A 115,343-nucleotide genomic window follows, 5' to 3' on the forward strand; every position below is an offset into this window, starting at 1 on the left:
GAATAAAACTGAATTTAAAAGGAATGAGCCCGATACAATATCGAGCTCATTATTATCAAAATTAATTATAAATTTGTCTAAACTTTTGGGGGCAGTCTATAATTTGAAAAGCCTTTTTTTATGGTTTAAATTATCATCGTCAACTGAATTCTCTTTCTGTCCTCATCGACTTCCGTTACTTTTACCTGAACGTGTTGGTGCAATTTTACTACTTCATTCACATCACTCACAAAATCTGCTTTGAGTTGAGAAATGTGAACTAAGCCACTTTCTTTTACGCCAATATCCACAAAACAACCAAAATTGGTAATGTTATTGACAATTCCAGGTAAAACCATTCCTGTTTTTACATCTTTTATTGTTTTTACATTCGGGTCAAATTCAAAAACTTTAGCTGATTTTCTTGGGTCTAAACCTGGTTTTTCAAGTTCTTTTATAATGTCTTTCAATCCCAATAAACCTATTTCAGGTGTAATGTAATTTTCCGGTTTGATCAGAGCTGTTTTTTCTTTGTTGGCAATCAAATCATGCACTGTCAATTTCAAATCTTTGGCTATTTTCTCCACAATTCCATACGCTTCGGGATGAACCGCTGAATTATCCAACGGGTTTTTTGCATTCGAAATCCGGATAAAAGCAACGCCTTGTTGGTACGCTTTTTCACCTAAACGAGGCACTTTTTTGAGTTGTTTACGATCTGTAAATGGACCGTTTTCAGAACGATAATTCACAATATTTTCAGCCAGCTTCTCTCCTATTCCGCTCACATAACTCAGTAAATGTTTACTCGCCGTATTAATGTTTATTCCAACTGAATTCACGCAACGAATTACTGTATTGTCTAATTCTTCTTTTAATTTATTTTGATCTACGTCATGTTGGTATTGGCCTACGCCAATGGCTTTCGGGTCAATTTTTACCAATTCTGCCAAAGGATCTGATAATCTTCTTCCGATAGAAACCGAACCTCGAACCGTAACATCATAATTAGGAAATTCGTCTCTGGCAATTTTTGAAGCAGAATACACGGATGCTCCGGCCTCTGAAACGATAAAGACTTGAACCGGCTTATCAAAAGCTATTTTCTTGATAAAGAATTCGGTTTCTCTCGAAGCCGTTCCGTTTCCTATTGAAATTGCATCAATTTTATAGGAATTAACCATCGACCGAATTTTTTTCATCGCCATCGCTTCCTCTTTTTGAGGCGCATGCGGATAAATGGTTTCGTTGTACAACAAATCTCCTTTTTCATCTAAGCATACAATTTTACATCCGCTTCTAAAACCTGGATCAATGGCTAGAATTCGTTTTTCACCCAAAGGCGGTGCCAACAATAATTGTCCCAAATTATTCGCAAAAACCTGAATCGAATTGGCATCAGCCTTAGCTTTAGCTTCTTGCAACGCTTCGTTTGAAATGGCTGGATTCAGTAATCGTTTGTAACTGTCCTCTATGGCTAATTGTACGTGAGACGTAGTTTTGTTTTGACCTTTTAAAACTAACGCATCAATAATATCATAGGCTTCATCAATATCAACTTCTACTTTAAACTTGATAAAACCTTCATTTTCGGCACGAAGCATCGCTAATAATCGATGAGATGGTGCTTTAGTCAATGGTTCTGACCAATCGAAATATTGATTGAATTTCTGAGCTGCTTCGTCGTCTTTTTTTGTTTTTACAACTTTGGTGGTAATGATTGCTTTGCGCTCGTACAATCGTCGGAGTTGCTTTCGAATATAAATATTTTCATTAATCCATTCGGCAATAATATCTCTGGCGCCTTGCAAAGCCGCATCTTCATTGACGATATTTTCATTCAAATATTTTGTCGAAATAAAATCGACATCATCATTATTTTGCGCCATAATAATTTTAGCTAATGGCTCCAATCCATTTTCGCGCGCAGTATCGGCTTTTGTTTTTTTCTTCTTTTTAAAAGGTAGATAAAAATCTTCCAATTCCTGTAAATCGAAACTTTGCTGGATTTTTTTCTCTAATTCCGGGTTAAGTGCATTTTGTTCCTGAATCGATTTTAAAATCGCTTCTTTGCGTTTTACAATCACTTCATATTCCTTCTGAAATTTGGCAATTTGCTCAATAAAAACCTCGTCCAAATTACCGGTTTTATCTTTCCGATATCGCGAAATAAATGGAATGGTACAGTCCTCTTGTAATAATTGAACGGTATTTTGAATGTTTATAGCTGCAGTAGCAACATATTTTTTGATATAATCGATGTTTGTCATAATGCTGACCTTATTAGGCGGGTATAGATTTTAATGGAAAACAAAAATACATTGTTTTTTAACCAATTTTAAGCTTGTTCAAAATATAATTAAATTTTAATGTTGTGATTACTAAATTTTTAACTAATTTTATAAGTCCCTGATTTACAGTTATTAAAATCCTGCTAACTATGAAAAGTAAGTAAACAATTAATACCTCACAAATATGGAAACTACTACTATTAAACGTTTTTTGCTAATTGGATTAGCGTTAACATTTTTATCATTTGAATTACCATCTGGCTGGTTTAAATCCGGAAGTGATCCAAACAGTTATGATATGAGAGTCGAAAAAGGAGCCGGTTACGACGGGAAAAATGCCGCAACTATTCAATCCATAATGCCTAATATTTCGGGATTTGGTACACTTATGCAGAGTTTTACCGCCGAAAAATATCTAGGCAAAAGAATCCGACTTTCCGGATATGTAAAAACAAAAGATGTTGCCGGTAAAGCTTGCTTTTGGTTGCGAGTTGAAAAAGCGAATTCCCAGCAAATACTTTCGTTTGATAACATGAATGACCGCCCTATAATTGGCACAAATGACTGGAAAAAGTATGAAATTGTAGTAGATGTTCCTGCAACTGCTTCAAAAATTTCATACGGTGCATTAGTGCGAGGAACAGGAAAAATCTGGTTTGACAATTTGAGCTTCGAAATTGTAGATAGTTCCGTGGAAACAACTGGAAAGAAAATTGAAAAATCAGAAAAAATTATAGAACCTACCAATTTAAATTTTGATGAATAGTACCTCAGAATTTTTAATCCAATTAATCTCAAAATGAAATTCCAATCTCTAAAAATTATATTTTCAGGATTGGAATTTCTGTTTTGTGAAACTATCTTACTATGCTTTTAAAAAAAATGAATTTCACCCAATGCTTCATATTTTTAAGCACATTATTCTATTTTAGAACATTGAATTTTGTTCCCATTTATTCTTGCTAAAGCGCTATCTTTGGATCAAAATCCCTTGTTTATGTCTTTTCTATTTTGGTATTTTCCACTTATTAACTTAGTTGCTTTTTCAATAATAGGAATAGACAAACGACTGGCTATTCAGCAAAAAAGACGCATTTCAGAACGAAATTTATTACTTTCAAGTGCAATCGGCGGAACAATTGGTTCTGGATTAGCGATGCTTATTTTCCGCCATAAAACTTCAAAAATGTCTTTTTTATGGAAGTTTTTTATAATTGGTATACTCCAAGTTTTTTTAGTGTATTTCTACGTTATAAAATCTAAATAATTACTCCTGTTGATTACTTCAAAAGTAGCGTCCGGATACCCTTTTGCGAAAGCAGCAGGAACTTTCGATTTTTTAGTTTCACTCCACTTAAACTCAAACCCAGCAAGTGCATCTCCTTTTTCTTCAAGCCAATCCAATTCTTGCTGATCATAAGTGCGCCAGAAATAATTATTGGTTTTTGTTTTAAGGTAATTTTGTTTTTTAACGCGTTCTACTGCCAAATAATTTTCCCATAAATCGCCTACATCTGTTCTGGAATCCAAACGGTTGAAATTATTAATAATACCGTTTCTGATGCCATTATCATAAAAATACCAACGACTGGATTTAACAATTTCTTTTCGAAGATTGCGACTGAATCCTTCAACTTTGAAAATAATAAACACTTTAGAAAGTAAATCTAAATAATTTGCCACAGTGTTTTTAGACATTTGTAATTGATTTGCCAATTCCTGCAACGAAACTTCTTTTCCTAACTGATGCGCTATCAAACGTAGTAAATCGTATATTTTATCAGCATGTTTTATACCTTCAAAAACTAAAATATCTTTTAATAAATACGAGTTGATGATTTCATACAAATACTCTTTTTTTTCCTCCCAATCAGGATATTGAAGCAGTTCCGGATAACTTCCAAAGAGTAATCGCTCCTCTAATTTTTCTGTAGTTTGCTTGTAATTTTCGTATTGCGAATATTCCATTTGTGCTATTGGAAAAAGGTACATAGTGTTTTTTCGTCCTACTAATGGTTCGCCAAGATTGTTGTTTAAATCAAATATTGAAGAACCTGTAGCAATGATTTTTATTCCTTCAATAGAATCTACAATTAATTTTAGAATAAGTCCAATATCAGGAACCGTTTGAGCTTCATCTATAACCAGTACGTCAATATTGTGTAATAATCGCTTGTAATTAGCAACGGAACGTTCTTTGAGTAAATTTGCATCATTAATATCTTCTCCGTTTAGTTGCAAATAACTTCCATCAGGAATAGTTTGAAGATAATTTTTTAGTAATTCGGTTTTTCCAACACGACGAGCACCAAGTAAAATCAATACTTTGTTAGGAAGTACTTTTTTACCAAAATCTTGAAACAATGCTCTTTTTAAATAATTTTCCATGCTATTTGATTTAAAAAACCCAAACCAAATATAATCAAAAAATAGTAATTCAGTCAACGTACTGACTGAATTTACATTAATTCAGTCAACACACTGACTGAATTAATGTAAATTCAGTCAATAAAAAATTCTAACAAGAAATTTTATCTACTCTATTTTGGTGTCTTCCACCTTCAAATTCAGTGTTTAAAAATGCTTCTACCATTTCTACTGCTTGTGGAATCGAAGTAAAACGCGCAGGAATACTAATAATGTTCGCATCATTATGCTGACGGGCCAAAACTGCAATTTCTTTCATCCAGCATAAAGCAGCGCGAACTTTAGATTGTTTATTCACCGTCATTGAAATTCCGTTTCCGCTTCCGCAAATAACAATTCCAAAATCAGCTTTACCTTCAGAAACATCTGTGGCAACAGGATGTCCAAAATCAGGATAATCCACGCTTTCTGCTGAATCGGTTCCGTAATTCGTTACTTCATATCCTTTTGCTTGCAACATTTCAACAATTGCTTTTTTGTAATCCGGTCCTGCGTGATCGTTTCCTATGGAGATTTTCATATAATATGTATTAAGTTGTGTGGTGCAAATTTAAATAAAGTATCTATACTGAATGAATTAAATAAGACTTCTTTATTTGATAATTTCACTTCAAATTCAGCATCAAAATTACATTCAATATTTAGTTTTGTAACTATCAGATTATGATTTATTTAGCAGTTATCAACAATTCTTTTAAATGTATAATTAGCTGTAAATCAATGAAAAATTTATATTATAAATGTTAAAAAATTGCATTGTTAATAGCAAAACGGAATTGCTTGATATTCAGTTAACTTTAAATTAACACACTATGTTCATAACTTTGGATAGAAAATAAGAACTATTTTTTGGTTGTATCGAAAAAAAAAGTAATCCAAAACCCAGTTTTTAAATCCTAATTTAGTTTGAGGAATTTTTAGAATAGTTATCAATATTAAAAAGTAGGTTATCAACAAAAAACGGTAGTGTGAGTTATTTACAAAACCAATAGTTTTTCTGTTATCAACCATTGTTAATTAAAATCTAAAAACACTTTAAAACTAATACTTTATCCTAAAATAAGTATGTTGATAACTCCCAATAACATCCTAAAACTTGATTTCAATGCATTTTAAAATAAATTTATTGCCACTATTAACAAGCTATAATAACAACCAGGAAAGATTTTAAATTTAAATTTTCTTTTTGTTTATTTAAATATATGTTGACAACTTTCAAAAAATTCAAAGTCAAAAAATTCATTTTAGATTGATTTCAGTTTCAAACGATTTTCAATTTGTTGTTCAAGTTGTCTAATAGTTCCTGAACTTTTTCAAAATCGTTGAAATGAATTTTGAGTTTGATTCCACCGTATGCGAAACTGCCAAAAGGATCGATGGAAACCAACGTTTCGTTTTCAAAAAAATAGTTAATCTCTTCTTGCTCCAGCAAATGCTTTATTACTACAATTTCATGGGAATAATTGAAAATTGCAATGGTTTGAAATTCTTCCATTTTTGATACTTTTTATAAAGATACAACTATTCTGTAAAGTTATATTTTCTTTAAAACTGTGCACTCTGTACTGATAACAGTTTAGTATTTTGTAATTTTAGACTTTTAAGAACAGATTTATGAGTAAAAGATTAAGAAAGCCGATAAAAAAAGGGAAAGATTTCTCTGAAAAAATTATAAAAATATTATCGCAAAGTGCTAATAAAGCATTCAACTACAAACAAATAGGAGCAAAGCTAGAGCTTGACGATACCGAAAGCAGAAATCAAATTATCAAAGATTTGAAGATTCTGGCTTCGCAAAATAAAATTATAGAGTCAGAACCAGGTAAATACTTAGTGAAAGCTGAAAGTAAAGAATATTACGAAGGTAAGATTGACATGACAGGACGTAAAACAGCTTATTTTGTTTGTCCTGATATGGAAGAAGATGTCTTTATTCCTACAAATAACTTAAACCACGCTTTAGACAAAGACATTGTCAAGGTTTATGTTTACAATCGTAGAAAAGGAAAAAGACCAGAAGGTGAAGTAATTGAAGTCCTTGAAAGACATAAAACTGATTTTGTTGGTGTTATTGACATTCAAGCTAATTTTGCTTTTGTTTCTACCGCAAATCCAAAAATGTACACTGATATTTTTATTCCAAAGGATAAAATAGGCGAGGCGGAGCAAGGCGATGTAGTTTTGGTTCATATCGAAGATTGGCCAGCCAGAGCTGACAGTCCTTTTGGTTCTGTAATAAAAGTTTTAGGGAAACCTGGAGAGCACGATACAGAAATCCATGCAATTCTTGCTGAATACGGTTTGCCGTCAGAGTTTCCTATTGAAGTGGAAACGTTTGCACAAAAAATTGATACTTCGATAGAAGAAAGTGAAATTGCCAAACGTCGCGATATGCGTGATACGCTGACTTTTACCATTGATCCAAAAGATGCGAAGGATTTTGATGATGCACTTTCATTCAAGAAACTAGAAAATGGTAATTACGAAATTGGTATTCACATTGCCGATGTATCGCATTATCTTCAAGAAGGAACAATCCTGGATGATGAAGCGTATCAAAGAGCAACATCCGTTTATTTAGTGGATCGAGTAGTGCCAATGTTACCCGAAGTATTATCCAATTTTGCGTGTTCGTTACGTCCAAATGAAGAAAAATATACGTTTTCGGCCATATTCGAAATCACAGAAACCTCTCAAGTAGTGAATCAATGGTTTGGAAGAACAGTAATTTATTCAGATCAGCGTTTTGCTTACGAAGAAGCGCAGTACATCATAGAAACCAAAGACGATTTGATTCCGGAAGAAATTTCGATTACAGGAAGTTCGTATCAAGTTTCAGCAGCAATTGTTGCTGCGACGCTAAAAATGGATGAGTTAGCTAAAATTCTTAGAAAAAGAAGAATGGCTGAAGGAGCGATTTCTTTTGATAAAGTAGAGGTGAAGTTCAATTTAGATGAAGCCGGCGAACCTCAAGGAGTTTATTTTAAAGTTTCAAAAGATGCGAATCATCTGATTGAAGAATTCATGCTTTTAGCCAATAGAAAAGTAGCGGAATATATTGGAAAACAAAAAAAGACTTTCATTTACAGAATTCACGATGAGCCAAATGAGGATAAACTTTTTGCGATGCAAGCTGTTATTGCCAAGTTTGGACATAAAATTGATTTTAAACAAGGTTCTATTTCACAAGCTTTGAATAAATTAATGGAAGATGTAAATGGTAAAAAAGAACAGAATTTAATTGATACGCTTGCGATAAGAAGTATGAGTAAAGCTAAATATTCTACGGATAACATAGGACATTACGGTTTAGCTTTTGATTATTATTCGCATTTTACATCGCCAATTCGTCGTTATCCGGATGTCATGGTGCATCGATTGTTGCAACATTATCTGGATGGAGGAAAATCTGTTGATGAAGAAACGTATGAAACAAAATGTTTGCATTCGTCAACCATGGAAGGTTTAGCAACCAATGCGGAACGTGATTCTATCAAATACATGCAGGTAAAATACATGCAGGATCATCAGGATGAGGAGTTTTTAGGCGTAATTTCCGGTGTGACAGAATGGGGAATTTATGTTGAAATCATCGAGAATAAATGTGAAGGAATGTGTAGAATCAGAGATATAAAAGACGATTATTACACCTTTGACGAAAAACAATATGCACTAACCGGCGCAACTTCTGGAAAATTATTACAATTAGGAGATGAAATTTACGTTAAAGTAAAAAATGCCGATTTAGTTAAAAAACAACTGGATTTTAATTTTTTAAGAAGAATTGAAGAACCGTTAAAATAAAAAAAAATGAAAAAATTAGTGATTATTGCTTTTGTATTTTTAAGTCAATTTACAAACGCTCAAGTAACCAGAAACTTAGGAGATTTTGATGAAGTTAAAGTTTTTGATAAAATCAATGTCAAATTAATTGAAGCTTCAGAAAACAAAATTGTAGTAACCGGAGCACGCGCTGACGAAGTGGAAACGGTGAATAAAAATGGAGAATTAAAAATCAGAATGCCATTTCCTCAATTATTATCTGGAGATGATATTATTGTTAAATTATATTTTAAAAACCTGGAAAGCATTGCAGTTAGTGAGGGGAGTTATGTTTCAAGCGAAAAAGATTTTAAACAAACAAGCTTAGATTTGAATGCAAAATCTGGAGGAGAAATAAAATTAGAAATAGATGTTGACAAAGTAAACATTAAAGCGAATGCTGGTGGAATAGTTACTTTATCAGGAAAAGCGAAAAATCAAGATGTTGTAATTACATCGGGCGGAATTTTAAATGCTAAGGATTTAGAGACTTCACAAACTACAATAAGCGTTGCTGCTGGCGGAAAATCTGAAATTCATGCTTCTACATTAGTTGATGCAAAAGTTCGTGCTGGTGGCTCTATATTTATCTACGGTAAACCAAAACAGATTAACAAGGAAGTGTTCATTGGCGGTACGATTTTAGAAAAAAATTAGTACTTTGGTTTAGATTTTAGCGTAATAAATTTAAATTTTTAATGATAAACGACATTTTAGCTGGCATTCCTTGGGGAATTTTCTTGAGTTTTATGATTGGTCCTGTTTTTTTTATTTTACTGGAAACAAGTATTATAAAAGGATTTAGAGCGGCTTTAGTATTTGATTTAGGAGTGATTTTAGGGGATATTGTTTTTATAGGAATTGCGTATTTAGGAAGCTACCGATTGATTCAAAGTTTAAAAGATCAACCGGCTCTTTTCATTTTTGGTGGAGTATTGATGTTGGCTTATGGTATAATTTCGTTCATACAATTAAAAAAAGAACAGAAAATAAATACGGATATTATTGACAAAGAAATTGTCAAAAAAAATTATATAAGCCTTTTCATAAAAGGTTTTTTGTTGAATATTATTAATATTGGCGTACTGGGTTTTTGGCTGGCAATCATTATTTCTGTTGGACCAAAATTAGAAATGCAAACACCTAGAATGATTACTTTTTTTATTGCAGTTATTGGAACTTATTTGTTTGTAGATTGTATCAAAATTCTTTTAGCGAAGCAGTTAAAAACAAAACTAACACCAGTAAATATTCTAAAAATTAAAAAAGGAATCAGTATTGTAATGATGGTTTTTGGGATGGTTCTAATCACTCAAGGTTGGTTCCCGGAAGAAAAAGAAATGGTTAAAAAAGCATTTGATAAAATAGATAATTAATAGATAATAATTTTTATAAAATAGTAAAAGCCTTGACTCTAATTAATTTAGAATCAGGGCTTTTTTTATTTTAAACATATAAGTCATTTAAGTTTTTTTTAAACCATTAAGAAATTAAGTTTCATTAAGGCTTAACACTTAATTTTTCTTAATTTCTAAATGGTTTAAATTAGAAACTTTTTGATTTTTCTTAAAAATTAGACATAAAAAAACCTCCAAATTACTTTGAAGGTTTTAGAGGTATCTCCCGAAGCTTCTGGACGGATTCGAACCCTATAATTACTTAATTTTTCCTAAAAATTTGACATAAAAAAAACCTCCAAATTACTTTGAAGGTTTTAGAATATTATCCGGATTCGAACCATAACTTTATTTAATTTTTTCTAAAAATTAGACATTAAAAAAACCTCCAAATTACTTTGAAGGTTTTAGAGGCATCGTCCGGATTCGAACCGGAGTAGGAGCTTTTGCAGAGCCCAGCCTAGCCGCTCGGCCACGACGCCATGGTTAAACGGATGGCAAAAGTACTTAAAAAGTTTAATGTTTAAAAGATTAAAGTTTAAAAGTTTTAAAAAATATTTTAAATTAACTTCTGTATTCTTCTAATTCAATAGTAACTGCTTCAACATCACCGCCAATAGGAGGATTGAGTTTAGAAACCGCTACAATAATTCTGGATATCTCAGGAATTTCTTCAAATATTCTCGTCAAAATACGGTGTGCCACATGTTCTAATAAGTCAGAACGAATCGCCATTTCCTCTACAACAATACGATTCAAGAGCACGTAATCAACAGTATCTTTCAAATTATCCGTTATACTGGATTTTCTCAAATCAGTCTTCACTTCTAAATTTACGGTATAGTCAGACCCAATTTTTCCTTCTTCGATTAAACAACCGTGGTAGGAGTAGGTTCTGATATTTTTAAGTTTTATGATTCCCATTATTTTATTTTTTTGTTTAAAGTGTAAAGTTTAAAGCGGAATTGCTAACTTTTCATAGGTTTCTATGGAAACATTAAACATTAAACCTTAAACTTTTTTACCTTTGCTAAAATAAAACAAAAAAATGTCAACTGAAGAAAAATCACTCCATTTTATAGAACAAATCATTGAAGACAGTTTATCAAACGGTTTTCCTCAAGATAAATTACGTTTCCGTTTTCCACCAGAACCTAATGGTTATTTGCATATTGGCCATGCCAAATCAATTTGCTTGAATTTTGGATTAGGCTTAAAGTACAATGCGCCAGTTAATTTGCGTTTTGACGATACAAATCCTGCCAAAGAAGAGCAAGAATATGTAGATGCCATAAAAGAAGATTTGCAATGGTTGGGTTTCAATTGGGCCGAAGAACGCTATGCATCTGATTACTTCCAGCAATTGTACGATTGGGCTGTAAAAATGATTAAAAATGGTAAGGCTTATATTGACAGTCAATCATCAGAAGATATGGCGTCACAAAAAGGAACACCAACACAACCAGGAGTTGATGGACCTTATAGAAACCGTTCTGTTGAAGAAAATTTGACTTTGTTTGAAGGAATGAAAAATGGAGATTTTGAAGAAGGAAGCCATGTTTTGCGTGCCAAAATTGATATGACTTCGACTAATATGTTGATGCGTGATCCATTGATGTATCGTGTTTTACACCGCCATCATCACAGAACTGGAAACGATTGGAAAATATATCCAATGTATGATTTTGCACATGGAGAAAGTGATTATATAGAGCAAATTTCACATTCTATTTGTACATTGGAATTTGTTATGCACAGAGAATTATACAACTGGTTTTTGGACCAAATTTATGATGACTCGAAAGTAAAACCACATCAATATGAATTCGCCCGTTTGAACTTGAATTACACTGTAATGAGCAAGCGAAAACTGTTGCAATTGGTACAGGAAAACATAGTAAATGGGTGGGATGATCCAAGAATGCCTACAATTTCAGGATTGAGAAGAAGAGGTTATACAGCCAATTCTATTCGTAAATTTTGTGATATTATTGGAGTTGCCAAAAGAGAAAATATAATTGATTTTTCACTTTTGGAATTTTGCTTGCGCGAAGATTTGAATAAATCGGCTCCTAGAGTAATGGCTGTTTTAGATCCAATAAAATTGGTAATCACGAATTATCCGGAAGATAAAGAAGAATGGTTAGAAGCCGAAAATAATCAGGAAGACGAAAGCGCAGGATTTAGAAAAGTTCCTTTTTCTAGAGAATTATTTATTGAAAGAGAAGACTTTTTAGATGATGCTCCGGCTAAATTTTTTCGATTGAGTTTAGGAAGAGAAGTACGTCTAAAAAATGCTTACATCATTAAAGGAGAAAGTGTTATAAAAGATGCAGCCGGGAACATTACGGAGATTCATGTAACGTATGATGAAGACAGCAGAAGTGGAAGTGGGAGCGAAGCCAGTCAAAGGAAAGTGGCCGGAACATTGCATTGGGTTTCGATACAACATGCTTTAGAAACAGAGGTTCGTCTCTACGATCGCTTGTTTATTGATGAAGCGCCAGACAGTCATAAAGAAAAAAATTTCTTAGAATTTATGAATCCAAGTTCATTACAAATTGTAAAAGGATTTGTAGAACCAAGTTTGGCAATGGTTCAATCTGGAGAGAAATTCCAGTTTCAACGTTTGGGTTATTTCAATGTGGATAAAGATACGGCTGAAGGCAAAATTGTCTTTAATAAAACCGTTGGATTAAAAGATGCTTGGGAAGAAAAAGGCAAAAAAGAAGAAAATTTATTGATGAACACTCAAAAAGAAATCAATAAATATGTAAAAGAAAAGGACGAAAACAATGCCAATTTGATTCTAAACAGCATTGTTGAAAATATAAAAAGTATTGATAATTACAGTTTAATTATTCAGACTATTGTCAAAAATATCAAGAATGATAATAACTCGTTATTGTTTTCAAATTTGATTTTACATCATTCTGATAAAGTACAGGTAAAAGATATTGAAGAAGAATCTTTGACTAAATTTTACACCATGTCATTAAAAAGTCAAATGGCTGCTGTTCGAATTTTAGCAATTGAAAATTTACAAAATGATTTGAGTAATTTTAATCTTTTTCAAACACAGCTCTCAGAATTAAAAACAAATGAGAAAAACGAAAAAGTGTTACAATTATTAAATGACTTAAAAATATAAGATCTATTTTCAAAATAGATTTTATCAATTTAAAGCTCTCTTTTTAGAGGGCTTTTTTTATTATTGTAATTTCTTATCGAAATATTTATTTTGATATTTTTATCTGATTAAAAACAGCCTCTATAAATCGTTTTTTAAGATGTTTTTCGGAATAAATAACAGTCAGTATAAATTTCAAATAATCGCTTAACAGCGCGCTTTTATTTGCTTTTTGTCTTATATAAATACACTTTAACGAGTTGTTAACGGGATGTTGTTAATAATTGTGTAACTTTATAAAACAAACTCTTAAAATTTAGAATTATGTCGAATACTACAGGGAATACATTATTGGCTGTTTTAGCAGGAGTAGCAATTGGAGCTGGATTAGGAATTTTGTATGCACCAGATAAAGGGTCAAAAACCAGAGGTAAATTGAAAGATGGTTTTGACGATGCTAAAAATGATCTTCAGAGTAAATTTGATACGGTATCTTTACAATTGACTGACAAATTAACAACTGCTAAATTTGACTTAGAAGAAACTTATGAAGATTTGGTTTCAAATATGAGTCATAAAACCGAAGAAGTAATTTCTTTTTTAGAAGAAAAACTAGCGGAGTTAAAACGACAAAATGCAAAGCTTCAGAAATAGTCTTGATTCATCGATCTAACAAATCTTAAAACTAAATACATGGCTTTTGAAGAATTAAAAGAAAATACGGAGGATATTCAGGAACAAATACAAGGGTATATCCAGAGCAATGTGGCTTATTATAAATTATGGGGTTTCAAAGTAGCAATGAAATCGACGACCATGATTCTTAAGTTCACATTGATTTTTTTGTGTTTTAGTATGGTTTTACTGTTTTGTTCTATAGCAGGAGCAATGGCAATTGGTAAATATTTAGATAATTATCCATTGGGATTTTTAATAATAGGAGGGATATATTTATTGATAACCAGTCTATTATTTTTAATAAAAGATAAAATTGTAGAAGGACCAATATTAGAGAAATTTTCAGAAATATTTTTTAACGACTAATTTATGGAAACCAAAAAATATTCTTCTTACGCTCAAATCGACAGAGAACTTGAAATTTTAAAGATTGAAAAAGAACTCAGTTATCAAAAATTGGTTTTTGGTGTAAAGAAAACTAAAGAAAGTTTTACACCTCAAAACATTGTAAGCGATTTAATAGGATCGTATAGTTCTGTTATTCCTTATGGAGCAATCGTTTCAACGGCAGCACCATTTATACTCAATAAAGCAATTCCGTTTATAAAAAATTGGTTTGCAAAAAGAAAAAGAGGCGTTTAAGCCTCTTTTTTTATGATTTAAGTATTTATTCTTCCGTATCAGGAGTTTCTGGTGCATCAGGTAATTCGACCGCATTTTCCCTTCTAGAATTCCCTCTTTCACTTCTCTTTTTCATCAATTCTCCTACTTGATTAGAAGCGCTGAACGAAGCAATCATGTTATTAAGCATGTCACTTCCGGCTTGTGGAGAATTTGGTAATAAAATCAAATTTGAATTGGCATCAGCACCAATAGCTTGCAGCGTATCATAATGTTGGGTTACTACAATCAATGCTGAAGCTTCCTGTGAATTGATTCCAACTCTGTTCAAAACATCTACACTTTCTACCAAACCTTTTGCAATTTCTCTTCTTTGGTTCGCAATACCTTGTCCTTGTAAACGCTTACTTTCTGCTTCTGCTTCTGCTTTAGCTACAATTCTAATTCTGGATGCTTCTGCTTCAAATTCAGCAACCGTTTTTTCTCTGTCGGCAGCATTTATTCTGTTCATGGCATTTTTAACTTGAATATCCGGATCGATATCTGTTACCAAAGTATTGATGATTGTGTAACCATAAGTAGTCATGGCTTCGTTCAATTCTCTTTTTACAGCAATGGCAATATCATCTTTTCTTTCAAAAACATCATCCAGTTTTAGTTTTGGAACTTCAGCACGAACGACATCAAATACATAAGAAGTAATTTGATCGTGTGGATATTCCAGTTTGTAAAAAGCATCATAAACAGTCTCTTTGATAACCATAAACTGAACCGAAACTTTTAGCTTCACAAAAACGTTGTCTTTGGTTTTTGTTTCAATGATAACATCTAATTGTTGAATTTTTAGATTCACACGACCTGCAATTCTGTCAATTAATGGAATTTTCAAATGCAAACCGGATTGTCTGATACTTAAAAATTTTCCGAATCGCTCTACAACAACAGCGGTTTGCTGTTTGACTGTAAAAAATGAAGAAAGTAAAATGAAAAACCCAAAGACCAGTAGGATAATTAAAGCAATGTTCATAATGTTTTTATTTTTAGTTAAAAATTATCTCACAATTTACAAAAAAACTTTAGGTTTGTCTTTGTAAATTCCAATAATATGAGAAAAATATCACTTAGTTTAGTTTTTATTTTCATTTCAATAACAGCCTTTTCCCAATATAAATACAGAGACTCAAATAGAATTGGAATCAGTTTTGGTGTCAATCAATTTACCTTAAACACGAATAATTTCCAAACAAAACCAGAATTAGGTTGGAATGCAGGACTTTCCATGCGGGGAAATTTCTATAATAATTGGGATATGGTTTATGCAGTTCAGTTTAGTGAAAACAATTTTTCTGTTGCAACAAATAGTTTGACCTTGGCAAAAGAAGATGTAAATTATAAATTGGCTTCCGCCCAAATTTCGCTACTAGCAAGTTTAAAAATTATCGAAAGTCATTTGAGTATTGAGTTTGGACCCATTGTTCAAGTAAATGGGAAGTTAAATTTAGAAAACAAAGAGGAGAACAATGTCATTTCCGGTACAACGTTGTTAGCCAAAGATATTAGGGAGATTTCAAATTTTAATTTTTATCCAACAGTTGGAATCACTTTTGGTGTTCGTCATTTCAGAGCTAATGTTTCCTATCAATATGGAGTCAATAACATGTTCGAAAACTTAAACAACAAGAATTTAGGAGTTAATTTCAAGGGAAATCCAGGAATACTTAATGGGAATTTGATTATTTATTTGTAACTAATCACATAAGAATATAAAGTAGAAGGCTCAAAGTTCACTAAATAAACCTAGTGAACTTTGAGCCTTTATTGGAGAACTTTGTCTTTAAAAGCTACAAAGTCGCTATTGCTTTTTGAATTCTTTGAATAGTTTCGTCTTTTCCAATTACTTCAACGATATCAAATAGGTGAGGACCTTTCAGCGCTCCAACCAAACTCAAACGAAATGGTTGCATTACTTTTCCCATTCCAATTTCATTTTTCGTCATCCAGTCTTTGACAATCGTTTCAATATTCATAGAAGTGAAATCGGTAATTTCTTCCACAACAGAAATTAATTCCTGCATTAATGCCGGAGTTTCTTCCTTCCAGTTTTTGCTTGCTTTTTCATCATACACTTTTGGAGCCACAAAAAAGAAATCACTCATTTCCCAAAATTCAGAAACAAAATGCGCGCGTTCTTTAATTAAAGAAACCACTTTTGTTAGAACAGTATCAGCTACAGAAAACCCTTTTTCAGCCAAAATAGGAGCATAGGCTTTCGCCAAAGTTGCATCTTCTTGCTTGATTAAATACTGGTGATTGAACCATTTGTTTTTTTCCGGATCAAATTTAGCTCCAGCTTTATGAACTCTGTTTAAGTCAAATGCTGCAACTAATTCTTCCAGCGAGAATAATTCTTTATCGGTTCCGTCATTCCAACCTAATAATGCTAAAAAGTTGATTACTGCTTCCGGGAAAAATCCTTTTTCTCTGTAACCTGATGAAACGCCTTCTGCGGTTTGCCAATCCAATGGAAATACAGGAAATCCCATCTTGTCACCGTCACGTTTGGATAATTTTCCGTTACCAATAGGTTTCATAATCAATGGTAAATGTGCAAATTCCGGCGCTTCCCAACCAAATGCGCGGTACAATAAAACGTGTAAAGGCATTGATGGCAACCATTCCTCACCACGAATTACGTGAGACGTTTCCATTAAATGATCATCCACAATATTAGCCAAATGATAGGTTGGCATTCCGTCACTTTTAAACAATACTTTATCGTCTAAAAGATTCGTTTCAAATTTCACATCACCACGAATAATGTCATGCAAATGCAAGGTTTCGTTTACCGGAGTTTTAAAACGGATGACATAATGTTCTCCAGCAGCAATTCTTTTAGCAGTTTCGTCTGCAGAAATCACTAACGAAGTGTCCAGTTTTTCTCTGTTGGTATGATTGTATATAAAGGTTTTTCCTTGTTCTTCTTCTAGTTTTCTTGCTGTATCCAAAGCTTCTGCTGTATCAAAAGCATAATACGCATTCCCGGAATTGATTAATTCAGCAGCATATTGTTGGTACAAATCTTTTCTTTCGCTTTGACGGTATGGACCAAATTTTTCATTTTTACCAATGGTCTCATCTGGTGCAATTCCTAACCATTCCAGCGCTTCCATGATATATTCTTCGGCAGCGGGAACAAAACGGTTTTGATCCGTATCTTCAATTCTCAGGAAGAATACGCCATTGTTTTTTTTGGCAAACAAATAATTGAATAATGCGGTACGAACTCCGCCAATATGTAAAGGTCCAGTTGGACTTGGTGCAAAACGCACCCGAACTTGTTTAGACATTGCTGTAAATTTTTTGCGAAGATACAAATTCGATTTCTCATGTTATTATCTGAAAATGAGATAATTTAAGATTAATGAGTTTGATGTTTTTTAACATCTCTTTATTCATATAAATTGTTACTTTTATTGGTTACAAAAAACAAAGCATAAATTTTGGAAACTCAGCAATCTATTTATCAAAAATTAGAAGCTTTCATCAGAAAGTTTTACACCAACGAATTGATTCGGGGAACTATTTTCTTTATCGGTTTAGGATTGTTGTATTTCTTTTTTACGCTTTTTGTTGAATATTTTCTTTGGCTCAAGCCAATGGGAAGAACCATTTTATTTTGGACTTTCGTTGGAGTAGAAGTCTTTTTGTTGTTTCGTTTTATTTTGTTTCCAATTTTTAAATTATTCAAACTTCAAAAAGGAATCGATTATAATCAAGCTTCTACAATTATTGGAAATCATTTTACAGAAGTGAGCGACAAGCTGACTAACTTTTTGCAATTATCAAATCCGAATGAACATCAAATCAAATCGGAATTATTGGCCGCATCGATTGAACAAAAAGCGAATGCGTTGCAACCAATTCCTTTTGGGAATGCCATTAATTACAACCGAAACAGAAAGTATTTTCCTTTGGCTTTAATTCCAATATTATTATTTGCTTTCTTTTATTTCTCGGGTAACAGCAGCATGATTTCTCAAAGTTTGAATAGAGTAGTGCATTTCAATTCGGCTTTTCTGCCGCCAGCTCCTTTTAAATTTGTGGTTCTTAATTCGAATTTACAAACCGAACAAGGAAAAGATTTTATACTTCGAATTAAAACTGAAGGAAAAGTAGTTCCTGAGAATGCGATGATTTTTATTGACGATGAAAGTTATTTTATGGAATCATCTAAAGCAGGTGAATTTCAATTTAAGATGGCGAAGCCTTCAGAAAATGTTTTGTTCCACGTGGAGGGAAATGCCATTTCTTCTCCGGATTATGAATTGAAAGTTATAACTGTTCCTTCGATAGCTAATTTTGAAATGCAGTTGAACTTTCCTTCGTATTTGAATAAAAAACCAGAAACAATCAAAGGAACAGGAAATGCGGTTATTCCGGAAGGAACAAGTGTAACTTGGAAAATGAACACACAAGCCACACAAAATGTAGTGTGGATGGATGGAATCTCGAAAGCTAGTTTTTCGAAAACAGAAAACACCTTTGTTTTATCAAAAAATATAGTTCAAAACACAGATTATCAAATTTTTACTTCAAATGAGAAGGTAAAAAACTATGAAAAACTCAATTATCAGCTCACAATTGTCAAAGATCAGTTCCCAACAATTAATGTGAACAATGCACCAGACAGTTTGAAGGTGGCTAAGAACTATGTTTTAGGTCAAATCTCAGATGATTATGGTTTGTCTAAACTTCAGATTGTTTATTACGAAAGAGAGAAGCCACATACTGCCAAACGTGGAACAATTGCTATTAAGAAAAGTGCTTTTGACCAATTCGTATTTTCGTTTCCAAGTAATCTTCCGGTGGAGCAAGGAGTGTCTTATGATTATTATTTTGAAGTTTTTGATAACGATGCCATTCACAATTTCAAAAGTACAAAGTCTTCCGTTTTCTCGAATCGTGTTTCCACAAATGAAGAAAAGGAAGATCAAATTTTGCAACAGCAAAATGATAACATCAACAGTTTAGAGAAGTCTTTAAAAAACCAGGACAAGCAAATTTCTGAAATGGAGAAGTTGCAAAAAACGGGAAAAGAGAAAGAAAATTTGGATTTCAAAGATCAGCAAAAAGTAAATGATTTCATAAAGCGTCAAATGAAACAGGATGAGATGATGAAAGAATTCACTAAAAAAATGAACGATAATTTGGAGCAATTCAAAACCGATAAAAAGTATGAGTTGAAAGAAGAGCTTCAAAAACGAATGGACAAAGCCGAAAAGGAATTGGAAAATAACCAGAAGCTTTTGGATGAATTGAATGAACTGAACGATAAAATTCAGAATGAAGAGTTGTTGACTAAGTTGGATAAATTTAAACAAAACAGTAAAAACCAAACTAAGAATTTAGAACAATTGGTAGAGTTGACAAAGAGGTTTTATGTCGAAAAGAAAGCAGAACAATTAGGAGACAAATTGGACAAGCTTTCTGAGAAACAAGATAAATTATCGGATGATGAAAAGGAAAATAATCTGGATAAACAAGAAGACATCAATGCTGAGTTTGATAAAATCCAAGATGATTTGAATGATTTGGAAAAAGAAAATAAGGAATTGAAATCACCTATTGACTTACCTAAAGACGATGCTAAAGAAAAAAGTATTGATGAAGATTTAAAGAAAGCTTCTGAGGAATTGAAGAAAGACAAAAAGGACAAAGCCAAACCAAATCAAAAAAACGCATCTAAAAAAATGAAAGAGATGGCGCAAAAAATGGCACAAACTTTGGAGCTAGGTGAGATGGAACAGGTGGAGGAAGATGTTGCCATGTTAAGACAAATCTTGGACAATCTATTAGCATTTTCTTTATCCCAAGAAGACTTGATGAACCGATTTAAAAAGCATAAATCAGGATCTCCGGCGTTCAATAAAAACATCAAAGTCCAACAGGATTTAAAACAACAGTTCAAGCATGTTGATGATAGTTTGTTTGCGATGTCGTTGCGCAATCCTAAAATTGCGGAGGATATTACTAAAGAAATTGGCAATGTAGTTTACAACGTAGATAAGTCTTTGTCAAGTTTAACAGATGCTCAAGTTCCAAAAGGTTTGTCGCATCAACAATATACTGTTTCTGCGGCTAATAAACTTGCAGATTTTCTAAGTGATATGCTTAACAATATGCAAATGGAGATGTCAGGAATGGGTTCTGGGAAACCGAAGCCAGGACAAGGACAAGGAATGCAATTGCCGGATATTATTAAAAAGCAAGAAGGTCTTGGAGAGAAAATGAAAGACGGAATTAAGAAAGGAGAGAAGCCTGGTGACGGTCAAAAAGGACAAAACGGCAAACAAGGAAAACCTGGCGAATCTGGTCAAGAAGGCGAGGGTGGAGAAGGCGATGCACAAGCTATAATGGAAATATATAAAGAGCAAAAGCAATTGCGCGAAGCATTGCAAAACGAATTGAATAAACAAGGATTGGGAGGTAGTGGACAAAGCGCTTTGGAACAGATGAAGCAAATTGAAAAGCAATTACTGAACAAAGGCTTTAAGAACGAAACACTTCAAAAGATTCTGAATGTAAAACAGGAATTATTGAAATTGAATTCTGCCATTCAGCAACAAGGAGAGGAAAATAAACGCCAATCTGAAACCAATAAAAAGGAGTTTAATAATCAATCTAATGCACTGCCAGCTGCTTTATTAGATTATTTGAATAGCATAGAAATATTAAATAGACAATCCTTACCTTTGCGCTCGAATTTTAATCAAAAGGTTCAAGAATATTTTAATAAAAAATGATCAATTTTAATTACGAAACCGACTTTAATTTAGATAACGAAGAAGCTATTGCAGCTTGGTTGGGAAATGTCATTACGTCGGAAAACAAGAAAGAAGGAGAGATAAATTACATCTTTTGTGATGATGAATATCTGCACAAAATCAATGTTGAGTATCTCGACCATGATACATTAACAGACATCATCAGCTTTGATTATTCTATGGGTAATGAATTGCACGGAGATATTTTTGTTTCTATCGAAAGAGTAAAAGACAATGCTGCTGACTTTAATTTTTCCTTTGAGGAAGAATTAAAGCGCGTGTTAGTTCATGGAATTTTACACTACTGCGGTTATAAAGACAAATGTGAGGCAGAAGAACTTTTAATGCGTTCTAAAGAAGATGAAAAAATCGCTATGTTTCACGTGGAACAATAGTACTGTTTTTGTTTTTAAATCTAAAGTGTTTCACGTGGAACATTTAGTATTGGTTTGAAAACACGTTTATAATGTTTCACGTGGAACAAAATATAGATTTCAAAATTACAATCCTGAACAAGGATTAAATTATAAAAGAAGATGTTTCTAAATGAATATGATGTAATCGTTGTGGGTGCAGGTCATGCGGGTTCAGAAGCTGCTGCCGCTGCCGCAAATTTGGGTTCAAAAACCTTGTTGGTTACAATGAGCTTGCAGAACATTGCCCAGATGTCATGTAATCCAGCGATGGGTGGAATTGCCAAAGGACAAATTGTGCGTGAGATTGATGCGCTTGGAGGATACTCGGGAATTGTTTCGGACAGAACTGCAATCCAGTTTAAGATGTTGAACAAATCCAAAGGTCCTGCAATGTGGTCGCCGCGTGTTCAAAGTGATCGTATGCGTTTTGCTGAGGAGTGGAGAATGATGTTAGAAGGAACTCCAAATCTTGATTTTTATCAAGAAATGGTTAAAGGTTTGATTATTGAAAACGGAAAAATAAAAGGAATTCGAACTTCGCTTGGAGTGGAGATTCGTTCTAAATCGGTTGTGTTGACCAATGGAACTTTTCTGAATGGTTTGATTCATATTGGCGAGAAACAATTTGGTGGAGGAAGAGCAGGCGAGAGTGCTGCACATGGAATCACAGAAGATTTAGTTGCTGCAGGTTTTGAATCGGGTCGTATGAAAACGGGAACACCGCCCAGAGTCGATGGACGTTCTTTGGATTACTCGAAAATGAATGAGGAGAAAGGAGATGCTAAACCGGATAAGTTCTCCTATTCAGATGTAACTTCTCCGTTGATTCATCAGAGATCTTGTCACATGACGTATACGTCTCTGGATGTTCACGATATTTTGAGAGAAGGTTTTGATCGTTCACCGATGTTTAACGGAAGAATAAAAAGTCTTGGACCAAGATATTGTCCTTCCATTGAAGACAAAATTAATCGTTTTGCTGATAAAGAAAGACACCAATTATTTGTGGAGCCAGAAGGATGGAATACGTGCGAGGTTTATGTAAATGGATTTTCTACTTCGCTTCCTGAAGATATTCAATTTAAAGCGTTGAGTTCCGTTGTGGGATTTGAGAAAGTAAAATTCTTTCGCCCGGGTTATGCAATCGAGTATGATTATTTCCCTCCGACACAATTAAAACATACATTGGAAACAAAGCTTATTGAAGGTTTGTATTTCGCTGGACAAATAAACGGAACTACCGGATATGAAGAAGCTGCTTCTCAAGGATTGATGGCTGGAATAAATGCGCATTTAAAAGTGCATGAAAAAGCGCCGTTAATTTTAAAAAGAGACGAAGCGTATATTGGTGTTTTAATTGATGATTTAATCACGAAAGGAACTGAAGAGCCATACAGAATGTTTACTTCTCGTGCAGAATACAGAACCTTGTTGCGTCAGGATAATGCTGATTTCAGATTAACGCCAATGTCACATGAAATAGGTTTGGCTTCAGAAGCGCGTTTGCGCAGAATGGAACACAAACTAAATGAATCTGAAAAAATGGTGGCTTTCTTCAAAGAAACGAGTGTTTCGGTTGCGGAAGCAAATCCTATTTTAGAATCAAAAGATACGGCGCTGATTACACAAGGAGATAAAATGTTCAAAGTGTTTTCTCGTCCGCAAATTGATTTAGAAGACATCATGAAATTTGATAAGGTTGCAGCTTATATTGCAGAAAATGATTTGGACCAAGAAATTTTGGAACAAGCCGAAATCCAAGTGAAGTATTCTGGTTACATAGAAAAAGAAAGAAACAATGCTGATAAGTTACTTCGATTAGAAGATGTGAAAATTCCGGAGAATTTTGATTATGAAAAAATCAAATCAATGTCAATTGAGGCTAAACAGAAATTGAGTAAGATTCGTCCTGTAACTATTTCTCAAGCATCAAGAATCAGTGGTGTTTCGCCAAGTGATGTTTCGGTGTTGCTGATCTATATGGGACGATGAGAAAGTGTTCAGTAATCAGTATACAGTCGTCAGTTTGATCTGCGTCCTTTAATTAATACTGCCAATAAACACTGAATAGTAAAAATTGTTCCACGTGAAACTATTAAATAATTTATTAAAATAATTTTCAGGAATCGTATTAAACTGAGTACTGAAAACTGACCACTGAAAACTAAAAATGGACATTTCAAACCAACAGCCTTTTTTAACCGTTAAAGATTATTCTGTTTCTCAGGAAATTTTTGATTTATATCATGATGAGAAATTAGATATGCTGATTACAACTCCGCAACCCAGTTTAGAAAATTTAGGAAAGTATTACGAAAGCGTGGATTACATTTCTCACACGGATAGCAAAAGGTCTTTATTTGAAAAAGCATATCATTTTGTAAAAACCATTGCGCTTAAAAACAAATTGAATTTAATCAATTCGTTGCAACCCAATAAAGGAAGCATTTTAGACATTGGTGCTGGGACAGGAGATTTTTTATCTGTGGCCAAAGAAAACGGTTGGCATACGATAGGAGTGGAGCCAAGCGAAAAAGCAAAAGCGATTGCAAAAAAGAAAGGTGTTTCATTTGTTGGGGAAACAAGTGAATTAGAGAATCAGTCTTTTGATGTGATTTCGATGTGGCATGTTTTGGAACACGTTCCAGATTTGGAAAACCAAATCAAAGAATTGAAACGATTACTAAAACCAAACGGAACTTTAATTGTTGCTGTTCCAAATTTCAAATCTTTCGACGCAAAACATTACGGAAAGTTTTGGGCCGCTTATGATGTGCCAATTCATTTTTGGCATTTTTCTAAAACGGCAATAAAAATGCTTTTCGAAAAAGAAGAAATGAAATTGGTAAAAGTACTTCCTATGAAATTCGACTCTTTTTACGTGAGCTTGCTTTCTGAAAAATACAAAACAGGTAAAATGAATTATGTTAAAGCCTTTTTTGTCGGATTGCAATCAAATTGGAAAGCGAAGAAGAATTTCGAGTATTCTTCACACATTTACATCCTAAAAAACAACTAAAATTCATTTTAAGCGCATTTAAGGATATTTTTTGGTTAATTCGAGGGTGATCATTAGATTTTAAAACTAATCCTCTTAATTAAAAGATATGAAGACCGTTTATAATAGTCATAAATTATACATTCATTAATCATAATAATAAAATCCTATATCATAAAAAAGTAGCATTTTTTAAACTTTATGTCAATGCTATCTATTTTTTTATATTTTTGTCACCAATACTCAAAACTAGAAATTTATCAAAATGAAAAAAGCATTATTAATTATCGCGTTATCAATTTCAATTGTTGCTTGTAACAAACCAGCCGAAGCAGCTAAAGAAGTAAAAACAGCTTACGTAGACACTTCTGAATTAATGAAAGAATATACAGAGGCAAAAGACCTTGAAGCAAAATATAAAACTAAAGCAGAAGAAAAAGGAAGACAACTAGAAGCTGAAATTGCAAGATTCAAGCAAGAAGCAGCAAGTTTTCAAGCGCAGGCACAAGCTAATGGTCAAGCGTGGGCACAACAAAAAGGTGCTGAATTGCAAAAGAAAGAACAACAATTAAGCTACGCACAACAAGCATTGTCTCAAGAATTGCAAGTGGAGAGCGGAAAAGAAATGGATTCTTTAGTAAGCGGAGTAAAAAAATTCATCAAAGCGTACGGAAAAGAAAAAGGATATGCATACATCTACGGTACAGGTGACGCGGCTTCAATTTTATACGCTGAAGACAAATTTGATATCACTAAAGAAATCATTAAAGGTTTGAACGACAAATATAAAGCGCCTGCTAAAACAGAAGAAAAAGCAGAAGCTAAAAAATAATTTTTTTATATTAATTCAAAAAATTGCCTTCGTCTAGCTTTAGATTGAAGGCATTTTTTTTGAAGCTATTTCCCGCTATCCGCTGTAATCTCTCGTTTAGCAAGTGTTTTTTCTAACCCATAAAAGGAGCTTCCGTTGGTCGCTCTTTTCCGGCCAGAAAAAAATCACTTACTAAATTTCGAGGATTTTCGCTGCTATCGGGGCTAAAAAATAGTTGAATTTTAATCCTAAAATGTTTTCCGAAAATTAAAATAGTATTCCTAATTTTCAATACTTTAGCTTTATATATACACGCCTAATGCAAACCATTTCAGAAGCCGCCGCTTACACTTTACGATTCATCAATCAAACCCATCGATCCGTTTTCCTTACTGGGAAAGCAGGAACGGGAAAAACCACCCTTTTACGGGAAATTATTCAAACAACCCACAAGAATACAGTTGTTGTGGCTCCAACAGGAATTGCCGCGCTTAATGCTGGCGGTGTTACCATTCATTCGATGTTTCAGTTGCCGTTTGGAGGATTTATTCCGGATAATTCATCGCCTCAATTTTCCGAAAGCACCAAATTTGAAACCAAAGCTACGTTGCGAAGGCATTTCAAAATGAGCGGTTTGAAGAAATCAGTAATTCGCAATATGGAGTTGTTGATTATCGATGAAGTCAGTATGCTTCGAGCAGATTTATTGGACGCTATGGATTATATGATGCAAACCGTTCGAAAAAAAAGTACCGCTTTTGGTGGTGTCCAAGTCTTGTATATTGGAGATTTATTGCAGTTGCCACCGGTAATTCGAGACGAAGAATGGCGTACGCTGAAAACCTATTATAAAGGAAAATTCTTTTTTCATTCGCATGTTGTGCAGCAACATCCGCCTTTATACATTGAATTGTCTAAGATTTTTCGCCAGACTGATGATACGTTTATTTCTGTTTTGAATAATCTTCGCAACAACCAGATTTCCCAGCAAGACATTCAAACTTTAAACCAATATGTAAAACCTGATTTTGATTTAAAAGCAAATAAAGGATATATAACATTAACCACGCACAATAACAAAGCCGATTCAATGAATGCGCAGGCATTGGAAGACTTAGAAGGAAAGTTAGTGGTTTATAAACCTGATATAACAGGAGATTTTCCGGACAAGATATTCCCTGTGGAACAACAACTGCAGTTGAAAGTGGGAGCGCAAATCATGTTTGTAAAAAACGATTTGTCTTTTGATAAGCACTATTTCAACGGAAAAATGGGCGTTATCAAATCGCTTTCAAGTCAGGAAATCCTGGTTCATTTTCCTGAAGAAAATAAAACCATAGAAGTCGAAAAATACGAATGGCAAAACATCCGCTACAAAGTAGATGAAACTACCAAAGAAATTGAAGAAGAGGTTTTGGGAACTTTTGTACATTATCCCATCAAATTGGCGTGGGCAATTACGGTTCATAAAAGCCAGGGATTGACATTTGATAAAGCAGCGCTTGATGTTTCGCAAGTTTTTCTTCCGGGACAGGCCTATGTTGCATTATCGCGTTTACGCTCGTTAGAAGGGCTTATTTTGCTTTCCCCGCTGCGCATGAACGGCATTTCAAACGATCAGGATGTGATGGATTATTCGTTGAACAAAGCTTCGGATTCGTTTTTAGAGAATGCATTGCATTTTGAAACCAAGAATTTCATTCATAACTATCTGATAAACACGTTCGATTGGAATGATTTGGCTCAGGAATGGCGGAATCACCGATTCAGTTACAACGAAAATTCGGAAGTTTCAGGAAAATCCAAACATGCTTTGTGGGCCAAAAAGCAAACGGAAGTCATCGAACAGCTTTTGGATCCATCCAAAAAATTCATTTCACAATTGAATAAACTTTTTGGTCAGGAAACTGTCGATTTGAATCATGTTTCGGAACGCATTCAAGCTGCTTTTAGTTATTTTTTGAAACCAATGGACGACTTAGTATTTGAAATCCTTTGGAAAATTGAAGAAGTAAAACGCATCAAAAAAGTAAAAGCATTTTATGATGAATTAATTGTTTTGGAAGAATTGCAAACCAAGGCCGTTCTGCGCTTAATGAAGGCCAAATTATTGATAGAAACCGTTGTGGCGGGAGAAACCATTTCGAAAGAGAAATTGACGTCCTCAGAAATAAAAAAATACATCAGCCGTAAAACGGAAGCCATACAAAATCAGTTCAAGGAATTAAATATTACGTTGATTGAAGACGATAGGGATGTGGAGCGCTATACTGCGAAAAAATCCAAAACAGCAGTGCCTAAAAAATCAACAGTTCAGGAAACCTATGATTTGTGGGTCGAAAAGAAATCAATTGAGGATATTGCGACAATCAGGGTTCTGACCAAACAAACGATTTACTCCCATTTTGTAAAGTTGATACAAACCAAAGCGGTATCTATTTCGGAAGTATTACCGGAGGATAAAATTCAGGATTTAGCAACTGCTTTTGCCGGATATAAAGAAGAATCACTGAATACTATGATGGAAAAACACGGTCATAAATTCTCATGGGAAGAAGCGAGAATGTACAAAGCAAGTTTAAATTAGAAATTTGAAAAAGGAAATGATTTTTTCACCAACAATGAGGTTTAGAGACTAAGAGTTCATGTTTTAAAAATTATTAATGTATTGAGTCTAACTTGATGATTTTGTTTAAAAAAACTAAAACTTAATGCAGAAACACAAGCGAATTCTCTTAAACTCTAAACCTCATTGTTTACATAATAAATCGTTTTGTTTGTTAAAATAATTTTTGTGAGTTCGAGTTTTTATATGGATATATAAAGTATTCTTTTAGCTTAATTAATAAGATGTTATGAACTAAAAAACCCTATTCGGTAAGAATAGGGTTTTTGTTTTATAGTGATTGAATCAATATCCAAGCTTCGGGATTGTGCTTTTCATTGATTTCTTTTTTTGCTTTTTCTGCTTCAGCAAACGTGGCGTAACTGCCATACAAAACTGGAAAATAACCGTTTTTATTGGGAGCGATGCGTTTGGCATTATATCCTAAGCGATTTAAAATTCGCAATGTTTTATTGGCATTTTTTTCTTCTCTGTACACGCCGGCCATAATGTGATACGGCATTTTTATTTCCTTGTCAGATTTTAAAGTAAGCGTAACGGCAGGAACTGGACTTTCAATGAAGAAAGTGGCTTGCTGAATTTTATTTTGAACTTGTTTTTGAACGGCAGTTTCAACAAGAATCGTTTCTGAGGCGATTTGGTTTTGGTACATTGGATAACCCACACTTCCTGCAAGACCTAATCCTATTACAAAAATAGCAGCGTATTTTAAATATGGATTTGCTGTTCTTGTCTCAGGAACCATAGTGATGGTTGCTTTTTCTTCGATTGCTTCTACTTCTTTTTCAAATATTTCTCTTTTTACAAGAGGAGAAACAAAAGGAGCCAATCCAAAAGAACTCGTTAAATAATTCGTTTGATCGTAAGGCGTGAAAACAATGTTTTTATCCGCATTCAAACGAAGATCACCTACATTTTTTATTGAAATAAGTTCGTTTTCTTCAAATGCTTTTTTCCAATTAAATACCTCGTATTGAATTTTACTTACGGCATATTCATAAGAAGTTTTCTCTGCTAAAGCGATATGATTGGCTAACAAACCATCATTATTTTTCAGATTTGCATTGAAAGCAATCATTTTTTTAGGTGGAGAAAATGAATTTGTACTTTCGTTTAGTTTAGCCGATTGAATTTCGGTCAAAAAAGCTCCGAAACCAGGAACGGTAACACATTGATAACGGTATAAAAGCTGCGCGATGTATAGTTCGATTTTCATACTTACAAAGTTATACAACCAAAATAGTTATCAAAATTTTATTCACAATTTTTATTAACAATTCGCATAAAAATTTATACATTTCACTCTCAAATAATTAGCATGAAATAGCCATGTTTAATCGTTATACAAATATAAATAAAGATTTTTTTAAACTGGCGTATTCCATATTCCAATAAAAAACAAGTATTATCTACATATGAAAGAGCAGGATTTATTTTATTTATTGGCATTGCAAAGAATAGAAGGCGTGGGCGACATAATGGCCAAAAAATTGCTGACTCATTTTGGAACTGCGGAAGCGGTTTTTAATACTAAGGCATCGCAACTTGCTGCTATTGATGGAGTAGGGGCTGTTTTGCTGAAAAATTTAAGAGACAAATCGGTTTTCGAAAAAGCAACTCAAGAACTGGAGTTTATAAAAGCAAATGAAATTAATGCAGTTTATTTTTTGGACGAGGAATACCCGGAACGGTTGAAACATTGTATTGACGGACCACTTTTATTATTCGCATCTGGAATTATCAATTTAAAAAACAGAAGAATAATCAGTATTGTAGGAACGCGCCAAATTACCTCATACGGAACTGAATTTTGCAGAAAATTGATAGAAGATTTGGCTCCGCTGGATCCTATAATCGTGAGTGGTTTTGCTTATGGTGTTGATATTGTGGCGCATCAACTGGCGATGGAACATAATTTACAGACGATAGGCGTGGTGGCACATGGGTTGAACCAAATTTACCCGAAAACCCATAAAAAATATGTGTCGAAAGTCGAACAGAACGGTGGTTTTATGACCGAGTTTTGGAGTTCATCCAATCCAGATAAAGAAAATTTCGTAAAAAGAAACCGAATTGTTGCGGGAATGGCTGAAGCAACAATCGTAATTGAATCAGCCGAAAGAGGCGGATCTTTAATCACGGCGAATATGGCGAATGATTACAATCGTGATGTTTTTGCGGTTCCGGGACGTGTTACAGATAAGTACAGCCAGGGTTGTAACAACCTGATAAAAACCCAAAAAGCAAATGTCTTGACGAGTGCCGCCGATTTGATTTATATTTTGAATTGGGACATTCAAAAAGAAACAAAACCGGTACAAAAACAATTGTTTGTAAGCTTAGATGAAGACGAACAAAAAGTATACGATTACCTCCTTAAAACCGGGAAAGAACTCATGGATATTATAGCTTTGCGCTGTGATTTTCCTATTTATAAAATCTCAGGAATGCTATTGAATATGGAATTGAAAGGCGTGATACGACCTTTGCCGGGGAAATTGTTTGAGGCGATTTGATTTTAACATAGAAGTCATATAAGCTTTAGTGAAATAGTATTAAACTATAAAAAACTCATATGACTTATATGTTTTAAAAATGGATTGTTACACCTCAAATCCTAGTTTTTCTCTCACTCTTGCAAGAACTACATTGGCAACAGCAGCTGCTTTTTCGGCTCCTTTCTTCAGTAAAGCATCAACTTCAGGAAGGTTATTGATGTAGTAATTGTATTTTTCTCTTTCGGTTTTGAAAGTTTCTGTAATCAATTCAAATAAAGCTTGTTTAGCATGACCGTAACCATAATTTCCACCAAGGTAATTGGCTTTCATCGCTGCGATTTGTTCTTCATTTGCTAATAAAGAATAAATAGCAAAAGCATTGCAAGTGTCTGGATTTTTAGGATCTTCTAGTGGCGTGCTGTCGGTTTCAATGCTCATCACTTGTTTGCGTAAGGCTTTATCATCTAGGAATATGTTGATAATATTATTGGCTGATTTACTCATTTTTCCGCCGTTGGTTCCCGGAATCAACATGCTGTCTTCCTGAATTTTGGCTTCGGGAAGTACGAAAGTTTCTCCCATTTGGTGGTTGAAACGGGATGCTACATCACGAGTGATTTCAACGTGTTGCAATTGGTCTTTCCCTACGGGAACCAGTTCAGCATCGTATAATAAAATATCAGCAGCCATCAGCATTGGATAAGTAAACAAACCAGCGTTTACATCTTCAAGTCTATCGGCTTTGTCTTTGAAAGAATGCGCTAATGTCAAGCGTTGAAAAGGAAAAAAACAACTCAAATACCAAGATAATTCAGCTGTTTGTGGTACGTCTGACTGTCTGTAGAAAACAACTTTGTCCACATTCAAACCACAGGCAAGCCAAGCTGCAGCGGTACTGTAGGTATTGGTTCGTAAGGTTTCACCGTTTTTTATTTGTGTTATCGAATGTAAATCGGCAATGAAAAGAAACGATTCGTTTTCCGGTTTATTTGATAATGCTATTGCGGGAATGATTGCGCCAAGTAAGTTTCCTAGATGCGGTGTTCCGGTACTTTGAACGCCTGTAAGTATTTTTGCCATTATTTCTTTTTTCTTAAGCGCAAAGTTCGCAAAGTTTTTTATTTTTTACCGCAAATTCGCAAATTATAAAATCAACTTACTTTAAATGGTGTTAGTAATTTTTTTAACCATATAAGTCATTTAAGTCTGTAAAACGTTGATGATTAAAAGAACGAGTTATAATTGAGTAGTAACATAAAAACTTTGATGACTTATATGTTGAAAAACCGAAGAATATTTTTTGAGCATCATAAGATCTGATTTCTTACTTTTGAACCTATGAGAGGATTGAAAATTATTTTTTGGGTATTGTGGCGCATTTGGTTTTATATTTTGATGGCCATTCCCATATTGGTGATGTTTCCTTTTCTGGTATTGTCTATTTTGACAGAAAGCGGCTATCCTTATTTTTTTAAGATGGCGCGTATTTGGGCAAAATTTATTCTTTTCGGGATGGGATTTTATTATAAAATAGATAAAAGCCAAGAAATGGAATACCAAAAAAGTTACATGATTGTTGCCAATCATACTTCTATGGCTGATATTATGCTGATGCTTGCCCTGACCAGAAATCCGTTTGTTTTTGTGGGTAAAAAAGAACTCTCGAAAATTCCTTTGTTCGGGTTTTTCTATAAAAGAACCTGTATTTTAGTGGACAGAAGTTCTTCAAAAAGTAGAATGGAAGTTTTTAACCGCGCTCAAAAAAGAATCAATCAAGGATTAAGCATTTGTATTTTTCCCGAAGGTGGCGTTCCGGATGATGAATCTGTAGTTTTGGATACTTTCAAAGATGGTGCTTTTCGCTTGGCGATAGAACACGAAATTCCTATTGTTCCAATTACTTTTGCCGATAACAAGAAGAGGTTTTCCTATACTTTTTTTAGCGGAAGCCCGGGAATTATGCGTGTCAAAATGCATTCACACATAGAAACTTTAGGTAAAACGGGTACTGACCGCAAAGAGATTCGCGAGGAAGTTCGTGAAATAATATACAATCAACTGATGGCTTTTGATGCTGATGTGATTAAAAACTATAACTGATTCCAGAGTATAACCCAACGAAGATTGGTTTGAAATTACCGGAATTGCTTGAAAACGTGTTCATCTGGTATTTCAGCATGGGTTCAAAATTAATTTTAAATGATTTCACGAATTGGTATTGAAAACCAACACCAACATTAGTACTGAAATTAATTTGATTCAAATTACGTGCCTCTCCTAATGTAATATTCGTTTCTGAGGAAACCAGCGAAATTTTATTTTGGTTTAGAAACAAAGTACTCACACCACCAATAAGGTTAATTCCAAATTTTTTATCCAAAACAGTATAGGAAACCTCCAGTGGGACTTCATAATATCCCATTTTTTGATTGATAGCGCCTGTATTTGTTTTTTGTAAGTTGATTTCAAACAAGGACAACATATTCAAATTAGATCCGTTTTTTATCTCTATTAACGCAGTTGAAGTATAATTAATATTTGCCAGGTTATTATTTGCCAAACCTGTCGAATATACTACGTTATTCGTGTTATATCCCAGCGAGAGCTTGTTAATTCCGCTTCGTAAGGTCACTTTTTTAGAAACTGCATAATTAACCCCAACGCCAAAACTTAAGCTATTATCCATCGTTTTTTGATTTTCTGAAAATTGTGGATCAATAGCGGAACCTCCTGAATTCGAATTCAGATATACGGCAGCAACATTTGGAGTAATTTGCCACTTGTTTTTTGAACTAAGAACAACAACTTCTTTGTCTTTTACTTTTTTGTTTTTTAGGATTTCTTCTAATTCGTTCGGCGATTCAAAAGAATTTAATGGCTGCTTTTTAGAATCTATCGCAGCAATTTTAGTGTTTTCAGTATCGTTTAAACGCTCTTTTCCGAAGGTTTGATTTGATACATTATTCGTTTCACCGATAATCACTTTAGTCGAAAGTTCCGTGGTGTTTGTTGTTTCTTGTTTTACCGAAGGATGATTTTTTTGTAAAGAAACAACAGCATTAGTTTGAGTTTTCTTCTTATTCGAATGGATCTCAGATTGATTTGTGGATGTAAATTCTTTTCCATCTTTTTGTTCCGTTTTAATTATGTTCTCAACAACTGGAAGTTCTTTTTTAATTTCCAATGTGTTACTCTTCTTTTTAACAATAGAATCCGTGATTTTCGAAGAGTTTTTTAAAATTTCTGGCGATACAACAATACCGTTTTGTCCATCAGGATTATTATTCAAAAGACTGTTCAAAGCAAATAAACCCAATAGAAATGCGGCCGCAATTCCCGGGAATTTTATCCATAACGGAATTACTTTTCGCTCTTTCTTCTCTTTTTTTAATTCAGTTTGGATATTTTTCCAGACTTGTTCATTCGGAGGCAGTTCAAAATCCTTGAATCGTTCTTGAAAAAACCGGTCTATATTTTTTTTATCGTTCATTTTGCCAATGAATTTATTTTAATTTTTGTGTAATGATCAATTTTTTCTTTCAAGATGGTTCTAGCTCTCGCAAGATTTGACTTTGTGGTTCCGGTACTGATTTTGAGCATTTCAGAAACTTCTTTATGAGAATATCCATCAAGTACGTAAAGACTAAAAACTAACCGGTATTGGTCCGGTAACTCTTGAATAATTTGCATTAAATACTCGATAGAAATATTTTCGTCTTCAATTTCGACTTCTTCCTCAGGAATATTGTCGTTTATAATTTCCATGTATCGAACGCCTCTGAATTTTTGAAGGGCATTATTGATCATTATTCTCTTTGCCCATCCTTCAAAAGAGCCTTTAAAGTTGAACTGCTCAATTTTATCAAAAATAATCAAAAACCCATCTTGTAGATTGTCTTCGGCATCTGCATAATCACGGGAATATTTTAAACAAACCCCAAAGAATTTTTTAGAAAACAATTGGTACAATTGCTCTTGTGCCTTGGGGCAGTTTTTTTTGCATTGATTAATGATTTGATCTAATACCACAGTTTTTACGGTCATTAATTAATTCACTGGAATTTCAACTTCTTCAAATATATTTTGACCATTAGCATCCTCACCTTTGTAAAACTTAAAGATATAGGATCCGGTATTGGTTACTAAAAAATTAAAAGAAACTTCAATAGGCTCAATGGTTAAAGGGGTACAATTTGTGCTTTCAAGAACTGCAGTTTGTATTCCAATGGTTCTTACATTTAAATTTTTATCGTAATATATCCCTTGATAAGAATGGCAATCGGAGGGTTTTTTGTACTTCAATTTTATTTCATAGGTTTGTCCCAAGGTGAAAGATTGTGGCACCGTGTAGCTGTCTACTGCAAGCACTTCATAACTGTAATTTGGTTGATCATCATCAATACTACAACCCATTAATGTTAATAAAAACAGAGTAAGTAAAACTATTTTTTTCATCTTTAAAAATTTAAAAGTTAACACTATTCCGTCAGTCTAAAAGTTTTATCGACGGTTTCTTAATAGATGAGATTTTAAAAAAAAGGTTGCGTTTAAAAATGAAAAAACCCGTCTGACTTTTAGGTGCGAGACGGGTTTTAGTATTTATGCTTCTGCTAGTTCTTTTATTCTAGCTTTTATTTTCACTTCAAGTTCATCAGCCAGTTCTGGATTGTCTTTGATTAAAGACTTAACCGCATCACGACCTTGTCCAAGTTTGGTTTCACCGTAACTGAACCAAGATCCTGCTTTTTTGATGATTTCAAACTCAACAGCAAGATCTAAAATCTCTCCTGTTTTTGAAATTCCTTCACCATACATGATGTCAAATTCAGCAATTTTAAATGGCGGAGCTACTTTGTTTTTCACCACTTTTACTTTGGTTCTGTTTCCAAGGACGTTGTCACCATCTTTAATTTGTGTAGAACGACGGATATCTAAACGTACCGAAGCATAGAATTTCAATGCATTTCCACCCGTTGTAGTTTCTGGATTTCCAAACATTACTCCAATTTTCTCTCTCAATTGGTTGATAAAGAAAACGGTACAATGCGTTTTGCTGATTGTTCCTGTCAATTTACGCAATGCTTGAGACATCAAACGGGCGTGTAATCCCATTTTAGAATCTCCCATTTCGCCTTCAATTTCACTTTTTGGCGTCAACGCAGCAACCGAGTCAATTACAACAATGTCAATTGCTCCGGAACGAATCAAGTTCTCTGCAATTTCTAATGCTTGTTCTCCGTTGTCTGGTTGTGAGATGATTAAGTTTTCGATATCTACACCTAATTTCTCAGCATAATTTCTATCGAAAGCGTGTTCTGCATCAATAAAAGCAGCAATTCCACCCGCTTTTTGAGCTTCAGCAATAGCGTGAAGTGTCAACGTGGTTTTTCCAGAAGATTCCGGACCGTATATTTCAATAATTCTACCTCTTGGATAACCGCCAACTCCTAACGCCAAATCGATTCCTAAAGACCCGGAAGAAATAGTTTCTACTTCCTCAATGGCTTTGTCGCCCATTTTCATTACTGTCCCTTTTCCGTAGGTTTTGTCTAATTTGTCAAGCGTAAGTTGCAGCGCTTTTAATTTGGATTCTTTCTCTGTACTCATCTTCTCTTTTACCTTTTCTTTCATCTATTTGTATTATTTTATAACGGTAAGAAACTGACAGGATGACTAATTATCCTATAAATTTCATTTGTAAACTGAACATTTGTTTTGTAAAAATACTTCTTTTTTTAATTAAAAATTTCTCTTTCAAGAATATTTTAAATCTATTTTGAATTAAAAATTACGAGTCAATTATGGGTATTAAATGAACAACGCTTTTAATTCGGTTGCGTCATGCGGATTCATTTTTCCGGCTAAAACTAAACTCAACTGTTTGCGTCGCAATGCAGCTTCAAAACGTTGTTTTTCCAATTCTGTTTCCGGCACAATTTGGGGTACTTCAACGGGTCTTCCGGTATCATCCACGGCCACAAAAGTGTAAATTGCTTCATTGGCTTTGGTTTTATTACCAGATTCTCTGTCTTCGACCCAAATGTCAATGTATATTTCCATCGAACTCTTGAAAGCTCTAGAAACTTTAGCCTCAACAGTCACTACACTTCCTAGTGGAATGGCTCTATTGAACGCTACGTGATTTACGGATGCTGTCACCACAATTCTTCTGGAATGTCGTCGTGCCGCAATACTCGCTGCGCGATCCATACGGGCTAATAATTCTCCTCCAAAAAGATTGTTCAAAGGATTGGTCTCGCTTGGCAAAACTAAATCGGTTAATGTTGTCAGGGATTCTGAAGGATGTTTTGGAGTCATTTTTTTTATATAAAAAGAGAATTGTTGTTATTCAAAATAGTAAGTTGCAATATTAATTTAACCAATAAACGGCCAATATTGCTGGGATAAAATAGATTACAATTGTTCTGGCGCCATCATAATCTTTGGCCAATCGTTGTCCAAAAAGCAACATCAATAACGTGATACACGAGAAAACGGCTCCGTAAAAACCAAATATTCTTCCGTTGTTCACAAATAATTCGATACAACCCACCACACATAAAATCCCGGAAATTAATTCCAAAATAAGAATGTTTAGCAACGCCAATGGTACTTGGTTTTTTAGTGGTGTTTTGGCAAAATGGCCTTTTAACCAGTCTACATTGTCTTTCCAATAAAACAGTTTGTCGTAACCGGACTGAAGGAAAGTGATGGCCAGGAAAATTAAAATTAAAATAGAAGTAATGTTGTTCATGTTTTTATTTTTTGTGGATTAATCGGGTCAGTTTTATGGATAAATCGGTGAGAATAATTTTGGCGTTTCCGTTGCGTTCTATATGATACATTGCTTCTGAAAGTTCTTTGAAAATATCGTTGATGTTGTTGCCGTTTACGAAAGGCGCAAAATTCTCCAATTTGAACTTTTCTACTTGCGGCTCCATGTAAACTAAACTTGGCGTTTGGTAATTCAACAACAATGCCTGACGGAACATGTCGATACAAAAATGTAAAAATTTCTTCTGGGTTTCTCTTCCTAAACCAGCAATTTGCTCGCTCCATTGAATCAAATCCTGAATTGCTGCGGCGTTTCCTTTAGCTCTAAAAGCAGCTCGAACCCAATCGACAAACCATTTTTCAAAAAAAACGGATTCGCTGTCCGGTTGCAGTAATTGTAATGCTTTGTTGAAATTTCCTTGTGCCTGATGTGCTATTTTTACAGCGGTTTTAGATTCTATATTTTCTTTTGAAACTAAAGCTTCAGAGATTACTTTTTCGCTTAATCCATTAAAATGCAAAACTTGGCATCGGGAGCGAATGGTTTGAATAATATCTTCTTCATTTTCTGAAATCAGGATAAAAACCGTTCTGTCTGTAGGTTCTTCCAATAATTTCAGTAGTTTATTAGATGCGGCGATATTCAATTTATCGGCCATCCAAATAATCATTATTTTGTATCCGCCTTCATAAGATTTCAAAGCTAAGGATTTCAAGATTTCCTGCGCATCATCAACCCTGATTTCGCCTTGTTTATTTTTAACACCAAGCATTTGGTACCAATCAAACAAACTTCCGTACGGATTATGTTCTAAAAAATGACGCCATTCCGTGATAAAATCAATGCTTTTTGGTTTTGTTTTTACTTCATCGGTGCTGACCGTAGGATAAATAAAATGCAAATCCGGATGCGAAGTTTTCTGGAATTTGATGTTGCACGCTTCATTTGAACCGGTGTTTTCGGCGTTTTGATTGCTGCAAATAATGTATTGTGCATAAGCAATCGCCATAGGTAAGGTACCACTTCCTTCGGGACCAACAAATAATTGTGCATGTGGAATTCGGCCCAAATCAGCACTTTTTGTCAAATGACTTTTGATGTGTTCTTGTCCTAAAATTTCTGAAAATTGCATGAAGCAAAGATAGCAGAAAATGGTTTAGTCTAAAATTTTAGCAGGCAAAGTTTCAGTAGAAGCAAGTGCAGAGAAGTGGTAATTAAGGTATTTATTTTTAAAATTTAATTTGTCTTTATTTCGAACAAAAAACACATAAAGTATTAAAAAGAAACATTATTTATTAATTTACAACGATTTCGTTGCTTAAAATTGATTTTATATCGTTTTCCCTAATTTATTAATAATTTAAAAGTTCTATATTTGTTACTCTTTCAAAAAAAACAAACTAAAAAACAGACTGATGAAAACGTTAAGTGATTTCAATTTTGCAAATAAAAAAGCCATAATTCGTGTTGATTTTAATGTGCCTTTAGACGAAAATTTCAATGTAACGGATGCAACTCGTATCGAAGCGGCAAAACCTACTATTGACGCGATTCTTGCTCAAGGCGGAAGCGTAATTTTGATGTCGCATTTAGGTAGACCAAAAGGAGTGGAAGAAAAATATTCTTTGAAACACATACTTAAAACAGCATCAGATATTCTTGGTGTACCTGTTCAATTTGTTTCTGATTGCGTTGGTTCAGAAGCGAAAGCAGCAGCTGAAAAATTGCAGGCTGGTGAAGTTTTATTGTTGGAAAATTTACGTTTTCATAGCGAAGAAGAAGCTGGAGATGTTGCTTTTGCAAAAGAATTAGCGTCACTTGGTGATATTTACGTGAATGACGCCTTTGGAACAGCACACAGAGCGCACGCCTCGACTACAATTATCGCGCAGTTTTTCCCAACGGAGAAATGTTTTGGATTGTTATTGGCCAAAGAAATTGAAAGCTTGAACAAAGTTTTGAAAAATAGTGAAAAACCAGTTACAGCAGTTCTTGGTGGTTCTAAAGTATCTTCTAAAATCACGGTGATTGAGAATATTCTTGACAAAGTAGACCACATGATTATTGGTGGTGGAATGACCTTTACTTTTGTAAAAGCATTAGGCGGTAAAATTGGCGATTCTATCTGTGAAGATGACAAGCAAGAACTAGCTTTGGAAATTTTGCGTTTGGCTAAAGAAAAAGGAGTTCAAATTCATATTCCTGTTGATGTTGTTGCTGCAAATGCATTTTCAAATGATGCAGAAACACAAATTGTTGATGTAAAAGAAATTCCTGACGGTTGGCAAGGTTTGGACGCAGGTCCAAAATCATTGGAAAACTTCAAAAAAGTAATCATGGAATCTAAAACGATTCTTTGGAATGGACCATTAGGTGTTTTTGAAATGGAAAATTTTGCTAACGGAACCATTGCTTTGGGTAACTTTATTGCAGAATCTACTGCAAACGGAGCGTTCTCCCTTGTAGGTGGAGGTGATTCAGTGGCGGCAGTAAAACAATTTGGATTGGAAGACAAAGTAAGCTACGTCTCTACCGGTGGAGGAGCGATGTTGGAAATGCTGGAAGGTAGAACTTTGCCCGGAATTGCAGCTATTTTAGACTAATTCTTGTATTAGAAAATCATTATAATCCGTTTTATTGGTGCTAATTAAACATCAAGAAAACGGAAATCAGGATTAAACGGAAAACCTTAGCGATAGTATTTATTGCTGAGGTTTTTTTGTGAAATTTCAGAATTTGATTTTTTAAAGTGGTTTTACCTTTCAAAACAGCTAAAATTATTTGCAAATGCATCAAAGATTGCATTTTTAACAATATTTAAAGAAATTTTTAGTTTAAACCTATTAAGTTTGTAAAAACAAGCTTTGTAATCATTTGTAATATAGGTCTTTGATCGTAAAAATATGAATATAAAAAATACCACATTATCACTTTTGCTGCTGTTATCGTCGCAATTGTTTGCTCAAGAAAGTTTTGAAAATAAAGAAATTTCAAGATTCGAAACAAAATTATCCTACTTAGATTCCATCAAAAAAACGTTCGTAAAAGACGATTTAGCCGCTTGCGTAGATAGTTTGTGGATGAAGGAATTGACTAATTTAGATTTGTACAACACCATTTCGGATGATATTAAGAATGTCAATATCGATGAGAAAATTGAGTACGAATTATCAACGGAACTTCTCAAAGAAAGATTGGCTGCAATGGATGCGAAATCGCCTTTCAATATTGAATACAATCAAGGATTAGAAAACATCATCAAATCATTTTTGAAGAATCGAAAAAAATCTTTTGAACGTTTGATGGCAGTTTCGGAGTATTATTTTCCTGTTTTTGAAGAGGCTTTAGCCAAACAAAATGTCCCATTAGAAATAAAATATTTAGCCGTGGTGGAATCCGCTTTAAATCCTAAAGCAGTTTCTAAAATGGGAGCAACCGGATTGTGGCAATTTATGTATCAAACCGGAAAACAATATGGGTTAAAGATTGATTCCTATGTGGATGAACGCAGTGATCCGTTGAAAGCAAGTGAAGCCGCCGCCCAATACATGACTAATATGTACCGAATATTTGGTGACTGGGATTTGGTTTTGGCGTCCTACAATTCAGGTCCGGGAAATGTCTCAAAAGCAATCAGACGCTCTGGCGGCCAGCAAAATTATTGGAACATCAGAAAAAATCTTCCTAAAGAAACACAGGGATATGTTCCGGCTTTCTTAGCAACGATGTACATTTATGAATACCATAAAGAACACGGAATTGTTCCTAATAGAGCAACAGTGAAACATTTTGCCACGGATACCATAATGATTAAAAAGCAAATGACTTTCAAGCAAATATCTGATTTATTGGATGTTCCTGTAGTTCAGTTGCAAGTTTTGAATCCGTCGTATAAACTGAATGTGGTTCCATTTTATCACGATCAAAATCATTATTTAAGATTACCCCAAGAAAAAATTGCTGTTTTTGCGTCTAATGAAGATCAAATTTATGCGTACACGCAACATGAATTAGACCAACGCGAAAGACCCTTTCAGGTGATGAAAGCAATAGTTCAAAAAGATACTTCCAGTTATACGATTCAGCGCACTACGCAGCCTAAAACTTCTTATTATAAAGTAAAACGAGGCGATAATCTAACGGCTGTTGCCAATAAATACGATGTTTCTGTTTCTGATATAAAGAAATGGAACAACTTAAAAAGTAATACTCTTGCGTATGGCAAAAGCCTGAAAATTGTAACAGGCCAGAGTGTCGATTCATCTGCAAAAGCTGAACCTAAGATCGATGCTGTAGTCTCAAAAAATAAATCTTTATTAGCTTCAGAATCAAAAAGCAATAAAGAAGAAAAAATAAATAATAATTCAGCTCCATTGACAACGGATTCCTCTACACTTTATGTGGTTCAAAAAGGAGATAATTTGGGAAGTATTGCTCAAAAATACGAAGTGACCGTTGCCGAAATTCAAGAATGGAATGGACTTTCAAATGATACGGTACAATATGGAACGTCATTACAAATTGCCAAAACTGGATTGGATTCAAAGAAAGAGCTGACTTTAAATCCGGTACGTAAAGACATTGAATATGTGGTTTTGAAAGGAGATAATTTAGGGAATATCGCCAGCAAATTCGGGGCTTCCGTAGTTGATTTGAAACAATGGAATAATCTACCGGACAACACAATTACTATTGGAAAAACATTAATTGTTGCCAAAGATGAAATTGCGATTATCACGGATAAAGCAACAGTTAATTCCTTCAAGAGTAAATCAAATGCAACGTCAGCAGCTAAAAAAGTAAGTGCCGATTATTATGTAAAAAAAGGAGACTCTTTATTTAGCATTGCCAAAAAATATCCTGGCGTGACCATTTCCGACTTGAAAAAATGGAATGGTATTCGCAGTGAAGATATTAAACCCGGAATGAAGTTAAAAATTAACGGATAATAGAATAAACTTCTATAAATTTGGGTTTTATTTTATAATAGAATTATAATGAATAAAGCCCATTTTTTATTTCTTTTCGTTGCTCTGCTATTGTTTTCCTGTAAAAAAGAAAATGATCATCTTCCGCGTAAAACTACTGGTAAAATCAACACTATTTCGGTAATTATTGATGATCAATTGTGGAACGGTGACATTGGCGACAGCATTCGAAACAAATTTGCATCGCCAGTTATAGGTTTGCCTCAAGAAGAACCTTTATTCAACATCAATCAATATCCGGTCAAACTTTTAGAAGGATTTATGACGGATACCCGAGCAATTATTGTGGTCAAAAAAGCGGAGGAAAATAAGTTCGAAATTCGCAAAAATCAATACGCATCCCCTCAAAACGTATTTCATATTTCGGGTAAAACAGCAACAGATATTATCGATTGCATTGAAAAAAATGCACCACAAATGATTCAGATAATCAAAGAAGCTGAAATCGCCGAGAGTCAGCGATTAAACAGCCAATCATTGATGGATTCTAAAGTAATCGAGAATAAGTTTCATCTTTCAATACAAATTCCTTCCGGTTACGCTTATGTGCTTCAAAAAAGTAATTTTTTGTGGCTAAAAAAAGAAATTATCGGTGGAAATACCAGCCTTTTAATTTATCAGGTTCCCATAAACACAATCAAAAAAGAGGCTGATTTAATTTCCGGTATAATCAAAATGCGTGATTCCATTGGGAAATTATACATTAGCGGAAAGGAACCGGAGACGAATATGATTACTGAAGAGGCATATGCTCCGTATCTTTTTAAGATTAATCTGGATGGGAAAGAAACCTTTGAAACAAAAGGAACCTGGCAACTGAACAATGATTTCATGTCCGGTCCCTTTATTAATTACGCTATTATTGATACCGAATATAACCGAGTTTTGGTATTAGAAGGATTTTGTTACGCGCCTTCAAAAGATAAACGGGATTTGATGCATGAACTGGAATCCATTATAAAATCAGTTGTTGTTGCAAAAAGGTAATCTTAAATTTCTTTTATTTGCATTCTAAAACTTATACAAGGCATGGCAATACAATGGAAAATAAAGGCCTTTGACGCACTTTCTGTTCACGAATTATACGATTTACTGCGATTGAGAAGCGAGATTTTTGTGGTAGAACAAAACTGTGTTTACCTCGATCTTGACGGAAAGGACAAAGTGGCTTTGCATCTTATTGGAGAATTTGAAGGTAAAATTGTCGCACATTCCAGACTTTTCAAACCGGGAATCAGTTTTGATAATGCCTCAATTGGCCGAGTAACGGTTGATGCAAATTACCGCGACAGAAAATGGGGGCATGACTTGATGCGAGAATCAATTGAAGGAATTTCGAAACATTTTGGCGAAAGCAAAATCACTATTGGAGCACAATTATACTTGAAAAAATTCTATGAAAGCCATGGATTTGTGCAAACCAGCGAAATGTATCTCGAAGATGATATTCCGCATATTGAGATGAAAAGAGGCGAATCAGATTTTCAGAATTAGAAATTCAACTCTGCGGTCCAGTGCTTCTCCCTGGCCTAAAGGAAACTTGTTTCCGCTTCCTACATAATGCATTCTAAGGCTGTTTATTCCTTTATTCATCAAGTAACGGTAGACGTTTTTGGCGCGGTTCAAAGAAAGTTTTCGTTCCCGTGTTTCCTTATCTATGGCGTCCTGAAAATAACTTGGAGTGCAACAAACGTGGCCTCTGATTTCGAATTCCAACGTTTTTTGCTGTTGCAAAAGAAGTACAATCTTATCTAATTCTTTTTTGGATTGCTCTGTCAATGCACTGCTGCCAAGCGGAAAAAGGATGTTTTCCAGATAAATGCGATCCCCTACTTTATGTTTTTCCTGAAACGAATTGTAAATGCCGTTGCCAAAACTGTTTTTCTTAACAATAAATAAATCAACACGCCTATTTTTAGATCGGGTTTCGGACAGGTTTTCCACCATATCTTTTTGTACAATTACACGACCTTTGCCTTCAATAATGACAATTTTGTTTTTGTTGAAACCATTTTCCGTAAGAATGTTTTGAACTGTAATTACCCTGTTTTTTGATAATTCAAAATTATAATCGTTGGCACCACGATCGTCGCAATATCCATAAATTTGAATGGATTCTACTTTTGTGGTATCCAAATTTTTCATGAAATCGACTATCGTTTGTATTTGATTGTCGTCAAGTGTGAATTTGTCAAATTCAAAATATACCGTTTCTACAGGTTTTCCCTGAGCTGATAAAAAGCTGGAAAAAAGAAGCAGTAATATTGAAAACGATTTTTTCATTATATTTTTAGAATGGACTTGTACTCTGTATTATTATTCAAAATAGTGATGGCTCTCTTGATTTCCGGGTTGTTTTTGGTGTAATATTGATACAATCCTTCCTGATATTGGTAGCGTTTTATGATTTCATCGACCATTAGGTTTTTGATTTCCTTTTGGTTTTTATCCAATAATGCATTTTCACTTTTCTGCAGTGCGGCTAGCAATTGTTGGTATTCGGCCTGAATTGATTCATCCAGTTTTTCTTTTTTGGCTACAGCCAAAGTGTTTTTCAATGCCAATTCTGTTTCTGTATCGAAAGAGAATTTCTGCACTTTCAAAAATTGTTTAAAATCGGAATAATCTGCATCAGTAACGGTAGGAATACGGTTTCCTAAATCGGGATTTTTATAATAATAACTGGTTACGTAATTAAAAATTCCATCATTTTTTATCAAAGCATCGGTTATTGGACTTGATTTTGCCTCTTCCAGTTCCACATCGGGCTGAATGCCACCGCCATCATAAACCGTCCTTCCTTTTCTGGTTTTAAAAGCATTGAAGTTCTTCTCTTCTGTTTTTATTGCCATTCCATTTTTGTCTTTTCGAGAATAATCCAAAGCTTGTATACATCTTCCAGATGGTGTGTAATAGCGCGAAATAGTTACTTTTAGCTGCGTTCCAAACGTCAAATCTACTGGTCTTTGCACGAGTCCTTTTCCAAAACTGCGGCTTCCCACCACCACAGCGCGATCTAAATCCTGAAGTGCGCCAGCGACAATTTCTGATGCCGAAGCACTTCGGCCGTTAACAAGAATAATCAAAGGAATTTCAGTATCTACAGGATCTTTTGTCGTTTTGTAGGTGCTGTTATGTTTCTCTATTTTTGATTTTGTAGTAACGATAATCTCGTTTTTTGGAACAAATAAATTACAAATATTCACTGCTTCATTCAATAGTCCGCCCGGATTATCTCTTAAATCCAATATAATGCGTTCCGCACCTTCTTTTTTGAGTTGTTCTAAAGCTTCTTTGGTTTCCAAGGATGCTTTTTTGTTAAAATGAGACAATACGATGTAACCGGTTTTGTCGTCTATTTTTGCGAAAAAGGGAACCGATTTGATTTCGACTTCGTCCAGAATAATCTGTGTTGTATTTACTTTTCCTTGACGGATATATTTGACGTCAATCTTTGTGTTTTTAGTGCCTTTGAAAAGCTGAGAAGCTTCATCTTTAAAATCAGACAAAAGTACATCGCCCACCTGAATAATTTCATCTCCGGCCTTTAAACCCGCTTTATCAGCAGGGAAATCTTTATAGGGTTCCTTAACGATTAATTTGTCTTCTTTCCGAGTCAGTAAAGCGCCTATTCCAGTATACTCTCCGGTATTGTTTATCTTAAATCGCACCACATCCTGCTCGTTGAAATACACGGTGTAGGGATCTAAATTAGCCAGCATTCCTTTGATGGCCTTGTCCATTAGTTCCCCAGGATTGGTTTCATCGACATAATTCCGGTTCAATTCCTTGAAAAGTGTGGTGAATATCTCGATTTGCTTGGCGATTTCGAAAAAATCATCTTTGAAACTGGTTCCAATAAACAGAAATGCCGAAGCGACAACGGGAATTATGAATTTTTTTTTGAAGAAAGAATACATTGTTTTATATTTTTTTTGTCTTAAATCTTTTTCTAATAAAGTAAACTGCAGTAACGAGGATAATTATAAACGGCCATATACTGAGTAAATTTATAAATAAACTCGAAACGCTGTTGAATCCTGATTTGATGGCAGTCCAAATTTTCATTCCATAAGAGGCTGTTACGCCACTTTCTTCAGCGATAGATTTGTAGAATTCTATGGTAATGGTGCTGTATGAAACTCGGTTTTGCATATAGTTCAACTGGCCTTCTTTTGCTTCGATTTCTTCACGAATGGAGGAAAGTTGTTTTTCAATTTCTAACATCTCAGAAACCTTATTTGCTTTTTTCAAAAGTTCGAGATAACGGTTTTCCAGTACTTTTTTAGCTTTTAATCGAGCATCAATATCTATATATTCTGCAGTTACATCTTGAGAAGATATTTCTTTATTGTCAAAATAAGCAACTCCTTTTGAAATGTCTTTCAAAAATAAATCGAAATTTTTGCTTGGAACACGAATGATTAATCTTCTAAAAACAGATTCGTAATCCTTGCCCTCAGTATCATTTTGAAGAGTAGCATTGTGACTCTTTACAGCATTTTGTATTTGAGTATAAGTGGCTGTTAAATCATTGGTTTCAAAACGAAGATTTCCTTCTTTGATGATTTTTTGTTCAATGTTTTGTTGAGTTTCCTTTGTCGATGAATTTAAATCTCCTTTGTCATAAAGTGAATTGCCGGCTGAAACTTCTTTTGAAGGAAGTTTGATAGCTGATACTTTCATGTCTAAATCAGCCTCGGCCTTTTTACAACCGGAAAAAGAAAATAATAGTAGAAAGAATAGGGCTATTGACTTCATAAACATTAAAATTTTAATGCTAAAAATACAAAAAATAGAATTGCTACTCTTCTTTTTTTATTTGGAGTAAAAACTTCTCAAACAACTGAATGGTTTTAGTATTAATTTCCTCGTATGTCAAGCGGTCTTTAGTTTGGTAAAAAAACATAAAGGAATACGGTTGGTCCAGATTGTCAATCAAAAGGTGTTTGTTCAGGCGATAGGTTTCGCGCAACACACGTTTGAAATAGTTGCGGTCTACGGCTTTCTTGAAATTCTTTTTAGAAACAGAAACACCCATTTTTATTTTTTCTCCTTCGCTCAAAGAACTGGCTTTATACACCAATCGCAGCGGATATTTAGATACTGATTTCCCTTCGGTAAACAATAATCCAATGGTGATTTTACTTTTTAGCTTTTCGTTTTTTGGGTAAGTGAAGTTCATTTTAATATAAAAAAGTCATGGATTTTGACGTGCAAAGTTACGATTAAACGTTGAGCCTGTATATTGTTTCGGATTTAAATACCGCTAAAAATATATTTCTTACTTTTGTGACAAATTTTTAAAGCATGCAAAAACTGATTTCGTATCCCATTTCCGTAATTTATTATTTGTGTTTCGGTCTTACTTTGGTTATTTTTCACCCGATACAGTGGGTTTGTTTCCATGTTTTTGGCTATCAAGCCCATAAAATAAGTGTCGATTACTTGAATTTTTTCTTGTTGAGATGCACGAATCTTTTGGGGACAACCTACAAATTTGAAAACATAGAAAGCATTCCTAAAAACACGCCTTTAATTTTTGTGTCCAATCATCAAAGTATGTACGATATTATTGCGATGATTTGGTTTTTCCGCCGATTTCATTGTAAATTTGTCAGTAAGAAAGAATTAGGAAGCGGTATCCCAAGTGTGTCATTTAATTTACGTCACGGAGGTTCTGTTCTTATTGATCGAAAAGATCCCAAACAAGCCATTCCGGCCATCAAAGGTTTAGGAGAATATATTGAAAAACACAATCGTTCGGCAGTTATTTTTCCGGAAGGAACACGAAGCAAGACGGGAAAACCAAAAGAGTTCTCGCAAACTGGTCTTAAAATTTTATGCAAGAACGCACCTTCGGCATATGTGGTTCCAGTAAGTATAAACAACTCTTGGAAAATAGTTAAATACGGTTTTTTTCCATTAGGTTTAGGAAATCGCCTTACCTTTGTAGTACATAAGCCTTTAGCGGTTAAGGATTATGATTTTGCTGATTTAATGGAGAAAACAGAAACAGCAGTAGTTCAAGGAATAAAAATTTAATTTATATATAATGTCAATAAAAAACATTCGATTAGAAGTAATGCAGTTTTTGGAAAAAAACGTAGACAGCTTTGTCGATCAGTATCTAATTCCAGTGGAGAAAATATGGCAACCAACTGATTTTTTGCCTAATTCCCAAAGCGATACTTTTTTTGATGAGGTCAAAGAATTACGTGAAATTGCAAAAGAATTACCGTATGATTTCTGGGTAACTTTAGTAGGTGATACCATTACGGAGGAAGCTTTGCCAACTTACGAATCCTGGTTAATGGACGTAGAAGGAATTGATAACGTAGAAAGAAACGGTTGGTCTAAATGGATCAGACAATGGACTGGTGAGGAAAATCGTCACGGTGATTTACTGAACAAATATTTGTATTTATCTGGTCGTGTAAACATGCGTGAAGTTGAAATGACAACGCAACACCTGATTAACGACGGTTTTGATATTGGAACCGGAAGAGATCCATACAAAAACTTTGTGTACACCAGTTTTCAAGAACTAGCGACATACGTTTCTCATAATAGAGTAGCGCAAATGGCTAAGAAATATGGTGATAACAAGTTGTCTAAAATGTGCAAAATGATTGCTGGTGACGAGATGCGTCATCATCATGCGTATAGCGAATTTGTAAATCGTATTTTTCAAGTTGATCCAAGTGAAATGATGCTTGCTTTCCAATATATGATGAAAGCAAAAATCGTTATGCCGGCTCATTTCTTGAGAGAATCCGGTGAAAAAATCAGCACTGCTTTTGAACAGTTTTCTGATTCAGCACAACGAATTGGGGTTTATACCGCAGCAGATTATGTGGATATTATGCAAAAATTAATTGACAAATGGGAAATTGACAAGATTTCCGGTTTGACAGATGAAGCAGAAAAAGCCCGTGATTATTTGATGAAACTACCTGCAAGAATGGCGAAAATTTCAGAAAGATTAGTCATTCCACAAGAATCACATATCTTCAAATGGGTTGAGCCAGCTTTAGTACGATAGATTTTTGAGTTCTAAATAAAGAATAAAAATGTTGGATTTTAAAGTTGGATAACTTTGAAGTTCAACATTTTTTTTAAAATATAATAAACAATGATAAACCCTGATTTAATAGATAAAACGATTCTTTTTGTAAAAGAAAAATTAGAAAATGCCGAAGGCGGACACGACTGGTTCCATATCGAAAGAGTGTATAAAAATGCTCTTCTAATTTCAAAAAATGAAGTTTGTAACAGCGGAATAGTTCAATTAGGTGCTTTGCTTCATGATATTGCCGACAGTAAGTTTCACGACGGCGATGAAACTGTTGGCCCAAGAATTGCCCGAGATTTTTTAGAATCGGAAAATGTTGATGAAGAAATCATCGCTCATGTGGTGAATATCATTGAAAACATCTCATACAAAGGCGGTAATTTCGAAAAGAAATTCTCATCAATAGAATTAGATGTGGTTCAGGATGCAGACCGTTTAGACGCGATTGGCGCTATTGGAATTGCCAGAACATTCAATTACGGCGGATTTAAAAATAGAGCGCTATACAACCCTAATATCGCCCCAAATTCCAGTATGACCAAGGAGGAATACAAGAAGAACGATTCTCCAACGCTCAATCATTTTTATGAAAAGTTATTGCTTTTGAAAGATAAGATGAATACCCAAACCGGAAAACAAATTGCACAAGAAAGACACCGTTACATGGAAGGATTTTTGGCGCAATTTTATGCGGAATGGGAAGGGGAGAAATAGGATTTTTGATTGCGGATTAACGATTTTAAATTTCAGATGTTTTTTCGATTGCTGATTTTTTAAATCAAAAATCAGTCCCGATAGCTATCGGGATTAATCAAAAATCTTAAATCGAAATTCCTTTTTCTTTCATTTCAAGAATCACATCTGAAGCGTTTTTAAAAGTGGGCGCTTGCTCAATAATGGTTCCTACTCTTTTTTTATTGAGTTTAAAAGTGATATCATTCTCTGTCGTGAATAGCAAAGCGGTCAGAAACGGGTTATTCATATACGGAGCCAATACAATAAAAGCTTCATCTAGTGTATGAAAACTTTCTATTTCTTCAGTTTTGTAACGCGCCGTAATAGAAAGACTAAATACGTCATTTTCTAATAAAACGGGACGCACATAGATGTTTTTCAGTTCGGTATCACCAATAGTTTTGGCAAGTGTTAATTTGGCGTAAGTGTGGTTTTCGATGCTTTCTTTTACTTTTCCCCAGAAAAGTGCAAATACAGGTTGGAAGGACATAAGTTTAATTTTAGATGATGTGTTATATTCCGAAACGGGTCTGCAAAATTAAGTGTTGTAAATCAAACAATCTCTTTTTGAGGAAAGATTATTTTAAAGGATACTACTTGTAACTAAAAAGAGAACCAATGTGGCTCTCTTTTGTTATTATTTTCCAGTAAACACTGCTTTTCTTTTCTCTAAGAAAGCTGTTGTCCCTTCTTTAAAATCTTCTGTTCCAAAGCATTTTCCGAAGGCTTTTATTTCGGCTTCATAGCCATTTTTTCCTTCTTTGAAATTAGCATTGACAGCTTTTATAGCTTTGCCAATAGCATATGGAGAGTTCTTCATTATTTTATTCGCCACACTTACACAGTAGTCTAAAAGTTCGGCTTCAGGAACTACGTGATTCACTAGTCCGGTTCTGTAAGCGTCCTGCGCCGTTACCATTCCTGCGGTCATAATCATTTCCATCGCGCGTCCTTTTCCTATCAATTGTGGCAAACGTTGTGTTCCTCCGTAACCCGGAATTACGCCCAGTGAAACTTCAGGCAATCCCATTTTTGCATTTTCTGAAGCGACTCTGAAATGACAGGCCATCGCTAATTCTAATCCGCCACCCAATGCAAAACCATTAACTGCGGCAATTACTGGAGTTTTTAAATTTTCTATGAAATCAAATAATTTTTCTTGCCCTTCTGCTGCTAATTGCGTTCCTTCCTCAATCGAGAAATGAGCAAATTCTGAAATATCAGCACCGGCTACAAACGCTTTTTCACCGCTTCCTGTTAAAATAATAACACGAATTTCAGCATTTTTCCCTAAGTTTTTAAACGCTTTGTTCAAATCAGAAATCGTCGCAACATTCAATGCATTTAGTTTTGTAGGACGATTAATGGTAATCGTAGCAATGTTATTTTCGGTTGTAATTAATATATTTTCGTAATTCATAATTGTAATTTTAAGAGTTAATTATTGGAAGCGAAACTGTAAAAGTAGTTCCTTTTCCAAATTCAGTTTCAAAGGTAATCGTTCCTTTATAATTTTCGATAATGTTTTTTATAATTCCAAGACCAAGACCCATTCCGCTGCTTTTGGTGGTAAATTTAGGTTCGAATATGCGGTCAATGTCTTTAGGCTGAATCCCAATTCCGTTGTCAGAAACCGTAATTAATACATTGTTTTCCTCTTTTTTGATACGTACCACCACCGATTTAATTTCCTGGTGTTCTGGAATAGACTGAATGGCATTCTTTGCTAAATTTGTAATGATTCGAATGAGTTGTGTTCTGTCAATTTTCGAAATAATTTCGGGAGAATCACTTTGGAAAACAATGTAATCCTCGTTAAATATATCCATGGCCAGCTCTACAACAGCTACCACATTCAAGGTTTCATTTTGCTGCGCTGGCATCGATGCAAAATTTGAAAAAGCTGAAGCTACTGCACTCATAGTGTCAATTTGTTGAATCAACGTTTCCGAGAAGTCGTTCATTTTCTGTTTTACATTAGGATCAGTCGGATCAAATTTTCGCTGAAAACTCTGAACCGTTAAACGCATTGGCGTAAGCGGATTCTTGATCTCATGCGCCACTTGTTTCGCCATTTCGCGCCAAGCTTCCTCACGTTCGCTCTGTGCTAATTTGATGGCACTTTTTTCCAGTTCATCCACCATCCCGTTGTACGCTTTTATCAAAAGATTTATTTCCTTACTGTTGGCTTCTAAAACAATTTTCTCGTTTTTTTGGTTCAAACTCGTTTCACTCAACTTATCTGAAATGGTCTTTAATGATTTTGTAATGTAGGACGACAGGAAGTAGGCAAGGGCAAAAGCCATAAGAAGCATGAAAGTATACACTTGTCCAAGACGAATCAAGAAACTCTTGAGTTCGTTTTCATAATAGCCATCGTCTTCTACATAAGGCAGGTTTAAGATTCCCAGTGGTTTGAATTTATCATCTTTAATCTGGCTGAAAGCAGAACGGTTCTTTTTGCCATCGATAGTTTTAATGTCCACGTATCTTTTTTCGATAGAGGAACGAACCAGCTTTAAAATATATTTTGGAATTGGAGGCGCTACTTTATCAACAGAAAAGGATTCCTTAGAGGATTTCAACAACTTTCCGTCTAAGCTGTAAATATTGATTTCGATATTGTGAATGTGGGCTAACTCATGAATTTTATCCTTAAAAATTAAATCCAAATTTCCCGAGGTCAGCGGATAAGTCGTTGTTGAAAGGATGAAGTTAATGTGCTGTTTTACTGCATTTTCATTACGTACCAGACGTTCTTGGTGGTATTCTTTGGCTTCGTTTTTAAATTGGATGATTGAAATGGAAGCTAGTATTACAGAAGCCATTAATATCAATACAATCATCGAAAGGAAAATCCTGATTCGTAAAGAAAGCATTGCTATTTTGAAACTTTTGAACATATTTATGATTGATTTCTTTCTCTAATTCTTTTATAAAATTTAAAACCAAGCATTATCAAAATGGAAAATAAGAAAATCCCAATAACGCCATAAATCCAGTTAACGGCATTTTTTAAAATTACTAAGAAAACCACAGCAAACAGGATAATAGTTGCGCCTTCGTTCCACAACCGCATGAAAGTAGTTGTGTATTTTACCTCGTCATTTTGCAATTGCTTAAATATTTGTTGGCATTTTGCATGGTATAAATACAACGCAAATACAAAGCCAAGTTTTACGTGCATCCAAGGCATTTTTAACCACGCTTGCCCTAAATCCGTGAAAAATAACATCCAAAAAGCGAAAATACTCGCTAAAACTGCTGAAGGCCAAGTGATAATGTACCAAAGACGGTAAGTCATTATTTTGTATTGTTTTTGAAGAATTTCTTTCTCTGGCGAAGGCTTATCTGCTGCTTCTATTTGGTAAACGAATAAGCGCACAATGTAAAATAATCCTGCAAACCATGTGATTACAAAGATGAGGTGTAAGGATTTAAGGTAATTATAGTATTCCATCGTTAGTTTGAATCAGTTTTGTGTTCATTTCTTTTTTTAGAAAATAGCCAGTCAATAGTGTTGATAAAATATCAGCAATTGGGAATGCAATCCACACTCCAAAAATACCTAAAAAATTTGGTAGAATCAGCACTAACGGAATTAGGAAAAATCCTTGTTTGCTTAAGGTCAAAAGCAATGCTTTTTTTGCCTTTCCCGCCGCTTGAAAATAAGCTGCACCAATTAACTGTACCGCTATGATTGGCGAAGCCGCAAAAACCCAACGCAACGCTTCGGGGGTTTCTGTAATTACTTTAAGGTCTGTAGTGAAAACGGCGACGATAGGTTTGGCAAAAATTAGAATTACCACAAAAATCAGCGAGGCTAGAATGGCGGCATATTTTATCGACAGTTGTACACTTTCTTTGACTCTTTCATAATTTCCAGCACCGTAATTAAAACCTGCGATGGGCAAGAATCCTTGTGTGATTCCCAGAATTGGGAATAAGGCAAACATCAACATTCGGCTGATAATCCCATAAATAGCAACGGAATGTTCACCACCATAAGTATATAAAGTATGATTCAGGATTATCGCTAAAATACTCACGACTCCTTGTCTTGAAAAAGTCACAAAACTCAATTCGGATATTTCCTTTACAATAGGAATGTTGAATTTGAAATGCCTGGCTTTTAGTTGTAGCTCACTTTTAAAATAAAAAAACCAAAACACGAATAAAAAGCAGGTAAAATAGGATATAGCTGTCGCCAAAGCAGCGCCAAACATTCCTAAATTGAGGTATTTTATAAAAATAATATCTAGTAAAATATTTATAAATGCGGGGATAATCATGGCGACCATCGCAAACTTTGCTTTGCCCTCGGCCCGAATCACGTTGTTCCCCATCATACAAAGTGCCAAGAACGGAACGCTTATAATTATGGGGATAAAAAATTCTTTTGCAGGTTCCATTATGGCTCCTTTCGCACCAAAAAGCATCAGCATTTCGTCGCTGAAAAAAAGACCAAATAGCACGAAAACTGATGCCAATAAAAAAGTCATCATGATTTGATTGCCAAAGGTATGCAATGCTTTTTCCTTATGATTGGCTCCCAATGCTCGGGAAAGTACAGAGCCTCCGCCCACGCCAATCGCCATTCCCAAAGAAGAAATCAAAAAGGTGATGGGCAAAACTACGGTTACCGCCGCAATAGCCAAAGAACCAATCCATTGCCCAACAAATATGGTATCAATTAGAATATTAACCGACATGAATAAAATTCCAATAGAAGAGGGAACGGCTTGTTTTATCAAGAGTTTTTTGATGTCCTGAGTTCCTAACTCATCGGCGGTAACAGCCATTTAAGCGTTTATTTTTTCAGAGTCAACTTTAACGGATGAAGAAGCGTTGGACCAATTTGAAATCCAGCTACCTACTGTTTTACACCAATCGTCACTGTCATTTAAACATGGAATTGCCAAGAATTCTTCACCACCATGAGCTTTAAATTCATGATTGGCTTCCATGGCAATTTCTTCTAAAGTCTCCAAACAATCGGATACGAAAGCAGGTGTTACAACAGCAAGTTTTTTAATTCCTTTTTCAGGCATTTTGTTCACTTCCACATCCGTGTAAGGCGTCAACCATTTGTCTCCCGCTAAGCGCGATTGAAAAGTCTGGCTGTATTTTCCTTCTGGAATTCCCAGTAATTTTACCACTTGTTTGGTCGTTTCATAACATTGGTGACGGTAACAAAATTCATGTGCCGGTGAAGGCGTGTTGCAACAAGATCCGTCAATTTTACAATGTGATTTGGTGATATCTGTCTTGCGAATATGACGCTCCGGAATTCCGTGGTACGAGAATAATAAATGATCGTAATCAAAACCTTCTAAATGACCTTTGATAGAATCGGCAAGGTTTTTTATATAATCGGGTTTGTTGTAAAAGGCAGGAACTATCGTGAATTTCATTTCCGGGAAATGCTTTTTACGCAATTCTTCAGCCAATTCCAGAATGGTAGTAGTTGAAGCCATAGCGTGTTGCGGATACAATGGGAAAAGCAGCACTTCATTTACGCCTTTATCATGTAATTCTTGTAAACCGGACAATAAAGATGGATTTCCGTAACGCATCGCTAAGGAAACGGGAATATCAACTAATTGCTTTACTTTGGCGTGCATTCTTTTGGAAATAACGACAAGTGGAGAACCTTCGTCCCACCATATTTTTGCGTAAGCGGCAGCTGATTTTTTAGGTCTTGTTTGTAAAATTATTCCACGAACTAATAATGCCCGTAACAAAAACGGAACGTCAATTACATATTTGTCCATTAAAAATTCGTCTAAATACGGTTTTACATCTTTAGCAGTTGGACTTTCCGGGGAACCTAAATTAACTAATAATACACCTTTCATGTTGTCTTTTTTTGTTGGCACAAAAGTAAATAAACTTACTTTTTTATAAATTGCGATTAACTATTTTTTATTTATTGTTTAATATAAGAAATCAATTGTTTACTGCATATTTGGGTTGATTGACATCAAATATTTCTTTGGCGTAGTGGCAAATTTCTTTTTGAATGCCGCTATAAAATGACTTCCGGTGCTGTAACCAATTTTCAATCCTACTTCATTTACATTATAGGAACCGCTATCGAGTAATTTTCGGGCAAAATCCATTTTGTAGTCAAATAGAAAACCATAAACCGTATCACCATAAATTTGTTTGAAACCCATTTTTAGTTTCTTTAAATTCAAACCTATTTCATCTGCTAATTCTTGTAGTCCGGGCGGTTCAGCCATGTTGGCAATAATGATTTCTTTGGCTTTTCTAATCTTCATTACATTGTCTTCGTCTATTAAAAACGGACATTGTTCTGCATTTGGATCTTCGGTTCTATTGAAATACAAACTCAGTAATTCGTATCCTTTTCCTTTATAATACAGGTTTTTTATCGACGGATGTAAGCTATAATGGAACAGTTGAGACAAAACAATTGCCATCGAAGGGCTGATATTTCCTTCGTTATAATATTTTTTGTCCTTATTATCAGCGCTTAAAAAAGTAATATAATCCGCCTCTGTCGAAAACAAAGCATGAAACTTTTTGATAGAAATAATCACCGATATCACCCAGGAATTTGGCGCTAATTCCAGATTCAAAGGCAGTTCCTTTTGTGGATTGTATAAAAGCAATGATTTCTCCTCTTTCAGTTCTAATGCATAGTTTCCTTGATTAAAGATAAATTTTGCATTTCCTTTTAATCCAAAATGAAACTGAATCAATCCACTGCTCACTTCACGTTGGGCTTGAAAGGCATCGGTGCCGTCATTCTGAAAGCGAATTAAGGTAAAGTCATCTTCAATTTTTATGATTTCTTGAGAACCCATAGCGATGTTTTTTTAACGTAAAAATGATAATTATCAGGTTGTTTTATTTAGAAACGCTCTAAATAAGGCGATTAAAATAACCTGTTTCTGCTACAAAAATAAGGGTTTTTATAATAAAACAACGATTTAAAACCAAAAAATCACATAGCGATACAAAAAGTACTTCTAGCGTTACTTTTATAAATAGTATAGTTCTAATTTTGTTTCACTTTCTGGAAAAGTGCAAATATGGAAAACAATAACACATCAAAGCATCATTATTTTTACTCCGTTGGATTGAGCTATAAAAAAGCTGATGCTGAGATTAGAGGTAAATTTAGTTTAGATGCTACTGCAAAAACCCGTTTACTGGAACAAGCAAAGAGTGAAGGTATAGAGAGTTTAATCGTCACTTCGACCTGCAACCGTACTGAAATTTATGGTTTTGCAGAACACCCTTTTCAATTAATAAAACTGATTTGTGAAAACAGTCAAGGTTCCGTTGAAGAATTTCAAAAAGTAGGATTTGTATATAAAAATCAAGAAGCGATCAGTCATATGTTTCGTGTAGGAACAGGTTTAGACAGTCAGATTCTAGGTGATTTCGAAATTATTTCTCAAATAAAAACCAGTTTTAGTCAATCAAAATCTTTTGGTTTAGCCAATGCCTTTATGGAAAGATTGGTGAATGCAGTCATTCAAGCCAGCAAAAAGATAAAAACAGACACGGAAATTAGTTCTGGAGCCACTTCGGTTTCTTTTGCTTCAGTGCAATATATTATCAAGAATGTAGAAGACATTGGAAACAAAAATATTCTATTGTTTGGTACAGGAAAAATTGGTAGAAATACCTGTGAAAATTTAGTAAAACATACTAAAAATGAGCACATTACTTTGATTAACAGAACTAAAGATAAGGCGGAAAAGTTAGCAGGAAAACTGAATTTAATTGTAAAAGATTATTCAGAACTGCATCTGGAATTGCAAAAAGCAGATGTTGTTGTTGTTGCTACCGGAGCGCAAAATCCAACTATTGATAAAGCAATTCTGAATCTGAAAAAACCATTGTTGATTTTGGATTTATCTATTCCAAAAAATGTAAATGAAGATGTTCTGGATTTAGAAGGGGTTACGCTTATTCATATGGATTATTTGTCCCAAATGACAGATGAAACTTTAGAAAATAGAAAAAAACATATTCCTGCAGCGGAAGCTATAATCGAAGAAATAAAAGAAGAATTTAATATTTGGACCAAAGGCAGAAAATTTGCTCCTACTATTAATGCTTTGAAAGCAAAACTGAATGCCATAAAAAACTCAGAATTGGATTTCCAAAGCAGAAAGATTTCAAATTTTAATGAAGAACAGGCTGAAATTATCAGTGCCAGAATTATCCAAAAAATAACAACTCACTTTGCCAATCATTTGAAAGACGACGATACTATGGTAGACGAAAGTATTGAATGGATTGAGAAAGTTTTCAAAATAGGAGCTACCGTAAGATAATGAATAAAACAATACGCATAGGAACCCGCGATAGTGAACTCGCACTTTGGCAAGCCCACACCGTCGAAAAAAAGCTAAATGATTTAGGGTATAAAACCGAAATTTTAGCGGTAAAATCACAAGGAGATATCATCCTTGACAAACCACTTTACGAATTAGGAATCACAGGAATTTTTACTAAAACGCTCGATATTGCCATGATTAATGGTCAGGTCGATATTGCGGTGCATTCCATGAAAGACGTTCCTACTGCTTTGCCAATAGGAATCGTACAAGCGGCTGTTCTGGAAAGAGCGAATACGTTGGATATTTTGGTACACAAAGGAAACCTTGATTTTCTTAATGGCGAAGGTACAATTGCTACAGGAAGTTTGCGTCGTCAAGCACAATGGTTAAATAAATATCCCAATCACAAAGTAGTGGATTTGCGTGGAAATGTCAATACCAGAATGCAAAAATTGCAGGAAAGCGATTGGAACGGAGCTGTTTTTGCGGCAGCAGGATTGGAAAGAATCAACTTGAAACCGTCCAATTATATTGATTTGGATTGGATGATTCCAGCGCCGGCTCAAGGCGCAATGGTCGTTGTAGCGATGGCTGATGATGAATTCTCCAGACAAGCGCTAAACGAACTTAACGATATTGATACCGAAGTTTGTACACATATCGAAAGACAGTTTTTAAAAACACTCGAAGGCGGTTGTACGGCACCAATTGGCGCTTTAGCAGTTTTTGTAGAAGATGATATTTTGTTTAAAGGCGTTTTATTCTCTATCGATGGAAAGCAAAAAATCGAAATCGAAAAAACCGTTCCGATGCAAGAATGGAAGAAATTAGGCTTTTATTGTGCCAAAGAAATTTTAGAAAATGGCGGAGCAGAATTGATGACAGCAATTAAAATTAATTTGAAGAAATAATGAGCCAAACAAGCATTTTATCCACCAAAACATTGTCGGCAGAACAAAGACAAGTATTTCTTGATGCTAATTTTGATCTTTTAGAACAAGATTTTATCGAAATCAAAAACAACCTTTTTGAACTGAAAACAATCCACAACAACTTAATTTTTAGTAGCCAAAATGCTGTTTTAAGTTTGATAGAACAAAACGGTTGGGAAGTTTTAAAGACTAAACCTGTTTTTTGTGTAGGTATTAAAACTAAGGAATTACTGGAGTCGCATGGCTTTACAGTTGATGTTTATTTGGATTACGCATCTGAATTAGCTGAAATAATCACTTTAATTTACAATAAGGAAAGCTATACTTTTTTGAGCGGAAATTTGCGTAAAGAAACGTTGCCTGAAGCATTAAAAAGTGCAGGAATAACGTTTAATGAAATCGAAGTGTATCAAACAACTCTAGCGCCTTTTAAAATATCAGACCAAGAAAATTTTGACGGAATTCTATTTTTTAGCCCATCTGGCGTTGAAAGTTATTTGACAAATAATAAAATTAAGAATGAAGTTTGTTTTTGCATAGGCACTACTACAGCATCAGCATTAGAGACAAAGAAAATTAAAAACATAGTAATTGCCGAAACGCCAACTATCGAAGAGGTGATTGAAGAAGTTATTGAATATTATAAAACGGAAAGCATCTAGCAATCTGCTAAAATTTAAATACATGATTAAGAACGACCTATTTTTAAGAGCACTAAAAGGAGAAACAGTACAACGTCCACCAGTTTGGATGATGCGTCAAGCAGGAAGATATTTACCGGAATTCATCGCTTTGCGTGATAAATATGATTTTTTCACCCGTTGTCAAACGCCAGAATTAGCTGCTGAAATCACCGTACAACCAATAAGAAGAATTGCACCGGATGCTGCGATTTTGTTTTCGGATATTTTGGTAATTCCTCAAGCAATGGGAATCGAAGTAGAGATGAAACCTAATTTTGGTCCTTATTTACCAAATCCAATTCGTACAATTCAGGATGTGGAAAAAGTTATCGTTCCAGATGTTCATGAAACATTAGGGTACGTTTTTGACGCAATCAAATTGACCAAAGAAATGTTGAATGATGAGGTGCCGTTAATTGGTTTCGCGGGTTCTCCTTGGACAATTATGTGTTATGCAGTGGAAGGAAAAGGTTCTAAAAGCTTTGATATGGCCAAAGGATTTTGTTTCCAACATCCAGAAGCAGCGCACGTTTTATTGCAAAAAATTACAGACACCACCATTTTATATTTGAAAGAAAAAGTAAAAGCGGGAGTCAATGCCGTTCAAATTTTTGATTCTTGGGGCGGAATGTTGTCTCCGGTTGATTATCAGGAATTCTCTTGGAAATACATCAACCAAATCATTGAAGCATTGGCTGATGATGCACCGGTAATTGTTTTCGGAAAAGGATGTTGGTTTGCATTAGGTGAAATGGGAAAAAGTAGAGCTTCTGCGTTAGGAGTTGATTGGACTTGTTCTCCAAGAAACGCAAGATACTTGTCTGGTGGAAATATCACGTTGCAAGGAAATTTTGATCCATCAAGATTGTTGTCGCCAATTCCGGTGATTAAGAAAATGGTGCATGAAATGATTGATGAATTCGGAAAAGACAAATACATCGTGAATTTGGGTCACGGAATTTTACCAAATATTCCTGTGGATCACGCGAAAGCGTTTATTGATGCAGTGAAGGAATACAATCAGTAAACAGTATTCAGTCGCAGTTTTCAATTTTTTTATTTTCTGCAAGGTTTCTAAAAACTTGCAGAAAATAAAAAACAAAACACTATTTATGGAATCATTAATACATAAAACGGAATCTTTTCATGTAGCCGCATTAAAATCAGAAGACGCATTAAGTCTTAATGAATTAATGGTTTCTAATACAGAAAGATTTAAAAGATATTTTCCAAAAACGCTTTCCAAAAACTTGACTATTGAAGCATCTGAAAATTATATTTCAAGTAAAAACAAAGAAATTCAATCGAGTTATGAATTTACGTATGCTATTAAAGAAAATGCTACTCAAAATATAGCTGGACTTATAATTATCAAAGAATTGAATTGGGATTCGAAACAAGGTGAATTTGCATACTGTATTGGTTATCAATATGAAGGAAAAGGATGGATGTCGAAAGCCATAAAAGAAGTTTCAAATTATGCCTTTAACAATTTACATTTAAAAACGCTTCAAATAATAGCACACCAAAGCAACTTTGCAAGTATAAAAGTTGCCCAGAATTGTGATTTTATATGGAGAAGAACATTAGAAAATGAATATACTCCTCCTAATGAATTGCCATTAGATATGGAACTATACGAACTTAAAAATGAAAAATAAATTTTACACATACATACAAAACCTTCAAGACCAAATCTGTAAAGGGTTGGAAACGGTTGAAGGTCAAGCCAAATTCCGTGAAGACCTTTGGGAACGTCCGGAAGGCGGAGGCGGAAGAACACGCGTAATAGAGAACGGAACTGTTTTCGAAAAAGGCGGAGTTAATATTTCTGCAGTTCACGGAAAATTACCGGAAGCCATGCAAAAAATGTTCAACGTTGGTGAAGCTGATTTTTTTGCTTGCGGACTGAGTCTGGTATTGCATCCAAAAAATCCAATGGTGCCAACTGTTCACGCAAACTGGCGTTATTTCGAAATGTACGATGACAACGGAAATGTAATCCAGCAATGGTTTGGAGGCGGACAGGATTTAACACCGTATTATCTGTTTGAAGAAGATGCAATTCATTTTCATCAAACCTGTAAAACGGCATGCGATAAACACAATCCGGAGTTTTATCCAAAATACAAGAAACAATGCGATTCCTATTTTTGGAACGCCCATCGTAATGAAGCACGCGGAATTGGCGGATTGTTTTTCGATTATTGCAAAGCAACAGATACAATGTCAATGCAAGATTGGTACAACTTTGTAACCGAAGTTGGTAATAGTTTCCTTGAAGCCTATGTTCCAATTGTAGAAAAAAGAAAAGATTTAGCCTATACTCCAGAGCAAAGAACGTGGCAGGAAATCCGTCGCGGTCGTTATGTGGAGTTTAATTTGGTACACGACAAAGGCACTTTATTTGGACTAAAAACCAACGGAAGAATCGAAAGCATTCTGATGAGTTTACCACCACATGTGCAATGGGTTTACGATCATCACGCTGAAGCCGGAAGCGAAGAAGAAAAATTAGTAAACGTATTAGAGAATCCAAGAAATTGGATTGCAGATTGTTGATTAACGATTTTTGATTTCAGATTTTCTGTTATCACCAATTCGTTTTAAATCATAAATCAGCAATCGCTAATCTAAAATCATAAATCATATGTTCCCATTACACAGAGGCAGAAGATTAAGAACAAACGAATCCATAAGAAGTTTGGTTCGTGAAACCAGTTTGAGTCCATCGGATTTTATGTTTCCTATGTTTATTGCTGAAGGTGAAAACTACAAAGTAGAAATTCCTTCGATGCCAGGAATATTTCGTCGTTCGATAGATTTAACGGTAGAAGAAGTCAAAGAAATATTTGCATTAGGAATTCGTGCCGTGAATATTTATGTAAAAGTCAGTGAAAATTTAAAAGATAACGAAGGAAATGAAGCTTGGAATCCAAACGGATTAATGCAAAATGCCATCCGTGCGATTAAGGCCGCTTGTCCGGAAATGATTGTAATGCCTGATGTAGCTTTGGACCCCTATTCCATTTATGGACATGACGGAATCATTGCAAACGGTGATGTAGAAAACGATTCGACGAACGTAGCTTTGGTAAAAATGGCTGTTTCTCATGCGCAAGCGGGTGCCGATTTTGTAGCGCCATCAGACATGATGGACGGACGTGTATTGCGTTTGCGCGAAGGTCTGGACGCTGCCGGTTTTCATAACGTAGGAATCATGAGTTATTCAGCAAAATATGCTTCTGCATTTTACGGACCTTTCCGTGATGCATTAGACAGCGCTCCTGTTGAAGCCACTGAAATTCCAAAAGACAAAAAAACATACCAAATGGATTATGCTAATCGTATCGAAGCCATTAAAGAAGCGTTGTGGGACGTGGAAGAGGGCGCCGATATGGTTATGGTAAAACCTGGAATTGCGTATTTAGACATCGTTCGTGAAGTTAAAAACGCGGTAAATGTTCCGGTAACGGTATACCACGTTTCGGGAGAATATGCAATGATCAAAGCCGCTGCCGAAAGAGGTTGGTTAGATCATGATCAGATAATGATGGAACAACTAATGTGTATCAAACGCGCCGGAGCCAGTTTGATTTCGACTTATTTTGCCAAAGAAGCCGCAATACTTTTAAACAAATAAACATGAAAAAATGTTTAATAATAGCGGTTTTATTGCTTTCCAATAGCATTTTTGCACAAGTTGAGGTAGTTTCCACTTTTGTCGAGAAATGGGATAATTCCAAAGATTATTTAGTAGCCGTTGCAGAAGCTATGCCGGAAGATAAATATGATTACAAACCAACTGCCCGTGAAATGTCATTTAGAGAACAGTTATTTCACATACAAGAGAATATGAATTGGTTGAGTACAACGCATTTTTCGGAAGAGAAATATGTGAAAAAAGAAGCGGTAAAAGAACTTTCGAAAGCGCAAATGATCCAAGAAATAAAAGTCTCTTTTGATAAAGCAAAGGCATTTGTACAAAAAACTAATGATACTGAACTGTCGCAAAAAGTAGCTTTTTTTGCGGGTCCAAAATCAAAATTACAGATAATCAACTTGATGCAAGATCATGTTACCCATCACAGAGCACAAATTTTAGTATATTTGAATCTGAATCAAATTCTGCCGCCTAAATATGTGGGTTGGTAATTTTTAGTGATTTAGATACTTAAAATTAAAAAAAATATTATGAGAAAGACATTGTTTTTATTTGCTGTTTTAGCCTTTGCTTCTTGCAAAAAAGAAGAAGTCAAAAAAGAACCTTTATATCCAACCACTACCGAAGAAGTTGCCCAAACTCCAGAGGAATTAGGGGAGGAAATTTTCAAAGGAAAAGGAAATTGCGTTGCTTGTCATCAAGTAGACAAGAAAGTGATAGGACCAAGCCTGCAGGATATTGCTAAGATTTATAAAGATAAAAATGCTGATATCGTAACGTTTTTAAAAGGTGAAGGCGAACCTATTGTTGACCCAAGCCAGTATGAAGTTATGAAAACAAACTTCGCCGTTACAAAAGCCATGTCTGATGACGAATTGAAAGCCTTAGAAGCTTACGTTTACTCACATTTGAAATAATTTATACTGAACTTATTTCAGTATCTGGAGCTAATCCCGCTATTCGCTGTATTCCCGATAAATAAAAACTACGGCTAAAAAGCCTTGTTTTTCTAAATCGGGAGATGCCGCTGCTATCAGGGCTAAAATACAAGAACCATTCGTCTCTGCGAGTGGTTTTTTTTTATGTTCAGAACGTTCTGATTTTTATTTCTTACTGAACTTTTTACTTCTTTGGGAACAATGTGATTAATTTTTTTATCTTTAAAATATGGAAACAGCATACATCAAAACGCCTTTAGGGATCGCTACAATCATTGGTGATGAAAATGGAATATCTGTAATTTCAGTTTCGGATGAAGGTGAAATTTCAACTACAATTCCTGCTGTTGTGCAAGAAGCCGTTATGCAACTCAACGATTATTTTGAAGGGAAACGAACCGATTTTGACTTTGCACTGAATCCAAAAGGTACTGAATTCCAACAAAAAGTCTGGAAAGGATTGCTGGAAATTCCATTTGGCAAAACCTGTAGTTATATGGATTTATCTAAAAAATTGGGTGATGTCAAAGCCATTAGAGCCGTTGCTTCTGCTAATGGGAAAAATCCGCTTTGGATTGTTGTTCCCTGTCACAGAGTCATTGGGACAGATGGTTCATTAACCGGTTATGCAGGCGGATTATGGCGAAAGAAATGGTTATTAGAACATGAGAATCCAACTACTCAACAAACTCTTTTTTAGTTGTTTGTCAATAAATTCCCTATATTCGTTTATGAAAATCCGTGCAAATCTCTAAAATCCGCGTCATCTGCGTGCCATAAAATGATAGAAAAAATAAACCTGAATAATATCCTGTTTCTCGATATAGAAACCGTTCCGGAAGCCGAAGATTTCAATGCATTAGATGCTGAAATGAAAGATCTTTGGGAACACAAAACCCAATACCAGCGCAAAGACGAATATACTCCGGAAGATTTTTATGATCGTGCCGGCATTTGGGCTGAGTTTGGTAAAATCGTTTGTATTTCGGTGGGTTATTTTACCATCAAAGGCGATATTCGGAATTTTAGAGTGACTTCTTTTTTTGGAGAAGAAAAGAAAATATTGCTCGATTTCAATAATCTGCTGAACAATCATTTCAATCAGCCTCAACATGTTTTGTGTGGGCACAATGCCAAGGAATTCGATATTCCTTTTCTCGCCCGACGAATGATTATCAATCAAATCGCCATTCCGAACAAGCTGAATTTATTTGGAAAAAAACCATGGGAAATCCCACATTTGGATACGTTGGAATTGTGGAAATTTGGCGATTACAAGCATTTTACTTCTTTGAAATTGATGTGTAAAGTACTTGGGATTCCTTCGCCAAAAGGAGACATCGACGGAAGCCAAGTTGGACATGTGTTTTATGTAGACAAAGACATTGACCGCATTGTTACTTATTGTGAGAAAGATACCATCGCCGTGGCACAGATTTTCTTGAGATTACGCAGAGAAGAATTGTTAATTGAAGACGAGATTATTCACGTGTAAGCATTATATCATTGTTATTGCAATTGATATTGATTTATTACATTTACAAAAATTATAAATTATGGTATTGAGTAGATTTTGGTTGGTCATTTTTATTTCAGCAATTGTATTTGTAGTGTTTAGTTTGTTTTCTGGAGACAGTTATACCATTGACCACGTTTTGAACGGAAAGAAAGATGATCCAATTCTGGTTTCGGAGAAATTCGCAGAGCAACTTCCTGCTTTTATTAAAGACAGCATCAAGAAAGCACCTGAACAAACCATGATTATCAATCGTGATACGCTAAATGCTGACACAACTTATGTCTATAAAAATAAAACCGTAAAAATATATAGCGGTGTTCAAAAATCAGATGGTTTATTGCCAACGTGTAAAAGTACTTTACTGGAATTAATCCTTCCGCTGATGGCTTATTTGGCCTTTTTCTGTGGATTGATGGAGCTTTTAATCATTTCCGGAGCCTCTGGAAAATTAGCTAAAGCATTGAGTCCCGTTTTTGTAAAAGTGTTTCCAAGTATTCCCAAAAACCATCCTTCCATTTCGTATATGACCTTAAATTTCGCTGCGAATTTCTTAGGATTAGATTCTGCTGCAACTCCTTTTGGTCTAAAGGCCATGGAGAGTTTACAAGAGATAAATCCAGAGAAAGACAAAGCAAGTGATGCACAAATTATGTTCATGTGTTTGCACGCATCAGGTCTTACTTTGATCGCTACTTCTATTATAGGATATCGTGCTGCTGCAAATGCGAGTAATCCTGCTGATGTGATGTTGCCTTGTATTATCACTTCTTTTATAGGAACAATTGCGGCTTTTCTGATAGTTGGAATCAAACAAAAAATCAATTTCAAAAGCGCTTCTTTGGTTATCGTATTGATGGTTTTAATAGCTGCTATTGTTGGTTTATTGATGTATGTCAATCATTTAGATTTAATTGGAAAAAACTATTTCACCTCTAATCTTTCCGCTTTAATATTAATTGGAATAATTGCCTTTACCTTGATATTTTCGTTCATCCATGAGAAAAAATTTACGGAGGAATCTACTACAGTTTTTGAAAGTTTTGTAGTGGGAGCTAATAATGGTGTGAAAACCGGAGTGACTATTTTTCCTTATGTATTGGGAATGCTGGTAGCTATTTCTTTATTCAGAAACAGTGGTTTGTTTGAAATTATTAGCGATTGGATTGCTTTCATTTTTTCAAATATGGGAGTAAGTAAGGAAATCACGGATGCTTTACCGGTTGCTTTACTTCGTCCCTTTAGTTCTGCCGGATCAAGAGGGTTTTTGATTGACTCGATGAATACTTTTGGAGCGGATTCCTTAACGGCGAGATTGAGCAGTATTTTTCAATGTAGTGCCGAAAGTACTTTTTATGTGATAGCCGTTTATTTTGGTTCTGTAAATATTAAAAACACACGTTATGCACTAGGAACCATGCTTGTCGTAGATTTAATCTGTGTGATTACTGCGATTTTTGTTGCGACTTGGTTTTTTTAAAAGAAAAATTTTGGAGTGATGTGATTTCTGAATTAAATTGTAAATCGAAGTATAAAAAAATCGCAATCTCAATACTATTTGAGATTGCGGTTTTTGTGTATTTTAAGCTTAGATGTTAATCCATTTCCATTTCTGGAACATCACCTTCAATAATTAAAGTTGCTTCAGTAGAAGCGATAATATGTTCTACAGTTACACCTGGAGCGCGTTCTAATAATTTGAAACCTTGCGGCGTTACTTCTAAAACGGCTAATTCGGTGACTACTTTTTTAACGCAGCCTACGCCGGTTAATGGTAACGTACATTTTTTAAGTATCTTAGATTCTCCAGCTTTATTGACGTGCATCATGGCTACAATAATATTCTCGGCAGAAGCGACTAAGTCCATTGCTCCTCCCATTCCTTTGACCATTTTGCCTGGGATTTTCCAGTTGGCAATATCACCATTTTCGGCAACTTCCATTGCACCAAGGATTGTTAAGTCAACATGTTGTCCGCGGATCATTCCAAAACTGAATGCTGAATCAAAGAAACTTGCTCCGGGCAAAGTAGTGATGGTTTGCTTTCCTGCGTTGATTAAATCAGCGTCTTCATCACCTTCAAAAGGGAATGGACCCATACCTAGAATTCCGTTTTCACTTTGAAATTCAACGTCAATTCCTTCGGGAATATAATTAGCTACTAATGTTGGAATCCCGATTCCGAGATTCACGTAATAGTTGTGTTTTAATTCTTTTGCAATACGTTTTGCAATTTGATTTTTATCTAAAGCCATAATTAGAAAATTTTTCTCACGGTTCTTTGTTCAATTCTTTTTTCATATTTCTCGCCTTGAAAAATTCTATTTACAAGTATTCCCGGAATATGAATTTCGTTTGGATCTAAACTTCCTGCAGGCAATAATTCTTCTACTTCGGCAATGGTTATTTTTGCTGCTCCGGCCATACAGGGGTTGAAGTTTCTTGCAGTTCCTTTGAAAACTAGGTTTCCAGCTTCGTCACCTTTCCATGCTTTTACGATCGCAAAATCAGCATTGAAAGCATGTTCCATAACATGCATTTTTCCATTGAATTCGCGCACTTCCTTTCCTTCGGCTACTTCAGTTCCATATCCGGCTGGTGTGAAAAAAGCTGGAATTCCTGCTTGTACCGCACGACAACGTTCTGCTAAAGTTCCTTGAGGAATAAGATCCACTTCTAGTTCTCCAGAAAGCATTTGGCGTTCAAATTCGGCATTTTCACCTACGTAAGAAGAAATCATTTTTTTGATTTGGCGCTTTTGCAAAAGCAGTCCAAGACCAAAATCATCAACACCTGCATTGTTTGAAATACAAGTTAAATCTGTAGTTTCTTTTTTTACTAATTCGGAGATGGAATTTTCTGGAATACCACATAATCCGAAACCGCCAAGCATGATAGTCATCCCGTTTTCAATTCCTTGAAGGGCATCCTGAACGTTATTTACTTTTTTGTTAATCATATAAGTGATTTGCTATTTGTCGAATATTTATCTAATGATGGATTTTGTTTTAAATTGTCTAGGAATCTCAAGATTTAGTTCTAATGACGATAGCCCTAGCCCAGATAGCAGTGAAAATCCTTTTTTGAGGTTTTAACCGAAAAAAAGATTGCAACGTATAGCTGGAATAGCTCCTGATGAAAATTTTACAATTCAAATTCTTCGGTATCTTGTTCTACAGCCGTCGTGTCTACTACTTTTCTAGGTACATAACAGTCTACTTTTATTGAAAGATTTGCGGGTCTTTCAAAGCTTTCCTTAGAAACTTTAAGGGCTGGATCAGCATAACAGAGTTTCATAAAATAACCCCAAACTGGTAATGCTGCTGTGGCTCCCTGACCGTAAGTGATGCTTTTGAAACGTGCCGAACGGTCTTCACAACCTACCCAAACTCCAGTTACCAGATTAGGAACCATTCCCATAAACCAACCATCAGACTGGTTTTGAGTAGTTCCTGTTTTTCCTGCAATTGGATTTTTGAAAGAGTACGGGTAACCTGTCCAACGGTTGTCTCCGTTACCGCCGCCAGTAGTTCGTAAACGGTCTCCAGATCCACCTTCGGTTACACCTTCAAGCAATTTGACAACTGCGTAAGCGATATCTTTATTTAAAACATCATGTGATTCTGGAATAGGTTCATAGATAATAACGCCGCTTTTATCTTCAATTTTAGATATAAATTGCGGTTTCATATAAACGCCTTGATTGGCAAAAGTGCTATAAGCAGCAACCATATCTTCAACAGTGATTTCAACTGCTCCTAAAGCAATGGATGGCTGCAAAGGAATCTCTGATTTCACCCCTAATTTATGTGCTAAATCAACAACGGCTTCCGGACCTACTTTGTCCATTAATTTTGCTGAAACAGTGTTTATAGAATTGGCCAAACCTCTTTTCAAAGTAACCATTCCGCGGTATCTGTTGTCTGAGTTTTTTGGTTCCCAATCTTCGGTAACATTATGACGCCCTTTTCGAATCATAAACGGTCCATCAATAATTGAGTCACACGGAGACATATTCAGTTGTTCGATAGCGGTTGCGTAAACGAATGGTTTGAAGGTAGAACCCACTTGTCTGGCACCTTGCCCTACGTGATCGTACTGAAAATATTTATAATTGATTCCGCCAACCCAAGCTTTTATATTACCAGTTTGTGGCTCCATTGCCATCAATCCAGATTGTAAAAAATGTTTGTAATATCGAATAGAATCCAGTGGTGTCATGATGGTGTCTTTTTCTCCTTTCCAAGAAAATACGGTCATTTTTGCTTTTTCACTGAACGATTTTATAATTTCTTCCTCGCTTTTGTCCATTGATTTCATCACGGCCCAACGGTTAGAGGATTTCATTGCTTGATTTAATATTTTTTGTGTTTCAGCGGTGGAAATATTCACAAAAGGAGCATTTTTATTTCCTTTAGATTGAATAAAAAACTCCTCTTGAAGGTTTGCCATGTGCGCCGTAACCGCTTCTTCAGCGTGTAATTGCATTCTGGAATCAATTGTAGTGTAAATTTTCAGACCGTCTTTGTAAATATCATAATCAGAACCATCCGATTTTTTATTTTCTTCGGCCCATTTTTTCATGTAATCACGCAGGTATTCTCTGAAATAGGTTGCCGTTCCGTCTTTATGCGTCTCTAATTTGAAATTCAATTTTATCGGCAAACTTTGCAGTCTTTCTTTCTCTTCTTTTGAAATGATTTTTCCTTTTTCCATTTGCAAAAGCACCACGTTTCTGCGGTTTTTTACACCTTGTGGATTTCTGATAGGATTGTACAAACCAGAATTTTTAAACATTCCCACTAATATTGCTGATTCGCTGATGGTTAAATCCTTCGGTTCTTTAGAAAAATAAGTTTTGGCAGCTGAACTGACACCAACAGAATTGTTTCCAAAATCATATACGTTGCAATACATGGCAATGATTTCATTTTTAGTGTATTGTCTTTCTAATCGAATAGCGATAATCCATTCTTTTATTTTTTGTACAATTCTAAAAGGCAAAAATTTAGAGCCTTCTCCGTGAAATAATTGTTTGGCTAATTGCTGTGTCAATGTACTTGCTCCACCACTGGTTCCAAAACTAGAAACAGCACGTAAAGTTCCTCTTGCATCAATACCGGAATGTTCATAAAAACGAGCATCTTCCGTAGCAATTAAAGCTTGAACCAGATTTTTTGGTAAATCAGAATACTTTAGTTGTGATCTATTTTTTTCGAAATATTTACCCAAAACCACTCCGTCCGCCGATATGATTTCGGTAGCTAAATTAGAATCGGGATTTTCTAAATCTTCAAAAGAAGGCATAGAACCGAAGATTCCCCAAGAAGCAAACAGGAAAAATAAACCTACACTTCCTAGGCCAATAAAGAATATTTTCCAAAATTTCCTTTGATAATGTGCAACATCTTTGACAGTACCTTTTGCTTGATTGTTATTTTTTTTGATAGCCATAATACTATTTTATTCTTTTTTTTCTATTCTAAAACCTACCTCTGTAATTCCATCTAAAGCTGTTACACCGGGAACTTTGCCGTTTTCTCTAACGGCTTGTTTGATGTGGACTTTGTATTTTGAGCGAAACTTTACATTCTCCTTATAAAAGAGTTTGCTTTCTTTTATATCTGTAAATCCATCGCCTAATAATGTTCCGTCCGGATCTGCCATTTGGTATTCAAGCGTGTCAACTTTTGTAAAACCATTTGGTAGTTCTAAGGCCACGATTAAAAACAAATTATTGTATTGATAATCGTTATTAGCCCTTAAATTCACAAATAAATTGTATCGTTTTGTGGAATCCAATTCCGGTAAATTGAAGGTAACAATACTGTCTTTATGCCAGCTGCTTCCAACAGATTTGTATTCATCAAAAACTCTTTTTTTATCACATGAAGAAAAGAGAATCACCACTAAAAGAAGTAAAGCGCTATTTTTTATCCACATTTTTAGTAATAATTATTGGTTTTCTAGGCTCTGCGGGTTTTTTATCAGCAGGAGCTTGACGGTTATTGTTTGCAGGTTTATTGTTGTTTGCTGGCTTATTGTTATTGGCAACAATTACATTTTCTCCCGCAGGTTTGCGTTTTTTATTTGGTTTTTTCTTTGCTTTAGGTTGGTCAAAACGTGTTAGACTTTCCTGACCCATCGCGTTATTAAAGTTTTTCTCAGGCTCAACAATTAACTCAATAGCATAATCTTCTAACGAAGTAACTTTATTTTTTAGTTTGTTTTCAGCAACAATTTCTTTGACCTGATCAATTTTCAATACATGCCAATTTGCGAAGTTATTGGTGTAAGCAAACCACATTAAACCTTTGAAAATATCTTGTTTCTGGCAAATAGCATCTCCTTTTTCGGTAACTAATTTTGTTTCAAAATCAGGGAAATGTTTCAAAGCATCCATATACGTATCCAGCTCGTAATTCAAGCAGCATTTTAACTTTCCGCATTGTCCAGCCAGTTTTTGCGGGTTCAAAGACAGTTGTTGGTAACGCGCCGCAGAGGTGTTTACACTTCTAAAATCCGTTAACCAAGTAGAACAACATAATTCTCTTCCGCAAGAACCAATTCCACCTAAACGAGCTGCTTCCTGACGGAAACCAACTTGCTTCATTTCGATACGAGTACTGAATTCTTTAGCAAAATCCTTAATCAATGCACGAAAGTCAATACGGTCATTTGCCGTGTAATAAAAAGTAGCTTTTGATCCATCACCTTGAAATTCAATATCTGAAATTTTCATTTCCAGTTTTTGAGCAATCGCCAGTTCACGTGCGCGAACCTTCATAGGCTCTTCACGATCTCTTGCTGCTGACCAAATATCAATATCTTTTTGAGATGCTTTTCTATAAATTTTTGGAATTTCATTGCTTGCAGGATTGGCTCCTTTTTTCTTCATTTGAATTTTAACTAATTCTCCTGTCAAAGTTACAATTCCAATATCATGACCTGGCGAAGCAACAGTAGCAACAATGTCGCCCATGCTTAACGTTAGTTTCTCGGTATTGCGGTAAAATTCTTTTCTTCCGTTTTTGAAACGTACTTCAACACAGTCAAAAGGGGCGTCGCCATTAGGCAAACTCATATTTGAAAGCCAATCGAATACCGTTAATTTATTGCAGCTATCGGTGCCGCAAGTCCCATTATTTTTACAACCCTTAGGTGCGCCACCATCAGAAGTTGAACAACTTGTACATGCCATAATCTTATATGTAGTGTTGCGACGAGCACAACTTAAGTTCTTAAAACGTTTAATGTGTAAAGATAGTATTTTTTAATTTTACGGAACAACGCCTATTTGTGCCAATACATCATAAATTTTTAATAAAAAAACCCATTACAAATCAGCTTGTAATGGGTTAATTTCATAGGATTTTATTCTAAATATTTAATCTATGATTTTATATAACTTATCAGATAATCGGATTCTGAACGGTAGTTTAAACGTGCAAGTATCTCCAGAAACTGCTTTTTCTTGTGCTAAATCGTCCACCAGCATTTCTTTGATTACTACTTTTTGTTCTCCAGTTGTTGAACCTTTGATTAGAATCGTATCGCCAATTTTGATTTCATTTTCTTCAATTAAAAACTGACCAATACTTGGTTTTGGAAAAAAATGCGTTCCTTTTCCAATATAAATTTTCTTAACTTTTGGTTCTTTTTTAACGGAAGTCCCGACGCTTCGGGATGGTTTCTCTGCTACAAAAACACCATGCGTTTCTTCGTTGTTTTTGAAAGTCAAAACCTCTGATTTTCCTTTTTTGAAAATCTTATTTCCGTTTTTAATTCCTCTGCGAATGGCTTTTTGTTCTTCTTCCGGCAAATGAATTACAGTTACACATTCAGCAGAACAGCAACCTTCCATTTTTTGTTTGCAAGAGTCACATTGGATAAAAAGTAAATGACAACCTTCGTTCGCGCAATTCGTATGCACGTCACAAGGTTCGCCACATTGATGGCATTGGGAAACAATATCGTCAGTGATTCTTTCGCCCAAGCGGTGATCAAATACGAAGTTTTTTCCAATGAATTTACTTTCTAAACCTTCGGCTTTTACCTGACGCGTGTATTCAATAATTCCGCCTTCCAGTTGGTACACGTTTTCAAAACCTTTGTGTTTGAAATAAGCACTGGCTTTCTCACAACGGATTCCTCCGGTGCAATACATCAATAGTTTTTTGTCTTGTTTGTGTTCAGCAAGTTGTTCTTCGATGATTGGTAAACTTTCACGAAAAGTATCAACATCTGGTTTTATAGCTTTGGTAAAATGTCCAATTTCACTTTCGTAATGATTTCGCATATCGACCACAATGGTGTTTGGATCTTCCAAAAGTTCATTGAATTCCTTGGCTTTTAAGTGAATTCCAATATTCGTCACATCAAAAGTTTCATCAACCAAACCATCAGCTACAATTTTGTCACGGACTTTTACGGTGAGTTTCAGGAACGAGTGATCGTCTTGTTCTACGGCAATATTCAATCGGATTCCTTTCATGAAATCATAGACTTCAATAGAATCTTTGAACGCATAGAAATTATCTGCAGGCAATGATAATTGGGCGTTGATTCCCTCACTGGCTACATAAATTCTGCCCAGAACTTCAAGTGAGTTCCACGCCAGAAATAATTCGTTACGAAATTGTGTTGGATTTGAGATTTGCGCATAAGCATAGAAAGACAGCGTAAGACGTTGTTTTCCGGCATCATCAATCATGATGGCTCTTTCCTCTGCGCTTAATGTGTTATACAGTTGCATGCTATAAACAGTTTTAAGTTGAGAAATATATTTTTTGCAAAAGTATGCAAAAAGGTTCAGAGGAGCAAAGTTTTGAAGGAACTAAGGTTCGTAATCATTAACAATAGACGCTTAATTTTACTTAATTCTTAATGGTTTCATTTTCTTGGAGCTATTCCAGCTTTCCGCTATATCTCTTGTTTCCGCTATCGCTACAACAAGAGGATGTCGCTGCAATCTGGGCTAGGGTAGTTGTGGTGAATAGAATTTTTAGTTTTTCAGAGCCGTAATTATTGTTTTAAGGCACACGAAAGAATTTGTTTAGGAGGTGAAGTGATTTATTCTTCAAATTCTATAGCTTTATTAAGATATTCAATCAGTGGTTTTGTTGTTTTAAAATAGTTGCTAATGATTTTTACTGCCTCTGGACTTGTCAAAACATTGTCACTTATCAATTCTTTGGTACAAAAACCTTTCATTTTTAGCAATTCAATAACTGGTTCCCTTTCTTCAGAAAAATCAGTGAATTTTTTTAATTTACTTTGACCTTGAATACCGCTTGGAAATATATCTTGAAATTGTTTGCTTGAAATTATTCCGTTAATTTCCTCGTATGAATAACTTATTTCTTTCCGAATTTTTTTTAAAAATTCAGGGGTTGTCTGCCAAATTCCACCACCAACCATACAATTTCCTGGTTCAATATGAATAAAATATCCTGCTGTGTTTCCGTGTGGAGCATTTTTATTAAAAACGACCAATACATAGTTTTTATATGGTGTCTTGTCTTTTGAAAACCGCAAGTCTCTGTTTACTCTTGTCAAGCACTTTTTAGGAACTAAATTTGTATTCGCTATTGAAAGGTCTAATTTTGCTAATTCTAACAATAAATTTTCTGTAAAGAAAATAATATCATCCTTGTAGGCTTGATAAATTAGTTTGTTTTGTTCAAACCACTCTCTTGAATTATTTTTTTTAAGTTCTTTTAAAAAGTTTAAAGATGTTTGCTTAATCATTTTACGTACTTAATTTATCTATGTGTTTTATAATTATCTTGATTTGTTTCTCTTCGATTTTTTGAGAAATAATACTTTCTAAAATATCATTTTTTTCAGATTCGTTAAGTTTTTCAAAAGCTTCTAAAACTCCCGATTCCTTGAAGGTTTCTAAAATTTGCTTTTCAGTTATTTCTTCTTTCTTGGATAATAGATAAAGTGAAACGGTAACAATATCGCCCCCTTTTTTATTGATAGCTCTTCTTATTTCACTATTTACAGAAAGCATTTTGTCTTCTCCTTTTATTGGAGCAAGGTTTCTTGCTTCAATTTTATAGGTATCGATTGAACCTGACACTTTTATGTCGCCCCATTTTCCATCAATATGTTTTGAATTTGGAATACGTAAATGATAAGTCCAAGCCCCTTTTCCGTGTTCATGTATTAATTCGAGTTTTTCGTCTTTTATGATATAATCCATTTTACAGTCTCATTTTTTAGCTTTTCCGCAAACTATTAATGCTATCAAATATACACCTCTTTTTCTACCCTAAATATTTCTAGCCCAGATTACTTCACAGGATTATATTTTTATAGGAGTTCAGTGAACTTCGTTTGCAGTGGAAATCCTTTTTTATCCGCTTTTTAGCGGGGAAAAAGATTGAAACGAATAGCTGGAAATAGCTCCAAATAAAAAAACCACGCCGAGACGTGGTTTTAAATTCTATGCTTTGGCATGTATTAGCAATACTCGTTGAAAGCGTCTTTCAAGTTTTCAGCAATTAGTTCTGCTGGGCGACCTTCAATGTGGTGACGCTCTAGCATGTGTACTAATTCTCCATTTTTGAACAAAGCCATACTTGGCGATGATGGAGGAAAAGGGAACATGTGTTGTCTTGCAGCATCAACCGCATCTTTGTCAACTCCTGCAAAAACAGTGATTAAATGGTCTGGTTTTTTAGCGCCATCTAAACTCATTTTTGCTCCCGGACGTGCGTTTCTAGCAGCACAACCACAAACTGAATTTACAACTACAAGCGTTGTTCCTTCTAATTTCATTGCGTTTTCTACCGCTTCAGCACTATGTAAATCTTGAAAACCTGCAGCTGTTAATTCCGCTTGCATTGGTTTTACCATTTCTTCTGGATACATATCTTTTTATTTTAAATCAATATTAATTTTGAGTTGCAAAGTTACAAAGTTTACAATCAAGAATTGGAGTTCAATTATAAAGTTTTGTTATAGTTTGATTGTTATTTCATTGCTTTGAAAGCCACGTGAAAAATAGCTTTTATAAATAGCATTTTCGGACATTTTAAAATCACTTGAATATCTTCGTATAAAGTAGTTTCCTCGTCTAAAAATTTAAAAATCAAACTTGGATTTCCTTTTTTGAACATCGAAGAAAAGATGTGGGAACCTAATTCGTTTTTCCGATCTAAAATGTCTAACAAAAGCAAATCATAAAACCAGAATTTTGTCTTTCTATGAAATTTTGTAAAGTCGGTTTCCCTTTGAAGAAAGGCAACTAATTCACTTGATTTTTTATCGGAGTTTTTGAAAGTGTAACCCGTACTGGCTTTTGTCCAACCGCCGGAAGTTCCTATGTTGAGTACGTTTTTAGTATTTAATTTCCAAAAAGGATAACAGGTCATCGGGATGCTGCCTTGCTCTTTTACGACGATTTCATAGTTCGTTATCCCAAGTTTTTTGATGAATTGTTGGATTTCGTTTTCGTATTCTTCCTTTTTTAAATGCTGGTGCGAAAACAAGGTGTATTCCAGTAAAGCTTCGGTTTTTGAGGTGGGCAACACGTACATGAAACGGGTATTTCCTTTTTGTTCCACCGAAAAATCCATGAAAGTTGCTTGCTCCGAATTGAAAACAGGCTGCTCGCTTTTGATAAACCAACCAATAAAATGTTGTTGTAAAACTGGATATTTTGTCTGGCTTTCTGCTTTGTGTTTGTTGTAAATGCTGTTGAATAATTTCGAGCACGAAAAGGATTCACTTTCGGTTTGTACCAGAATTATAGTTTCGGATTCTTCAATTTCCAAAACTTTATGAGTTAGAAAAGTGATGTTTTCTTGTTTCGAAAGCAAATCAAATACTTGGTTGTAAAAATCCAGCCCTTTTACCATATTGTAGTGGTACGGTTGCAAGTCTAAATCCCTGCGAAAGTTTTCATTGGCAAACAAAGCCGAATCCCATTTCTTGGAAATAGATTGTTCCCAAACCGAATCGTTAATTTTCCAAAAACACCAGGTTCTGTCGTTGGTTTTTTTAGTATTTTCATCCAATAACAAAATACTTGTATTCTTAAATTTTCCGGATTGCACCATTTTATACACGGTCATCAAAGCCGATAATCCTGCGCCGGTAAAAATATAATCGTAGTGTTTCATTTGGGAATTTGACATTTCCCCCAAAAATAGGCAATTTTATTCTTTTAGTTTGGCTAAAATCAGCTTTAATTCTTTTGGTTTTAAGTAGCCGCTGTGCTGAAAAATAATCTCGTTTTCACTGTTCAAAACACATAGAACAGGGAAGTTCAGTTGCTTATTTATTGTTCCCAGTGAGATGGCCAGTTCATGTGTTCCGGAGGTATTTCCTTTGGGTTTGAATTGAAAAGTGGTATTATTGAAAACTACCGTTCGTTTTTCTTCGGCATTGAAATTAACAAAATAAAAAGCAGTGTTAAGCTCCTTGATGATTTCCTCGTTTTTGAAAGTGGTGTTTTTCATCGCATGACAAAATTGGCACCAATAGGTTTTAATGAAAACAATTGTTTTTCTCTTTTCGATACGTTGTAAACTTTCGATTTCTTCGAATGCAACTGAATGCAACTGCGCGAATCCAGCAGGAATCACACAGCATAAAAGCAACAGTAAATAAAGATTCTTTTTCATTATTTTAAGGTATAGCGAAGTCCGAAAAAGCTTCTGATTCCTTGGTTCGGTCCATAGACATAAGTAGTATCAAACGTTAATCCATAAGGATTTTCAGGTGTTGCCAATACTTGTCCGTTCGTATCGTATGTTACATTTTTATCAAAAGGATCATTGGTTCTTGCAATCAAAAATTGATTGTTTTGTTTAGGCAAAAAGTTCAACAGGTTTTTAATTCCAGCATAGAATTCAAAGTGTTGCAAACCAGAATATGTGAATTGAATGTTTTGCAAACTGTACCAAGGCGATTCCGGAGCACGAGGATCTAAAGCGCTCAAAAGAGGCAATTGCATCGGGCTGTACACATTTCCGGTGTAATCTACATTCAAATCAATAGCTTGAATTTTATACGAAACACTCCATGTTGCGGTAAATTTTTCGGTTAGAAAAGGCGTTTCTTTTCGGCCATTTTCAATATTTTTATTGTCAAGCAAAGAAGCACCAGTGATAATCTTTAATCCATTTGGAAAATTAAAATCGATATTCGTACTGATTCCTTGGCTTATCGCATAACCGTTGATGTTGTCATAAATAATTTGGTTGGGATTCGTATCGTAATCCGATACAATTTTATTGCTGAATCGCGTATGAAAAAACGAAGTTTCAATACCGATAAAGGTTCCGTTATCGAAATTTATTTTCTTGATATAATTCAAATTGGCATTTATGGATTGTTCTGGTTTCAGGTTATTTGCGATGACAATTTCACGAGCACCAGTTAAAGCAGCATGATCTTCGGTAAATAAATTCACGACTCTAAAACCTGTTCCGGCATTCAAACGAATGATGTTGTTATCGTCCAATTTCCATTTGTAAGCAATTCTGGGTGTTAAGATGCTTCCGTGAAACGAGTTGTAATCATAACGCATTCCCAGCAACAGCTTGTGTTTTTCAGTAAACGTGATTTCATCTTGAACAAAAATTCCCGGTAACCAGGTTTTCTCGGGGTTGTTATTTCCCAGTTTTGAAGTTGCTGGCGTATTGTCATCGTAATAATTGTATCGGGTGGCAATTCCGGTAAGCAAATCATTTTTCCCTATTTTTTTATCCCAAGTCAATTGTAGAAAACCAATTTTTTGGTTGGCAATATAACTCGTTGTGCCATACCGACTGTCTTGAAAATGTACGTTTCCTGAAAAGGATAGCATTAGTTTTTCCTGAAAAGGCAATTGGTAACTTCCAATCAATTCTGCTCGTTTGGTATAAATGCTTTCGCCGTAAATTTCGTCACCGCCACGATTTTTTTTCTCCCAACGCACATCGCCACCAAAACGGTCTTCATAAACGCCACGTGCCGCAATGGTAAACAATCGATTTTCTTTTCTGTCGAAAGTCCATTTTTGAAAAAGGGAAATTCGGTCAGAAAGAGTAACATCAGTAAATCCGTCGTTATCATTGTCAATTTTTTGATTGTAGTTGAAATAATTTAAACCTAAAAGTGCGGTTGCTTTCTTGCCAACATTGAGTTTTACTCCTAAATCAACATTGGTTTCCAACCAAGAAGTAGAAAACACATCAGCGGAGAAAAGGGGAGCGTTTGTTGGATTTTTAGTAATGATATTGATCAAACCACCCACGGCTTCACTGCCGTATAAAGAAGAAGCGGGACCTTTTACAATTTCTATTCGTTCCACCAGTGAGTTTGGAATTCCGGATAATCCATACACTGTGGATAAACTACTCACTATGGGCATTCCGTCTATCAGAACCAAAGTATACGGACCTTCCAAACCGTTGATGTGAATGTCGCCGGTATTGCAAACGCCACAATTCAGTTGCGGTCGTACTCCATTTACATTCTGCAATGCTTCATAAATACTGGCTGTTGGATTTTTCTTGAAAAATATTGGAGAATAAACTTCGACAGGAACAGCGCTTTCTAATCTTTTTACCGCTTTCAATGTTCCCGAAACAACGACTTCGTTGAGTTGGTTTTCGGCACTTGAAAGTTCAAAATCCAAAATGTTGTTTTCATTAATTTTGACAATTATATTCTTTTTTAAAGTTTGAAAACCTTCTGCAACAATTTGTATTTTATAATTTCCTTCATCAATATTTCCGATAGTGTACTTTCCTAAACTATCCGTTTGGGCTGTGTATTTTGTTCCAATTATAGATACAAGAGCCTCCGAAACTCCTTTTTTTTCTGATGAAACAAATCCCGAAAGACTCGTTTTTTCTTGGCTGTAGCCAAATTGAAACATCAGAAAAATAAATAACACACATAATTTTTTCACTATACTTAAATTAAATTTAGACAAAGCTAAAAATTATATTTTGCAAAACAAATTTTTTAATTACATTTGTATCAATAACTTAATTGATTTAGTGAGAAGTCTGAAATATGAAATCAAAAAACGTTAATCTTCAATCTTAAATTAAATGACCTTTTCAGAAGAAAATTATCTCAAGACCATTTACCACCTTACTTCCGTTTCGGATGCTGATATCAGTACCAATGCTATTGCTGAAAAAATGGAAACCAAAGCATCGTCCGTTACTGATATGCTTAAGAAACTTTCCGAAAAAGACTTGGTGAACTACATAAAATATCAAGGTGTTTCCCTTACGGATAAAGGAAAATTAGCGGCGAAGATGATTGTTAGAAAACACCGACTTTGGGAATGTTTTCTGGTGGAGAAACTAGATTTTTCTTGGGATGAGGTACACGATATCGCAGAGCAATTGGAACATATCAAATCTGAAAAACTGATCAATAAACTCGATGATTTTCTTGGAAATCCTACCGAAGATCCGCATGGCGATCCCATTCCTGATGCGCAAGGAAGAATTATTAAAGTTGAAAAGCAACTGCTTTCTGAATTCGAGAAAAACCAAATCGGGATTTGTGTGGGTGTCAAAGATACTTCGTCAGATTTTTTAAAATATTTAGACAAACAGGAAATTGCTTTAGGTTCCCAAATTGAAATTATCGAAAAGGAAAGTTTTGATTCCTCTTTCCGAATTCGGGTTGGAACCAAAGAAATAACGATTTCAAATAAAATAGCCAGTAATTTATATATCAAATAATTATGTTTCAATCTATAGTAGATTATTTCACGAGTATCGACCCAATATTAGCCGCTTTGTATGCGAGTTTGTTCACTTGGTTTCTGACCGCGTTAGGTGCTTCTTTCGTTTTTATGTTTAAAACCATGAATCGAACGGTTCTTGACGGAATGCTCGGTTTTACCGGTGGTGTTATGGTTGCGGCCAGTTTTTGGAGTTTATTGGCTCCTGCCATTGAAATGACGGGCGGTGAAGGATTTGCGAAAGTTATTCCTGCAGCTTTTGGTTTTTTCCTTGGCGCGCTTTTTATTTTCGGAATTGATAAAGTGTTGCCGCATTTGCATATCAATTTTAAAGTTACCGAAGGAATTAAATCGCCTTGGCAACGCACCACATTGTTGGTTTCGGCGATTACATTGCACAATATTCCGGAAGGATTGGCGGTTGGAGTTCTTTTTGGTGGGGTTGCTGCCGGGATTCCGGAAGCTTCCATCGCGGGTGCTGTTACGTTAGCAATTGGTATTGGAATTCAGAATTTTCCGGAAGGAATCGCTGTTGCCATGCCGTTGCGCAGAATGGGAATGAGCCGATGGAAAAGTTTTATGTACGGACAATCTTCAGCATTAGTTGAGCCGGTTGCCGCTGTTTTAGGTGCTTTTGCAGTCACATTTTTCACTCCAATTTTGCCGTACGCTTTGGCTTTTGCAGCAGGCGCGATGATCTTTGTAGTGGTCGAGGAAGTGATTCCGGAAACGCAACAGGATAAAAATACGGATATTGCCACGCTTGGATTCGTTGGAGGATTTATCGTGATGATGGTTTTGGATGTTGCTTTGGGGTAAGAATGTATTGGTTTTAAAAAGAATATAGTAATCCTTAAACATAGCGTATGAAAAAGTCAATTCTATTCCTTTTTATGATATTCAGCAGTGTAGTTTTGGCGCAAAGCCAAGAATCACAAAAAGTTAAATACACAACTATAAAACAAAAAGTATGTCCCAATCAAAAAGGATTTCAGTTGGTTTTGAAAGCTGTTGTTGCTGATTCTCGTTGCCCTGAAGGTGTAACTTGTATTTGGGCGGGAGAAGTTAGTGCTGTTGTTTCGGTGTACAAAGATTCAAAATTAATTGAAGATACGACTTTGGTGTTTTCGATGAAAAACGAAGAAGACAATAAAAAGTGGTTCTCTAAATATCTGCCTGAAAAACAGAAGAAGATAAAAAACATCGGTGTGGTGCCGTATCCAAAAGAAGGAAGCAAGATTAATCCGGAAGATTATTATCTGAAAATTGGTTATCTAAAGTAATATTAACTACAACCACAATCACCGCTGCCACAATCTTTATCGGATTTTTTCTTTTTGAAAAAGAATTTTTTAATCAAAAAAGTCAGTGCTATTCCGAGTGCTAAAAAAGCTAAAATTTCTTGAATTTCCATATTGTAAATATAAGAAAAAGCAACCTTTTGGGGTTGCTTTTTTGCGTTAAACTAAAGACAAAGTTTTTACAACTGCGCCATGATTCCAAAGTTAATTCCAAAAGGCTGACCTGGTCGTAAACCTGCAGGAACTCTAGAAACTGCATATTCTTTATCCAGTAAATTAATAATATTTCCCATCAAACTGATGTTTTTGTTGAGGTGGTATTTAGCCGAGAAATCTATAATGAAATTTGAAGCGACTCTGTTATTCGCCGGAATAGTTCCAACACCCGCTTCAGTTCTGAAAGCATCTACGTATTTTCCGCTTAGAGCAAAATTGAATTTTTCAGTTTCAAATGCTGTTGTGATAGCCAACTGATTTTTGGCGATGTATGGAATTTCATCTCCACTTTCTACAGTTCCCCAAATCGTGCTGTTGAAATTATTTTTCAATTCCGTGTCCGTCAAAGTATAGGAAACAGTAACCGGTAGTTTAAACCCTTTTTCTCGGTTGTTGATAACATCGTAGGTTGCCAGTAATTCGATTCCTTTTACGATAGCTTCTCCCACATTGAATAAATCTCCAGTTCCAGCTCCTCCGCCTGACATTGAATCTGAGCCTTGAAGATTTGAAAAGTTGTTGTAATATCCAATGATTTCACCTTGCAAAGCATTTTTGTGAAAACGGAACCCTAATTCGGTGTTCAAACTGCTTTCTGCATCTTCGCCAGCTTTCACACCCGGAGGTGAAAACCCTTTATGAACGCTTGTAAAAATATTGTAATCGTCGTTTATTTTATACAAAATCCCCATTCCTGGAATCCAAACATTTGTTTTATTGTTGGCTCTTGCCAAAGTTGTTCCTGCTCTAAGCACATCATTTGTACCATAATTCAACGAATTCAATTTGATGTCTTCGTAACGAATTCCAGGTGTGAAAGTGAATTTATCAATACTCAAATTGTAAAGAATATGCGCTGCAATGGCTTCGGCTTTTACGATAGCATTGGCGTCAGTTCCAGGAGTTCCGTTGCTGGTTCTGTTCATCACACCGTTTTGAATTGCATATCCGTCAACCCATTGGAAACGGTCTTCAAAATCTTCATGGTAGCGGATACCAAAATCAATATCGTGTTTTGTTTTTCCGGTTTCAAAAGTGTAGTTCGCTACGGTTTGAATTCCTTTTGCTTCATACATACGGTTGTTCGCTTTCACCAATAAAGCGTTGTTTATTGTGTTGTCAGCACCTGTTATGGCGCGGTATTCTGCATTGTAAGTTTCAGGATCTGTTAGAATGTTATTGATGCTGACCTTTGATGCACCAACTTTTACGGCATCTAATTTGTACCAGTTTCTGGCAAATTCATTTTTATATGCTTTAGTAGTAATACTGAAGTTTTCAAACGGTTTAATCAAGTGCGTCAACATGATTTGTTTGTGCTCCGTTTCGATATAATCTTCATTGGAACCTACATATCTTCGGTATGGATTGTTAGCATAATCGGCATCGGTTAAGCCAAGGTAGGTTTCGTTTGCTAAATCTTCGCTGTACTGAATTTTTGCTGTTAAGGATTGATATACTTTTGCATCTGCATTTGTATTAATCCTGAATTTTGCCACATAATCATTTCCTTGAAAACCAGTATTTTTTGAGCTGTTGTCAATTTTTTTGAATCCATCAGAATTTCGGTTGTTGTATTCTAAGACATAACCAAAATTTTTATGTTCATCGCCAATATTCACGTATGTTTTTTTTGTGTTAAAACTTCCAATACTAGCTATTACACGACCTGAAAACCGATTTGGTATTTGAGTCGAAACCATATTCATGGCGCCTCCAGTTGTGTATGGGCCGTATTGGATTTGGCTTCCGCCTTTCAATATCTCGAAAGATTGCATTCTGTTTACCGTTGGGAAATAATAAGCAGCAGGAGCAGAGTATGGAGCTGGAGCAATAAGAATTCCATCTTCCATCAAGGTGATTTTTTCACTTCGATTTGGGCTGGTTCCTCGCATTCCAATATTTGGGCGTAAACCAAAACCATCTTCTTCTTGGATAGTAACTCCTGGAACAGTTCTTAGAATTCGGGAAACATCGTCGTAGTTGAAGGTTTTTAATTCTTTTGGAGAAATAAAATAAGTAGAACCTGCTTTGTTTTTGGCTTTAAATTTACTGCCAACGATCGCATCAGTGGTGATGATGACTTCATTTAAACTTTCAATACTGTCTTTTTGGGTTTTCGAAAGTTCCTTTTCTTGTGCAAACAAAGCTGACGTAACTAATAGTGAAGCTGCAATTATATTATTCCTCATTTTTATTTAGATTAATTCTACGCTGCAAAGGTAAAATCGAAATCTTATTTAGACAAGATAAAAATAATAAAAATTGGAAGTTTAACTTTTGTTCAATATTTTATTTCAGAATTTGATACGCTATTAACGCCACAACATAAGCAAATCCAGACATGAAGATCAATTGTCCGGCTGGCCATTTCCAAGAATTGGTTTCTTTTTTAGTAACCGCAAGCGTACTGGCACATTGCATGGCGAAAGCATAAAACAACAGTAATGATATTCCAGAGGCAAAGTTGAAGATCTTTTCTCCAGTCACCGGATTGATTTCGGCAGCCATTTTATTTTTGATGGTAACTTCATTGTCGCTTCCGCCAACGCTGTAAATCGTAGCTAATGTTCCCACAAAAACTTCTCTGGCAGCAAAAGAACTGATAATGGCAATTCCTATTTTCCAGTCGTAACCTAACGGTGAAATAGCAGGTTCAATGGCTTTTCCCATAATTCCAATATAGGAGTTTTCTAGTTTTTGAGAAGCCACAGCATTTTCAAATTCAGCCTCCGGTAACGGATTATTTATAGTGTTTTCAGTGACAATTTTTTCGGCATTATTGAATTTTTCTCCTGGACCGTAAGAAGCTAGAAACCACAATACGATGGAAATAGCCAGAATGATTTTACCGGCTCCAAAAATAAAAGCCTTTGTTTTTTCGATTACATTGATTCCCACGTTCTTGAAAAGTGGTAATTTGTAATTTGGCATTTCGACTACAAAGTATGTTTTTCCTTTAATTTTCAGGATTTTATTCAAAATGTAAGCGGAGAAAATAGCCATTCCAAAACCCAAAAGGTACAACAACATCAAAGTCATTCCTTGCATGTTCAGAAATCCAAAAACACGATTGTCCGGAATTACCAATGCAATAATGATAGCGTAAACAGGTAATCTGGCGGAACAAGTTGTGAAAGGAGTTACCAGAATCGTAATTAATCTTTCTTTCCAGTTTTCGATATTTCGGGTTGCCATAATTGCCGGAATTGCACAAGCGGTACCAGAAATAAGTGGAACCACACTTTTGCCCGATAAACCAAACTTTCGCATGATTTTATCCATCAGGAAAACCACGCGGCTCATATAACCACTTTCTTCCAAAATGGAAATAAACATAAATAGAAAGGCAATTTGTGGTATAAATATTAAAATTCCTCCAATTCCCGGGATGATTCCCTGCGAAATTAAATTGGTTAAAACTCCGGCTGGCAATTCTTCGGCAGCAAGCGTGCTCAACGAAGCAAAAGAAGCATCGATGAAGTCCATTGGAATTTTAGACCATTCGAAAATAGATTGGAAAATAACGAACAAAATCAAAAAGAAAATGACATATCCCCAAACTTTATGCGTTAGCACGCGGTCGAGTTTGCTACGGTAATCTCTTGCAACTGAGGAGTCAATTTTTAAACCTACTTTCAGCACATCATTGATGAATTGATAACGTTTTATGGTTTCTTTTTGTTGCAGTCGTTTTAAATCAGAGTGCGATTTTGTGAACGAGCTTCGGACTTCATTTCGCTCTAAATTCAGGAAATTTACGTCTTGCGTAATCACCAACCACAATTTATAAAGCAATTGATTTGGGAATGCTTTGCGCAAACTATTGAAATAATCCCGATCAATTACAGAGGCATTCAGGCAAGGTTCGCTTGAAATAGTTCGGTAGCTCACAATCAAATTTTTCAACTCGTCAATTCCATATCCTTTTCTGGAACTGATTAATGCAATTTTAGTTTTTAAGTGCTCTTCAAGATACGGAATATCTAGCGTAATCCCTTTGAATTTCATTCTGTCAGCCATATTGATGACTAAAATGGTAGGGATTTCTAAATCTTTTATTTGGGTAAAAAGAAGTAAGTTTCGTTTTAAATTTTCTACATCGGTAACGACAAGCGCGACATCAGGATATAATTTATCGTTTTTGTTCAGTAATAATTCAATGACCACATTTTCATCAATGGAACTGGCGTTCAGGCTGTATGTTCCGGGTAAATCGAGAATATTTGCCTTGATATTATTGGGTAATTTGCAGAAACCTATCTTTTTTTCAACGGTAATTCCGGGATAATTCCCCACTTGTTGATTCAAACCCGTAAGCTGATTGAAAACAGAAGTTTTACCCACATTCGGATTCCCGATCAAAGCGACATTGATATTTTGTTTGCTTACCATAAGTTGGTTTTTATAATGTCAACCTCAATTTCTTTTGCAGTCTCCACCCGAATTGCTACGTGTGATCCATTAATATTCAAATACAGAGGATCTCCAAAAGGAGCAATTTGAAGTAATTCAACCATATTGCCGGGCAAGCAACCCATTTCCAATAATTTTAATGGAACGGTGTCGATGTCAAAGTCTTTTATAATGGCTTTTTCGCCTTTTTTGAGAGAATGTATCGTTGTTTGCAAACCTTATTTAGATTGAATTAAGATTGCAAAAATACACATTTTAATACAAACACAAATGATAAATATCACATTTATACTGTAATTAAAACAAATCGATACAACGGATAATGCAGCGGTTTTCTTTATATAAAGGGTATTCGTTTGGATACTTCTTATTCGTTACTCAAAAAAGTAATGTCTTCGATTAATCGTTTCATATCCTCTTTATTGGTCCCGTCATAAAACCCACGAACTCTTCTTTTGGTGTCGACCAAAACAAAATTTTCGGTGTGAACCATGTCGTAAAGTTCACTTGGTTTTCCAAGTTTCACAGCCAAATAGGATTTTCTGGCCATCGTATAAATTTCTTTTTTATCTCCGGTTACTAAGTTCCATTTGTTATCATCAACATGATGTTTTTTGGCGTAAGCCTTCAAAACTGGAACGCTGTCTGTTTCAGGGAAAACGGTGTGAGATAGCAGTTTTACCTTTGGATTATTAGCGAAAGCTTTTTGGATATCGGATAAGTTGGTGGTCATTTTTGGACAAATGGAACCGCAAGTTGTAAAGAAGAAATCAGCAACATATATTTTGCCTTCGTAATCTTTTTGAGTGATGGTTTTTCCGTTTTGGTTGATGAATGAAAAATCAGCAATAGTGTGGTATTTGCTTTTGTACTGAACGGTGCTATCCACTAATTCCGGATTTACATCTGCTGGATTAAAAATGGGGAGTGTTTTTTTTGGCTTTAAAGCCGAATAAAATAAGGTTAAAATGATTGCCGAAAGAACAATGAAAACCCCAAAAAAGAGACGGTATTTTTTAAAAAACTCTGACATAGTGCTATTTTGATGCAAAAATACGAAAACGGGATTTGTTTTTAATTCAAATTAACACAATCTTATTTTAAGCAGATTCCTTCCAAATAAAGCACATAAAATTATTTTTTTCTGATTAAACCTTTTAGAAATTTTGAAGTCAAATAAAGATGTTTTTGTAAATAATTGATTTTAACTAAAAATCAAATAATTTATTAATAGCTTTGTTAACCTAACTAAAAACTAAAAAAAATGAAGAAAAACAGCAATAAGCAACTGCTTTTTGTGATTCCCGCAATTATGGGCTTTGCGGTGAGTCAAGCGCAAACCGCTCCTGCAGCTAAGGAACCGGGAATCAATGTGAATTACATGGATAAAAACGTGAAACCAAGTAATGATTTCTTTCGCTACGTGAATGGAACTTGGTTGGACAACACGGAGATTCCAGGTGACAGAACCCGTTGGGGTAGTTTTGACGAATTGCGTCAACGAACTGACGCGGATGCTTTGGCAATTTTAAAAGAAGCCACGACAAATCCGATCTATAAATCAAATACGGATCAAGGAAAAGCAATTAATCTATACAAATCTATTTTAGACACTGTAGGAAGAAATAAGTTAGGAATAGCGCCTTTGAAACCGTACTTGAAAAAAATTGATGCGGTTAAAAATGCTAAAGATTTAGAGGCTTTATTGATTGAAATGGAACCTATCGGTGGCATCGGATTTATGGGCGCCGGTGTAGGAACTGATGCAAAAAACAGCAGTAGAAATGTGATTAATTTAGGTCCTGGTGGCGTAGGTTTGCCAGACAGAGATTATTATGTTTCTGAAGATGCCGATTCTAAAGAGAAACGTGCGAAATATGTTTTACACGTTGCCAAAATGTTGCAGTACTTGGGTGATAAGCCTGCTGTTGCAAAAGCCAATGCTGATAAAATCCTGGCTCTTGAAATTGCCATGTCTAAACCAAGATTAGACAGAGTAGAGCGCAGAGACCGCCGTAAGTCTTACAACCCAATGACGTTGACTGAATTGAGTAAATTGACTCCATCAATCAACTGGAATAATTATTTCACAAAAATTGGATTGACAAAAGTGGATACCGTAATCGTATCACAACCTAAATACATGACCGCTTTAGAAACTATTTTCAAAGAAAATAAAGTGGAAGACTGGAAAGCATACATGCGTTGGAGTTTGTTGAACAGAGCGTCAAGCCAATTGTCTACTGAAATTGAAAATGCAAACTTTGAGTTTTACGGAAAAACGTTAACGGGTGCTGTAAGCCAAAGACCACGTGATGAAAGAGCACTTCAAACGATAAACGGTGCTGTTGGTGAAGCTTTAGGAAAATTATATGTTGAGAAAAAATTTCCGGCTGAAGCCAAAGTAAAAGCAGAGAAAATGATTAAAAACATCTTCTTAGCTTTCGAAAACAGAATCAATAATTTATCTTGGATGTCTGCAGAAACAAAAGTAAGCGCGCTTGCTAAATTGCATAAATCAAGAATAAAAATTGGATATCCTGACAAATGGAAAGACTATTCAGCCTTGACGATTAAAAGTCCAGAAGAAGGTGGAACCTATTTTGAAAACTCAAAAAACATGGCAAAATGGCGTTTTGAAGAAAACTTAGCCGAGTTGAACAAGCCTGTTGATAAAGAAAGATGGGGAATGTCACCACAAACTGTAAATGCCTATTACAATCCATCAAACAATGAAATTGTATTCCCGGCAGCGATTTTACAACCGCCTTTTTATAATTATCAAGCGGATGAAGCCGTAAATTATGGTGGAATCGGTGGGGTTATCGGACATGAAATTTCACATGGTTTTGATGATTCAGGTTCCCGTTACAATGCTGATGGAAACTTAGTTGACTGGTGGACGGCTGAAGATTTGAAACAATTCTCTGCTTTGACAGGAGCTCTTGCGGCTCAATACAGCGCTTTGGAACCAATTCCAGGAACTTTCGTAGATGGTAAATTTACTCTAGGAGAGAACATTGGAGATTTAGGTGGAGTAAATGCTGCTTATGATGGTTTACAATTGTATTTGAAAGAAAATGGAAATCCAGGATTAATCGACGGATATACTCCAGAACAACGTTTCTTTATTTCTTGGTCAACGATCTGGCGTTCAAAAATGCGTGATGAAGCGTTGAAAAACCAAGTGAAAACAGATCCGCATTCTCCAGGAATGTATCGTGCTTATGTTCCTTTGCAAAATATAGATACGTTTTATAAAGCGTTCGATATCAAAGCAACTGACGGAATGTATATTGCACCTGAAAAGCGTGTAAGAATCTGGTAAGAATACATAAAATCATAAAAAAAGTCCCATTTGAATCTTTCAGATGGGACTTTTTGATTTATTACGAATTTATTTTCCGGCCTTTCCTCAACGAATAATTCACCAGATACAATCCAAACAATGTAACGCTTCCGCCTATGGCTATTGCGGTGTTAAGTGTTTCGCCAAAGATAAAAGCACCCAGAAGCACAGCAATAATGGGATTAATATAGGAATAAACACTGCTAATTTCAGCAGGAAGATTTTGAAGTGCATAGATAAAGGCAATGAAAGTAAGGATGGAACCAAAAACAACTAAATAACCAATAGACCACCACGAAATCGCAGGGATTTCACTTAAACTTACAGATATTCCAGTTGCGCCGGTATAGGCAAAAACTAAAATACTCGACAAGAACATTTGTATTCCTAAGCTAAAATAAGGATTAAAAGTTGCTGCTTTTTTCTTCGTGTATAACGTTCCAAAAGCCCATGTCAATGTAGAAACTACGGAAATAATTATTCCGAATCTGAAATTTGGAATCAAAAAATCACTCAAATGGTCGTAAAAAATAACGCAAACGCCACTAAAACTGATAATCAAACCCATAACTGATAATCTGGACAATCGTTCGCCTCTAAAAAAAGTAATAATCACAATCCATAAAGGGACGCAAGCGCCAATTATTGCTCCTAAACCACTGCTAATATACTTTACTCCCCAAGTGCTTAATCCGTTGCTTAAAACAAAATTAAGAATACTTAAAATGATAATTGTTTTCCATTGTTTTCCCTTTGGCCAAGGCGCTTTTTTATACAAAAAATAGGAAATATAAAGAAATCCTCCCAGAAATTGCCTGATAGCGACAAGTTGCAAGGCTGGCATGTGTTTTACGCCTTCTTTTGAAGCAATCCAAGTGGTTCCCCAAAAAAAACTGACCCAGCACAATGCCAAAATAGGTAATCCAATGGCGCTAACTTTCGACGAAACAGCATTCTTAATTTTAGTTCTCACGTTACAAATTTGGTTTCGTAAAAGTATACTTTAAAACGTTTTCAATACGAGCGCTCAAAATTATTTTTCCACCAGAATTTTGTTCAGAATTAAACTTTGGTAAAGCTAAATTCAAATCCATAGCCTTTTGAGTATAGTAAATTTCTCGCCAAGGATGAGATGGAGCCACCGCATTGAAGGTTTCATTCCAAGAATCCGTTTCAATAATTTTTAGAATTATTCCAATACAATCGTCCTGATGAATTAAGTTAACGGGCGCATCAGGATTGTCCAAATTCTCACGACCAGCCAAGAATTTTATTGGATGACGGTCTTCGCCAATTAAGCCGCCAAAACGTAAAATCGTTGTTTTGAAATTTATATTGCTTTGTAAAAGCTGTTCTGTTTCCAGTAGTTGTTTCCCGCTTTCCGTATCTGGTTTTGGAATAGTTTCTTCATTGATAAAAGCTTCATCATCATTATAAACTGATGTTGAACTGATGAAAAGCACGTTTTCTACAGAAGATTGTTCTATAAACGGAATTATATTTCTAATCTTGGATACAAAATTTTCTGTGCCTGAACCGCGAAGTTTCGGCGGAACATCGATAATCAGAATTTTAGAATTTTCCAGAAATTTAGTTAAGTTTCCAGAGATTTTATTTTCTGAAAGCGCAATTAATAACGGGATAATTCCTGCATATTTCAAGACTTCTAATTTTTCTGCAGATGTCGTCGAGCCATTTACTAAATAATCGTTTTTCAATAAGGCTTTCGCCAAAGGCAAACCCAACCAACCACAACCTAGAATACTAATCTGTGTCATTTTTTTTAAAATTAATTGACTTTCAAACTTTCTTTCACAACAGTCAAACTATCATTTATTACAGGATTAGTAAGACTACCCAAAGCATTCCGAACAACCGGACTCGCTTTTATTTTTTGTCTAATGACCACTGCATCATTCAAAACAAAAGGCGTTGGCATCATCCAGTTTTCTCTTTTTGTGATTTTAAATAATGGGTTTGACAACAAATCAAATGAACTTTCTAACAGTTCCATATCTAAAACTGTTGAAACATTCATGCTGAACTGCATTTCTAAAGGTGCATTTCCTACCACATAATAGCTCAATATCTTTTTGCCTTTTCGCTGATAAAGTGAATTTTTTTGGCCTAATGTTGTCACGCCATTAGCTTTGAAATTGTGAAGAGCCATTTTTTCATTGGCAAAAATATCATAACGATTAACATTTCGATTTGGGGAAATTTTTATTTTCAAATACCGTTGATTGCCTACGATTCGGTCTTCCAGAAATTCAATACTTGGTTTCTGAAGGTCTTTTTTAGGCGCATTTGCCGCATATGTAAAACCAGAATTGTATTTGCTGAACAAAGGAATTTCGTTCAAATTGGTTGCGTTTTTCGGGTTTTCACCCAAATAGCCTTTGGTCCAGGAATCAAGATTGGTGTCGTACGTTGCCCAACTTGCTTGGTCCGTATCGGCATTATAGATATACAATAAACTGTTTGATTTTGCTTTGCCAGTTTCGTAACCGGATTCAGAGTGTGCTTTCGCAAAAAAGCCGATGGAAAGCAAAAGAAGGATTATGGACCAGATTCCCTTTTTGGCGAAAGCCCCAAAAACCGGCAATAATAGGCCAAAAGTCAGTACCGTAAGGATAGCACTTCCAAACAGTACTTTCAGTCCCAAACCTATTGGGAACATTTGGATAAAAGGCGCTATGATCATCAAAGCGGGAATGCTTAATAGGAGATTTAATGTTTTGTTCGATTTTTGAGTCACGATAAAAAGCCCAAAAATTAATAGCCCAAAGTACACCGGAATAATTAAAAATCCTGCTCCTGGTAAAACAAAAGCAAGAATACCGTTGATGATAATCCATAAAAATAATGGCGCTGCATAATGATTGATAGTTACTTTTCGCTCAGATAATAAATGATAAAAAACCATACTTATCGCTAAGGATAATAACACAAAAGCGGCAATATAAGCATGTCCGTTATAGGTAAATCCGTTGAGTAAATCATTGTATTGCGGATAGGCCATTAACAAGCCTTTCCACCCGAAAAAAGTGATTAATCCAGATGTAAATAAAGAACCCAATAGTGGTATAAATCCTTTACCGATTTCCCTAAACGACAAAATTCGTTTGGCTTTTCCTAAAAACAACAGAAAAATAAATAGCGCCAATGCGAGTATTACCATGGGCAAAACCCAACTGAAAGGATAACTTATAAAGGTGTAAGGAATGGTAAAATAGACGTAATCTTCGCTGGCTTTTGTTGTGTTTAAATCTGTGTTTGAGAAATAATTCAATAGCGGCATCAAATAAGAACCTTGATGTGCTAATGTGTTTTTGTTCAAATGATTGATGTCATCTTGGGCGGTATGATAGTTAAAATGGTCATCTATAAAAGCAAAATTATAACCTTGAATGTTGCCTTGTTCCCTGAAAACGGTCAAATCAGTGTCGTTGGGTAACATTTTATAGATGCTGTACATTAAGGAATTAGACACCGGAAAAGTCGCTTTTGCGGAAGCAAACTCTTTTACTAATCCCGCATTTCCTTTGTTGGTTTCCATCAGCATATAGCTTGGACCGGATGAGCCGCGTGCTTCAAAATTTAAAACTAAGCCGACTTCTTTAGCCCATTGATGTTGGGTTACAAAAAGTGCAGCGCCATTCAGTCCTAATTCCTCAGCATCTGAAAACAGAATAATTATATCGTTTTTATGCGGCGTTTTATTGTATAAAAAAGCACGAACACTTTCCAGGATTGTCGCTACACCAGAACCCGCATCGCTGGCACCAGGAGAGTAGGAGTGAGGTGCGCTGTCATAATGGGAAAGCAATAACAATGCTTTGGAACTATTGGAACCTTTGATTCGGGCTAAAATATTTTTGGACTGAACCAGATTTCCCCAATCGCTAAGCGTATATCCTTCCTGAATTGAAGTCTCAAGTCCTAACTTAGTCAGCTCTTTTACGAGATAATTTGCGACTACTTCATGATTTGCAGAACCTACAAAATGTGGTTGTTTTGAAATGGCTTCTACTTGATTTAAGGCTCTTTTTGTTGAAAATTCAGGAAGTGAACCTTCATCGTCAGAAGTCCATTGTGGCATCATCGTAATGTAAATTAACCCTAGAATTAATAGGATGAATAAGCCGGCAAAAATTGAAAAATAGTCTTTTTTCATGGTGATTAGGTAGATTTGGGGATTTACGGTATTAAATGTCTTTTTTGACCAACATATAAAAATCATTTTCTAAAACCATGTATCCTTGGTCGTACAAGAAATAGTAGGTATTTCCTGTTTTGGTCTGGAGTATATTGGTAAAAAATTCAAAATCAAAACCTTTACTTAACAATTTTGCCCGTGTGGCTTTTGATTTCCCGTCGGTGTTTAGCTCAGATAGAATGCGGTAATTTTTGCGCAACTTGTTGTTGATGTTGCGCATAAAATTAGTACTGTCTTTGTTTATTTTATTGTTGAAAGCGTTACGACAACCGTCGCTGCAAAACTTTTTGTCTTCCCGGCCCACAATCTTTTCTCCACATTCTAAGCAGGTTTTGTTCATGGATTTATTTTTTTGATGTCGTATAAATCAGTTCTGCGGTCTTTCAGAATTCGAACACTTCCATGCTCGTGAAGTTCTTTCAATAAATCTAAATCTACATCGACGATCAGTGTCATTTCCGTATTTGGAGTTGCTTCGGCTTTAATTCCGTTACTTGGAAAAGCAAAATCAGAAGGTGTAAACACAGCGGATTGCGCATATTGAATATCCATGTTGTTCACCTTAGGAAGATTACCAACACAACCTGCAATAGCTACGTAACATTCGTTTTCTATAGCTCTGGCTTGTGCGCAGTGTTTTACTCTGGTATACGCATTTTGAGTATCTGTCAAGAACGGAACAAATAAAATGTTCATTCCTTCATCTGCCAATAATCTGGAAAGCTCTGGAAATTCAACATCATAACAAATCATAATTCCAATTTTACCACAATCGGTGTCAAATGTTTTAATTTGTGAGCCACCTGTCATTCCCCAATGCTGTACTTCGTTTGGAGTAACATGGATTTTGGCATACATCTCAGAAGTTCCGTCTCTTTTGCAAAGAAAACCAACATTATATAATGTACCGTTTTCTAAGTACGGCATGCTTCCTGTGATGATATTGATATTGTAAGAAATAGCCAATTCCTGGAAACGTTTGCGAACAGGTTCTGCATGTTTTGCTAATTCCCTAATCGCATCGGCTTCTGACAAATGATTGTAATCCGCCATCAAAGGAGCGGTGAATAGTTCTGGAAACAGCGCAAAATCACTTCCATAACCAGAAACGACATCGACAAAAAATTCGCATTGTTCGAATAAAGCTTCCAGATTATTTAGTTGACGCATTTGCCATTGAACAAGTCCTAAGCGGATAACGCTTTTCTTGAGGTTTATTAATTTCGGGCTTTCGTCGTAATAAATATTGTTCCATTCCAGTAAAACTGCAAATTCTTTTGAATCGGTATCACCTTCCAAGTAGTTTTTCATCACTCGGATTACGTGAAAATCATTACTCAACTGGAATGAAAGTACGGAGTCGTGTAATTCTTTTCTCTTTACTTTCTCGATATAAATTTTTGGAGTAAGTGTTTCTGCATGCTGCCCATAGTTAGGAATTCTTCCAGCAAACACAATTGCTTTCAAATTCAATTGTTCACACAATTCTTTTCGGGCGTCATACAATCGTCTTCCAAGGCGTAATCCTCTATAATTTGGATGAATAAAAACATCTATTCCGTATAAAACATCTCCTTTTGGGTTGTGGGTAGAGAAGGTGTATTTTCCGGTTATGTCAGAGTAATTGTGGTTTTTGTCTACTAAACTTTCGTCAACAATTAGAGACAAAGCAGAGCCAACTACTTTTCCATCTACCAAAATTACCAATTGACCTTCTGGGAAAATAGATAATAATTTTTCGATATGATGTTCTCTCCAGTAGGAACCTACCATTTCCGGATACGATTCTACCATTGAGTTTTTTAGTTGTTTGTAATCTTCAAATTCAAGATTTCGTAATTCTACTTTGTTAATTTTGGCCTGCATAAAAATTTTATTTTTATCAAATATAGCGAATTTTTCCCATTTACAAACGTTTACAAATAGTTACAACCGAAAGTAAATAGTTAGTTACCGATTAGTTTTTGATTGTCATCGCATCTTTGCAGTGTTGATTTGAAATAACGATTCAACAAATAACTTATATACACTAACATTTAAATTTTACACGCCATGAGCACATTAAGAAACAAAGTACAGTTAATTGGACACGTTGGGAATGATCCGGAAATCAAATCATTTGACGGAGGAAAAAAGTTGGCCAATTTCACGCTAGCAACAAACGAGAGTTACAAAAACGACAAAGGAGAAAAAGTAGAAGAAACACAATGGCATAGATTAGTGGCTTGGGGAAAGACAGCTGAAATCATAGAGAAATATGTTACCAAAGGAAAGGAAGTAGCAATAGAAGGAAAACTGACACATAGAAGTTATGACGATAAAAACGGAGAAAAAAGGTATGTGACGGAAGTTGTGGTAAACGAAATAATGCTTTTAGGAAAATAATTATTCCGTTATACATTTAAAAAATAATGCCCTCAGCAATAGAGGGCATTTATATTTTAATCAAGATACCTTTTTCAATAAATCAAAAAGAGGACATCGTTTGCAACGTTTGTCTTCTCCTTTTTTAAATTTTTTACAGCATTTAGATTTACAGTTTTCTGCAATCTTAATGGTTTTAAGGATTTCTTTTTTATCCTTTTTCTTTTCCTTTTTTTTCTTTTCCAATTTTCTAAAGAATTAAAAACTAAGGCAAATGTATGTTATTTTTATCTGTTCTAAATAAATTTTAACATTTAAATAGCAGGTTTTACGAGTGCTACTTGTTGTAAATCACGGTCAAATAAATACAAACCACCTTTGTCATCACCAATCAAGTTGATTTTGTCTAAAATAGATTTTGCGGTTGCTTCTTCTTCAATTTGTTCGGCAACATACCATTGTAGAAAGTTGTGTGTGGCATAATCCTTTTCTGAAAAAGTAATGTGCACCAATTCATTTATTGAATCCGAAACAAAAATTTCATGTTTATAAAGTTCTTCAAACATTCCTTTGAAGGTTTCGTAAGTCGTTTTTGGCGCTTTCAAATCGGTGATTTTTGCATGACCGCCGCGTTCATTAACATATTTGATTAATTTGAGCATGTGCAAGCGCTCTTCATCAGATTGTGCAAACATGAATTGCGCAATTCCTTCGAGTCCGTTTATTTCAGCCCAACAAGCCATAGAAAGATAGGTTTGCGAAGATTCGGCCTCGATTCGAATTTGTTTATTTAATGCGGTTTCAATATTTTGTGATAACATAATAGTGAGTTTTAGTAAAGTTAAAAAAATATTTTATTGTTGATTCATCAATTCTTGGAAACAATCCACAAATTGTCCCAGATGAAAACCATCCATTAATCCGTGATGCACATGAACGGACATTGGCATGCTTCTTTTGCCATTGTCAGCAATTTTCATTTTTCCAAACGAAATCTTCGGACAGCTATCTGGAAAAGTATAACTTCTGGCATGCGATAATGAGGTGAAGTCGAGCCACGGAATCGCCGAAAAGTGAATTACATTGTCGTCGTTAAATTTTCGGGTAAAAAGTCCGCTTGTGGTTTGAATACGGTCAATTTCTGTCGCAGTGATTCCTTTGAAAACAGCAAAATCAGAGTCGTATTCAATTAAAGAAAAACCAAATGTACCATCTTTCCGGCCAATAGTTGCCGAGGCGTTTATCTGATCACAAATATATATTTGGTCATCAGAAATCCGATATCGAAACGGTTCAATCGTATTCACTGCTACTAATGTTTTATGTAAATAGTAACTGAAAAAAGAAGCTTTCAATGTTTTTGCATTAGCGTAAGCTTTGGTACAATCGATTTCGACAGTAGCACCAAAGAATGGTTCTTCAAATTGTCTGAAAAAATGGAAGTGTTCTTTTCTAGGCCAGTTTTCTATATCTAAAAGGGTTTTCAAAATGCGTAATTTTATTTGTTTTTCAAAAGTACTGCTAATCTTTTAAATCATAAATCCGTTTTTTGGAATTTTTATTTTAAAGAAATAAGAAGACTTTTTTCAAATGGAAACATGAAGGCATAAAAAAAACCCTAAAGAAATTTCCTTTAGGGTTTTAGAGAATATGAAGAAAGAATTATTTTACTATGAAAGTAACTCTTCTAACTAATTTTCTTGCAGCGTCAGAATTTTTATCAACTGAATTGTCTTCACCAGCACCAACTACATTCAATCTTGATGCATCGATATTAGCTTTTACTAAAGTGTTTTTTACATTATTTGCTCTTGCAGCAGATAATTTATCATTGTATTCAGATCTTCCTAATTCGTCAGCGTGACCAATAATGTCAACTGAAGCAGAAGGATTGTTTCTCAAATATGTTAAGATGAAATCTGTACCTTCTGTAGAAACATTTGTTGGAGTTGATTTGTTGTAGTCAAAATAAACAGCAACATAACCACCGTTGATTAAACTTTTGATTAAATCATTATTGTAAATAATAGATCCGTCACCAGTATTTCCTGCATAATTTTTCAAGATATATGCTTCAGTTTCGTCAGGAACATTGTTGTTGTTCTTGTCAACTGATTTTCCTTTAGTATCAACCATTGCACCTGCAGGTGTATTAGCTTCTTCATCTAAATAATCAGCTACACCATCTTTATCAGTGTCTAGCATTTTATTTTCGATATCTGTAATTTTTTGTCTTAACTCTTCTATTTCATTCTCATTGTCAATTACCCAGTCAGCATGTTTTTCGTTTTTACCTAAATAAACGGTTAAACCTACTGTACCGTTAAAAAGGATTCCTTGAAAACCACGTGCTTCAGGAGTAAGGCTCGCCCCATCAAAAGCAGTTCCTTGACTGAAATTAACAATTGTTGTGAAATCTCCTGTTAATGCAAGTCTGTTACTTAGTTTAATTTGTCCAGTTACACCAGTAATAAAGTTACCCATCTTGTCTTGAATATCATTGTCTTCATTTCTTAACTGTGCATAACCAAAACCAGTATGTGATAACAAACCAATTGACTTGGTCCAAGTCTCAAAATTCAAAATTCTTCCTAAATTGGCAACCGCTTGTAAATTTGCTCTGTAATAATTTGTTTCGAAATCAATAGACTCTTTTTTTGCTTGAAAACTATTGTATCCTACGTCAGCTTTTAAACCAAATTTGTTATTGAACATGTATCTAACTCCAAGATCTGCTACAAAAGCACTTGGCGTAGACGTAAAATAACCAGGTGTCATTGGTTGCTGTGGTTTGTTTACACCTCCTGCAACTTCAATAGACCATTTGTTAAAGTTGTTTTCTGTGCTTTTTACAGTTTCTGTTTGTGCGCTCAGAGTTGTTATAGCTGAAGCAAAAACTAATGTAAGTATGATTTTTTTCATAATGTTTGGGTTTATTTTTTTTTACAAAACTACATTACAAATTTTGATGGTAAATTTTAAACAGTGAATTATATAAACATCCGTTTTAATTCTATAAAAACACAGTTTAAAATGTGTTTTCATAGAATTATTGGTAAGATTTTACATAGATTAGAAGAATGTTTTTAATTTTAAGATCGGAATGTGTTTAATCAAAAACCATTTTAGTTTTCATTTTTGCTACTAAAAATGCTTAATCCAATCTTTTTAAAACCTCCGTTATTTTTTCAAAAGAGCTGAAATTTTCATGTTCTACTTTATGATTGATTTTTTCGTGCGCCCAAGTGGTATGAAACGGAATATGAACGGCGTGTCCGCCAATGGCTAAAACAGGTAATACATCAGATTTTAATGAATTTCCAATCATGAAAAATTCTTCAGGCTGTATTTCCAATCGTTTAATCAAATCCGAATAGTCGACTTCTTGCTTGTCTGACATTACTTCAATATGATGAAAATAATGACCCAAACCTGAATTGTGTAACTTTCTTCGTTGGTCTAATAAATCGCCTTTGGTGGCAACCACTAATTTGTATTTTCCTTGTAAAGCTTCCAGAGTTTCTTCCACACCTTCTAATAAAACTATTGGTTTCTCCAATAATTCTTTTCCGTATTGAATGATTTTTTCAATGATTTCAATGGGAATAGTATTATTAGAAATATTCATTGCGGCTTCAATCATCGAAAGAATATAACCTTTGATTCCGTAGCCGTATAATTTCAGATTGTCAATTTCGACCTTAAAAAGTTCTTTGGAAATTCCTTGATGCGATAAATAATCTTCCATCAAACCACAGAATTTCTTTTCGGTCTCATCAAAATAGGTTTCGTTGATCCATAAGGTATCATCGGCGTCAAAAGCAATTACTTTTAGGCTCATATTAAGTTTTTTAATCTGTGAATTTTAGAATGCTAAACTTTTTAAGGTTGTTTTCATAATATCCTAAATAGTAAGATTCATTTATTTTAAAAATTGTTTGAGGACTGCTAACTTTTTTATCCATTATAAAAGACTGGATTTTGTCAAAGGCAAGTGGTTTTAATTCCTCTTTTACATGGTTCCCGTTTTTGTCTAATACACTATTGAAGTAAACGACTTTTCTATTGGCGTAAGCATTAAAATTTTCTAGCGTAGGATTACTTAAGGCATAATACATTAATACACCAACAACACCAAACATTCCACTTAAAGCTGGCCCGCTATCTCTTATTTCAGATACGCTTCCTAAAGTTGTAAAATACGTATCGTTTATTTTGTACAAAGATACTCCAAGATTTAGGTTGTTGATTTTTCGGATGAACGGTCCAGTTTCTTCTATTGTTTTCTTACTTTTCTCGCTTCCGTTTTGTTGGATTATAGCTGAGTTTTTGAAATCAATATTTTTATTGGCTGTGATTTCATATTCTTTTATCAAATTATCTTCTAAATCTTTGATTGTTAAAATGGATTTGGTCGAAGATGTTTTTATCTGATATAAATGATTATCCATTAAAAACGAATTTGAATTTAATTCAGTTGTATTGAATGATTTATATGGGGCGTTTTTGATGATTTTCCCTGCCAGGGTGTATTTCTCTAAATCAATAGTTATGATTTGTGTGAAGTTAGGATTTGTGTCAATTGTTATTAGGATTTTCTTTTTGTCATAATAACATTTTCTCTTTTTTGCGGAGTCAGTAAGTGAAGTTGGGCTCTCTGGATTAATTTTTTGCAAGGAAAATGCGGCTTCAAAAGGAAGAAAATCATCAGCAAAAGTATCGTATAAATTAGACCTATGGTAGAATTTCAATTCATTAGTGCTAATGTTTTTCACTTCTTGGTTACCTGCTGAATCAAACACATACAATCTAAAATCATTAGTTTTCTTTACCAAGTACAAAATTATAAATGAATTATTAACCGAAAATTTTTCAAGATAAACTTCGTCTTTTATATCCAAATCAAAAGTTTTATTGACCAAAGTGCGGTTATTAAAGTTGAATGATTGTGAAAGAATTTTTTTGGGATTGGCAGATGCCAAAAACAATGTCGTTTTATTTGATTGGGTTATGTTTCCTATGATTTTATTCTGTGCTTTATCAAGCTTTTCAGTTGATAAAGAATCGATGATGTTCATTTTACTGTCCAGTCGAATTGCGGTAGTTTTAAGTTTGTCCGCAATAAACAAGGTCAATTCGTTTTTAGTTTCATCGACAGTTTGAAATATCTGACTTGTTTTGTTCAATTCAATGGGTAATGAATTCACAATCTCCTGCGAAAAAGCGACACAACTCATAAAGACAAAGACTGCTGAAATAATTTTTTTAAACATTTTTTTGGGATTTATAAACTGTTTGGTAATTCAGAAAATGCTGTGATTTTTGAATTATTAATCGTTGAATTTTCTAAAAATATATTCTTTTGTTTTATTGTCATAATAGCCTAAATAATAAGCATCCGTTTTAAATAATGTTTGTGATGAAACATCTGTATACTTGTCGAAAAAGGTACGGATTTTATCAAAAGCCAGAGGTCGTAAATCGCCTTTAATATGATTGCCTTCGTTGTCAAATAATCCGTCTGTTTTTACCACTTTTCTATTTGAATACGAATTAAAACTCTCTATGCCTGGATTGTAAACGGCAACTGCAACTAGCGCTCCAATTAAGCCAAATTGGCTCATACCAAATTGGCCGGCTGATTGTTGAATAGGCGATATACCTCCAAAAGTAATTAACGTGTTTTGACCAATACTATAACAACTAATACCTGGGTTTAGATTGTTGACTTTTCGAATAAACTGGGAAGAATTTTCTAAGGTTCTCTTTCCTCCAAAATCTCCTCCTTCCAGTTGAACTTCTGAATTTTTAAAATCGATTGGTTCGGATGACTTAGCGGTATGTTCCTTCAATACTTTTCCGTCTAAATCTTTTACAGTAAGATAAAATAGATTGGATGCGCTTTTTAATTGATATAATTTGTTATCAAAGTAAAATGAATTCGAATTCAAATACATTCGATCTTCATCAATATCGTGAGTTTTTATTTTTTTTTCAGTAGCTTTAAAATCTGTTAAATCAACAGTGATAACTTGGGTAAACTCGATATTAGTGTCAAGGGTAATGATAATTCGATTGTTTTTGAAATAACATTTTCTTTTTTTGGCACTATCAGTTAGAGATGTTGGGTTGTCGGTATTTATAAGCTGCAAAGAGAAAGGCGCCTCAAAAGGAAGTAAATTTTCTCCTAATACTTCATATAAGTTTGATTGTGTATAGTCTGATTTATAAAAAGTAAATCCGTTTAAATTGATTTTTTTTTCGGTATAATCACCTTCTTTATCAAAAACATAGAGTTTTAAATCATTACTTTTTTTGATAACTGTTAGAATATAAAAAAAATCTTTGTCACTAAATTTTTGTAAAACTTTTTCATCTTTTAATAATAAAGAATGTTGTTTTGTTGTCGTTTTACGGTTATTGAAATCGTATAATTCAGTAAAAATATCCTTGGAATCATTTGATGACCAAAAAAGTCTAGTGTTGTCATTGTTGATGTTGTAGCCAATCATCTTCGTGTAAATTTTAGTATTTGGCCTTTCGGATGAAATACTATCAATGATTTTCATTTTTTCATCGAGTTGAATGGCTTTTACTTTCATTTTATCACCAATAAATAAAGTAATTTCTTTTTTATCGTTATTTATAGTCTGAAAAACATCACGATTTTTTTTTAACTCAAGAGGTATAGATGATACCATTTCTTGTGAAAAAGAAATTAAACTACTTAAAATTAAAGACGCAAGAAGTGTTTTTTTTATCATTTTTAGATAAGTTTATTTTTTAGCTAATATCTTATTTTTTTTTAAAATATTATTAGTTAAAAAATGTTTTTTAAATGCAAACTGCGCAACTTAATTAAAATTTTAATTAAGTCACGCAATTTTATATTTTTTTCAAAAAGTCTTAATTTATAGCCTCTCCATTAGCAACGCCATCGGTATCCGGATTTACAAAAACCAGTTTTCCTTCAGCATTGGTAGTCATCAAAATCATTCCTTGACTTTCTACGCCACGAAGATTTCTTGAAGCCAAATTCACTAAAACAGTCACTTTTTTACCAATAATATCTTCTGGTTTGAAACTCTCAGCAATTCCTGAAACTATCGTTCGAACATCAATTCCGGTGTCTACTTTCAAAATCAAAAGCTTGTTGGCTTTCGGCATTTTTTCGGCTTCCAAGATTGTTCCTGTACGAATATCTATTTTGGCAAAATCCTCAAATTGAATCGCTTCTTTCTGTGGTTCCGCTTTTTTGTTTTCGGCAGTATTAGCAGTTTTTGTCGCTTCTAGTTTGTCTATTTGTTTTTGAATTTCCTCATCTTCAATTTTAGCAAACAATAATTCCGCTTCGCCAATTTGGTGTCCAGCCGGAATCAAATCAGAATTTTGAGCAATAGTATTCCAGTTCAAAGGACTTTCAATTTTTAAAATTATTGATAATTTTTTAGCGGTAAATGGTAAGAACGGTTCGCAAAGTGAACTCAACGCAGCGGCAATTTGCAAGGCAACATACATTTGTGTTTGTACGCGCTCCGGATTGTCTTTTATCACTTTCCAAGGCTCTTCATCCGCCAAATATTTATTTCCTAAACGCGCTACATTCATTAATTCGCTCAACGCTTCACGGAATCTGTATCGTTCCACAGAACTTGAAATTACTGCTGGATACGCTTTCAATTCGGTTAAAGTTGCTTCATCTACCTCAGAAAGTTCGTTTGGTTGCGGAACAATTCCGTTGTAATATTTATTGGTTAAAACCACGACACGATTGATGAAATTTCCATAAATCGCTACCAATTCATTATTGTTTCTCGCCTGAAAATCTTTCCAGGTAAAATCATTATCTTTGGTTTCCGGCGCATTTGATGTCAAAGCATAACGCAAAACATCTTGCTGATTCGGGAATTCTTCCAAATATTCGTGCAACCAAACTGCCCAGTTTTTAGACGTAGATAATTTATTTCCTTCCAAGTTCAAGAACTCATTAGCAGGCACATTGTCCGGCAAAATATAACTTCCTTCGGCTTTCAACATCGCAGGGAAAATGATACAATGAAAAACAATATTGTCTTTCCCAATAAAGTGAACCAGTTTTGTATCCTGATCTTTCCAGTAAGGTTCCCAATCTTTTCCTTCGCGCAAAGCCCATTCTTTGGTAGAAGAAATGTACCCAATCGGCGCATCAAACCACACGTATAATTTTTTTCCTTCGGCACCTTCAACGGGAACATCAATTCCCCAATCCAAGTCACGAGTTACCGCACGAGGCTCTAATCCGCCGTCAATCCACGATTTTACTTGACCGTAAACATTCGGTTTCCAGTCATTTTTATGTCCAACTAGAATCCATTCTTTCAAGAAATCTTCATAACGGTCCAAAGGCAAAAACCAGTGTTTGGTAGATTTCATAATAGGTGTTTCTCCAGTAATTGTCGATTTTGGATTAATCAAATCCGTAGCATTCAGCGTCGAACCACATTTTTCGCATTGATCACCGTAGGCTTCTTCGTTGCCGCATTTTGGGCAAGTTCCCACCACAAAACGGTCAGCCAAAAACTGATCTGCTTTTGCATCATACAATTGCTCGGTTACTTCTTCGATAAAATCACCTTGTTCGTACAGTTTCCTAAAAAATTCCGAAGCCGTATCATGATGAATTTTAGCCGAAGTTCTGGAATAATTATCAAACGAAATCCCAAAATCAGAGAACGATTTACGAATGATTCCATCATATTTATCGATTACTTCCTGTGGCGTAATGCCTTCTTTTTTGGCTTTCATCGAAATCGCCACGCCGTGTTCGTCACTTCCGCAAACAAACAAAACGTCTCTTCCCTGCAATCTTAAATATCTGGAATATATATCCGAAGGTACGTAAACACCCGCTAAATGGCCAATGTGAATCGGTCCGTTCGTATACGGCAATGCCGCTGTAATCGTATATCTTTTTGGATTCTGTATCATGATTCAATTTTATAGAGCGCAAAAATAAGCATTCCAATTTTTATTTGAAGCTATTTCCTGTCTCGTTTTAAAGATGAGATTGCAATCTTTCTATTCTAATAGAAAAATAGAAAGGATTTTCATTTGTAGTGGGGCTAAGAATTTGGGTTGTCAAACCGTTTTTTATATAAATAATTACTTATATTTGGTTCAAAGCTAAAATTCAAGTCATGAAAAAAATTTTTTTTTTATTAATTTTTCTAACCTTTCTTCTAGGATGTTCTTCCAAAATTAAATCAATAACTGAATTTTCTATCCAAGATGGTATTATAAGTAAAAATAGAATTGCAGAGTTTGATAAAGAAGGAAATAAATTGTTAGAACAAAATTTTGGAAATCCTAGATCTAATAGAGTTACAAAGTCAGACTATATAAATGGTATGAAAGTTTTAGAAATGGATTGTGATTATTTTGAAAAAGAAGATACTTGTGTAGTTAGACAGTTTTCAAAATTTGATTACGATGTCAATAATAAATTAATAGCAGAAACAAAATTTGAGGAAGATTCAGCAATACGCTTTGTTCGTCGCCATATTAATTTAAAGGATATGAAAGTTCTAAAAACGATGTCATGGGAAATGTTTCCAGTAGCAACGCCAAATTACGACGAGGCTATAATATTAATTGACACTATTTATTACGATAAATTAAAAAGAGAAATTAAGAGAGTACATCATAATCCGGATTTTGATAAACCATGGGTTGAAATTTTTAGATATAGCAAAAATGGATATTCTAAAGAATATAAAGGGAGTATTAAGGACACAATAGAATATTTTAAATATAATAAACTCCAAAAAAAGGTGATTAAAAATAAAATTAATTTTGATTTTGGGGATATGAAAAAGAATAAGTATAAATTTGAGTATTATTAAATGAATACTAAATTGCCCCTTTCTTTGTGAAATTGATAAGTAGTAATTAGCTTGAATAAAGGGTGTTGTTATTTGATAGATTTGATTTTATCTAATTATAAACATCTGTTTATTTATCTTTGAAAACCAAGTTAAAGAAGACTGTAAATCATGGCAAAAGGACCCGAAAAAAATACCAAAAATAAGGCGTTGCACACCAAATTGCTAAATCGGAAAAAGGCTAAAATTCAAAAAGAAAAAAAAGAAAAAGCGTTGCGTTTGAAAGCTTTGGTTACAAAAATGAATCAGAAAAAGAGTAGTGACGAATCTGATAACATATAAATCGCTTTGGATTTCTTTTCTGTAATAATTTACCCGAAATTTGCAGCACATATTCAAACACAAAACCTATGGAATTCGGTAGAATAATTATTTCAGAAACAGCCTTTAATAGTGAGAACATTCAAGATGTAATTCACTCTAATATTTCGGTAATCAACTTAATGCGTGAGGAAGGCGTGAACGATGATTTGATTCACGAAGATGCGATAATGAGTTATTATTTAGATTATTATACGTCACAATGTACCGAAGGAAATTTTGCTCAATTTGTATACAATTCGGGTTGGGATAAAGAACTGAATGAATTGATCGAAGAAGGTTTGGCTTTGATTGGAGCCGAAAAGCATTTGGAATTGTTCCAACAACAATCCAAAAAAGTAAAATTGATGAGCAGTGTTAAGCTCAATAAATTCTTGAAAGGAAAGCTGGAAGGCGTAAATCCAATTAGAGATTTGCTCAATAACGATACTTTTTTCGAAATTGAAGAGAACCTGGTTACTTTGAATGCTACTTTTTTAAAAACACACCCCGATTTTGAAGTCCTTTCAGTAGACGACATGTTTGCTGCCTTGGAGGAATTTGTGGGGCATGAGATTAAAAGAGATTAGCTAATTATTTAGGTGAAATTCATTTTGCATTATTTTTAACCACATAGAAACATAGTTTTGAGTTTATTAAAAAGGCATTTCATTTTTAGCTAGAATGCATAGCTATGTGAAAATGAAATGTTATCAAATTCTTCTCAGTCCTAATTTTTCTATGATTCTATCTGTTTAAAAAAATCCCAATGCATTTGAAATAGGATATTCTCCTTTTCCTCAAAACTTTGTCTTATAAGTCCCAAACATTTCCTTAAATTTGCTTCCATTATTATAAAAGTTAGCGTTAAAAAAATCAAGCTATGTTACAAATTGCATTTATTAGAGAGAATCAAGAAAAAGTAATCACCGCTTTGGCAAAGAGAAACATCGATGCTACAAGTGTTGTTGAAGAAGTGGTACAACTGGATGAAAAACGTCGCGCTACGCAAGTGGAATTAGACAATATTTTATCCGAATCTAATAAATTATCCAAAGATATTGGCGAATTGATGAAAGGCGGAGAGAAAGCAAAAGCTGCTATTCTAAAAGAAAAAACCGTTTTAAACAAAGAGAAAAGCAAAGCTTTAGCGGAAACTGCTGATGCACTTGCTGCAGAACTTTTAGAGAAACTATATACCTTACCCAATCTTCCTGCTGATATTGTTCCTGTTGGAAAAACGCCAGAGGAAAACCTAAATGTTTTTGAAGAAGGTGAAATTCCGGTTTTGCACGAAGGAGCACAACCGCATTGGGAATTGGTAAAAAAATATGACATCATTGATTTTGAACTTGGAGTAAAAATCACTGGCGCAGGATTTCCCGTGTATAAAGGAAAAGGAGCACGATTACAACGTGCCTTGATTAATTATTTCTTGGACAAAAATACGGCTGCGGGTTACAATGAAGTTCAGGTTCCGCACATGGTAAATGAAGCGTCGGCTTATGGAACGGGACAATTGCCTGACAAAGAAGGGCAAATGTATCACGATAAAACAGATGATTTATACTTGATTCCAACGGCTGAGGTTCCAGTAACGAATTTGTTTCGTGATGTAATCCTTAACGAAAGTGAATTGCCGGTTTTGACTACGGCTTACACACCTTGTTTCCGTCGTGAAGCAGGTTCTTACGGAGCACACGTTCGTGGATTGAACCGTTTGCATCAATTTGATAAAGTGGAAATTGTACGTGTAGAACATCCTGATAAGTCGTATGAAGCTTTGGACGGTATGGTCGAACACGTTAAAAATATATTACAAGAATTGAAATTACCTTATAGAATTTTGCGTCTTTGTGGCGGTGATATGGGTTTTACATCAGCGTTGACGTATGATTTCGAAGTGTTTTCTACAGCGCAAGATCGTTGGTTAGAAATTAGTTCGGTTTCTAATTTTGAGACTTTTCAAGCGAATCGTTTGAAATTGCGTTTCAAAGACAAAGACGGAAAAAACCAATTGGCTCATACCCTTAACGGTAGTGCATTGGCTTTGCCAAGAGTTTTGGCTGGAATTTTAGAAAATTACCAAACTCCAGAAGGAATTGTAATCCCAAAAGTATTGCGTCCGTATTGCGGGTTTGATATCATAAACTAATTTTTTTCAACATATAAGTCATTTAAGGTCATTTAAGTATTAGTATAAATTATTGATTTTGAAGTAATCATATCATAAAAAAGCTTATGAAATATTTCCTTCTAATTTTTTTGGCTTTTACAATTAATTCTTGTGCACAAAATAACAGACTTGTTTTGGGTGAAAAATATGCAAAAGAAGAACTGTATGCGGTTTTAGGAAAAAAACCTGGACATAATGTTGTTGACAATAAAGAGTTAATAGTAAAGGGAAGTAAGACAGCAATTAAAATTGCAGAAGCCATTCTTTTTGACATTTATGGAAAAGAAAATATTGAAAGGCAAAAACCATATGAAGAATATTTGATAAAAAATTATTGGGTTATTTTAGGAACTTTACCAGAAAAAAGTAAGGGAGGAACTTTTTTAATTATTATTGATGCGAAAAATGCCCAAGTTTTAAAAATAACTCACGGTAAATAATTTTCACAATTGATTCCAATATCTTAATTTGAATAATTTATCATTTCTTAAATGAGCTTAAATGCCTTATATGGTTAAACAATGATTCTGAATCAATGAAAAAACTCTTTCTACATATCACGCTGTTTTTTTCATTGGTTTGTTTTTCGCAAAACGAACAATTAGCGCAATATTATTACGACAAAGGCGATTTTGAAAAAGCAAAAATCAGCTATGAAGAGTTGTTGAAAGAGATTCCGTTGAACTCCCAATATTTTTTAAGAATAATAGATTGTTCTCAGCAATTGCAACAGTTTGAAAGTGCTGAAAAAGCCATTCAAGAACGATTCAACAAGTACAATCAAGGGAATCTTCTGGTGGAATTGGGCTATAATTTTCAGTTGCAAAAAAATGATGACAAAGCCAAGATATACTACGAACAAGCTTTGGAACGAATCAAAAAAAATCCAAATGAAGTCTATGGAATTTCAAATTCTTTTGAGCGAAAAGTGTTGCTCGACTACGCGCTGAAATCCTACCAAACCGCCACAGAATTAGAGCCTAATTTCAATTTCAATTATCAGATAGGATTGCTTTACGGTCAATTGTCTAATATGGAAATGATGATTTCCACTTTTCTGGATGAGGCGTTTGCGAATCCTCAAAACTCCATTAGAATCCAAAATCAGCTGGTTCGTTTTATGGTTGATGAAGGCGATGCGAATTTCAATGAACTGTTGCGCACAGCATTAATTATTAGAACCCAAAAAAACCAAGATATTTTTTGGAACCATTATTTGAGTTGGTTTTATGTACAGCAAAAAGAATTCGAAAAAGCATTTATTCAGGAAAAAGCCATTTACAAACGCAATCCGGAATCACTTACTAATATTGTGAATTTGGGGCAACTCGCCATTGATGAGCAGAATGATGAAGCGGCTAAAGAAATTTTGGGATTTGTATTGGAAAACACACAAGATTTAGAATTGTTGATTCAGGCAAATTCCTATTTGATGACTATGAAAATTGAAAAAGCATCCGAAAAAGACTTTGCAGCTATTAGCACAGAATTAGACGCTTTGCTGAAACAATTTGAAATAAGTCCTTTTACCTTATCTTTGCAGCTGATTCAGGCACATTTTACGGCATTTAATTTGAAAAAACCAGAAGAAGGAAAGGCAATAGTCAAGAGAGCGCTGGAATTGCAATTGAATGATTATGAAATGGCTAATGCCAAAATGGAACTGGCAGATATTTTGCTGTATGAAGAAAAATTCAACCAGGCTTTGATATATTATTCGCAGATAGAATTGGATTTGAAAAATGATGTAATGGCGCATGAAGCCAGTTTGAAAGCAGCAAAAACAAGTTATTTCAAAACTGATTTTGCTTGGGCGTTGAAACAATTTAAGGAATTGAAATCAGCTAATACGCAGTTGATTGCAAATGATGCTTTGGAGTATTTTCTGTTAATTAACGACAATACTGTTGCCGATTCGACACAAACGGCTTTGAAGCAATTTGCAAAAGGTGATTATCTATTATATCAAAACAGGAATCAGGAAGCGGTAATGCAGTTTCAGACGATATTAAAAAATAATAAAGGACAGGAAATAGAAGCCGTAACCTTGTTGCGATTAGGAAAAATATATGAAAATAAAGGTGATTTTGCTCTGGCTTTAAGCCAGTATCAAACGATTATCGACCAGCATAGCGACGGAATTTATATAGACGAAGCATTGTATTTTTCGGCAGAAATATATAACAAGCAATTGTTGCCTGAAAAAGCAAAGCCATTATATGAAAAGATATTATTCAATCATCAGGACAGTATTTATTTTGTAGAAGCCAGAAAGAAATTCAGACAATTGCGAGGCGATACTAATTTATAAAAACAGATTATTTAGATTCTTGGATTTTTTGAAAAAGTCTAATAATCTAAAAGTCTAATAATCTAAAAGTCTAATAATCTAAAAAAAATGATACTATACAACGTTACCACAAACATACACGAAAGCGTTCACGATCAATGGATGATTTGGATGCAGCACAAGCATATTCCTGAAATTTTGGCGACAGGAAAGTTCTCTTCAGCAAGAATGGTACGAGTTTTAATTGAAGAGGAAATGGGTGGAGTTACGTATTCCGTTCAATATGCTACGGACAGTAAAGAAACTTTAGAGAAATACTACCAGGAAGATGCACCAGGTTTTCGCGAAGAAGGAGCGAAATTGTTTGGAGACAAAATGTTAGCGTTTAGAACGGAATTAGAACTGATTGCAGATTATAAATAGCCATGGAACTCCATTTTCAAACCAAAGAAGAAAGCAATAGAAAACAATTGGAGGATTTTTTGAAATTGTCCAAAGTAGAACGTTTTTATCAGTTTTTGCGTTTGATGGAGAAAGTTAATCAATTTCCAATGAAGCATAAAAACGACATTAATTCGAATTTTATTATTCAAATAAAATCAAGCTGATATGTTTCAAAAATGGGAAGAAAATATCAATCAATTCATTTCTATTGCCAATAAGCATAAAGTAAGAATGTTGATGGTTGGCGGAGGAGCGGTAAATTTTCATGGATACCAGCGCCATTCCGCGGATGTCGATTTTTGGATAGAGACCACGGATGAAAACTTTAAAAAACTAGTAGCCGTTTTTAATGAAATGGGATATGAAATTGATGATTTTCCCGAAAATGTAAAAAAACAAGAACAAAATATTTCCGTTAAATTCTCTCCTGTAGACTTAGATTTAGAGTTAATTACAAAATTTTCTGTAAATAAAACTTTTTCTGAAGCGTTTGAAAGCAGCGAAGAAGTACAAGTGAATGACAATCTTTTTTTAAAATGGAATGTACTGTCACTAGAGGATTTAATAACAAGCAAAATTAAAGAAAACAGACCTAAGGATTTATTGGATATTCAGCAATTGTGAGAAATAAACAAAAAACCATAAAATTAGGGCAATAAAAAATACTGAAATTATTCAGCATAAACATGGAAAAAGTAACAGCCAAAAAACACCTCGGACAACACTTCTTGAAAGACGAAAGCATTGCAAAAGACATTGCTGACACGTTGAATTTAGAAGGATATGATGATGTATTAGAGATAGGTCCGGGAATGGGAGTTTTAACAAAATATTTATTGGAGAAACCGGTGAATACCTACGTTATTGAAATCGATATGGAATCAGTGACGTATTTGGACCAAAATTATCCAAAATTAAAAGACAGAATCATTTCTAAAGATTTTTTGAAGTATGATATCAATGAAACTTTTGAAGGGAAACAGTTCGCTATAATTGGGAATTTCCCGTATAATATTTCGACACAAATTGTGTTCAGAACTTTGGAATACCGCGATCAGATTCCGGAATTTGCGGGAATGTTCCAGAAAGAAGTAGCGCAACGTATTTGTGAAAAAAAGGGAACAAAAGCGTATGGAATTCTGTCAGTTTTGGTTCAGGCTTTTTATGATGCCGAATATTTATTCACGGTGGATGAAAATGTATTTATTCCGCCACCAAAGGTAAAATCAGGTGTTTTACGTTTGCGCAGAAAGAAAGATTACAGTTTGCCTTGCGGCGAAAAATTGTTTTTTACCGTAGTGAAAACGGCTTTTCAACAACGACGCAAAACGTTACGAAACAGTTTGAAAACTTTAAATTTGTCGGATAGTTTAAGAGAAGATGAAATTTTTAATCTTCGACCAGAACAATTAAATGTAGAACAGTTCATAGCACTTACCCAAAAAATAGAAGCCGATGGAGTTTAAAATCAGCAAAGAATTAATACAAGAATTAGAGCAGCTCATTCAAAATAAAAACGACCAGCAACTGGAAGTATTATTGAATGATATGCACCATGCTGATATTGCTGAAATTCTGGATGAGCTTGATTTTAATGAAGCGACCTATATTTTTAAAGTTTTAGACAGTGAAAAAACCGCCGAAATCCTTCTGGAACTAGAAGATGATTTGCGGGAAAATATATTAAGCAGGCTTTCGCCAAAAGAGATTGCGGAAGAATTAGATGAGCTGGAAACAAATGATGCAGCCGATATTATTGCGGAGCTTTCCAAAGATTTGAAAGCCGAAGTAATATCAGAACTTCAGGATGTTGAGCACGCCAAAGATATTGTTGACTTGTTGCGTTATGACGAAGATACCGCTGGTGGAATCATGCACAAGGAATTGGTCAAAGTCAATGAAAATTGGAATGTCCTGACGTGTGTAAAAGAAATGCGCATTCAGGCCGAAAATATCTCCAGAGTCCATTCGATTTATGTCGTGGATGATGAAGACCGACTGAAAGGGCGTTTATCACTCAAGGATTTATTGACCACTTCTTCCAGAACACCGGTAAGTGATGTTTACATCCGAAAATTAAACTCCGTAAAAGTAGATACCGAAGATGTTGAGGTGGCCCGAATCATGCAAAAATACGATTTAGAAGCTATTCCTGTCGTAGATGAAATGGGACGATTAGTAGGTCGAATCACTATTGATGACATTGTGGATGTAATCAAGGATGAAGCCGATGAGGATTACCAGTTGGCAGCAGGTATCTCGCAAGACGTAGAGGCAGATGACAGCATATTTGAACATACAAAAGCACGATTACCTTGGCTAGTTTTGGCTCTTTTAGGCGGTTTTATCTCCGTAAAAGTGCTCGGATTATTTGAAGGAGCAATGCTTCTGCACGGAAACTTATTCTTTTTCACGCCGCTTATTGCTGCAATGGCAGGAAATGTTGGGGTGCAATCATCAGCAATTATTGTGCAGGGTTTGGCTAACAATA

The 115,343-nt window shown here is 34.8% G+C and carries 109 protein-coding genes and 1 tRNA gene (1 of these 110 running past the window's edge); 53 read left to right on the top strand and 57 right to left on the bottom strand.

Annotated elements, in window-relative coordinates; genetic code table 11:
- Positions 1-125: 125 nt before the first annotated feature.
- Positions 126-2,249 (bottom strand): Tex family protein, encoded by a 2,124-nt coding sequence (locus tag DR980_RS10240; protein ID WP_113635745.1) that lies wholly within the window; start codon positions 2,247-2,249, stop codon positions 126-128.
- Positions 2,250-2,454: 205 nt separating this feature from the next.
- On the opposite strand from DR980_RS10240, the gene DR980_RS10245 reads away from it, so the two are divergent.
- Positions 2,455-3,036: a hypothetical protein gene (locus tag DR980_RS10245; protein WP_113635747.1), complete on the top strand. Its 582-nt coding sequence runs from the start codon at positions 2,455-2,457 to the stop codon at positions 3,034-3,036.
- A 231-nt stretch (positions 3,037-3,267) separates the two neighbouring features.
- The gene (locus DR980_RS10250; RefSeq protein ID WP_113635750.1) at positions 3,268-3,537 is read left to right on the top strand and encodes a DUF1294 domain-containing protein; all 270 of its coding nucleotides are present in this window, start codon (positions 3,268-3,270) and stop codon (positions 3,535-3,537) included.
- Here the strand turns inward: DR980_RS10250 and DR980_RS10255 are convergent.
- From DR980_RS10255 to DR980_RS10270, 3 genes are all read right to left on the bottom strand, one after another.
- Complete coding sequence (locus DR980_RS10255) at positions 3,516-4,658, bottom strand: ATP-binding protein (RefSeq protein ID WP_113635752.1); 1,143 nt, start codon at positions 4,656-4,658, stop codon at positions 3,516-3,518. The genes DR980_RS10250 and DR980_RS10255 overlap by 22 nt on opposite strands.
- 130 nt (positions 4,659-4,788) lie before the next feature.
- Positions 4,789-5,217: a ribose 5-phosphate isomerase B gene (gene rpiB, locus DR980_RS10260; RefSeq protein WP_113635755.1), complete on the bottom strand. Its 429-nt coding sequence runs from the start codon at positions 5,215-5,217 to the stop codon at positions 4,789-4,791.
- Positions 5,218-5,958: 741 nt separating this feature from the next.
- Positions 5,959-6,192 carry a DUF2007 domain-containing protein gene (locus tag DR980_RS10270; protein WP_113635759.1) on the bottom strand — a complete coding sequence of 78 codons (234 nt, stop codon included), beginning with the start codon at positions 6,190-6,192 and terminating at the stop codon, positions 5,959-5,961.
- 119 nt (positions 6,193-6,311) lie between these two features.
- On the opposite strand from DR980_RS10270, the gene rnr reads away from it, so the two are divergent.
- Genes rnr through DR980_RS10285 form a run of 3 tightly spaced genes read left to right on the top strand, consistent with a single transcriptional unit; the run spans position 6,312 to position 9,895 of the window.
- Entirely contained in the window at positions 6,312-8,501 is a 2,190-nt protein-coding gene (gene rnr, locus DR980_RS10275) for a ribonuclease R (RefSeq protein WP_113635761.1), read from the top strand.
- A gap of 6 nt (positions 8,502-8,507) precedes the next feature.
- Positions 8,508-9,176, top strand: coding sequence for a head GIN domain-containing protein (locus tag DR980_RS10280; protein WP_113635763.1), 669 nt, complete (start codon positions 8,508-8,510; stop codon positions 9,174-9,176).
- A 41-nt stretch (positions 9,177-9,217) separates the two neighbouring features.
- Entirely contained in the window at positions 9,218-9,895 is a 678-nt protein-coding gene (locus DR980_RS10285; RefSeq protein WP_113635764.1) for a LysE family translocator, read from the top strand.
- Positions 9,896-10,327: 432 nt separating this feature from the next.
- Here the strand turns inward: DR980_RS10285 and DR980_RS16355 are convergent.
- Positions 10,328-10,398 (bottom strand) — tRNA-Cys (locus tag DR980_RS16355).
- Between the two features lie 82 nt (positions 10,399-10,480).
- Positions 10,481-10,840, bottom strand: a complete 360-nt coding sequence (gene folB, locus DR980_RS10290) for a dihydroneopterin aldolase (protein WP_113635766.1) — start codon at positions 10,838-10,840, stop codon at positions 10,481-10,483.
- Positions 10,841-10,964: 124 nt separating this feature from the next.
- Here folB and DR980_RS10295 point away from each other — a divergent pair, with 124 nt between their 5' ends.
- The 4 genes from DR980_RS10295 to DR980_RS10310 all read left to right on the top strand — a co-directional run bounded on the left by DR980_RS10295 (position 10,965) and on the right by DR980_RS10310 (position 14,366).
- Positions 10,965-13,067: a glutamine--tRNA ligase/YqeY domain fusion protein gene (locus DR980_RS10295; RefSeq protein ID WP_113635769.1), complete on the top strand. Its 2,103-nt coding sequence runs from the start codon at positions 10,965-10,967 to the stop codon at positions 13,065-13,067.
- Positions 13,068-13,370: 303 nt separating this feature from the next.
- Entirely contained in the window at positions 13,371-13,700 is a 330-nt protein-coding gene (locus DR980_RS10300; protein ID WP_113635771.1) for a YtxH domain-containing protein, read from the top strand.
- A 39-nt stretch (positions 13,701-13,739) separates the two neighbouring features.
- Positions 13,740-14,090 carry a competence protein gene (locus DR980_RS10305; RefSeq protein WP_113635773.1) on the top strand — a complete coding sequence of 117 codons (351 nt, stop codon included), beginning with the start codon at positions 13,740-13,742 and terminating at the stop codon, positions 14,088-14,090.
- Positions 14,091-14,093: 3 nt separating this feature from the next.
- Positions 14,094-14,366, top strand: coding sequence for a DUF6327 family protein (locus tag DR980_RS10310; protein WP_113635775.1), 273 nt, complete (start codon positions 14,094-14,096; stop codon positions 14,364-14,366).
- Between the two features lie 25 nt (positions 14,367-14,391).
- Here DR980_RS10310 and DR980_RS10315 read toward each other — a convergent pair whose 3' ends face one another.
- Positions 14,392-15,372 (bottom strand): SPFH domain-containing protein, encoded by a 981-nt coding sequence (locus DR980_RS10315; protein WP_113635777.1) that lies wholly within the window; start codon positions 15,370-15,372, stop codon positions 14,392-14,394.
- Between the two features lie 78 nt (positions 15,373-15,450).
- Between DR980_RS10315 and DR980_RS10320 the strand changes: the two genes are divergently transcribed.
- Complete coding sequence (locus DR980_RS10320) at positions 15,451-16,092, top strand: porin family protein (RefSeq protein ID WP_113635779.1); 642 nt, start codon at positions 15,451-15,453, stop codon at positions 16,090-16,092.
- A 94-nt stretch (positions 16,093-16,186) separates the two neighbouring features.
- Here the strand turns inward: DR980_RS10320 and gltX are convergent, their stop codons facing one another.
- A complete protein-coding gene (gene gltX / locus DR980_RS10325) occupies positions 16,187-17,692 on the bottom strand; it encodes a glutamate--tRNA ligase (protein WP_113635781.1) in 1,506 nt (501 codons plus the stop codon).
- Positions 17,693-17,845: 153 nt separating this feature from the next.
- Here gltX and DR980_RS10330 point away from each other — a divergent pair, with 153 nt between their 5' ends.
- The 6 genes from DR980_RS10330 (at position 17,846) to DR980_RS10355 (ending at position 27,981) form a co-directional block, all read left to right on the top strand.
- A complete protein-coding gene (locus DR980_RS10330) occupies positions 17,846-21,148 on the top strand; it encodes a DUF4175 family protein (RefSeq protein ID WP_113635783.1) in 3,303 nt (1,100 codons plus the stop codon).
- Entirely contained in the window at positions 21,145-21,564 is a 420-nt protein-coding gene (ybeY, locus tag DR980_RS10335) for an rRNA maturation RNase YbeY (protein WP_113635785.1), read from the top strand. Before DR980_RS10330 ends, ybeY begins: the two co-directional genes overlap by 4 nt.
- Before the next feature lie 141 nt (positions 21,565-21,705).
- Positions 21,706-23,577 (top strand): tRNA uridine-5-carboxymethylaminomethyl(34) synthesis enzyme MnmG, encoded by a 1,872-nt coding sequence (mnmG, locus tag DR980_RS10340; RefSeq protein ID WP_113635787.1) that lies wholly within the window; start codon positions 21,706-21,708, stop codon positions 23,575-23,577.
- Positions 23,578-23,755: 178 nt separating this feature from the next.
- Positions 23,756-24,604, top strand: coding sequence for a class I SAM-dependent methyltransferase (locus DR980_RS10345; protein ID WP_113635788.1), 849 nt, complete (start codon positions 23,756-23,758; stop codon positions 24,602-24,604).
- Between the two features lie 244 nt (positions 24,605-24,848).
- Positions 24,849-25,415, top strand: coding sequence for an OmpH family outer membrane protein (locus tag DR980_RS10350; RefSeq protein WP_091166481.1), 567 nt, complete (start codon positions 24,849-24,851; stop codon positions 25,413-25,415).
- A gap of 298 nt (positions 25,416-25,713) precedes the next feature.
- On the top strand, positions 25,714-27,981 hold the full coding sequence (locus tag DR980_RS10355) for a helix-turn-helix domain-containing protein (protein ID WP_113635789.1): 2,268 nt from the start codon (positions 25,714-25,716) through the stop codon (positions 27,979-27,981).
- Between the two features lie 310 nt (positions 27,982-28,291).
- On the opposite strand, the gene DR980_RS10360 is transcribed toward DR980_RS10355, so the two are convergent.
- Positions 28,292-29,236 (bottom strand): HU domain-containing protein, encoded by a 945-nt coding sequence (locus DR980_RS10360; protein ID WP_113635790.1) that lies wholly within the window; start codon positions 29,234-29,236, stop codon positions 28,292-28,294.
- Positions 29,237-29,435: 199 nt separating this feature from the next.
- Here DR980_RS10360 and dprA point away from each other — a divergent pair, with 199 nt between their 5' ends.
- Positions 29,436-30,536 carry a DNA-processing protein DprA gene (gene dprA / locus DR980_RS10365; RefSeq protein ID WP_113635792.1) on the top strand — a complete coding sequence of 367 codons (1,101 nt, stop codon included), beginning with the start codon at positions 29,436-29,438 and terminating at the stop codon, positions 30,534-30,536.
- Between the two features lie 87 nt (positions 30,537-30,623).
- On the opposite strand, the gene trpS is transcribed toward dprA, so the two are convergent.
- Positions 30,624-31,598 carry a tryptophan--tRNA ligase gene (gene trpS, locus DR980_RS10370; RefSeq protein WP_113635794.1) on the bottom strand — a complete coding sequence of 325 codons (975 nt, stop codon included), beginning with the start codon at positions 31,596-31,598 and terminating at the stop codon, positions 30,624-30,626.
- Between the two features lie 258 nt (positions 31,599-31,856).
- On the opposite strand from trpS, the gene DR980_RS10375 reads away from it, so the two are divergent.
- A complete protein-coding gene (locus DR980_RS10375; protein WP_113635796.1) occupies positions 31,857-32,618 on the top strand; it encodes a lysophospholipid acyltransferase family protein in 762 nt (253 codons plus the stop codon).
- On the opposite strand, the gene DR980_RS10380 is transcribed toward DR980_RS10375, so the two are convergent.
- From DR980_RS10380 to DR980_RS10410, 7 genes are all read right to left on the bottom strand, one after another.
- A complete protein-coding gene (locus tag DR980_RS10380; protein ID WP_113635798.1) occupies positions 32,602-34,008 on the bottom strand; it encodes a hypothetical protein in 1,407 nt (468 codons plus the stop codon). The two genes, DR980_RS10375 and DR980_RS10380, sit on opposite strands and share 17 nt — an antisense overlap.
- A complete protein-coding gene (locus DR980_RS10385) occupies positions 34,005-34,547 on the bottom strand; it encodes an RNA polymerase sigma factor (RefSeq protein WP_113636063.1) in 543 nt (180 codons plus the stop codon). Before DR980_RS10385 ends, DR980_RS10380 begins: the two co-directional genes overlap by 4 nt.
- A gap of 18 nt (positions 34,548-34,565) precedes the next feature.
- A complete protein-coding gene (locus tag DR980_RS10390) occupies positions 34,566-34,973 on the bottom strand; it encodes a hypothetical protein (protein ID WP_113635800.1) in 408 nt (135 codons plus the stop codon).
- A 144-nt stretch (positions 34,974-35,117) separates the two neighbouring features.
- The gene (gene recA, locus DR980_RS10395) at positions 35,118-36,125 is read right to left on the bottom strand and encodes a recombinase RecA (protein ID WP_113636065.1); all 1,008 of its coding nucleotides are present in this window, start codon (positions 36,123-36,125) and stop codon (positions 35,118-35,120) included.
- A 201-nt stretch (positions 36,126-36,326) separates the two neighbouring features.
- Complete coding sequence (locus tag DR980_RS10400) at positions 36,327-36,836, bottom strand: acyl-CoA thioesterase (protein ID WP_113635802.1); 510 nt, start codon at positions 36,834-36,836, stop codon at positions 36,327-36,329.
- A 52-nt stretch (positions 36,837-36,888) separates the two neighbouring features.
- A complete protein-coding gene (locus tag DR980_RS10405; RefSeq protein ID WP_113635803.1) occupies positions 36,889-37,272 on the bottom strand; it encodes a DoxX family membrane protein in 384 nt (127 codons plus the stop codon).
- A 4-nt stretch (positions 37,273-37,276) separates the two neighbouring features.
- Positions 37,277-38,425, bottom strand: a complete 1,149-nt coding sequence (locus DR980_RS10410; protein ID WP_113635805.1) for a DNA polymerase III subunit — start codon at positions 38,423-38,425, stop codon at positions 37,277-37,279.
- Between the two features lie 283 nt (positions 38,426-38,708).
- Here DR980_RS10410 and DR980_RS10415 point away from each other — a divergent pair, with 283 nt between their 5' ends.
- The 4 genes from DR980_RS10415 (at position 38,709) to DR980_RS10430 (ending at position 43,775) form a co-directional block, all read left to right on the top strand.
- Positions 38,709-39,896: a phosphoglycerate kinase gene (locus DR980_RS10415; RefSeq protein ID WP_113635807.1), complete on the top strand. Its 1,188-nt coding sequence runs from the start codon at positions 38,709-38,711 to the stop codon at positions 39,894-39,896.
- Positions 39,897-40,196: 300 nt separating this feature from the next.
- Positions 40,197-42,242: a LysM peptidoglycan-binding domain-containing protein gene (locus tag DR980_RS10420; RefSeq protein WP_113635809.1), complete on the top strand. Its 2,046-nt coding sequence runs from the start codon at positions 40,197-40,199 to the stop codon at positions 42,240-42,242.
- Positions 42,243-42,290: 48 nt separating this feature from the next.
- Positions 42,291-43,268, top strand: coding sequence for a DUF4837 family protein (locus DR980_RS10425; RefSeq protein ID WP_113635811.1), 978 nt, complete (start codon positions 42,291-42,293; stop codon positions 43,266-43,268).
- A gap of 42 nt (positions 43,269-43,310) precedes the next feature.
- Positions 43,311-43,775 carry a GNAT family N-acetyltransferase gene (locus DR980_RS10430; RefSeq protein ID WP_113635813.1) on the top strand — a complete coding sequence of 155 codons (465 nt, stop codon included), beginning with the start codon at positions 43,311-43,313 and terminating at the stop codon, positions 43,773-43,775.
- Here the strand turns inward: DR980_RS10430 and DR980_RS10435 are convergent.
- From DR980_RS10435 to rnpA, 4 genes are read right to left on the bottom strand one after another with little or no spacing between them, the layout of a single operon-like run.
- Positions 43,758-44,564 carry an OmpA family protein gene (locus DR980_RS10435; protein ID WP_113635815.1) on the bottom strand — a complete coding sequence of 269 codons (807 nt, stop codon included), beginning with the start codon at positions 44,562-44,564 and terminating at the stop codon, positions 43,758-43,760. The two genes, DR980_RS10430 and DR980_RS10435, sit on opposite strands and share 18 nt — an antisense overlap.
- Positions 44,564-46,201: a S41 family peptidase gene (locus DR980_RS10440; RefSeq protein WP_113635817.1), complete on the bottom strand. Its 1,638-nt coding sequence runs from the start codon at positions 46,199-46,201 to the stop codon at positions 44,564-44,566. The genes DR980_RS10435 and DR980_RS10440 overlap by 1 nt, the downstream gene beginning before the upstream one ends.
- 4 nt (positions 46,202-46,205) lie before the next feature.
- Complete coding sequence (locus DR980_RS10445) at positions 46,206-47,042, bottom strand: DUF4349 domain-containing protein (RefSeq protein ID WP_113636068.1); 837 nt, start codon at positions 47,040-47,042, stop codon at positions 46,206-46,208.
- 43 nt (positions 47,043-47,085) lie between these two features.
- Positions 47,086-47,466, bottom strand: coding sequence for a ribonuclease P protein component (rnpA, locus tag DR980_RS10450; protein ID WP_113635819.1), 381 nt, complete (start codon positions 47,464-47,466; stop codon positions 47,086-47,088).
- 125 nt (positions 47,467-47,591) lie between these two features.
- Here rnpA and DR980_RS10455 point away from each other — a divergent pair, with 125 nt between their 5' ends.
- From DR980_RS10455 to DR980_RS10465, 3 genes are all read left to right on the top strand, one after another.
- The gene (locus tag DR980_RS10455; protein ID WP_113635821.1) at positions 47,592-48,326 is read left to right on the top strand and encodes a lysophospholipid acyltransferase family protein; all 735 of its coding nucleotides are present in this window, start codon (positions 47,592-47,594) and stop codon (positions 48,324-48,326) included.
- 10 nt (positions 48,327-48,336) lie between these two features.
- On the top strand, positions 48,337-49,326 hold the full coding sequence (locus tag DR980_RS10460; protein ID WP_113635823.1) for an acyl-ACP desaturase: 990 nt from the start codon (positions 48,337-48,339) through the stop codon (positions 49,324-49,326).
- Positions 49,327-49,416: 90 nt separating this feature from the next.
- Positions 49,417-50,070: an HD domain-containing protein gene (locus DR980_RS10465; protein ID WP_113635825.1), complete on the top strand. Its 654-nt coding sequence runs from the start codon at positions 49,417-49,419 to the stop codon at positions 50,068-50,070.
- 106 nt (positions 50,071-50,176) lie between these two features.
- Here the strand turns inward: DR980_RS10465 and DR980_RS10470 are convergent, their stop codons facing one another.
- From DR980_RS10470 to DR980_RS10500, 7 genes are all read right to left on the bottom strand, one after another.
- Positions 50,177-50,581 (bottom strand): hypothetical protein, encoded by a 405-nt coding sequence (locus DR980_RS10470; protein WP_113635827.1) that lies wholly within the window; start codon positions 50,579-50,581, stop codon positions 50,177-50,179.
- 147 nt (positions 50,582-50,728) lie between these two features.
- A complete protein-coding gene (locus DR980_RS10475) occupies positions 50,729-51,511 on the bottom strand; it encodes an enoyl-CoA hydratase/isomerase family protein (RefSeq protein ID WP_113635829.1) in 783 nt (260 codons plus the stop codon).
- A gap of 10 nt (positions 51,512-51,521) precedes the next feature.
- Complete coding sequence (locus DR980_RS10480; RefSeq protein ID WP_394335939.1) at positions 51,522-52,994, bottom strand: sensor histidine kinase; 1,473 nt, start codon at positions 52,992-52,994, stop codon at positions 51,522-51,524.
- 2 nt (positions 52,995-52,996) lie between these two features.
- Positions 52,997-53,551, bottom strand: coding sequence for a CopD family protein (locus tag DR980_RS10485; RefSeq protein WP_113635831.1), 555 nt, complete (start codon positions 53,549-53,551; stop codon positions 52,997-52,999).
- Complete coding sequence (locus DR980_RS10490; RefSeq protein WP_113635834.1) at positions 53,538-54,893, bottom strand: MATE family efflux transporter; 1,356 nt, start codon at positions 54,891-54,893, stop codon at positions 53,538-53,540. Before DR980_RS10490 ends, DR980_RS10485 begins: the two co-directional genes overlap by 14 nt.
- Entirely contained in the window at positions 54,894-55,949 is a 1,056-nt protein-coding gene (hemH, locus tag DR980_RS10495) for a ferrochelatase (RefSeq protein WP_113635835.1), read from the bottom strand.
- 99 nt (positions 55,950-56,048) lie between these two features.
- Entirely contained in the window at positions 56,049-56,924 is an 876-nt protein-coding gene (locus tag DR980_RS10500) for a helix-turn-helix domain-containing protein (protein WP_073209286.1), read from the bottom strand.
- Between the two features lie 228 nt (positions 56,925-57,152).
- On the opposite strand from DR980_RS10500, the gene hemA reads away from it, so the two are divergent.
- The 12 genes from hemA to DR980_RS10560 all read left to right on the top strand — a co-directional run bounded on the left by hemA (position 57,153) and on the right by DR980_RS10560 (position 67,628).
- Entirely contained in the window at positions 57,153-58,409 is a 1,257-nt protein-coding gene (gene hemA / locus DR980_RS10505; protein ID WP_113635837.1) for a glutamyl-tRNA reductase, read from the top strand.
- Positions 58,409-59,326, top strand: a complete 918-nt coding sequence (gene hemC, locus DR980_RS10510) for a hydroxymethylbilane synthase (protein WP_167400556.1) — start codon at positions 58,409-58,411, stop codon at positions 59,324-59,326. Before hemA ends, hemC begins: the two co-directional genes overlap by 1 nt.
- A complete protein-coding gene (locus tag DR980_RS10515) occupies positions 59,326-60,009 on the top strand; it encodes a uroporphyrinogen-III synthase (protein WP_113635841.1) in 684 nt (227 codons plus the stop codon). The genes hemC and DR980_RS10515 overlap by 1 nt, the downstream gene beginning before the upstream one ends.
- Before the next feature lie 22 nt (positions 60,010-60,031).
- Positions 60,032-61,057: a uroporphyrinogen decarboxylase gene (hemE, locus tag DR980_RS10520; protein WP_113635844.1), complete on the top strand. Its 1,026-nt coding sequence runs from the start codon at positions 60,032-60,034 to the stop codon at positions 61,055-61,057.
- 85 nt (positions 61,058-61,142) lie between these two features.
- The gene (locus DR980_RS10525; protein WP_113635845.1) at positions 61,143-61,691 is read left to right on the top strand and encodes a GNAT family N-acetyltransferase; all 549 of its coding nucleotides are present in this window, start codon (positions 61,143-61,145) and stop codon (positions 61,689-61,691) included.
- The gene (hemF, locus tag DR980_RS10530) at positions 61,681-62,592 is read left to right on the top strand and encodes an oxygen-dependent coproporphyrinogen oxidase (RefSeq protein ID WP_113635847.1); all 912 of its coding nucleotides are present in this window, start codon (positions 61,681-61,683) and stop codon (positions 62,590-62,592) included. The genes DR980_RS10525 and hemF overlap by 11 nt, the downstream gene beginning before the upstream one ends.
- Before the next feature lie 88 nt (positions 62,593-62,680).
- Entirely contained in the window at positions 62,681-63,673 is a 993-nt protein-coding gene (hemB, locus tag DR980_RS10535; protein WP_113635849.1) for a porphobilinogen synthase, read from the top strand.
- 2 nt (positions 63,674-63,675) lie between these two features.
- Complete coding sequence (locus DR980_RS10540; RefSeq protein ID WP_113635851.1) at positions 63,676-64,185, top strand: DinB family protein; 510 nt, start codon at positions 63,676-63,678, stop codon at positions 64,183-64,185.
- Between the two features lie 39 nt (positions 64,186-64,224).
- Entirely contained in the window at positions 64,225-64,611 is a 387-nt protein-coding gene (locus DR980_RS10545; protein ID WP_113635853.1) for a c-type cytochrome, read from the top strand.
- Between the two features lie 250 nt (positions 64,612-64,861).
- On the top strand, positions 64,862-65,332 hold the full coding sequence (locus tag DR980_RS10550) for a methylated-DNA--[protein]-cysteine S-methyltransferase (RefSeq protein WP_113635855.1): 471 nt from the start codon (positions 64,862-64,864) through the stop codon (positions 65,330-65,332).
- A gap of 81 nt (positions 65,333-65,413) precedes the next feature.
- Entirely contained in the window at positions 65,414-66,127 is a 714-nt protein-coding gene (locus DR980_RS10555) for a 3'-5' exonuclease (protein WP_099713896.1), read from the top strand.
- 61 nt (positions 66,128-66,188) lie between these two features.
- Entirely contained in the window at positions 66,189-67,628 is a 1,440-nt protein-coding gene (locus DR980_RS10560) for a nucleoside recognition domain-containing protein (RefSeq protein ID WP_113635857.1), read from the top strand.
- Positions 67,629-67,743: 115 nt separating this feature from the next.
- Here the strand turns inward: DR980_RS10560 and DR980_RS10565 are convergent, their stop codons facing one another.
- The 12 genes from DR980_RS10565 to DR980_RS10620 all read right to left on the bottom strand — a co-directional run bounded on the left by DR980_RS10565 (position 67,744) and on the right by DR980_RS10620 (position 81,029).
- A complete protein-coding gene (locus DR980_RS10565; protein ID WP_113635859.1) occupies positions 67,744-68,403 on the bottom strand; it encodes a CoA transferase subunit B in 660 nt (219 codons plus the stop codon).
- A gap of 2 nt (positions 68,404-68,405) precedes the next feature.
- Positions 68,406-69,107: a CoA transferase subunit A gene (locus DR980_RS10570; protein ID WP_113635861.1), complete on the bottom strand. Its 702-nt coding sequence runs from the start codon at positions 69,105-69,107 to the stop codon at positions 68,406-68,408.
- Between the two features lie 185 nt (positions 69,108-69,292).
- Positions 69,293-71,602: a penicillin-binding protein 1A gene (locus DR980_RS10575; RefSeq protein WP_113635863.1), complete on the bottom strand. Its 2,310-nt coding sequence runs from the start codon at positions 71,600-71,602 to the stop codon at positions 69,293-69,295.
- A 9-nt stretch (positions 71,603-71,611) separates the two neighbouring features.
- A complete protein-coding gene (locus DR980_RS10580) occupies positions 71,612-72,091 on the bottom strand; it encodes a gliding motility lipoprotein GldH (protein WP_113635905.1) in 480 nt (159 codons plus the stop codon).
- Positions 72,075-73,349, bottom strand: coding sequence for a PSP1 domain-containing protein (locus DR980_RS10585; protein ID WP_113635908.1), 1,275 nt, complete (start codon positions 73,347-73,349; stop codon positions 72,075-72,077). Before DR980_RS10585 ends, DR980_RS10580 begins: the two co-directional genes overlap by 17 nt.
- Positions 73,350-73,535: 186 nt before the next feature.
- Positions 73,536-74,903 carry an oxygen-dependent tRNA uridine(34) hydroxylase TrhO gene (gene trhO, locus DR980_RS10590; protein ID WP_113635910.1) on the bottom strand — a complete coding sequence of 456 codons (1,368 nt, stop codon included), beginning with the start codon at positions 74,901-74,903 and terminating at the stop codon, positions 73,536-73,538.
- A 317-nt stretch (positions 74,904-75,220) separates the two neighbouring features.
- On the bottom strand, positions 75,221-75,898 hold the full coding sequence (locus DR980_RS10595; protein WP_113635913.1) for a DUF2461 domain-containing protein: 678 nt from the start codon (positions 75,896-75,898) through the stop codon (positions 75,221-75,223).
- Between the two features lies 1 nt (position 75,899).
- Complete coding sequence (locus tag DR980_RS10600; protein WP_113635915.1) at positions 75,900-76,358, bottom strand: DUF1905 domain-containing protein; 459 nt, start codon at positions 76,356-76,358, stop codon at positions 75,900-75,902.
- A gap of 260 nt (positions 76,359-76,618) precedes the next feature.
- Positions 76,619-77,029, bottom strand: coding sequence for a BrxA/BrxB family bacilliredoxin (locus DR980_RS10605; RefSeq protein WP_091172289.1), 411 nt, complete (start codon positions 77,027-77,029; stop codon positions 76,619-76,621).
- A 101-nt stretch (positions 77,030-77,130) separates the two neighbouring features.
- Positions 77,131-78,282 carry a lycopene cyclase family protein gene (locus DR980_RS10610; protein WP_113635916.1) on the bottom strand — a complete coding sequence of 384 codons (1,152 nt, stop codon included), beginning with the start codon at positions 78,280-78,282 and terminating at the stop codon, positions 77,131-77,133.
- Between the two features lie 36 nt (positions 78,283-78,318).
- The gene (locus DR980_RS10615) at positions 78,319-78,786 is read right to left on the bottom strand and encodes a thioredoxin family protein (protein WP_113635918.1); all 468 of its coding nucleotides are present in this window, start codon (positions 78,784-78,786) and stop codon (positions 78,319-78,321) included.
- On the bottom strand, positions 78,786-81,029 hold the full coding sequence (locus tag DR980_RS10620; RefSeq protein ID WP_113635920.1) for a TonB-dependent receptor: 2,244 nt from the start codon (positions 81,027-81,029) through the stop codon (positions 78,786-78,788). The genes DR980_RS10615 and DR980_RS10620 overlap by 1 nt, the downstream gene beginning before the upstream one ends.
- A 178-nt stretch (positions 81,030-81,207) precedes the next feature.
- On the opposite strand from DR980_RS10620, the gene DR980_RS10625 reads away from it, so the two are divergent.
- Genes DR980_RS10625 through DR980_RS10635 form a run of 3 tightly spaced genes read left to right on the top strand, consistent with a single transcriptional unit; the run spans position 81,208 to position 83,140 of the window.
- Positions 81,208-81,855, top strand: a complete 648-nt coding sequence (locus DR980_RS10625; RefSeq protein ID WP_113635922.1) for a metal-dependent transcriptional regulator — start codon at positions 81,208-81,210, stop codon at positions 81,853-81,855.
- A 2-nt stretch (positions 81,856-81,857) separates the two neighbouring features.
- On the top strand, positions 81,858-82,676 hold the full coding sequence (locus DR980_RS10630) for a ZIP family metal transporter (RefSeq protein ID WP_113635924.1): 819 nt from the start codon (positions 81,858-81,860) through the stop codon (positions 82,674-82,676).
- A gap of 47 nt (positions 82,677-82,723) precedes the next feature.
- Positions 82,724-83,140: a hypothetical protein gene (locus DR980_RS10635; RefSeq protein ID WP_113635926.1), complete on the top strand. Its 417-nt coding sequence runs from the start codon at positions 82,724-82,726 to the stop codon at positions 83,138-83,140.
- Positions 83,141-83,142: 2 nt separating this feature from the next.
- Here DR980_RS10635 and DR980_RS10640 read toward each other — a convergent pair whose 3' ends face one another.
- The 5 genes from DR980_RS10640 to DR980_RS10660 form a co-directional block, all read right to left on the bottom strand.
- The gene (locus DR980_RS10640) at positions 83,143-83,271 is read right to left on the bottom strand and encodes a FeoB-associated Cys-rich membrane protein (protein WP_113635929.1); all 129 of its coding nucleotides are present in this window, start codon (positions 83,269-83,271) and stop codon (positions 83,143-83,145) included.
- A gap of 66 nt (positions 83,272-83,337) precedes the next feature.
- The gene (locus tag DR980_RS10645) at positions 83,338-85,566 is read right to left on the bottom strand and encodes a TonB-dependent receptor family protein (protein WP_113635932.1); all 2,229 of its coding nucleotides are present in this window, start codon (positions 85,564-85,566) and stop codon (positions 83,338-83,340) included.
- Between the two features lie 100 nt (positions 85,567-85,666).
- Complete coding sequence (feoB, locus tag DR980_RS10650; protein ID WP_113635934.1) at positions 85,667-87,769, bottom strand: ferrous iron transport protein B; 2,103 nt, start codon at positions 87,767-87,769, stop codon at positions 85,667-85,669.
- Positions 87,763-88,005 (bottom strand): FeoA family protein, encoded by a 243-nt coding sequence (locus DR980_RS10655; protein ID WP_091172304.1) that lies wholly within the window; start codon positions 88,003-88,005, stop codon positions 87,763-87,765. Before DR980_RS10655 ends, feoB begins: the two co-directional genes overlap by 7 nt.
- A gap of 152 nt (positions 88,006-88,157) precedes the next feature.
- Positions 88,158-88,823: an SCO family protein gene (locus DR980_RS10660; RefSeq protein WP_113635936.1), complete on the bottom strand. Its 666-nt coding sequence runs from the start codon at positions 88,821-88,823 to the stop codon at positions 88,158-88,160.
- A 231-nt stretch (positions 88,824-89,054) separates the two neighbouring features.
- Here DR980_RS10660 and DR980_RS10665 point away from each other — a divergent pair, with 231 nt between their 5' ends.
- Positions 89,055-91,118, top strand: coding sequence for a M13 family metallopeptidase (locus DR980_RS10665; RefSeq protein WP_113635938.1), 2,064 nt, complete (start codon positions 89,055-89,057; stop codon positions 91,116-91,118).
- A gap of 61 nt (positions 91,119-91,179) precedes the next feature.
- Here DR980_RS10665 and DR980_RS10670 read toward each other — a convergent pair whose 3' ends face one another.
- From DR980_RS10670 to DR980_RS10690, 5 genes are all read right to left on the bottom strand, one after another.
- Positions 91,180-92,112, bottom strand: a complete 933-nt coding sequence (locus DR980_RS10670; protein ID WP_113635940.1) for a DMT family transporter — start codon at positions 92,110-92,112, stop codon at positions 91,180-91,182.
- A 1-nt stretch (position 92,113) separates the two neighbouring features.
- A complete protein-coding gene (locus DR980_RS10675) occupies positions 92,114-92,917 on the bottom strand; it encodes an SDR family oxidoreductase (protein WP_113635942.1) in 804 nt (267 codons plus the stop codon).
- An 11-nt stretch (positions 92,918-92,928) separates the two neighbouring features.
- Positions 92,929-95,244 (bottom strand): M28 family peptidase, encoded by a 2,316-nt coding sequence (locus DR980_RS10680; RefSeq protein ID WP_113636073.1) that lies wholly within the window; start codon positions 95,242-95,244, stop codon positions 92,929-92,931.
- A gap of 103 nt (positions 95,245-95,347) precedes the next feature.
- On the bottom strand, positions 95,348-95,698 hold the full coding sequence (locus tag DR980_RS10685; protein WP_113635944.1) for a hypothetical protein: 351 nt from the start codon (positions 95,696-95,698) through the stop codon (positions 95,348-95,350).
- The gene (locus DR980_RS10690) at positions 95,695-97,224 is read right to left on the bottom strand and encodes a bifunctional GNAT family N-acetyltransferase/carbon-nitrogen hydrolase family protein (protein WP_113635946.1); all 1,530 of its coding nucleotides are present in this window, start codon (positions 97,222-97,224) and stop codon (positions 95,695-95,697) included. Before DR980_RS10690 ends, DR980_RS10685 begins: the two co-directional genes overlap by 4 nt.
- Before the next feature lie 186 nt (positions 97,225-97,410).
- On the opposite strand from DR980_RS10690, the gene DR980_RS10695 reads away from it, so the two are divergent.
- On the top strand, positions 97,411-97,743 hold the full coding sequence (locus DR980_RS10695) for a single-stranded DNA-binding protein (RefSeq protein WP_113635948.1): 333 nt from the start codon (positions 97,411-97,413) through the stop codon (positions 97,741-97,743).
- A 293-nt stretch (positions 97,744-98,036) separates the two neighbouring features.
- Here DR980_RS10695 and DR980_RS10700 read toward each other — a convergent pair whose 3' ends face one another.
- The 7 genes from DR980_RS10700 to metG all read right to left on the bottom strand — a co-directional run bounded on the left by DR980_RS10700 (position 98,037) and on the right by metG (position 106,689).
- A complete protein-coding gene (locus tag DR980_RS10700) occupies positions 98,037-98,543 on the bottom strand; it encodes a ferritin (RefSeq protein WP_113635950.1) in 507 nt (168 codons plus the stop codon).
- Positions 98,544-98,576: 33 nt separating this feature from the next.
- A complete protein-coding gene (locus tag DR980_RS10705) occupies positions 98,577-99,209 on the bottom strand; it encodes a chloramphenicol acetyltransferase (protein ID WP_113635952.1) in 633 nt (210 codons plus the stop codon).
- A gap of 175 nt (positions 99,210-99,384) precedes the next feature.
- Entirely contained in the window at positions 99,385-100,644 is a 1,260-nt protein-coding gene (locus DR980_RS10710; RefSeq protein ID WP_113635954.1) for an OmpA family protein, read from the bottom strand.
- 232 nt (positions 100,645-100,876) lie between these two features.
- On the bottom strand, positions 100,877-101,563 hold the full coding sequence (locus DR980_RS10715) for an HAD family hydrolase (protein ID WP_113635956.1): 687 nt from the start codon (positions 101,561-101,563) through the stop codon (positions 100,877-100,879).
- 10 nt (positions 101,564-101,573) lie between these two features.
- Complete coding sequence (locus DR980_RS10720) at positions 101,574-102,995, bottom strand: hypothetical protein (RefSeq protein WP_113635958.1); 1,422 nt, start codon at positions 102,993-102,995, stop codon at positions 101,574-101,576.
- Between the two features lie 57 nt (positions 102,996-103,052).
- Positions 103,053-104,486, bottom strand: coding sequence for a hypothetical protein (locus DR980_RS10725; protein ID WP_113635960.1), 1,434 nt, complete (start codon positions 104,484-104,486; stop codon positions 103,053-103,055).
- A gap of 142 nt (positions 104,487-104,628) precedes the next feature.
- Entirely contained in the window at positions 104,629-106,689 is a 2,061-nt protein-coding gene (metG, locus tag DR980_RS10730; RefSeq protein WP_113635963.1) for a methionine--tRNA ligase, read from the bottom strand.
- Between the two features lie 209 nt (positions 106,690-106,898).
- Here metG and DR980_RS10735 point away from each other — a divergent pair, with 209 nt between their 5' ends.
- The 11 genes from DR980_RS10735 to mgtE form a co-directional block, all read left to right on the top strand.
- Complete coding sequence (locus tag DR980_RS10735) at positions 106,899-107,603, top strand: hypothetical protein (RefSeq protein WP_113635965.1); 705 nt, start codon at positions 106,899-106,901, stop codon at positions 107,601-107,603.
- Positions 107,604-107,753: 150 nt separating this feature from the next.
- A complete protein-coding gene (locus DR980_RS16360) occupies positions 107,754-107,924 on the top strand; it encodes a hypothetical protein (RefSeq protein WP_167400557.1) in 171 nt (56 codons plus the stop codon).
- Positions 107,925-107,992: 68 nt separating this feature from the next.
- On the top strand, positions 107,993-108,532 hold the full coding sequence (locus DR980_RS10740) for a DMP19 family protein (protein WP_113635967.1): 540 nt from the start codon (positions 107,993-107,995) through the stop codon (positions 108,530-108,532).
- 293 nt (positions 108,533-108,825) lie between these two features.
- Complete coding sequence (serS, locus tag DR980_RS10745) at positions 108,826-110,097, top strand: serine--tRNA ligase (protein WP_113635970.1); 1,272 nt, start codon at positions 108,826-108,828, stop codon at positions 110,095-110,097.
- A gap of 86 nt (positions 110,098-110,183) precedes the next feature.
- Complete coding sequence (locus DR980_RS10750) at positions 110,184-110,558, top strand: NTF2 fold immunity protein (protein WP_113635972.1); 375 nt, start codon at positions 110,184-110,186, stop codon at positions 110,556-110,558.
- Positions 110,559-110,653: 95 nt separating this feature from the next.
- A complete protein-coding gene (locus DR980_RS10755; RefSeq protein WP_113635974.1) occupies positions 110,654-112,429 on the top strand; it encodes a tetratricopeptide repeat protein in 1,776 nt (591 codons plus the stop codon).
- An 87-nt stretch (positions 112,430-112,516) separates the two neighbouring features.
- A complete protein-coding gene (locus DR980_RS10760) occupies positions 112,517-112,831 on the top strand; it encodes a DUF4286 family protein (RefSeq protein ID WP_113635976.1) in 315 nt (104 codons plus the stop codon).
- 2 nt (positions 112,832-112,833) lie between these two features.
- A complete protein-coding gene (locus tag DR980_RS10765) occupies positions 112,834-113,016 on the top strand; it encodes a hypothetical protein (RefSeq protein ID WP_113635978.1) in 183 nt (60 codons plus the stop codon).
- Position 113,017: 1 nt separating this feature from the next.
- Positions 113,018-113,476, top strand: coding sequence for a nucleotidyltransferase (locus DR980_RS10770; RefSeq protein WP_113635981.1), 459 nt, complete (start codon positions 113,018-113,020; stop codon positions 113,474-113,476).
- Positions 113,477-113,538: 62 nt separating this feature from the next.
- A complete protein-coding gene (gene rsmA / locus DR980_RS10775; protein ID WP_113635983.1) occupies positions 113,539-114,318 on the top strand; it encodes a 16S rRNA (adenine(1518)-N(6)/adenine(1519)-N(6))-dimethyltransferase RsmA in 780 nt (259 codons plus the stop codon).
- Positions 114,308-115,343, top strand: the 5' portion of a protein-coding gene (gene mgtE, locus DR980_RS10780) for a magnesium transporter (RefSeq protein ID WP_113635986.1). Its footprint extends 317 nt past the window's final position; 1,036 of the gene's 1,353 nt are visible here — the first part of the coding sequence; its start codon is at positions 114,308-114,310; the stop codon falls past the right edge of the window. The genes rsmA and mgtE overlap by 11 nt, the downstream gene beginning before the upstream one ends.

Origin of the sequence: Flavobacterium psychrolimnae (assembly GCF_003312425.1) — a bacterium.
Taxonomy (GTDB): Bacteria; Bacteroidota; Bacteroidia; order Flavobacteriales; family Flavobacteriaceae; genus Flavobacterium; species Flavobacterium psychrolimnae.

Excerpts from the sequence above, each read along its gene's own strand:
- DR980_RS10270 (WP_113635759.1), bottom strand. The coding sequence starts at position 6,192 with ATGGAAGAATTTCAAACCATTGCAATTTTCAATTATTCCCATGAAATT.
- DR980_RS10475 (WP_113635829.1), bottom strand. The coding sequence starts at position 51,511 with ATGAATTACGAAAATATATTAATTACAACCGAAAATAACATTGCTACG.
- DR980_RS10490 (WP_113635834.1), bottom strand. The coding sequence starts at position 54,893 with ATGGCTGTTACCGCCGATGAGTTAGGAACTCAGGACATCAAAAAACTC.
- DR980_RS10400 (WP_113635802.1), bottom strand. The coding sequence starts at position 36,836 with ATGACTCCAAAACATCCTTCAGAATCCCTGACAACATTAACCGATTTA.
- DR980_RS10610 (WP_113635916.1), bottom strand. The coding sequence starts at position 78,282 with ATGAAACACTACGATTATATTTTTACCGGCGCAGGATTATCGGCTTTG.
- recA (WP_113636065.1), bottom strand. The coding sequence starts at position 36,125 with ATGAGTACAGAGAAAGAATCCAAATTAAAAGCGCTGCAACTTACGCTT.
- DR980_RS10625 (WP_113635922.1), top strand. The coding sequence starts at position 81,208 with ATGACCTTTTCAGAAGAAAATTATCTCAAGACCATTTACCACCTTACT.
- DR980_RS10750 (WP_113635972.1), top strand. The coding sequence starts at position 110,184 with ATGAAATATTTCCTTCTAATTTTTTTGGCTTTTACAATTAATTCTTGT.
- rnr (WP_113635761.1), top strand. The coding sequence starts at position 6,312 with ATGAGTAAAAGATTAAGAAAGCCGATAAAAAAAGGGAAAGATTTCTCT.
- DR980_RS10240 (WP_113635745.1), bottom strand. The coding sequence starts at position 2,249 with ATGACAAACATCGATTATATCAAAAAATATGTTGCTACTGCAGCTATA.
- DR980_RS10280 (WP_113635763.1), top strand. The coding sequence starts at position 8,508 with ATGAAAAAATTAGTGATTATTGCTTTTGTATTTTTAAGTCAATTTACA.
- gltX (WP_113635781.1), bottom strand. The coding sequence starts at position 17,692 with ATGTCTAAACAAGTTCGGGTGCGTTTTGCACCAAGTCCAACTGGACCT.
- DR980_RS10725 (WP_113635960.1), bottom strand. The coding sequence starts at position 104,486 with ATGATAAAAAAAACACTTCTTGCGTCTTTAATTTTAAGTAGTTTAATT.
- DR980_RS10315 (WP_113635777.1), bottom strand. The coding sequence starts at position 15,372 with ATGAACATTGCTTTAATTATCCTACTGGTCTTTGGGTTTTTCATTTTA.
- DR980_RS10615 (WP_113635918.1), bottom strand. The coding sequence starts at position 78,786 with ATGAAAAAGAATCTTTATTTACTGTTGCTTTTATGCTGTGTGATTCCT.
- DR980_RS10445 (WP_113636068.1), bottom strand. The coding sequence starts at position 47,042 with ATGAAGTCAATAGCCCTATTCTTTCTACTATTATTTTCTTTTTCCGGT.
- DR980_RS10380 (WP_113635798.1), bottom strand. The coding sequence starts at position 34,008 with ATGAACGATAAAAAAAATATAGACCGGTTTTTTCAAGAACGATTCAAG.
- DR980_RS10560 (WP_113635857.1), top strand. The coding sequence starts at position 66,189 with ATGGTATTGAGTAGATTTTGGTTGGTCATTTTTATTTCAGCAATTGTA.
- DR980_RS10675 (WP_113635942.1), bottom strand. The coding sequence starts at position 92,917 with ATGACACAGATTAGTATTCTAGGTTGTGGTTGGTTGGGTTTGCCTTTG.
- DR980_RS10460 (WP_113635823.1), top strand. The coding sequence starts at position 48,337 with ATGTCAATAAAAAACATTCGATTAGAAGTAATGCAGTTTTTGGAAAAA.
- DR980_RS10255 (WP_113635752.1), bottom strand. The coding sequence starts at position 4,658 with ATGGAAAATTATTTAAAAAGAGCATTGTTTCAAGATTTTGGTAAAAAA.
- DR980_RS10355 (WP_113635789.1), top strand. The coding sequence starts at position 25,714 with ATGCAAACCATTTCAGAAGCCGCCGCTTACACTTTACGATTCATCAAT.
- ybeY (WP_113635785.1), top strand. The coding sequence starts at position 21,145 with ATGATCAATTTTAATTACGAAACCGACTTTAATTTAGATAACGAAGAA.
- DR980_RS10345 (WP_113635788.1), top strand. The coding sequence starts at position 23,756 with ATGGACATTTCAAACCAACAGCCTTTTTTAACCGTTAAAGATTATTCT.
- DR980_RS10765 (WP_113635978.1), top strand. The coding sequence starts at position 112,834 with ATGGAACTCCATTTTCAAACCAAAGAAGAAAGCAATAGAAAACAATTG.
- DR980_RS10630 (WP_113635924.1), top strand. The coding sequence starts at position 81,858 with ATGTTTCAATCTATAGTAGATTATTTCACGAGTATCGACCCAATATTA.
- DR980_RS10735 (WP_113635965.1), top strand. The coding sequence starts at position 106,899 with ATGAAAAAAATTTTTTTTTTATTAATTTTTCTAACCTTTCTTCTAGGA.
- DR980_RS10715 (WP_113635956.1), bottom strand. The coding sequence starts at position 101,563 with ATGAGCCTAAAAGTAATTGCTTTTGACGCCGATGATACCTTATGGATC.
- trpS (WP_113635794.1), bottom strand. The coding sequence starts at position 31,598 with ATGGCAAAAATACTTACAGGCGTTCAAAGTACCGGAACACCGCATCTA.
- DR980_RS10760 (WP_113635976.1), top strand. The coding sequence starts at position 112,517 with ATGATACTATACAACGTTACCACAAACATACACGAAAGCGTTCACGAT.
- mnmG (WP_113635787.1), top strand. The coding sequence starts at position 21,706 with ATGTTTCTAAATGAATATGATGTAATCGTTGTGGGTGCAGGTCATGCG.
- DR980_RS16360 (WP_167400557.1), top strand. The coding sequence starts at position 107,754 with ATGGCAAAAGGACCCGAAAAAAATACCAAAAATAAGGCGTTGCACACC.
- DR980_RS10740 (WP_113635967.1), top strand. The coding sequence starts at position 107,993 with ATGGAATTCGGTAGAATAATTATTTCAGAAACAGCCTTTAATAGTGAG.
- DR980_RS10700 (WP_113635950.1), bottom strand. The coding sequence starts at position 98,543 with ATGTTATCACAAAATATTGAAACCGCATTAAATAAACAAATTCGAATC.
- DR980_RS10635 (WP_113635926.1), top strand. The coding sequence starts at position 82,724 with ATGAAAAAGTCAATTCTATTCCTTTTTATGATATTCAGCAGTGTAGTT.
- DR980_RS10660 (WP_113635936.1), bottom strand. The coding sequence starts at position 88,823 with ATGTCAGAGTTTTTTAAAAAATACCGTCTCTTTTTTGGGGTTTTCATT.
- DR980_RS10415 (WP_113635807.1), top strand. The coding sequence starts at position 38,709 with ATGAAAACGTTAAGTGATTTCAATTTTGCAAATAAAAAAGCCATAATT.
- DR980_RS10640 (WP_113635929.1), bottom strand. The coding sequence starts at position 83,271 with ATGGAAATTCAAGAAATTTTAGCTTTTTTAGCACTCGGAATAGCACTG.
- DR980_RS10600 (WP_113635915.1), bottom strand. The coding sequence starts at position 76,358 with ATGGATTATATCATAAAAGACGAAAAACTCGAATTAATACATGAACAC.
- DR980_RS10310 (WP_113635775.1), top strand. The coding sequence starts at position 14,094 with ATGGAAACCAAAAAATATTCTTCTTACGCTCAAATCGACAGAGAACTT.
- DR980_RS10300 (WP_113635771.1), top strand. The coding sequence starts at position 13,371 with ATGTCGAATACTACAGGGAATACATTATTGGCTGTTTTAGCAGGAGTA.
- DR980_RS10425 (WP_113635811.1), top strand. The coding sequence starts at position 42,291 with ATGAATAAAGCCCATTTTTTATTTCTTTTCGTTGCTCTGCTATTGTTT.
- DR980_RS10525 (WP_113635845.1), top strand. The coding sequence starts at position 61,143 with ATGGAATCATTAATACATAAAACGGAATCTTTTCATGTAGCCGCATTA.
- DR980_RS10585 (WP_113635908.1), bottom strand. The coding sequence starts at position 73,349 with ATGGCATGTACAAGTTGTTCAACTTCTGATGGTGGCGCACCTAAGGGT.
- DR980_RS10695 (WP_113635948.1), top strand. The coding sequence starts at position 97,411 with ATGAGCACATTAAGAAACAAAGTACAGTTAATTGGACACGTTGGGAAT.
- DR980_RS10455 (WP_113635821.1), top strand. The coding sequence starts at position 47,592 with ATGCAAAAACTGATTTCGTATCCCATTTCCGTAATTTATTATTTGTGT.
- DR980_RS10595 (WP_113635913.1), bottom strand. The coding sequence starts at position 75,898 with ATGATTAAGCAAACATCTTTAAACTTTTTAAAAGAACTTAAAAAAAAT.
- DR980_RS10470 (WP_113635827.1), bottom strand. The coding sequence starts at position 50,581 with ATGTCCTTCCAACCTGTATTTGCACTTTTCTGGGGAAAAGTAAAAGAA.
- DR980_RS10515 (WP_113635841.1), top strand. The coding sequence starts at position 59,326 with ATGAGCCAAACAAGCATTTTATCCACCAAAACATTGTCGGCAGAACAA.
- DR980_RS10540 (WP_113635851.1), top strand. The coding sequence starts at position 63,676 with ATGAAAAAATGTTTAATAATAGCGGTTTTATTGCTTTCCAATAGCATT.
- DR980_RS10720 (WP_113635958.1), bottom strand. The coding sequence starts at position 102,995 with ATGTTTAAAAAAATTATTTCAGCAGTCTTTGTCTTTATGAGTTGTGTC.
- DR980_RS10550 (WP_113635855.1), top strand. The coding sequence starts at position 64,862 with ATGGAAACAGCATACATCAAAACGCCTTTAGGGATCGCTACAATCATT.
- DR980_RS10770 (WP_113635981.1), top strand. The coding sequence starts at position 113,018 with ATGTTTCAAAAATGGGAAGAAAATATCAATCAATTCATTTCTATTGCC.
- DR980_RS10575 (WP_113635863.1), bottom strand. The coding sequence starts at position 71,602 with ATGGCTATCAAAAAAAATAACAATCAAGCAAAAGGTACTGTCAAAGAT.
- hemH (WP_113635835.1), bottom strand. The coding sequence starts at position 55,949 with ATGAAAGGTGTATTATTAGTTAATTTAGGTTCCCCGGAAAGTCCAACT.
- DR980_RS10295 (WP_113635769.1), top strand. The coding sequence starts at position 10,965 with ATGTCAACTGAAGAAAAATCACTCCATTTTATAGAACAAATCATTGAA.
- DR980_RS10465 (WP_113635825.1), top strand. The coding sequence starts at position 49,417 with ATGATAAACCCTGATTTAATAGATAAAACGATTCTTTTTGTAAAAGAA.
- DR980_RS10690 (WP_113635946.1), bottom strand. The coding sequence starts at position 97,224 with ATGCAGGCCAAAATTAACAAAGTAGAATTACGAAATCTTGAATTTGAA.
- DR980_RS10435 (WP_113635815.1), bottom strand. The coding sequence starts at position 44,564 with ATGAAAAAATCGTTTTCAATATTACTGCTTCTTTTTTCCAGCTTTTTA.
- DR980_RS10680 (WP_113636073.1), bottom strand. The coding sequence starts at position 95,244 with ATGATGCCACAATGGACTTCTGACGATGAAGGTTCACTTCCTGAATTT.
- DR980_RS10645 (WP_113635932.1), bottom strand. The coding sequence starts at position 85,566 with ATGAGGAATAATATAATTGCAGCTTCACTATTAGTTACGTCAGCTTTG.
- rnpA (WP_113635819.1), bottom strand. The coding sequence starts at position 47,466 with ATGAACTTCACTTACCCAAAAAACGAAAAGCTAAAAAGTAAAATCACC.
- hemF (WP_113635847.1), top strand. The coding sequence starts at position 61,681 with ATGAAAAATAAATTTTACACATACATACAAAACCTTCAAGACCAAATC.
- DR980_RS10555 (WP_099713896.1), top strand. The coding sequence starts at position 65,414 with ATGATAGAAAAAATAAACCTGAATAATATCCTGTTTCTCGATATAGAA.
- hemA (WP_113635837.1), top strand. The coding sequence starts at position 57,153 with ATGGAAAACAATAACACATCAAAGCATCATTATTTTTACTCCGTTGGA.
- DR980_RS10390 (WP_113635800.1), bottom strand. The coding sequence starts at position 34,973 with ATGAAAAAAATAGTTTTACTTACTCTGTTTTTATTAACATTAATGGGT.
- DR980_RS10250 (WP_113635750.1), top strand. The coding sequence starts at position 3,268 with ATGTCTTTTCTATTTTGGTATTTTCCACTTATTAACTTAGTTGCTTTT.
- hemB (WP_113635849.1), top strand. The coding sequence starts at position 62,681 with ATGTTCCCATTACACAGAGGCAGAAGATTAAGAACAAACGAATCCATA.
- DR980_RS10350 (WP_091166481.1), top strand. The coding sequence starts at position 24,849 with ATGAAAAAAGCATTATTAATTATCGCGTTATCAATTTCAATTGTTGCT.
- DR980_RS10580 (WP_113635905.1), bottom strand. The coding sequence starts at position 72,091 with ATGTGGATAAAAAATAGCGCTTTACTTCTTTTAGTGGTGATTCTCTTT.
- dprA (WP_113635792.1), top strand. The coding sequence starts at position 29,436 with ATGAAAGAGCAGGATTTATTTTATTTATTGGCATTGCAAAGAATAGAA.
- DR980_RS10545 (WP_113635853.1), top strand. The coding sequence starts at position 64,225 with ATGAGAAAGACATTGTTTTTATTTGCTGTTTTAGCCTTTGCTTCTTGC.
- hemE (WP_113635844.1), top strand. The coding sequence starts at position 60,032 with ATGATTAAGAACGACCTATTTTTAAGAGCACTAAAAGGAGAAACAGTA.
- DR980_RS10285 (WP_113635764.1), top strand. The coding sequence starts at position 9,218 with ATGATAAACGACATTTTAGCTGGCATTCCTTGGGGAATTTTCTTGAGT.
- DR980_RS10375 (WP_113635796.1), top strand. The coding sequence starts at position 31,857 with ATGAGAGGATTGAAAATTATTTTTTGGGTATTGTGGCGCATTTGGTTT.
- DR980_RS10605 (WP_091172289.1), bottom strand. The coding sequence starts at position 77,029 with ATGTATCCAGAAGAAATGGTAAAACCAATGCAAGCGGAATTAACAGCT.
- DR980_RS10420 (WP_113635809.1), top strand. The coding sequence starts at position 40,197 with ATGAATATAAAAAATACCACATTATCACTTTTGCTGCTGTTATCGTCG.
- DR980_RS10360 (WP_113635790.1), bottom strand. The coding sequence starts at position 29,236 with ATGAAAATCGAACTATACATCGCGCAGCTTTTATACCGTTATCAATGT.
- DR980_RS10245 (WP_113635747.1), top strand. The coding sequence starts at position 2,455 with ATGGAAACTACTACTATTAAACGTTTTTTGCTAATTGGATTAGCGTTA.
- DR980_RS10620 (WP_113635920.1), bottom strand. The coding sequence starts at position 81,029 with ATGTTTCAATTTGGCTACAGCCAAGAAAAAACGAGTCTTTCGGGATTT.
- DR980_RS10405 (WP_113635803.1), bottom strand. The coding sequence starts at position 37,272 with ATGAACAACATTACTTCTATTTTAATTTTAATTTTCCTGGCCATCACT.
- rpiB (WP_113635755.1), bottom strand. The coding sequence starts at position 5,217 with ATGAAAATCTCCATAGGAAACGATCACGCAGGACCGGATTACAAAAAA.
- DR980_RS10305 (WP_113635773.1), top strand. The coding sequence starts at position 13,740 with ATGGCTTTTGAAGAATTAAAAGAAAATACGGAGGATATTCAGGAACAA.
- DR980_RS10755 (WP_113635974.1), top strand. The coding sequence starts at position 110,654 with ATGAAAAAACTCTTTCTACATATCACGCTGTTTTTTTCATTGGTTTGT.
- DR980_RS10665 (WP_113635938.1), top strand. The coding sequence starts at position 89,055 with ATGAAGAAAAACAGCAATAAGCAACTGCTTTTTGTGATTCCCGCAATT.
- feoB (WP_113635934.1), bottom strand. The coding sequence starts at position 87,769 with ATGGTAAGCAAACAAAATATCAATGTCGCTTTGATCGGGAATCCGAAT.
- DR980_RS10565 (WP_113635859.1), bottom strand. The coding sequence starts at position 68,403 with ATGGCTTTAGATAAAAATCAAATTGCAAAACGTATTGCAAAAGAATTA.
- DR980_RS10485 (WP_113635831.1), bottom strand. The coding sequence starts at position 53,551 with ATGGAATACTATAATTACCTTAAATCCTTACACCTCATCTTTGTAATC.
- DR980_RS10440 (WP_113635817.1), bottom strand. The coding sequence starts at position 46,201 with ATGTATTCTTTCTTCAAAAAAAAATTCATAATTCCCGTTGTCGCTTCG.
- rsmA (WP_113635983.1), top strand. The coding sequence starts at position 113,539 with ATGGAAAAAGTAACAGCCAAAAAACACCTCGGACAACACTTCTTGAAA.
- DR980_RS10480 (WP_394335939.1), bottom strand. The coding sequence starts at position 52,994 with ATGTTCAAAAGTTTCAAAATAGCAATGCTTTCTTTACGAATCAGGATT.
- DR980_RS10500 (WP_073209286.1), bottom strand. The coding sequence starts at position 56,924 with ATGGGTTCTCAAGAAATCATAAAAATTGAAGATGACTTTACCTTAATT.
- DR980_RS10410 (WP_113635805.1), bottom strand. The coding sequence starts at position 38,425 with ATGCAATTTTCAGAAATTTTAGGACAAGAACACATCAAAAGTCATTTG.
- hemC (WP_167400556.1), top strand. The coding sequence starts at position 58,409 with ATGAATAAAACAATACGCATAGGAACCCGCGATAGTGAACTCGCACTT.
- DR980_RS10685 (WP_113635944.1), bottom strand. The coding sequence starts at position 95,698 with ATGAACAAAACCTGCTTAGAATGTGGAGAAAAGATTGTGGGCCGGGAA.
- trhO (WP_113635910.1), bottom strand. The coding sequence starts at position 74,903 with ATGCAACTGTATAACACATTAAGCGCAGAGGAAAGAGCCATCATGATT.
- DR980_RS10570 (WP_113635861.1), bottom strand. The coding sequence starts at position 69,107 with ATGATTAACAAAAAAGTAAATAACGTTCAGGATGCCCTTCAAGGAATT.
- folB (WP_113635766.1), bottom strand. The coding sequence starts at position 10,840 with ATGGGAATCATAAAACTTAAAAATATCAGAACCTACTCCTACCACGGT.
- DR980_RS10320 (WP_113635779.1), top strand. The coding sequence starts at position 15,451 with ATGAGAAAAATATCACTTAGTTTAGTTTTTATTTTCATTTCAATAACA.
- metG (WP_113635963.1), bottom strand. The coding sequence starts at position 106,689 with ATGATACAGAATCCAAAAAGATATACGATTACAGCGGCATTGCCGTAT.
- serS (WP_113635970.1), top strand. The coding sequence starts at position 108,826 with ATGTTACAAATTGCATTTATTAGAGAGAATCAAGAAAAAGTAATCACC.
- DR980_RS10710 (WP_113635954.1), bottom strand. The coding sequence starts at position 100,644 with ATGAAAAAAATCATACTTACATTAGTTTTTGCTTCAGCTATAACAACT.
- DR980_RS10430 (WP_113635813.1), top strand. The coding sequence starts at position 43,311 with ATGGCAATACAATGGAAAATAAAGGCCTTTGACGCACTTTCTGTTCAC.